The following is a 114,403-nucleotide window of genomic DNA, read 5'->3' as shown; positions in this document are numbered from 1 at the left end:
ATCAAAATTGTCGAAAGCCAGCGTACCGGAAACGAATGGGGGCGCACCCCGCTTCGTCCAGCCGGCGGATGCAACGCCAGTCGCCTGATAGTTCGGCAACTGCAGCCTGAGATCCGAAAGGGTAAATTTCAAACCCTCCGAGGCCAAAGACGCCTTGAGATCGACAACCTTCAGCTTGTCGAGAACCGGATAGTTGAGCCCCACCCACTTCGCGGCAGCACCGACATCGGCGGCGGACGCATCGAGGGCCCCTGCGATGAAACTTCGTTCGCCGACATTCGCCGTGCCGGAAAAATTGGCAGTCAGATCGTCGGAGATCAGATTAAAGGACACACCAGAATTGTCGCCCGACATGAGTTTCTCGGGCTCGGCCAGCGAACCCGACAGGGTCAGCGACCGATCGGCCGCCTCGGCGCTGAGATCGAATGAAAGCGATCGTGAAAGCGTGGAGAATTCCAGCGCGCCCGCAACTTCCTGGAATTTCGCCTCGATTCCATCCTGCTGGCGGAACTGGAATGTTCCATCCACCAGCTTGATGCGGCCGAGATGCAAGTCATAAAGCGTCGAGCGTCCATTGGCTTTAGCGGGTATCGCCGATTGCCAGGGGAAGGTGCCTTCCGGGCTGCGCACGACCCGAAGAACGGGGCGTGCCAGCGTGACCGAGCTGAATTGCGGACTGCCTGTGAGCGCGGAAACCACATCAAATCGCCCCGAAATCGCCTCCGCCTGAAAGATGGTTTCGGCACTCGATGCGGCCTGCCGGACAATTTGGACATTCTCGAGCGTGATCACGGGAGACGGCCAGAAGGACACCGAGGTCTTGCCATTGACGAGGAACTCCAGGCCTGTCTGGCGCAGCACTGCCTCGTGAATCTGCTCGCGTACCATGCCGGCCGAAACGAAAAGAGACCCAAGCAGCCGCTGTCCGCCCGCAAAGACGACAATGACGATGGCCGCCAGCACCGCGATCCTCCATGTCAGGACGGCGCGCAGAGTGGACCGGACGTGCTGCAGGCGTTCAAGGGACGGTGTGGGCATACTCGGCTACTCGTTTCGTCCGCGACGTATGCGGGCGAATGCGCAGAAGGGGATAAACCCTCGGGCGTCGGAATGCAAATCGGCGCGCACGGACCTGTCGAAGTCCCCTTTATTTCCGCAATGCAACATGGTTTAAAATCGCCGCTGTTATTTGGAGGAAAGAAATGGTGACCGTACATCCGCTCTGGCAACCGTCTGCCACTGAAGTCGAAGCGAGCCCGATGACGGCTTTCATGCGCTTCTGCGAGACCCGCGCGGGTGCGCCCTTTGCGGACTATGACGGTTTTCACCAGTGGTCGATTACCGAGCGCGGCCCCTTCTGGAATGCTGTTTGGGACTATTGTGGGATCGCGGGCGAGAAGGGTGAGACTGCGCTTGTCGACAACGGCCATATGCTGGAGGCCCGCTTCTTCCCCGAAGCGAAGCTGAATTTTGCCGAAAACCTGCTGAAGGAAAAGGGTGACGGCGACGCTCTCGTCTTCCGCGGCGAGGACAAGGTGTCCTATCGCTGGACCTGGGACGAGCTGCACCAAACCGTCTCCCGTCTGCAACAGGCGATCAGCGCCATGGGCATCGGCGCGGGCGACCGCGTGGCCGCCATGATGCCGAACATGCCGGAAACCTATGCGCTGATGCTGGCCGTGACGTCGCTGGGCGCCATCTGGTCGTCCTGCTCGCCGGATTTCGGCGAACAGGGTGTGCTCGACCGCTTCGGCCAGATCGAACCGAAGCTCTTCATTGCCTGCGACGCCTACTGGTATGCCGGCAAGAAGCAGGACGTGGCCGAGAAGGTTCGCACGGTTTCCGCCAAGCTGAACGTTCCAGTTCTCGTCGTGCACTACGCAGGCGATGCCGATGCTCTTGCCGGCTCGCTATCCGATGGCCGGACTTTTGCACAGTTCATCGAACCCTATTCCGCAAAGCCGGTCGAATTCACGCGGATGCCGTTTTCGCATCCCGTCTATATTCTCTTTTCATCCGGCACGACGGGCGTTCCGAAATGTATCGTCCACTCGGCAGGCGGCACGCTGATCCAGCATCTGAAGGAACATGCTTTCCATTGCGGTCTGAAGAAGGGCGACAAGCTCTTTTATTTCACCACCTGCGGCTGGATGATGTGGAACTGGCTCGCTTCCGGGCTCGCCATCGGCGCGACGCTCTGCCTGTTCGACGGCTCGCCCTTCCATCCGGACGGCAATGCGCTCTTCGATTTTGCGCAGGACGAAAAGTTCGCGGTCTTCGGCACCTCGGCGAAATATATCGACGCCGTGCGCAAGGGCGGCTTCGTGCCGAAGAACACGCATGACCTCTCGAGCCTTCGCCTGCTCACCTCGACCGGCTCGCCGCTGTCGCCGGAAGGCTTCGACTTTGTCTACCAAGGGATCAAGCCGGACGTGCATCTGGCCTCCATCTCCGGCGGCACGGATATCGTTTCCTGCTTCGTGCTCGGCAATCCGGTGAAGGCCGTCTGGGAAGGCGAGATCCAGGGACCGGGTCTCGGCATGGCGGTTGACGTGTGGAACGACGAAGGTCAACCGGTGAAGGGCGAGAAGGGCGAACTGGTCTGCGCAAAAGCCTTCCCCTGCATGCCCGTCATGTTCTGGAATGACGAGGGCGGCGCGAAATACAAGGCCGCCTATTTCGAGCGGTTCGACAATATCTGGTGCCATGGCGACTTTGCCGAATGGACTGTGCATGGCGGCCTCGTCATCCATGGCCGCTCGGATGCGACGCTCAATCCGGGCGGGGTTCGCATCGGCACGGCGGAAATCTACAATCAGGTCGAGCAGCTTCCCGAAGTCATCGAGGCGATCTGCATCGGGCAGGACTGGGACGATGACGTCCGCGTCGTGCTCTTCGTCCGCACGGCAGAAGGCGTCGCCTTCGACGACGACCTGATCAAGAAGATCAAGACCAAGATCCGCACCGGCGCCTCACCCCGCCATGTCCCGGCCAAGGTCATCCAGGTTGCCGACATTCCGCGTACCAAGTCCGGCAAGATCGTTGAACTGGCCGTTCGAGAGGTTGTGCATGGACGCCCTGTCAAGAACAAGGAAGCACTGGCCAACCCGGAGGCGCTGGAGCTCTTTGCCGGGCTGGCTGAGCTGAAGAGCTGACCGGGGGGATTACCGCCCCTTCTCCAGCAGTCGCGATACCACGATCACCGGCACCAAGCCTGCAAGGATGATGATCACCGACGGGACGGACGCGGCGGCGACCTGCGAGCGGGAGGCATCCTCATAGACCAGCGTCGCCAGCGTGTTGAAATTGAAGGGGCGCAGCAGGATTGTCGCCGAGAGTTCCTTCGATGTCTCGATGAAGACGAGGAGCGCGGCAGTCAGTGTCGCCGGGCGCATCATCGGCATCAGCACTTCGCGCAATGCACCGCCCCGCGTGCGCCCAAGCGTGCGGGCGGCCCAGTCGAGATTGGGGGATAGCTTGTCGAAGCCGGCGGCGACATTACCCTCCGCCATCGTCAGGAAGCGCACCGCGCTGGCATAGACGATGGCAAAGCCGGTGCCGGAGAGAAGCAAGCCGGCAGAGACGCCGAAGAACGATTTCGTCAGCGTCGAAAGCGCATTGTCGAAGGCGGCAAGCGGGATCAGGACGCCTATCGCCAGAACGGTGCCCGGCACGCCATAGCCGAACGAGGCCAGGCGATTGGCCGCGCGCACCGCCCGCGTCCCGCCGTGGCGGATCGAATAGGCGAGCACGAAGCCGGCGGCAGTCGCGGCCAAAGCGGCACCGGCGGACACGATCACCGTATGCCCCAGCGCAGACAGAAGCTCCGGAGAGGCGAAGACTTCGAGGCGCTTGATCGCGTAGCCACCCATGACCCAGGCCGGGACGAAGAAGCCGACAAGCGGCGGCGCCGCGCAGAGGAGGACAGCAAGGGGGCGCATCGGGCCATTCAGCCGAATGCGGTTGACATTTTGCGCAGACGCCGGCTTGGCGCCCGCAAAGCGCTGACGGCCGCGCGCGTGACGCTCTATGAAGGCGAGCAGAATGACGATGGCCAGCATGACCAGCGCGATCTGGGCAGCGCCGGCGAGATCGTTGCGGTTCAGCCAGGTCTCATAGATCGAAAAGGTCAGCGTCTTGACACCGAGATATTCGACCGCCCCGATATCGTTCAGCGTTTCCATGATGACCAGCGTCAGTCCGACGACGATGGCGGGGCGGGCCATGGGGAGCTGCACGCGGAAGAAAGTGCGGACAGGCCCTGCCCCCAGAGTGCGCGCCACTTCCGCGGCATTGCGGCCCTGCATCAGGAACATGGTCCGCGCCGTCAGGAAGATATAGGGATAGAGCACCGAGCCGAGCACGAAGGCCGCGCCGGTGGTCGTGCGGATATCCGGCGACCAGTAGTCGCGGGCGGAGCGCAGGCCGGTGAGTGCGCGGATCGCAGACTGCAGCGGGCCGCTATAATCGAAGAACTCGCCGAAGGCATAGGCCGAGAGATAGGCGGGCATGGCAAGCGGCAGGACGAGCGCGACGGTGAGTGTCCGCCTCAACGGGAATTCGCAGGTGGATGTCAGCCAGGCGGTCGCTACCCCCGTGATCAACGTGCAGGCGCAGACCTCGATCAATAGTGCGAGAGTGGTCGCGGCGGAGCGCGGGATGACATTCGCAATCAGATGCGGCCAGGCGGCGAAACTGCCAGACAGGGCAATCCAGATGATCGCAATGATCGGAAGCAGGGCGGCAAGGGCGACCAGAATGGCGGCGGCACGCAGCAAGCGACCCTCGCCTGCCTTTGCTACATGCGCACCAACTGCCGTTCCGAGGTTGATCCCTGGCTGCATCTCGCCTTCCCTATCGTCGGCCTTCGATACCCACGGGTGGTGCCGGATGCAAGACTTGAGAGAAGCAGACAGGTTTTCGCTGGCCGTTTTCCGCAGGCAGGCCAGCCAGACGCGCCTCGTCCGGTCCGCTCAGTTCGCCAGCACGCGCTGCGACGGGAAGGCGATCTCCACCAGCGTTCCCTCGTTCGGCGTCGAACTGACGGAGAAGGTGGCGCGGTTGGCTTCCGTCATCGCCTTGGTGAGCGGCAGGCCAAGGCCGGTGCCCTCGCCGCGCTGGCGGGCTGCTCCCGATGGCGCCTGCTTGAAGGGCTTCATCGCCTGTTCGAGTTCCTCGCGCGTCATGCCGATGCCGGTGTCACGGATGCGCAGCATGACGCAGCCATTCGGTTCGTAAGAGGTCGAAACCACGATCTGGCCGCCAGACGGCGTGAACTTGATGGCATTTGCGATGATGTTGATCAGGATCTGCTTGACCGAGCGGGTATCGGCCACGACATCCGGCACGCGCTCCGAAAGTGCCGTGCGGACAATGACGCGCTGGGTGTTGGCCTGCGGCTGCAAAAGCGAGATCGCCTCCATCACCGTCGCATTGAGGCGCACGGCGGTGAAATCGAGATCCATTTCGCCGGCCTCGATCTTGGAAATGTCGAGCAGGTCGTTGACGATATCGAGCACATGCCGGCCGGAGCGGCTGATGTCGTTGGCATATTCGATGTAGCGCTGATTGCCGATCGGGCCGAAGCGCTCGTTCGACATCATTTCGGAAAAGCCGATGATGGCATTGAGCGGCGTTCGGATTTCGTGGCTCACCTTGGCGAGGAAATCGCTCTTGTGGGCATTGGCCGTTTCGGCGGCGCGCTTGGCGTTTTTCAGCTCGTCCTCTGTGCGCTTCCACTGCGTGATGTCGCGGATGACGGCGCAATAGCTGGCGGATGACGAAAGCCGGCCGAGCGTCATGAAGAGCGGCAGGCGGCCACCGGAGGCTTCACGGCCGATGACTTCGCGGCCATCGTTGAGCACGCTCGCGACGCCGTGGCCGGCAAGGCCGGCGAGATAGTCGGCCACGGCGCGCTGACTTTCATGCGCGAAAAGCATCGCAAAGGGTTTGCCGCGCACTTCAGCCTCATCATAGTTGAAGAGGGCGGAGGCAGAGCGATTCATGGAGCGGATTTCGCCCTCGCCCGAAATCACGACAACGCCATCGGTCGCGGTTTCGAGAATGGAGCGCAGCTCGCCCACTTCGGCGCGCAGGCTTGCGACTTCCGCTGCGCCCGCCGTGGCGACGTCGGCAAGCGGTTCGACCACCGGCACAACGGGTTCCTCAACCTTCACCGAGCTCGATACGGAGGGCATGGGATTGAGAGCCAAGAGGAGCGCCGCACGGCCCTCCCAGCGCACGGATTGCAGTTTCGCGGTCACCGGCACCCTGCTGCCGTCGGCCTGCACCAGGATCATGCCTGGGCCGTCCGGGTTCATGGAATCGTCGCGCTCCAGCAGACCATCAATGCCGCCGCGCGCTTCAAGGCCGCGTAGCGTCCGGTCGCCCGTCAGGCGGAAGAACTCCGGGTTGGCGTAGATCAGGCGGTCAGCCACATGCACGAGCAATGCCATGGGCAATTGCTGCGCAACCAGCGTTGTCAGCCCATCGCCCTGGGATTTGAACGCCTTGATCGATGCCAGATCATCCTTCAGGGCTTCCGCAGCCTGTTCTTCACTGTTCCGGACCAGCCGCAGAAGCGGCGGATTATCGCTGGCGAGCAAAGAGGGGCGCGTCTGAGGCTTTTCCGGCGAGGATTTTTCGGCCCGGGGTTTCGGTGCTGCCGGCTCTGCGGCTTTCTCGCCGGTTGCGTCGTCGACCCGGCCGCCGAGCTTGCGGGCAATCTCCCGAAAGGCAGCCTGTTCGTCGGAGGACAGGGTTTCGGGCAGCGCGGTTGAGCGGCGCTCCTCAAAGCGGATCACCTTGTCCGAATAGCGCCGCGACAGCGTCTCGACAAACTTCAAGGCCGGCGGCTCTTCGCGCGGCTCCGGCGGCGGGACATCCGTGGGTTCGTCCGCGGGAGATAGTTCCGATGCCGTGTCCTCGGGATTCAGGAGGTTCAGGCCGGTTTCATCGGGATCGTCGATGGCCTCGGCGACACGAACGATGCCGAAACCGCGAAAACCCTCGAACTGGTGATCGCGGGAATAGGTCGGAAGTGCTGCGAGATCGACCGGCACTTTCAGCGCTGCCCCCTCCACCGGCCAATAGACCGTTCGGCCGGACCAGGTGTTGCGCTTCGAAAGCAGGGCGGCGATGCGCCCGTCCGGGTCAAGCCGGAAACGGCGGGCGACGTCGTCAAACGATTTGCCCGCAATGTCCGCAGCCAGCGGACCGACCGCGCCTGCGAGCTCCGGCGAAATATCATGCAGAATGCCAGCCGCGTCGATGCGCCATATGAACCGGGCCGGACGGTTTTCGCGGCTGAATCCGAAGCCGGCAGGCTGCGTCTCTGCCGAGGTCTCGGTCGCAGGGGAGAGATCGGCGGGCGTGGACGGCGCGGACGACGGCACGGGATCAACTGCCGGCTCGGCTGCCGGCGGCGCTGCTTCGGCAATCTGCTCGCCGATCACGAAAAGCAGGTTCAGCGCGGGATGGGCAGACAATTGGGCAATGGCGGCCGGGTAGACAGCGTCTCCGATATGGATCGGGCGCTTCAGGACGTGACCGGGATTGCCCCGGACACCCTCCTGCAGCATGGAAATGACATGAAGCGGCAGCGCGAGTTCGCCGAAACCCGGCGTCGAAGACAGAACTTCACCGCTCTCGCCGATCACGGCGACATGGGTATCGGGATCGTCGAAGCCTTCGATCAGCCGGCGCGCGACATCGCGAGCCGCATTGGAGCGCACACCGACAGGTGCGCCGAAGAGAACCGCAATTTCGTTGCCGACCGCGATCTTCTCGACGCTCGCCTCCACCGTGATGCGCTCGAAGCCGGAGGCAACGCGCATGAGAAAGCTGCGCGGGCCGAAGGGTGCGCCGAGCTGGCCAGCGGTAGTCGTCATCTGCCTATAGGCGAGATCGCGAATATCCGGACCCTGATCGATGAAATCGTAAATCGAAGCATTGCCGAACATCCGTGCGCCGGCTCCATTGGCCCAAAGCACGCCTGACAGGTCTTCGCTGAACACAACAAGAGCCTCTCCGCGCGCAAAGCGTTCGCGAACCTTTTCGTGAACTGCGATGTCGATAAATGGATACTGGCTCATGGGTACTCACACTTTACGAACCCGGCGGACCCCCGTCGCCAAGTATTAACAGATTATTAATAACCCCGCATCCGGGCGGGGTCCACAAAAACAGCCAGGCACTCCAAGGCTATCACGCAGCAGGGTTAATTTGTGTGCGCCGCACAATCATGTTGCAATGCACAATAAACGGTGCTATATAGTCGTTCATCAACAAAGCTGGCGCCTCAAGAGAGGGCCACACACCCAAGGAGCGCATATCATGGCTACCCCGAAACTCGACGACGTTTTCTCGTTCTCCGCCTTCGACCCGTCCAAGTTTTCCGACTCTTTCCGCGAGCTTGCTGAAAAGAGCGTTAACCAGTCCAAGGATGCTTTCGCCAAGGTGAAGGAAGCGTCCGAAGATGCGACAAAGACCATCGAAGCCACGCTTGAAAAGGCACAGGCCGGCACGGTCGAACTCGGCCTCAAGGCTATCGACGCCGTTCGCAGCAATGCCGAAAGCACCTTCTCCCACATGGAAGCTCTCCTCGGCGTGAAGTCGGTTTCCGAGCTGTTCGAACTGCAGTCCGCATTCGCCCGCAAGCAGGCTGAAGCCGCTGTCGAGCAGATCAAGTCGATGCAGGAAACCTCGCGCAAGGTCGCTGAAGACGTTTCCAAGCCTTCGAAGGATGCCGCCCAGAAGGTCGCTTCGATCTTCAAGGCTGCCTGATTTTACAGGGCTTTTTGATGATGAGGCCGGGTTCGCCCGGCCTTTTTTATGTTTTTCGTACGGATTGTGCTTGAAAAAAAATCTCGACGCCCGTATGTGAGCGTCACACGCCTTTAAAGACGTGCCTCAAGCGGTTGTAGCTCAGTTGGTTAGAGCGCAGGATTGTGGCTCCTGAGGTCGGAGGTTCGAGACCCCCCAACCGTACCACTTCTCTTCTTTTCGAGATTTCCAGAACTTAGAGGAAAATCGCGTGGTCCGCCTCGACGATTTCCCGGAGGAAGCTGACGACGGTCCGTACGCGGGCGAGTTCGCGGGCGCTTTCGTGGATGATGGTCCAATAGGTCCGGCGTAGTCCGGTCTCCGGCAGGATGCGGACAAGGCTTTCGTCGTTGCGCGCAATATAATCATGCAGAATGCCGATGCCCGCGCCCGAACGCACGGCTTCAGTCTGCCCGATCGCCGAGGAGATCTCGAAGGCGGTGTCGACGCCCTTGAAGACCTCGTGCGCGAAATTCAGCGAGGGCGTGAAGAGCAGGTCTTCCACATAGCCGATCAGCCGGTGCGACTTCAGCTGCTCGATGTCGGCTGGTGTTCCGTTGGCCGCGAGATAGGCGCGTGAGGCATAGATGCCCAGCGTATAATCGGTGAGTTTGGACGACACCAGCCGGCCTTCGACCGGCCGCTCGATGGTAATGGCGACGTCCGCCTCGCGCTGCGACAGCGAAAACGCGCGCGGGACCGGCACAAGCTGGATTTTCAGCGCCGGATGGCGTGCGATGAGCGCGCCCAGGCGCGGGGCGAGGAAAGACACGCCGAAGCCGTCGGGCGCACCGATGCGCACTGTGCCGGCAAGTGCGGCATCGACATTGCCGACATTGGCCTGGGCGGCCAGCATTTCGGTTTCCATCCGTTCGGCCGCGTGCAGAAAGATTTCGCCTTCCGGCGTCAGTTCGCAACCATTGGTGCGGCGCACCAGAAGACGGGTCTGCAAGGCCTCTTCCAGCGCACTGACGCGGCGGCCGACGGTCGCGTGGTTGACGCCGAGCGTGCGGGCGGCGGACAAGATCTGCCCTGCCCGTGCCACGGCCAGAAATATGCGGACATCGTCCCAGTTCATCAAAATGCTACTCTCACCACCGAATCCGGCCTGTTCTCATGAACTTATCGTGGCCGAGCGCGCTGGTTTAGTCAAAGCGTGCTATTGCACCCGTGCCACAACGCTTTTGTTATGCGGCTTGGCCCCGCTTTGCACAGGCGGGCCGATTGCAATAGGCCGGGCCAACTGCTACGTTTGGTTAATTACATAGGTGCGCGTAGATGTATGCGGCGTGTGGGCGGGCTTGCAGCCTCCATTTCGCAGACGGGGAAGTCTTATGCGCGACGCTTTGGCAGAACCGTCGGCGGCGGCCGGTGAACGAGGACATGGCGACCTGGCAGGCGGGGCGCGCAGCAGACCAGGAACCGCGACGGTTGGACCGTCAGGATTTGGGGCATTCATGATTTCCAATTTTTCACTTCTCAGAAAGCGAAAAGGCAGCGGCGGCGAGTCCGGAGATCGTGATATGCCTGAACCCATGCAGAGCGATGTGCCCATGATTCGCGAACAGACCGAAAAACCCGAGCGCTCCGAGCCCGTGGATACCGTGGAAGCCGTACGTGCCCTTGGCACCTATCACGAGGGCCTGCGAAACCGCAGCGAAACGGCGCTGAATTCGCTGAAGTCGCTGCGCAGCGCGGCTGAAGAGATGGAAGGCCTGTTCACCGAGTTCGGCGAAATTGCCCGCCAGCTGCACCTGAACAAGCGCGAGCTCTCGGAGATCAAGACGGCCTATGGCGCATCGCGCAAGCTGAACGAGGAGCTGCGCGCCAAGCTCTCATCCTCGCAGGCCTCGCTTCTTCGCCTGCAGAGCCAGCTTGACGAAATTTCTTCCGAGCGCGACCTGCTGCTGCGCATGCGCAACGAGCTTTCGGACGCCCACAAGTCCGACCAGATTGCGCTGCGTGAGGCCGATGCCCGCGCCAAGGTTCTCGACAACGAGATGAGCGCGATGCGTTCGACGATCGAGAACCTGACGGAAAAGGCCGATCATCTCTCAGTCATCGTCGGCGAGAACGAAAAGCAGCTGCATGAACTGCGTGAAGAACGCAAGCTTCTGCAATCGAGCGTCGATTTCGAAGTCGCCGAGCGCATCCGTTTTTCCAAGCTGCATGACGAAGTCGTCACCAGCATGCAGTCGCAGCGCCGCGCGCTGGGCTCGGCCACGGACGAGCTGGACAAGGCACGCGACCGCGTGATGAAGCTGGAAGCTCGTCAGTCGGAACTTCTCGGCGAGCGCGAGGAGCTGCAGGCAAGCTTGCAGACGGCCGAAACGCTGCGCGAGACCGACGCCAAGAATTACGAAATCCGCCTGGAAGCCCTGACCTCACGCGCACGTCTGGCCGAGCATCTGCTCGAAAAGGCCCGCGACGAGCAGCGTTCGAACTTCCGCGACCAGACGGCGCAGGCCGAGACGCAGCGCCACATGCGCCGCCTCGAATCCGAGGTGGAAGCCCTCAAGCAGGAGCTTCAGGACACGGCACGCCGCAACAAGGAACTGGAAAAGTCGGAAACGCAGCTTCAGGCCCGCGTCGAAGAACTCAGCATCCAGCTTCGCGGCCATGTCCGTTCTTCGGAACAGTCGTCCGAAAAGATCCGCATGCAGCAGGAAGTCATCGAGGCGCTGCACAAGCGTCACGCCGAATATCTGCAGCAGGTCGAGGAGCAGGGACGCAAGCTCAACGAACAGCTGGAAAACGAACGCGCCGACCGCACCTATCTCGAAGGCGCGCTCAACTCCGCCCGCCGCGAGCGCAACTTCCTGCAGAGCCAGCTCATCAAGATCAAGGGCAAGCCGGAAGAACAGCCTGCCGGTCTCACGCTCGACTTCGAGCCGGATGCGCAGGAAAGCGAGTTCAACGAAGACGGCTCGCCGCGCAGCAGCGCCACCGTCGAGGAGCTTCGTCCGCGCAACCGCCCGCGTCCGGTCGATACGCCCCGCGACGGCGAATAAGCGCTGGCCGCTTCTGATCGCTGAATGAAATCATGCCCCGGAGCCCAGCTTCGGGGCATTTTCGTTTGCATTCCCCGTTGTGCAAATTTGCACATCGGATGCGGAAACCATGCCGTTGCTATCGACAAAATCCAGTGTCACTATGCGCCAAATTTCACAGATCGTTTCCGTTGGAAACGCTGTAGATTTCTGTTTAACGCAATTCCGGACGCGAAACCGGTTTCCGCTTTCGCTGGAATTGCCCTGAAGGAGGAACACATGAAGGAAATCGGTCATTACATCGACGGCAAGCATGTTGCCGGCAAGAGCGGTCGCTTTGCAGACGTCTTCAATCCGGCCACCGGCGAAGTGCAGGCCCGCGTCGCGCTCGCAACCGAGGCCGAGCTTGCCGCCGCCGTTGCCAGCGCCAAGGCTGCACAGCCGGGTTGGGCAGCAACGAACCCGCAGCGCCGCGCCCGCGTCTTCATGAAGTTCGTCGACCTCCTCAATCAGAACATGAACGAGATTGCCGAAATGCTGTCGCGCGAGCATGGCAAGACGATCGAGGACGCCAAGGGCGACGTCATTCGCGGTCTGGAAGTCTGCGAATTCGTCATCGGCATTCCGCATCTGCAGAAGGGTGAGTTCACCGAGGGTGCCGGCCCCGGCATCGACATGTATTCCATGCGCCAGCCGGTCGGCATCGGTGCTGGCATCACGCCGTTCAACTTCCCCGCCATGATCCCGATGTGGATGTTTGCCCCGGCAATCGCCACCGGCAACGCCTTCATCCTGAAGCCTTCCGAGCGCGATCCGTCCGTGCCGCTGCGTCTCGCCGAACTGATGATCGAAGCCGGTCTTCCGGCAGGCGTTCTCAACGTCGTCAATGGCGACAAGGCCGCCGTCGATGCGATCCTGACGAACCCCGAAATCAGCGCCGTGACCTTCGTCGGCTCCACGCCAATCGCGCGCTATGTCTATGGCACTGCCGCCATGAACGGCAAGCGTGCGCAGTGCTTCGGCGGTGCGAAGAACCACATGATCATCATGCCGGACGCCGACATGGACCAGGCCGTCAACGCCCTGATGGGTGCGGGCTACGGTTCGGCCGGCGAGCGCTGCATGGCGATCTCGGTGGCCGTTCCGGTCGGCGAAGAGACCGCCAACCGTCTCATCGAAAAGCTGATCCCGAAGGTGGAATCGCTGCGCATCGGCCCCTACACCGATGACAAGGCCGACATGGGCCCGGTCGTCACCAAGGAAGCCCAGGCCAAGATCAAGGGCCTGATCTCGCGCGGCGTCGAGGAAGGCGCCAAGCTCGTCGTCGATGGCCGCGACTTCAACCTGCAGGGCTACGAAAACGGCTTCTTCGTCGGCGGCACGCTGTTCGACAACGTCACGCCGGACATGGATATCTACAAGACCGAAATCTTCGGGCCGGTTCTGTCGGTCGTTCGCGCCAAGAACTATGAAGACGCGCTCGCCCTGCCGATGAAGCATGAGTATGGCAACGGCACCGCGATCTTCACCCGCGACGGCGATGCCGCCCGCGACTTCGCCTCGCGCATCAATATCGGCATGGTCGGCATCAACGTGCCGGTTCCGGTTCCGCTCGCCTACCACTCCTTCGGCGGCTGGAAGGCCTCTTCCTTCGGCGACCTGAACCAGCACGGCCCGGACTCGATCAAGTTCTGGACCCGCACCAAGACGATCACGTCGCGCTGGCCGTCGGGCATCAAGGATGGCGCGGAATTCTCGATGCCGACGATGAAGTAAGCATTCCTGCTGCAATCTTCGATTTGCAGGAAGTGCGTTTTCTGTATAGTGGGCGGGTCCTCACGGGCCCGCCTTTTTTGCGTCTTTACAAGATGTTGAAGGCCGCGCGGGAGCGATCGGAGAGCAGGCCACGCTGGGGAGCGGACATTGGTGGATACGAGTGCACAGGGCGCGGGCGGGTTTGTTCGCGCCGAGTTTCGCGGGACGGCCAGCGAATATTTCGGCATCTGGATGGTCAATATTCTTCTGACCATCGTGACCATCGGCGTCTACTCCGCCTGGGCCAAGGTGCGGCGCAACCGATATTTCTACGGCAACACGTTCGTGGCCGGGCAGTCGTTCGACTACCATGCCAAGGGCAAGCAGATCTTCATCGGGCGGCTCATCGTGTTCGGAGGGCTGATTGCGATCAACATCGTGACCGGCATCGTGCCGATCCTGGGGCTTGTAAGCCCCATCGTCTTCCTGGTTGCGCTGCCGTGGCTGATGGCGCGGGGCCTGCGTTTCTCGGCGCGGGTGACGAGCTACCGCAACGTCCGCTTCAACTTCACCGGAACCGCCTGGGGCGCCTTCAAGGCCGTCGTGCTGGGCGGGGCGGTCGCGACCCTGTCTCTCGGCATTCTCGCGCCGCTGGCCAGCCGCTGGTTCTATCGCTACCTGTTCAATAACCTTCGCTATGGCGATCGCAGTTTCTCAACCGACCCCCGGGTCGGCAAGATCTATGGCGCTGCCCTTCCCGCCATCATCCTCTTTGTTGTTGGCATCGTCATTTCCCTCGCCATCGCCGTCCTGATCTTTTTTGCCGCCAACAAGCTGCCTGCGGACGGATCGGCCGACAAGGCGCTCCAAAACGCGTTTGTCGCTGGCCTCTTCGGCATGATTGTCCCGCTCATCATCATCTATTTCCTCTGTGCGATCCTTTATCGGGCCGGTGTGCGGAATGTCGTGATGAATGCTTCGGTGCTGGATGAACGCCATCGACTGTTCAGCGACCTGCCGCGCTTCGGCTATCTCTTCGTTGTCCTGAGCAACCTCTTTCTCATTTTTCTCACGATGGGCCTGATGCGGCCCTGGGCGGCCATTCGAGAACGCCGTTATATTGTTGAGCATAGCGGCATCACTTTCGATGGCGATCTCGGAACCGTGCTCGACTCCATGGAGGCGGCGGGTGTGGCCGCCACGGCGGAATATCTCGATCTAGAGGGCTTCGATTTTGGCTTCTGACGCGCGCGCATCTTCCCCTGAGCGGATCGCCGAGGGCGTCTGGCATCCGCCGCGATCCAGCGAGGCGATCAAGGCGGAGATCTGGGTTCAGGGCGACTCGGTCATCGTTCGCCGTACTGGGGCGGGAGCTGGCGAAGCCGCGCTCGCGCTGGGCTTCCTGTCGACGATCGAGGTGTCTTCCCGCGTCGGCAACGTGCCGCGCCGCATCGCATTCAGCAACGGGTCGCTCTTCGAAACGCCTGATAACGCAGGCATCGACCTGTTGCTGCAGAAGCGTGGTTCTAACCAGGCTGGCTTATTTGTTCATGGACTCGAGCGGTTCCACCCGCGGCTGATCGTTTTTGTGGTCGCGGTCTTCCTTCTGGCCACGGCGATCTATCGATTTGCCCTGCCCGCGCTGGTTGAGGTTGCGGTGCTGGTCACTCCGGACGTCGTGCCGCAGGCGATGTCAGTCGGAACGCTGAAGTCACTGGATGCAACCGTGCTGAAGCCGAGCCAGTTGCCGGAGGCCAAACGACGGGCCATCGAGGCGGGATTCTCCGAACTGGCAAGGCGGGCGGACCGGGGAACGGGCGGCTACTCGCTCAACTTCCGTGAAGGCGGCGCCATTGGGCCCAATGCCTTCGCGCTCCCCTCCGGCACGATCATCCTCACCGACGAACTGGTCGATGTCGCGGGCGACGATACGGACATGGTGCTCGCCGTGCTGGCCCATGAAATCGGCCATGTCGACAAGAAGCATTCGCTGCGCCAGATCTACCGCGCTGCAGGGACTGCGGGCCTGATCATGCTGATTGCCGGTGACGTCGGCAGCGCCGCGCAGGATGTGCTGACCAACGGAGCGGCCCTCCTTTCGCTCTCCTATTCGCGGGAGGCAGAGAGCGAGGCGGACCATTATTCCGTTTTCCTGATGACGAAGTCCGGCCGCGATCCGCTGGCGCTCGCCCGCTTCTTCACCGCATTGCAGGAAAAGCTGAATGTCGGACCGGAAGAAACCAGCATGTTCGACACGCATCCCGGCATGCCGGATCGTCAGAAGATGATCGAACAATGGGCTCGCGAGGCCAAAGAGGCAAAGGCCGAAACGAAATAGGGCCGGAGGCTGGCGCCCCGGCCCCGAGATCTCGAAAAAGTATCCGCGAGCTTACTTCGCCGGGCCATCGTTCAGGCCGACCTTGTCGACCAGTTCGGAGGCCTGCTTGCGGTACTTGGCAACGTCGGTCAGTGGAAGCTTGTCCGGGTGGATTTCGCCGAAGGACTTCACGACGGCAGACGGCTCGGCACCAGGGAGAACCGGATATTCAAAGACCTGCTCGGCATAGATCTGCTGGGCCTCCTTGGAAGACAGGAATTCCATCAGCTTGACAGCGTTGTCCTTGTCGGGCGCATATTTCGCGAGCGCCATGCCGGACACGTTCACATGCGTGCCGCGATCCTTGGCATTCGGGAAGAGGACCTTGATGGCGCCGGCCCATTCCTTCTGCTCCGGCTCCTTCGTGTCGGTCAGCATCAGGCCGACATAATAGGTGTTGCCGAGCGCCAGATCGCATTCCCCGGCCCAGATGGCCTTTGCCTGGCTGCGGTCGTTGCCGTCCGGCTTGCGGACGAGATTGTTTTTGAGGCCCGTAAGCCACTTTTCGGTCGCTTCCGCGCCGTTATGGGCGATCATCGAGGCGATCAGGCCGATATTGTAGGAATGCTGGCCGTCGCGCATGCAGATCTTGCCCTTCCACTTGGGATCGGCAAGCTCTTCATAGGTGATCTCGTTCTGGGCAACGCGCTCCTTGGAGGCATAGACGACGCGACCGCGCGTGGTGAGGCCGAACCATTCACCGTCTGCGTCCCGGACGTTCGCCGGGATGTTGCCTTCGATCTTCGCATCCTTCAAAGGCTGAACGACGCCGCCTTCCTTGGCTTCGGTCAGGCGGGCGATATCCACCGTCATGATCACGTCGGCGGGTGAGTTCTCGCCCTCGGCCTTGATCCGCTCGACCAGACCCTTGTCGAGGAAGAGAACGTTGGTCTTGATGCCGGTTTCCTTGGTGAAGGCATCGAGAACCGGCTTGATCAGATCCGGCTGGCGATAGGAATAGATGTTGACCTCGCCATCGGCGAATGCAGGGAAAGCCGTTCCGGCAAGCAGGGCTGCGGCAAGGACGGAGTTCTTAGCAACGTTCGACAATGATACCTCCAGTATCTATCTTGACAATTTCGGTCATCTTTTAGGTTGACGCACTTGCCGCGTCAACACGAATAAACAAATATGAGTGGGCCGTTCATATTTTGGAATTGTTCCAAACTGCAAACGGGTCTATAAGAACGCCATCGAACGATTGAGGTTCTCGAATGCGGCTGACGAAGCAGACCAACTATGCAGTGCGGATGCTGATGTACTGCGCGGCGAATGCGAACAATCTCAGCCGAATTCCCGAGATCGCCAAAGCCTATGGCGTGTCCGAACTGTTTCTGTTCAAGATTCTGCAGCCTTTGCACAAGGCGGGCATCGTTGAAACGGTGCGCGGACGCAACGGCGGCATCCGGCTGGGTCGCCCGGCCGACAAGATCACTCTCTTCGATGTCGTAAGAGTGACCGAGGATAATTTCTCGATGGCGGAATGCTTCGATTCCGACGTGACGGAATGCCCGCTCGTCGACAGCTGCGGCCTGAACTCTGCACTGCGCAAAGCCTTGAACGCGTTCTTCGATGTATTGTCGCAATACTCGATCCATGACCTTGTCGTGGCACGTCCGCAGATCAATTTCCTGCTCGGGCTTGAGGAAATGCCGGCGAAAGCAACCGCTTCCGCCTGAATTTCTTCAAACGACTGTCGTCGTTGAGTCGCACGCGCACTTCAGAAAAATCAATAGTTGGAATCGCCGATTGCAATGGCGCGAATTTCAGGTTGAGTGCGAGTTGGAGCATTCGGCCCAAACGTCGAATTCCGGGAGGTCTGGCGGGACATTTAAAAAGCCCGGGAGATAGAGTTTTCGCAGGCGGTTGTCAGACGGTTTTGCCGTAACTGCAAACATTCATTTGGTTCAAGGACGGGCTTTTGTCGCTGCAATTGAAAAATCAATGTCCCGGCAATTATCAGAATGAGCTTGCCAAGGCCGTCAACCGCGTCGACTTCTTCCGTATCTTCCACTCGATGGCTCTGCGTGCAGGATTTGAGCACTTCTGCCTGATGCGGCTTTTTGCCGACGTTCCCTCGCCGACGCTATCGACGCAACTCGAACTGCACGATCTGCCAGCGGGGCTGGCCGAGGCCTATGATGCACGCTTTGCATTTTCCGACTCCGGGCTTTTCAAGATGCTGCAGGAGACGACGCTTCCGACCTATTGGATCGATGCAGACGGAAGCCAGGATGAATTGATGCGCCAGCTCGGATTCGAGCTGGCATTGTGTGTTCCTGTTCAGGGATTGAACGGCAGCCGCCATGCGATCATCTTTCTCGGCGACCGCGACGTTCCGACCATGGAATTGCTGCACGCGGTCTATTACGACGCGGCCTATGCGTTCGACTTCTATTTCCGTGAAATCCTTGCGAACAAGAAGGGCATGGGGCTGACACCGCGCGAACTGGAAATCCTGAAATGGATCTCCCATGGCAAGACGGCGGGCGAGATTGCCCTGATCGTGTCGGTTTCGGAGCATACGGTGAATTCCCATACCGCGACGATCCTCAAGAAACTCGATGTGGTGAATCGTACGCAAATGGTGGCCAAGGCAATTCGGGAGCAGATTATTCCCTGATCCCCAGAACGCCCTTGGCGGATTCAGCCTTTGGCAATGTGTTTGGTTTTTGAATTTGGCTTGGCTTGGCGCTGCTATCTGTGCAACACCAAGGCCGAAAAGTTGGTTGCCCGAAAGGGCGAAATGGAGTGGCGAAGTTAATGGCGACTGTCGTCAATATTATGCTGATCGATGACGACCCGGCGGAAGAGCTGATCTTTCGCGCGCAGATGAAGAAGGTCGTCAATTACGATATCAACATGCTGTACGCGGCAAGCATCGACGATGCTGTCGCGATGTTCGGCAAGGGCGCCAGCGTCGATATTGTGCTTCTGGACAACCGTCTTGGACCTGGCGAGGATTTCCGCGAAAGCGCTCCGCGGCTCCGACAGAGCGGCTACATTGGCCCGATCGGTGTCATTTCGTCTTCACTCACCGACCCCTACTTCCAGTCCTTTGCCGAATACGGTGCAGATTTCCGCATCGACAAGGCGGAATTCGACCCGACGGCCATCGGCTTCCTGATCCAGGAATACGCTGCCCGGTAGGTCATCAAGCTATGGGATTGCAATCGGCGGCCATCCGCCGACGATCCGGCCTTGGGAAAAAAGCTGTATCTCCCCGAACTGAGAGAGAACCGCTTCGCTTTGCGTGGGGCGGAAGAAGACGAGATCGTCATCGCGCAGTTCGCAGGTGTTGGGAAGAGACATGAACTGCTGGTTCGATGAGTGCCCCCACAGCTTGCTCTCCCGCATACCCGGCGGATAGATCGGCCTTGCCATCCAGTGACCCCCATAGAGAAAACAGCCTCTGGCCCTGAACAGGCCGAGCGCCCGGAAGGCCGATGTCATCCAGGCAGGGCCCGGCAGCATGGCATCGACAACCTTGAGAGCCGGCGTGGCGATGAAGATGGCCGGTTGGAGGCTGGCGAGCGTGCCGGTGTCGAAATCCGTGGGCTTGACGACGGCGGAGCCTACGGACAGTTCGGTCGCAGCACCCGGATCGGCATAGGTGAGGACCGTCTTGCTTCCGCCGCTGTTGATGATCTTGCGGCAATCGGGCGGCAGCGCCTCGGCAAAGGCTGCCAGCCTGGCCCTGACGGCCTTCGCCTCCCCCTCCGCCCCGCCGGCGAAACCCGGAATGGCTGGGATATGCGCCTCATAGCCCATGATGCCCTCAAGCGTGAGCATGCCGGAGCCAAGTGCCGCTGCCGTTGCCTCCAAAACAAGGGACGGCGTCTCGACCCCGCCACGATGCATGCCGACATCGACCTCCAGGGCAATACGAAGCCGAATTCCCCTGCTCTTTGCTAGGGCCGCCAGTTGCTCGACCCTCGCAGCGCCATCGGCCAGAAGCACCGTGCGCGCGGCAAAGTCGGCGATTGCTTCCGGTCGCATGCCGGAGAAAAGCGCCTCAAGCGCGGCCGTCGGCATCGGCTTCCCGAAAAGAATATCCACGTCCGGGAAAGCCTTCAGCACGGCGCAGGCGACCATGACGTCGAAACTCATGATGCGGCGCGTGCCCAGCCGTTCCATCACATGGGCAAGAAGCGGTATCGAAGGCAGCGACTTGTCGACGACACGCAAAGCCACGCCCGGCGCGACGCCGGCGCGAATGATTTCAAGGTTCCCATCCAGCCTGTCCAGATCGAGCACCAGTGTCGGGCGATGTCGCCCGGCAAGCTGGAGCGCGTCTGCAAGCCTCTGGAAATAGACAGTGTCGCCCATCATCACACGTCCAATATCCTGGCGAGATAGGGGGAGATGAAGCGACCGTCGGGATCGATCTCGCGGCGCAACTCCATCGCATCCTTGAAGCGGGGATAGAGCGCGGCGAAGTCGCGGGCTGTCAGACTGTGCATCTTTCCCCAATGCGGACGACCGTCATATTTGCGGAAGATGGGCTCAACGGCGTTGAAGAAGGCCGTGGGGTCTTCCGCGGCATCGTGATGGACGGCAATCGAACAGGTTGCACGCTTGTAGAACGGGCTGAGCCACGTCTCGTCCGCCATGACGGAGCGGACTTCGAGCGGGAAATAGACCTCCGGGAAGTCGCGCTCCATCATGCTCAGGATTTCCCGCAGAGCCTTCGCGCCGACCTCGAAGGGCAGATGGTATTCCATCTCGTTGAAGCGAGTCCGCCTCTCGCTGACATAGGCGCCGAACCAGACATCGACGAAATCCTCCGGCTTGATTTTGGCAAGCGCCGAACCGATGAGCTTGCGGCGGAGCCACGGCAGCCGTTTCAGTGTGGTGCGCAGCATTTTCAGGGTCTTCAACCCATCCTCATCCTGTTCGGGTGGATGCGCACTGACAGGAGCTTCGGTCATGTCGTAGCTCAGGTGAAGCGCATGGCTGGAGAACGGGATGACAAAGAATTCGGCCGAACGATGCGAGCGCATCAGGCTATCGAAGTTTTCGAGCATGTCCGCAACGGCGAGCGCGTGGCGGCGGCGGCGCAGGCGATAGGACGGCATGTTCTGAAAGGTCACCTCGGTCAATGCGCCGAAAGCACCGAGATTGACGCCCACCGCCTGGATCATCTCCGGCTGCGCATCCGCGCTGAACTCGCGGATTTCGCCGCGCCCGTCCACCAGACGAACCGTAAGAAGCTGCGTGTGATAGGCGCCGAGACCGAGACCGGAGCCATGGGTTGCCGTTCCGAGCGCGCCGCCGACCGTCTGACGGTCTATGTCGCCCATATTGGGAAGGCCCTGACCTACGGCATGCAGCAGTTGCGTCAGCTGCCCCAATGGTGTGCCCGCCCCAATCGTCGCAGTCATGCGCTCCGTGTCGTGTGCGCGAAGGCCGGAAAAGCCGCCAAGATCGACGATCGTGCCCTCGCTGGCCACGAGCGGGGTAAAGGAATGTCCAGAACCAATCATGCGGATAGGCCGGTCGCCCCCACGGATCACGTCACCCAATTCCCCCTCATCGGCAGGGCGAGCGATCTGGCGGGGATTGGCGCGGACATTGCCGGCCCAGTTTGACCATGTGGTTGCCGTAGCGCGCGTCATTTTACGACCTTCCGATATTCCGTTTCAATGGCCTCGTCGCCGCATCAATGCGTTCAGGAAAATGAAAATGACGGAGGCGGCGGCACTGGCGGCGCCGAAATAGGCAACACCCGCCGACGAGCCAGCGTCGATGAAGGCAGATGCGCCCGCTGGACCTAACGCGGCTCCAAAAAGCTGTGCTGCGGGAACGAGGAGCGCCGCGCCGCGTGAGGCATCCGCATCGACGGCCAGGCGTATCTGGAATGGAACGACGAAGAGCCAGATGAAGCCGATGCCCATAGCCAGAGCCCAGAAGACGAGCGCGGGCGGATGAAGCGAGATCGCCAGAGAGATGGCAAGCGCCAGAAGACCGGCCACACCCAGAACGGGGCGAAACGGCAGGCGGGCCTCGACGGCGGTCGAAATTGCCGCACCCAGAATCTGCGCCACAAGGCTGACGGACACCATTAGCCCGATGACCTCGGCGGCAATACCTGCGTCGCCGCCGAGCGGTTCCAGAAAGGCCCAAAGCGAGCCGAGGAACATGTAGAAGGCGAAGATTGCAAACAGGGCCGTCAGGGCGGCGGGACGCCAAAGTCCCGATCCGGCGGGGTCGGAGGGTTTTGGAAGCGAGCCGTAGCCTGCCGGCAACAGCACTACACCAACAAGGCTGGCCGCAGAGACAAGCGCCAGCACCTCGAACCCGCCAGCCGCACCCCAGCGCGGAACGATCCAGAGCGCCAGAAGGACGGCAATGCCCGCCTGCGCCAGGGTTTGCAGCGAGACGAAATAGCCCCCGATGCGTCCCGGATGGCGCGAACGCGCGATGAGTTCAACCGCGAAGGCCACGAGCCCGCCTTCGGCAAGGCCCGCAAGCCCGCGTGTCACGACGACAGTCGTCGGACCGTCGGTCGCTGCGGTCGCATGGTTGAAGACGACCGATAGGATAAGAAAGATCGCAGCCTTGAGGCGGACGGCACCGCTGCCGAGCAGGAAGGCGGAGAGAACCGAGCCGATGCCGATCGCCAGGATTTCGACCGTAGCTGCCAGCGCAAGCTGGTCGAAATTGACCCGCCCGCTGGTAAGCAACGCACCGAGGAGAATGGGCTGCAGACCGAGAACCAGCAGCCCGACCGAACCGACCCACAAGGCGGCGAAGACATTGGTCCGCGACGGATTGCCGACGAGCCACTCAGTGTTCATTCCGCTCTCTCCCATCGGGTACTGAAACTGGCTTTTCAAAAACTGATAGACTATCAGCTTTTGAAAGATGATATTGTGAAACGACATTTGTCAATCGGGATCGGCCTTTGAAACAGCCTGGTGGAACATTGCGGCGGCAGCCGCGACAGGATCGCAGCCGGGAGCGCGTGGACCTCATTCTTTCGACCGCGCAGACATTGATCGGCGAAAAGGGTCTGGCAGCACTGGCGATGATTGATATCGCGACCGCTAGCGGCATGCCGTTGGCCAGCGTCTATCATTACTTTCCCAACCGAACGGCGGTGATGGCCGAACTCTACCGGCGCTTCTCCAGTACGTTCATGGACCGCATCAAGGACGTTCTGGGCACGATCGAGACCGCACGCGACATTCTGCAGGCGACCGACGCGATCATCGACGGCTATTTCGACATGCTCAAGGATGAGCCCGCCCTGCAGGATCTGCTCAACGCCGTTCAGGCGGACAAGGAAATGCTCGATCTCGACATCGCACAAACGCGGCTGCAGGCGATCGCCTTCTCCGCCGAAACACAACATCTGATTGCGGAGCTTCACCGCGAAAACTATGCCCGCTCCGTCTATCTGTTGTTCCAGCTTGCGGGGGGAGCCCTGCGTCTGGCGCTATATCAGGGGGGAGAAGAGGGCGAGCGCATCGCAGGCGACTTCAAGCGCCTCGTTCGCGGGCAACTTGCAGAGTTTGACCTGCGGTAAGAGATTGAACTTGACTGTCGTCACGACCGGCGGGACCTTGCAACGAAGAGATTCGCGAATCCTCTTTCAAGGCGCGCGGCCTTAATCGTACAAATGAGCCTACCGACATGAGCCTCGAGCCAAACGACGAACGCATCGACGCAGAGTTGAATCGCGCGATCAACCGGACGGATTTTTTCCGGGTCTTCCGGATGCTCGCCGATCGCTACGGCTTTCTATCCTTTGCCGTTTTCGAGCTGACTGGCGTCAAGGTCGAGCCGCGTCTGGATCGTATCTGCCTCCTGGCAGACCTTCCGCGCGGACGCGGCAGCCTTGCGAATGTCTCTGCGGAGGCAAGTCAGGCGCTTCTGGGACAGCTGGCGAGCCTGCGCAGGCCGGCGATTGCGGCTCAGCCCCCCACGGCGCTCGTGCCCTTCATGACGTGCCGACGCGCCATCCTCATTCCCATGACCGCCTATACCGGCGAACGCCTCGTGCTGGTGCTGGCCGACGAGGCCGAATCGCGTCCCGAGGCCGAGATCGCCGGCGCGGTCTTCGACTTCCTGCAGGCATTGCAAAAACTGGCTGTTGCCGAGGGACTCGACGCCGATACGCCACGGTTCCGCAGGCGCGAGATCGAGGTGGTCGAGTGGACGGCGGAAGGCAAGACATCGGCCGAGATAGCCATCATTCTTGGTCTTTCCGAATATACCGTGAATGAATATATTGGCTCGGCGATGCGAAAACTTGATGCGCTGAACCGGATTCATCTCGTGACGAAAGCAATCAGGGTCGGGATCATAAGCTAAATGGGAGACGGCGTGGAGGGACAGCAGAAAGCCATTGATGTACTTCTGATCGATGACGACCCGACAGAATATGAGATCATCCAGTACAAGCTGAAGAAGGTGGAGAGCCACGACGTCGCCGTCGATTTCGTCTCGACGCTGGATGCGGGGCTGGAGAAGCTTGCCGAGCGCAGCTACGACATCGTTCTGATCGACAACCTGCTCCCGCCCCACAGCGATTTCCGCCAGACTGTCCCCTTGATCCGCAAGGCCCGCTATATCGGCCCCATTGGCATTATCTCCAGCGACATATCCGGAAACTATTTCCAGTCCTTCGGCGAGTTCGGGGCGGATTTCCGCATGTCGAAGCAGGAAGTGGACGCCCGCAGCCTGCGCTACATCTTCAACGAATTCACGCGCGACAATTCACTGCCCTTCGACGAAGAGACCTGAGAAGGCGTTCAGGGGCGACGGATTATACCTGCACGCCAAGCTCGCCTGCCGGGCCCGGCGCCAGCAAGGGTCTCACCAGCGGATTGGGGAAGCGGCGCTTCACGGTTACGGCGTAAAACGACTCCATCATCCCCGGCAGCGCGTCGAACTCAACCAGCGCGCCCGCGTCAAGCTCCCCCTTGACGACAATCGGCGGCAACACCGCAAGGCCTGCTCCCTCGCGCGCGAGAAGGCGCATCATGGCCATGTCATCCACTTCTGCTGCGATCTGCGGCGAGATGCCGAGCCGCGCTACGAGCGCCTCGAATTGCAAACGCACGCCGCTTTCCAGCGTCGGCAGAATGACCGGATGGGCACTGAGCAGGTTAGTAAGCCCGCTTCCCGCCGCTCCGTAGGACGGCTTGCCGACCAGACTGACCCGCTGCTGATAGACATGCTGGGCGATGAAGGGCGTCAGCGCATCGGCCGTCGGCGCCTGATTGAGAAGAACGATGTCGAGGTTCAGCGCTTCGAGCGCGCCGAGCAATTCGCTGGTACTGCCGGAACGCAGGATCAGGTCGACATCCGGTCGCCCGAGAATGGGGCGCAGGAACTCGATCTGGAAATTGCGTGAGAGGGTCGCAAGCGCTCCGATGCGGATCGCCCTGCGCGTCCTGCCGGTTTCCTTCAGCGTTTCCAGCAATTCCTCGCCGGTGGAGAAGATCGTGTCGGCATGGTCGAGCGCGATGCGTCCGGCCTCGGTCAGATGGAGCTGCCGGCCGCGCCGCTCGAAGAGCGTGTGGCCGAGGCGTTCTTCCAACTGTTTGATCTGGATCGAAAGGGCCGATTGCGACAGATTCAGCCGCTCGGCCGCGCGCGTGAGATTGCCGTCATGCGCAACAGCGCGGAAGTAGCGGAGATGGTGATAGTTCAGATCTGACATCATTCTATTTTATAGAACGAAATTCGATAAACAATGAATTTTTTATGGGATCGCGGGACTGGTAACACATCCGTCAGAACGCCTCTGCTTCCAAAGCCTGGCCCAGATCGGAGAAGACCCGTGATCCATGCCCTGCCGCTTCTCGCACCGCTCCTTCTTGCCGGTGCTTCAGCCTTCGCCTTTCTTGCCCCGGCCTTCAGGCCACGTCTTGCCGTCCGGGTTGCCGAGATTTCGGCGCTCGGATCCATTCTTGTCGTCATCCTGTGCGGTGTTCTGCTCGCCATGGAAGGTCCCGGTACAAGCCCGGCGCTGGGCTACGGTCTCTTTACTTTCGCGTCCCGGCTCGACCTTGTCAGCCTGATCATGCTGCTGCTGGTTTCCTTCATCGGCTGGGTTGTCCTGCGTTATGCCGGAACCTTTCTGGACGGGGAGGCGCGTCAGGGACCGTTTACCGGCTGGATGGCTGCGACGCTCGCGGCGGTGCTGTTACTGGTACAATCCGGAACGCTGCTGCAGCTGTTTGTCTCCTGGGTTTCCGTCAGCCTGCTGCTGCATCAGCTTCTCCTCTTTTATCCGGACCGCATCGCGGCGCGGCGCGCGGCGCACAAGAAGTTGATTGTCTCCCGCACGGGCGACGTGGCGCTGGCCGGCGCGTTCATCCTTCTCGGCATTGGCTACGGAACCGGCGACATCGCCTCGATCCTGACCGCCGCCCGCGAGGGTCAGGCCGGATCGCTCACGGTTGCTGCGGCGGCCCTGCTTTCGGTGGCCGCACTCCTGAAGTCTGTCCAATTTCCGGCCCATGGATGGCTCGCCGAAGTGATGGAAACGCCCACACCCGTCTCGGCGCTGCTGCATGCGGGCGTGGTCAATGCAGGCGGCTTCCTGCTTATCCGCTTTGCGGACCTGATGCTGCATGCGCCGATCGTTCTGGCGGTTTTGGTCATGGTTGGCGGCTTCACGGCAATATTCGGCAGCGTCGTCATGCTGACGCAGCCGGCGGTGAAGACCTCGCTGGCCTGGTCGACGGTCGCGCAGATGGGCTTCATGATCCTGCAATGCGGGCTCGCCCTCTTCCCCGTCGCGCTCCTGCACATTGTCGCCCATTCGCTCTACAAGGCGCATTCCTTTCTGTCATCGGGTTCGGCTGTCGAGACTGTGGCCTCGATCCGCCGGCCCGGTCCTGTGGCGATACCCGATGCCAAAGCGGTCGGGCGCGCCTTCCTGATGGCGCTTGCGATCTACGCTGCCATCGGCTTGCTGTTCGGCTTCGCCGACAAGCCGCCGCAGGCGCTGGCGCTGGGTGCGATGCTGATCTTCGGCGTTGCCTATCTGATCGCGCAGGGGCTCGCAGACACAGCCCCGCGCGCGCTGACCTGGCGCACATCGCTCACCTCCATAACGGCCGCCACCGCCTATTTCACATTGCAGCGCATTGCCGACACGATGATGTACGGCACTCTGCCCGCGACGCCGCAGCCCGGACCGCTCGAATGGTCGCTGATGCTGCTGGCGGTCGTCACCTTCGGTCTGGTGGCCGTCGCGCAGTCACTTTTCCCACTCTGGGCCTACCACCCGTCCGCTGCCGGGCTTCGAGTCCATCTGGCCAACGGCCTCTATGCCAATGCTCTCTTCGACCGTCTTCTCGGCGGCTGGTCCCTTCCGCGCTCCGCAATGGCCACCTCTGCCTCGTCCAAGGATTGAAACGATGACCGATATGCACACTGTAGACACCTTGCATGGCGAAGCTCTGGCGCGGGCTGCCGATCGGGCGGTGCGGGCCATTCCACCGTCCTGGCCGCTGACGGCAACCGTTGCGGTCAATCCGTTCCTCGGCCACGCCACGGAGACCCGCGACGAGACGGCAACCCTGCTCACCCGGATTGCCGGCGTCCGCCTTGCCCTGCCTCGCAAGCATTACGCGGATCAGATCGCGGCCGGCGAGATCGCCGACGAGGATCTGCTGGCGGCCCTGCAGTCCCATGCGAACGCGGCCGGCCTCGATCTGGCGACGCTGAAGGCCGCCGCAACCGCCGAGCCTGCGCCGGTGTCTCCCCTGCCGACGATCGACGAACTTGCCGCCGGCGCCTCGGGCAGAGACTGGCCAGCGCTCGTTTCCGAACGGATCGGCACCTTTGCCGCCGGCTTTTTCGACGAGGGGCAGGCACTCTGGGCTGCCTCGCGACGCAATGGCCTCTATGCCGCCTGGCGCGCCTTTGCCATGCATGACCTGACGCCGGAAATTCTCGGCCTCAAGGGCTTCGGCCTGCATGTCTCAGACACGCCCGAAACGGCGTCGGCTGCCATAGAGCGTGCCGCCGTATCGCTTGGGCTTGGCGCAAACCCCGGTACCTATTTTCACCAGCTTCTGCTCGGCTTGGGCGGCTGGGCACAGTTTGCCCGCCATATCCAGTTCAAGGCCGAGATCGAGGGCCGGACCGATACGACCGCGCTCGAACTGCTGGCCATCCGGCTGGTCTTCGAAGAGGCTCTCTACAGACGCCACAGGACGGCAATCGAAACCGAATGGCAGGTCATTCGGCGCGCTCACTGCGAGCCGCTCACAATCAGCGGCGATATCCTCATCGACGGCCTGCTTCTGCGCGCGGCCGAACACGCGGCGCAGCGGAAGCTGGCTGCAACGCTGTCCGCCCCGTCGAGCGCGAAGGTGACCGATCTGCGGCCCTTGCTGCAGGCGGCCTTCTGCATCGACGTGCGTTCGGAGGTCTTCCGGCGTGCGCTTGAAAGCACCGATGCGGGTATCCGCACGCTCGGCTTTGCGGGGTTCTTCGGGCTTGGCACGAGCCACCGGAGCTTTGCCTCGGATGTCCCGGAACACCGGCTCCCGGTTCTCCTGAAGCCCTCCGTCTTCACCTGCAGCGCAGTGGATCATGACGCGGAAGCCGACCAGCAGGCCCGTTTCAGCGCCCGCGCTGCGCGCGCCTGGGGGCGGTTCAAGCTCGCCGCCGTTTCCTCCTTTGCCTTCGTCGAAGCGATGGGCCCGGTCTATGCCGGCAAGCTGGTGCGCGATGCCCTCGGATTCGGCAAGGGCAAGGCTCCGGACGCCGCCAAGCCGCGCCTCGACGAAAGCCTCGATCTTGAGACACGGGCCGGGATGGCAGAAGCGGTCCTCAAGGCCATGTCGCTCACCGAGGGCTTCGGCCGCTTCGTGCTGATTTGCGGTCACGGCGCGAATGTCGTCAACAATCCCTATGCCAGCGCGCTGCATTGCGGCGCCTGCGGCGGCTATGCCGGCGACGTCAACGCGCGTCTGCTAGCCGGCCTGCTCAACGATCCCGCCGTCCGCACGCGGCTTGCCGAGAAGGCGATCCGTATTCCTGCGGATACGGTCTTTCTCGCAGGACTGCATGACACCACGAAAGACACGGTGACACTCTTCGCCAACGATCTGGAACAGGATATCGTCGCCGAAGACCTCAACCGCATCCGAAAGTGGCTCGCCCAAGCCGGTCAGCTGGCTCGCGCCGAGCGCGTGCTGCGTTTACCGGGCGCGACGCCGGAGAATGTGCGGTCGCGCAGCCGCGACTGGTCGGAGGTGCGCCCGGAACTCGGTCTTGCCGGCTGCCGGGCCTTCATCGCAGCACCCCGCGCCCGCACTTCGGGCCGCTCGCTCGAGGGTCAGGTCTTCCTGCACGATTACGTCTGGCGCAGGGATGAGAACTTCAAGGTTCTGGAGCTCATCCTGACGGCCCCGGTGGTGGTCGCGAGCTGGATCAGCCTGCAATATTTCGGGTCCTGCGTGGCCCCCTCGCTCTACGGCGCCGGAAACAAGCTGCTCCACAATGTCGTCGGCGGTATCGGCGTCGTGGAGGGAAATGGCGGCAACCTGCGTGCGGGCCTGCCCTGGCAATCGGTGCATGACGGTTCCGGCTTCGTGCATGAACCACTGCGGCTAACGGTGGCCATCGAGGCGCCGAAGGAGGCCATCACCGACATTTTGCGGCGGCATCCGCAGGTGCGCGCCCTCTTCGACAGCGGCTGGCTGCACCTCTTCGCGCTGAATGAGCAAGGCCGGATGGCCTGGCGGTACGATGGCGATCTCACCTGGTCTTCAGCCGAAGACTTGCCGCCATTGCAGACGGCGCTCTGACAGAGCCGGGAAACCATGCCGACAGGCGGCGCAAGAACGCGCCGCCTTTCCCGACGCCCGAGGCAGGATATCAGGCAGCCATGGCGCGGCAGCTTTCGGCGCATTGCCGGCAGGCTTCCACACAGGTGTCCATTTCGCCGATCCGCTCGCAATCATCAGCACATTGCGTACGGATTATTGCGCATTCGCGGCGGGTTTGCAGGTGGTGCCCGGTGCCGGTCAGCCTGAAATGCGCGGAGGTGCGGCACATCTCGGCGCACGCCATCATCAGCCGAAACTGCTTCGGCTCAGTGTGTCCGCCGCCAGCGCGACTTTATGCCGAACGATATTCCCTGACGCTTATTCTCCGTTGCAAAAGAAGACACTGCGCGCGGCAGCAGTGTCCGAACTGAAATAAATATCCCTTTGTTACACGCCAGCTTGAATTCAAGGAAACCTGTCAGAAATATTTGTCTCTTCTCCTGAGCCCTGCCTTCCCTTTTGGCGAGGAAGCTCATAGGAGAAGGCGGTTTCATTGCATATCGTATCCGTCATATTTGGACTGATTGTATTGCATCCTGGGGTTGGACATGGTCCAGAATATTGATTTCGAACCATCAAATCGTTTTCTTCACGATTACGTTGCCGAACAGTTTGCCGCTCCCGAGGGGCTCGCCGGACAGCTCATGGCAACGGCCATGCGCATCATCAACTGGCTACCCTATCGGGCGGCCTTTCGGCGGCTTTCCGTGGGCGCTGACGATGATGTGCTGGAAGTGGGGTTTGGGCCGGGTTCCGGATTGCGAAAACTGACAAGGCTCGCTTGCCGCGGCACCGTTTTCGGCATCGATCGCTCGAAAACCATGGTCTCTATTGCAGCGGCTCGAAACGAGGCGAGCATCACCGCAAGGACCTTGAAGATTGCCGAAGGCTCCTTTGAAGCCCTCCCAATGCCCGATTGTTCCGTCGACACGATCCTCGCCGTCAACATTCTCTATTTCGTAGATCCGCTGGAAAAGGCGCTTGCCGAAGCTTATCGCGTGCTGAAACCGGGGGGCCGGTTCGTGGCTTATGCCACCAATCACAGCCACATGGGGTGGCTGCAGTTCAACGGGTCAGTGACCAGGAACATCTTCACCAACCAAAGCCTGAGAGACGTGCTGACGTCGAGTGATTTCGGCGCCCTGCCGGTGGCCATCCACTCCGTCTGGCTACCCTTCGGATTTCGCGGGATCGTTGCCGTAGCGACCAGGGCCGAGTGACGCGCAGAGGTTCTCCGCCCCAGCAAATGTCGACGGGACGGGAACTCTTTGAGAGAGAAGGCAAGGGCAAACACGACGCCGACGCCGCCATGCCCTTGCCGGGAAATCAGCCGCCGACTGCGTCGCTGACGCATTTCTTCGTGTAGGCCGTCTTTGCAGCGCCGGCCAGCGCCTTGCCGTTCTTGTCCTTGGCCGACAAGTCGCAGGAGGCCGTCGCATCATTCGTGCACTTCTTCATAAACGACGTCAGCGCGGCGCCCGCCAGAGGCTTGCCGTTCTTGTCGACGGCCTTGGACTTGCAGGTGTCGGCGGCGTGCGCGGAGGCAGCTGCCAGGACCAGGAAAGTGGTGATCAGGATTTTCTTCATGAGGGTTCCTTCGATCGGATGGCCAATGGGTTTTGTCCGGAATGGCTATCCGGAGATAGCCGGTGTTGGAGTGCAGCCCCGCGAATCGTTTGGAGACCGTTGAACCGCGACGACAACTTTACTTGCCTCAACAGAGCTTATGAAGGTGGATTCCGCAGGAAGGCCGGGACAGGTCAACAAAAAGGCGATGGCCCGGTTTTGCCAAGCAGGCTCAAGCTGTTCTCGTCCACGTCAGGGTCTCAAGATCGAGCTCAAAGACGTTGCGGTTGTCGACAAAATCCAGTTTTCCATTGTCCCAGACGGCACATCTTCCATCTGAAATTCGGATTTTTGTCCGACCGTCAAACCGGGCGGCGTGACCATGTATCCAGCCCGGCATATCCCCTTTGGTTTCGACCGGCTCGATTTTGAACGAAGCGATGCTCAGGCGATAGACAGGCGTAAATCCCGGCTTGCGGTCCGGCACGTAACCAAGGTTTCCAATGATAAGGATGAAATCGCCAACACGCGTCGCGGAATGGAAATCCGTTGGCGGAAAGACGTCGGCCGGATAGGCGTAGATCTCGCATCGACCCTGGCCGTCATGCACGATCACATCGTTATAGATGCAGAAATTCGGGTCGTAGTAATCCTCGTGTTCACCTGCAATTTCGACGAAGCGGCCATCCGGGAGCCGGTTGATCGACTTTCCAAATCGCCGATAGCACCAGATCGGGTATCCCAGATCAAAATTCATCTCGGTCTTTGGCTTCACACGCGGATCATTCCATTGAGTTTTGGCTTTTTCCGCAGGCGTTGATGCCTTGCTCTTGCGCAGCGCTCTGGCCTCCGCCGAATATTTCATCTCGGCCAGTGATGCCGATCCGCCGCATCGAACCATAGCGGTCCAGAAGGGGTTGTGGACACGTTCGGGATTGAAGCGACCGAAGGCCCTGGATCGATATTTCCGATAATCCTCCATCGAACACTCCGGCGGTTCATCGACTTTGTAACCGAGCAGCGTTGCAAGCTGCTCCGGGTCGAGGCAGTTCGGATTCACACCGGCATCGAGCAGGATTTCAATCACCTGCCGATCATTCGCGCCCTGAATGGGCGTCGTGCCGGAATGCCGCGACCTTCCGATATCAACGCCGAAATCGATCAGTTTTCTCAAACACCGGACTGCACCCAATTCCGCAGCGTCGAAAACAACCGTTTCTCCCAAGGCGTTTTCCTGCTCCGGGTCGAACCCTTGTTCCAGCAGCCATTCAAGCATGGAAACATCGTCCTGCTCGATCGCATATCCCAAAGGCGTCCTGCCGCAGTCGCCGAGGGCCAGAATATCTGCGCCTGCATCAATCAGGAGCTTTGTCTTCGCAATTTCGCCGACCTGAATGGAAAACAGGAATGCAGTACGCTCTTGGCCATCAACGGCCTCAATGTCACTCTTGCCCGTCAAAGCCTCTTCAAGATCGTCCAGAGATCCAAAAGCGACTGCCAGGAAAATGTCGGTCCAGCCAAACTTCTCCGGATCGCCGCCGGCCGAGAGCAAGCGTTGAAGGACCGCAAATCGATCGGTTTCAGGCGTGATATCTTCGATCTTGCGCCTGTCTGCATCGGCCAGCTTCTCCGGGTCTACCTGACATCTCAACGCAGCAACAATGACCTCAAAGTCTGGCAGGCCAGGGCCAACAACTTGCGAGAAATCGGACTCCATTGACAGCCTTTACAATCTGAGACGCGCCGGGCGCCGCACGCGTGCCATTTGCACTCATGGGGCGGCGACCGAAAATACACAACTGTCTTCAGGCGGGCAATTTTGCTCGCATTGCCCCCGACCATCGACCGTCACTTTTCGATTGGATTGGATACGAAAGACTGTCTTGCATCAACCGCGGCGACTTGAACACGGCCCATGCGCCGCTCTCAGGAGATTGCGTCTACGCGGGCAGAGAAGGCAAATTATTCAGTAATTTAAGGCGAATGGCTGGGGAACCTGGATTCGAACCAAGATTAACGGAGTCAGAGTCCGTCGTTCTACCGTTGAACTATTCCCCAACAGCCTTGCGGCGGTCACGCCGTCTTTCGACCGCGTCGGTGAGGCGGCTTATAACCAAAAGATTGGCCGGTGCAAATACCCGATGTGAATTTTTTTTGTCGTGGTGGCTTTGCTTGGCTCGGCGTGAAAAACGGTTGGCGAAAGGTGCCGCCGCTGTTACAATTGCGCCAACGAAACTTGAACAAGCCTGCAGCAACTCCAAAAGAGATTTTTGCGCGGCGACATGGATATTGAACGTGGAAGACCCTTCGAACGGCTCTAAGCCGTCATTCGATGGGGCGTTCGACCGTACTGGCAGCTCGGGAAAGCCAAATTCCCGTCGCGGAAAACGCAGGCGTAGCGGCAAGAGCCGCGCAGCGTCCGCGCCTCCGGCAAAAGGCCAGCCGCTGGTGAAAACCGGCGACGCCGAACGTCCTGACACCCTTTCTGCGCCTGACAACAGGTCCGGCAGCGATGCGTCGCGCAAGCGTAAGCGCCGCCGCAAGAAAGGTGGCCAGCTGCGTCAGGCGCAATCACAGCAGCAGACGGCACAGGCTCAGCCGCAGGAAGCCCGAAGCCCCGGTTCCCGGAAGAAGCATCAGCGCAACCGCCGTTCCCTGCAAGGCCGTCCGCTTACGGCGCCGTCTGATCGCGCGGCCCCGGCGGTTGCAAGGCCACAGCCGACAAGCGACGCTCGTCAGCAGCCGCAGGCGGAGCGTGCCCTTGCGCCCCCGCCCCCCAGTGATCTTTATGCGGCGCTCGATCTCGGCACCAACAATTGCCGACTGCTGATCGCGCAGCCCACGCGGCCCGGCCAGTTCCGCGTGGTGGACGCCTTTTCGCGGATCGTCAGGCTGGGCGAAGGCCTGGGCTCCAGCGGCCGTCTCTCGGATGACGCCATGGACCGGGCCATCGAAGCCTTAAGAATTTGCGCCTCGAAGCTTTCGACCCGAAACATCCGCAGACATCGGCTGATTGCGACGGAAGCCTGCCGCGCCGCTGAAAACGGCGAAGAGTTTCTTGCGCGCGTGACGGCCGAAACGGGCCTGGAACTGGAAATCATCAATCGCGAGACCGAAGCGCGCCTTGCCGTATCGGGCTGCTCGTCTCTGGTCGGGCGCGAAACGCGCTCGGTCGTGCTGTTCGACATCGGCGGCGGCTCGTCGGAAATTGCCGTGATCAAGACGGGAGAGAACCGTTCCGCGCGGCTTGCCAATCACATCACGCACTGGACATCGCTACCTGTCGGCGTCGTCACACTTTCCGAACGCCATGGCGGGCGGGACGTGACGCCTACCGTCTTCGACGCGATGGTGCAGGAAGTCGAAGGCATGCTGGCGCAGTTCGAGAGCCCCGATGTCAGCGAGTTGGCCGATGATCCCGATTCCGGTTTCCACCTGATCGGCACGTCGGGCACGGTGACGACGCTGGCCGGCGTGCATCTTGGGCTCTCCAAATATGACCGCCGCAAGGTGGATGGCGTCTGGCTTTCGGATACGGAAGTCAATGCGATGCAGGCGAAGCTTCTGTCCTGGGATTTTGCCGGCCGAGCTGCCAATCCCTGCATCGGCCCGGATCGCGCCGATCTGGTGCTGGCGGGCTGCGCCATTCTGGAGGCCATCCGTCGCCGGTGGCCCTCGCCCCGCATGCGGGTGGCCGATCGGGGCCTGCGCGAAGGACTTCTCACGGACATGATGGCCGATGACGGCGCGTGGCGGCGGCAGCGCCATCGCAGCAACGCAGGCTGGCGCGGACGGCCCGGAGACAAGACATGACGAAACCGCCATCGACGCCGAACCGCACCGGGCGAAAGATCGGCCAGAAGGTGAAGAAGGGGAAGCTGAAGGCTTCTTCCCGCCGCTGGCTGGAGCGCCATATCAACGACCCTTATGTCCAGCGGGCAAAGCTCGAGGGCTATCGCGCACGCGCGGCCTTCAAGCTGCTCGAGATTGATGACAAGCATCAGATCCTCAAGGGCGCCAGGCGCATCATCGACCTGGGCTCGGCACCGGGCAGCTGGTCGCAGATCGCCGCCAAGGTGACGAATTCGACCGATAGCGACATTCGCGTCGCGGCCATCGACTTTCTGGAGATGGATGCGCTGCCGGGCGTGCATTTCCTGCAGATGGACTTTCTGCAGGACGAGGCCCCTCGCCTGCTGATGGAAGCACTCGGCGGCGCGCCGGATCTCGTTATGTCCGACATGGCCGCGCCGACGACGGGCCACAAGCGCACCGACCACCTGCGCACCATGCAGCTTTGCGAGGTTGCCGCGCATTTCGCCATCGAGGTGCTCGCCGAAGGCGGGCATTTCCTCGCCAAGACCTTCCAGGGCGGTACGGAAAACGAGCTGTTGACGCTTCTGAAGCAGAATTTCCGTCAGGTCGTCCATGTGAAGCCCGGTGCATCGCGCGCCGAGTCGGTCGAGATGTTCCTGCTCGCCAAGGGCTTCAAAGGACGTGTACGGGAAGAGGCAGAGGCGGAAGGCTGAAATTCCTATCTGAGGTTCCGTCGCGTTCTACGGAAGTTGATAACGAACACTTAGCACCTGCAGTGCAAACTATGAGTGCAAGCGCAAATTGATCGTGTTTCCCGCCCTATGGGACTTCCATGCAGAACAATGTTAAATTCGGCCGCCGCGGCGCTCCAAAGCGGGCGCCTGAACCAGCCCACGCTCCGCCTCCGAAAGCGGATTCAAAAACAGATGTTGACCTGAAAAGCTTGTACGCAAATTTTCAGGCCGATGTTGCGAGAGAGAATGCGCAAGCCCAAGGCGACGGCGGATCCTTGCTACGGACCGAGAAAACACCAGGCGGTAAACTGGGAAAAGCATTTCATGATTGGACCATGAGAAGCAAAACCAATATGGCAATTGGCTTGACGCTGGTGTTCTCACTGACGTCGTTTCCATTCCTGTTACAATTTTACTTCTACAATAAACATAAGGCTCTATACATTATATGCAGGCGATGCTCTTTTTTCACCACGGAGCATCTTATATACTATGATAAAAGCCCAACTTATTTCAAATTTCTTCTCATCGTCTACGTCTCAGTTGGGGTATCTCTTCACGCCTATCTGATTTTCATCTTGCTGTATCGGGCAGCGCGAAACAGAAGTTCGTGACTTTAACGTTCCGGAGCTGCCCTCAGCATCAAGGATTGAGCGAGACCCGACAAACATATCCCTCACCCCGCCTGATACGCCCTGTGCCCCGACACGTCCGCGCCGGCATCGCGCGGCAGGGGCACGATGAAGAACAGCGAGGCTGCCGAGAGCAGTGCCGTTACGCCAAAGGCCAGGTGGAAGGAGAAGAGCGAGAGCGTCTGCCCGCTCCACCATCCGCCCGTTTCGAGAATGAGGCCGGCGACAGCGACACCGAGAGCGGTGGCGATCTGCTGAAAGACGGAGCTGATCGAGGTTGCCTGGCTGGCATCGCTTTCGGCGATCGAAGTAAAGTTCAGGCTGTTCGACGACGTGAACAGGAACGACCGCGTGAAGCCTGCCAGATAAAGCGAACCGATGATCAGCCAGATCGGCGTGTCCGGCGTGAAGAAGACGGCGATGCCGATCATCGCAGCGCCACCGGCGGCGGCCATGACCATGGTGTCGCGGAAGCCATAAGCTGCCAGCGCGCGGGTGGCGAGGAACTTCGTCGACATCGCGCCAAAGGCACCGGCAAAGGTGATGAGGCCCGAATGGAAAGGGTTCAACCCGAAACCCATCTGCAGCATCAGCGGCATCAGGAACGGCTGGGCGCCATTGGCGACGCGGAAGATCGTTCCGCCAATAATCGAGAGGCGGAAGACGGGATCGCGGAAGAGCTTCAACGTGAGGATCGGGTTCGGGACGCGCCGGGCGTGGCGGATGTAGAGCACGAGCGTCACGACGCCGAGCACCGTTGCCGCAACGCCAACGACGGGTGGTAGCGCCGGCAGGCTGATGACCGAGAGGCCGAACACGATGCCGGCGGCGGCAATGCCGCTGAGGAAAAAGCCCGGCCAGTCAAGCTTCGGCGTTTCGCGCGGCGGCACTTCGGGCAGGTAGATCGATGAGAGCCAGATGCCCAGAAGACCGATCGGCACGTTGATCAGGAAGATCCAGTGCCAGGTGAAATAGGTAGTGATGAAACCGCCGAGCGGCGGGCCGGCCATGGGGCCAATGAGACCCGGAATGGTCAGCCAGGTCATCGCGGAGACGAATTCGCTCTTCGGCACGGCGCGCACCAGCACGAGGCGGCCAACCGGCGTCATCATCGATCCGCCGATGCCCTGCAGGAAGCGGGCAATGACGAATTCCGGCAGGCTGGAGGACATGGAGCAGGCAACCGAGCCAAGTACGAACACGAGCAGCGCGATGCGGAATATGTTCTTCGCACCGAACTTGTCGGCCATCCAGCCGCTGATCGGGATGAAGACGCCGAGCGCCACGAGATAGGAGGTGAGCGCCAGCTTCAGCGTGATCGGGCTCACCCCGATGTCGCCGGCAATCGCGGGGAGCGACGTGGCGATGACCGTCGAATCCATCATTTCCATGAAGAAAGCGAAGGCGAGGATGATGGGGACGATGCGGGGCATGGCGAACCTGAGAACGAATACAGGCGGATGGATGCCGCCTGTCCTGTTATTGTAAGGAATACATACTTTCCATAATCCCGGTGCTTGAGATTGGATAGTGAATTCTTGGCAATGTTTCAGAGCATTGCGAGATCACATTCCGGCAGGAACTCGGAGGCCAGCCGGTCGCGATAGGCAGCAAGATTCGGTTCGGCAAGGATAGCGTTGCGGATGGGGCCGGGAAAGGCCCGCGCTGTCGCAGCGATGGCGAAGGCCAGCACCGTTGCGTCGGAGCCGCTCGGCCGATCGCCCAGAAGGTAAGGCTTGTCGCCGAGAAGAGAGGCTATCGCGCGGGTGTTTTCGGCGCAAAGCATATCATTTTCCGCGCTGCTCATTCTTGCAGTGCCTTGGCCCTTCAGGGAGTTCAGCACGCTGCGGCGGACGAGTGGGGCAATCAGGAGGCGAAGCGGCGCCGGCATTGCGCCGAATGCAGCCTCGCGCATCACCGGCCAGCCGTCGGGACGGATCCAACGACGTTCGACGGCGAAGAAGTAGCTCGATTCTTCCAGCGTGCGCTCGGCGAGCAGACCCGTCATCAGGGTTGGCTCGTCATATCCACCGGAGAAATCCGCGCCATAGGTCTCCGCGAGATAGCGTTTAATGAAGCGCGAATCGGAGACGATACGACCGTTGTCGTCGATATACGGCAGCTTGCCGCGCGGGGCGTTGCGGGCACCGGCAATTCCATTGATCTTTTCGAAGGGGATGCCCGACATGCGCAACAGGATCATGACCTTCATGACAAAAGGGCTCAGGTCCGGCTGTCCCACACCCGGTCCGAAACCATAAAGTTTGATCATGCTCGCTTATCCCGCCTTTGCCTCTGGCTTTATCCAAACGGCTAAGAGCGGGAATGTCCATATCTTCGCACGGCGCATCAAACGCAAAGGCCGGAATTTTTCAATTCCGGCCTTTGTTGAAATCGAAAGACAGAAAACTACGCTGCCATGTCGGCGGAAACCTGACGCAGGACAGCGGAAAGACGCGAGAGAATTTCATCACCCTCGACGGAAATGCCAGCTTCGGCGAAGTCTCGGTTCAGGCGCTCGATGGCGCCACCGCGCTTGATGATGTCTTCAGTCACCAGCTCGTCGGCATAGGCGTTCGGATCGACATGGCCGAGTTTTTCGGCGGCCCAGAGCGCCAGTTGCATCTTGCTCTGCGTATCGACACGAAACTGGAATTCACGTTCGCGTGCATACGAGAGTTCAGAAGCCTCAGCCCGCATCTTCAGAGCATTCATGTTCACATCCCCTAGAGTGATCAAATAATCCGATGGCATCGCTGCCATGAGGGGAGTTTGCACAGGTCCGGTTGCGACTTTCTGAGACTTATGCATGGCATTTTACCTATACTGTCGATTTCGCGACAAAGCTGTGCAACTTTTGGAATTGAACAACCTGAAAGCCGCAACTCGCGACACGAGAGTACGGAAAATGGGACATCTGGCTGTGGATAGCGTTTTGCTATTCCCTTCCGGTCATGATCATGTTACCAGCCCTCGCCAACTTCCAGAAGAAATGGAAACCCAGCGGAGCCGCTCCCAAGCTGCCGCTGCTTTCGCATTTCGGCAATTCGAAAGGAATTTGGCAGATGGCGCGCATAATCGAATCCGCTACCGGGCATGAGGCCCTCACCTTCGACGACGTTCTTTTGCAGCCCGGTCACTCCGAGATCATGCCGGGGCAGACGAATATCGCGACGCGGATCGCCTCCGATATCGAATTGAACCTGCCGATCCTGTCCTCCGCCATGGATACCGTCACGGAATCGCGCCTTGCCATTGCCATGGCGCAGGCCGGCGGCCTCGGCGTGATCCATCGCAACCTTTCGCCGGCCGCGCAGGCCGAAGAGGTTCGACAGGTGAAGAAGTTCGAAAGCGGCATGGTCGTCAACCCGGTGACGATCGGCCCGATGGCGAAGCTTGCCGAAGCGCTGGCGCTGATGAAGGCGCATGGCATTTCCGGAATTCCGGTCGTGGAAAACGGCGGCAATGGCGTTGCCGGCAAGCTGGTCGGCATCCTGACCAACCGCGACGTGCGTTTCGCCACCAATCCCGAACAGCCGATCCACGAGCTGATGACCAAGGAAAAGCTCATCACGGTGACGGAAAGCGTCGAGCAGCAGGAAGCCAAGCGCCTGCTCCACAGCCACCGCATCGAGAAGCTGCTGGTCGTTGACAATGACGGCCGCTGCGTCGGTCTCATCACGGTGAAGGATATAGAGAAGTCGCAGCTGAACCCCAACGCGACCAAGGATCCGCAGGGCCGCCTTCGCGCTGCCGCTGCCATCTCGGTCGGCGACGATGCGCGCGAGCGGACCGAGCGTCTGCTGGATGCCGGCGTTGACGTCATCGTCATCGACACCGCGCATGGCCATTCGCAGAAGGTTCTGGATGCTGTCGGTATCGTGAAGAAGATGACCAATTCGGTTCGCATTATCGCCGGTAACGTCGCAACCGCAGGCGGCACGCGCGCGCTGATCGATGCGGGCGCCGACGCCGTAAAAGTCGGCATCGGTCCGGGCTCGATCTGCACGACGCGCATCGTCGCAGGAGTGGGCGTTCCGCAGCTCGCCGCGATCATGGCCGCGGTCGAGGAAGCCAACAAGTCGAATGTTCCGGTGATCGCCGATGGCGGCATCAAGTTCTCGGGCGATCTCGCCAAGGCCATCGCGTCTGGCGCATCGGCCTGCATGATCGGCTCGCTGCTTGCCGGCACGGACGAAAGCCCCGGCGAGGTCTATCTCTACCAGGGCCGCTCCTTCAAGGCCTATCGCGGCATGGGCTCCGTGGGCGCCATGGCGCGCGGCTCGGCAGACCGCTACTTCCAGGCGGAAGTGCGCGACACGCTAAAGCTGGTTCCGGAAGGTATTGAAGGCCAGGTTCCCTATAAGGGGCCTGTTTCGGGCGTGCTACATCAGCTCGCCGGCGGTCTTCGTGCTGCCATGGGCTATGTCGGCGGCGTCGATCTGCCCGATTTCCAGAAGAAGGCGACCTTCGTTCGTATTTCTGGCGCAGGTCTCCGTGAGAGCCATGCGCATGACGTGACGATCACCCGCGAGAGCCCGAACTATCCGGGTGGCATGTGAGCTTCCGGCTCGGCGACAGCGTGAAAAAGGACCCGTGGCTGTGGCTCACGGGTCTGGCTTCGGCGGGCCTGCTTTTGTTGATGAACTTGCGTGACGCGGCCCTGTTCGCGTCGCTGACCCATGGTCGAACCATTCCGGATTCCGACTTCTCCTCGACCCGTGAAAGTCTGCTGGCGCTTAAGGATTATCTCGGTACGCAGCCGGAGGCGGCCGACGTGTTGCGCGCCATGCACATGCAGGCGGACCTGGTCCTGCCGGCAACGCTCACGATCTTCCTCTTCCTGCTCCTGCGCCGGCTTGCGCCCGGCGTCGTGATCTATGGCCGGCCGGCTGAAAATCTTCTACCGCTCCTGCTGATCTTTCCGATCCTTTATGGTTTCGCCGATTATTCGGAAAACGTCGTTAGCCTGCTCCTCTTTCCGCCAGCGGCGCCACAACCGGCCACTGCGGCGTTTCTGGCGGATGCGCTTTCATGGGCTACACGCCTGAAATTCCTCGCCGCGACGATCGCAGGTGTCTTTGTTGCCCGGCTGGTGATCGCCCGGATATCGCCCTGAACGGCCAAATATTTTCGAAATTTCTCAAAATAAACTTCGGTGCGATAACAACCGCTTAAAGGCGAAAATCTGGGCGCTGTCGCGAATAAATGGCATCACCCATTGTAAAATTTCAAATAAAGCATACATTCGAGACATCGAAAGTTGCTAGTGACGTCGTTAAGAGCTTTGCTCCCGTCGAATTTCCTCTCAAATCATCGATCCAATCCTGCGAGGTTTCGCGGGAACAACAACGATTGCTATGAAAGGAAATCGTTATGAACACTGGTACCGTAAAGTGGTTTAACTCCACCAAGGGCTTCGGCTTCATTCAGCCTGATAACGGCTCGACGGACGTTTTCGTCCACATCTCGGCTGTTGAGCGCGCTGGCATGCGTTCGCTCACCGACGGCCAGAAGATCAGCTACGACATCGTGCAGGACCGCAAGTCCGGCAAGAATTCGGCTGACAATCTTCGCGCAGCGTAATTCGTCATTCGCTGAGGCTGACCACGGATGTACTGGCAGCATCGCTGAGTGACTGTGAGAGGTCGGGTTCACGCCCGGCCTTTTGTTTTTCTGGAGATTTCCATGTCGGAAGTTCGCTATGCCCCGGACGACATGGTCGTCCTCCACGCCCGCACGTTTCAGGGCGTTTCGCAGCAGCTCACGGTTCGCATCGTCAACTGCCAGCCAGTCTCGACAAGCGGGGCAGTTCGATATCGCGTCCGCATTCCGGGCGAAAACTTTGACCGGACGGTCGGTCGTGACGACATCGACGCGCTTGCCTCGCCCGGCAGCGGCGTTCAAGCGCCGGAGCAGATTTCGCGCGCGAAGCCCGGTTCCAGCTGGATCAACACGGCGGCCATACGGACCCGCAAGTAACAACAACCACAGGCAGGAGACGTTTTGCAAGTTATCGTCAGAGACAACAATGTCGACCAGGCGCTTCGCGTTCTGAAAAAGAAAATGCAGCGCGAAGGTGTATTCCGCGAGATGCGGGCCCGCAGCTCCTATGAAAAGCCTTCGGAACGTCGCGTGCGCGAACAGGCCGAGGCGGTGCGCCGGCACAGAAAACTCCAGAAGAAGCAGATGCAGCGCGAAGGGCTCCTGCCCATGCCCAAAAAGGCCGTGCGCCCGCGCTGAACCACGAACCACCACGGAGGACACCATGAACGCTACGAAAGACCAGTTTTTCAAGCCCGGCAAGATGTCGGCTCAGGACAAGGCATCCGCCATCGACCATATGGCGCGCCAGATCATTGCAAAGGAAGCCGCCCAGCGTGAGGTGAAGACCGAGCGCCTGCGCAAGCTGCGCGAGGCGCAGCAAGCACTGGCACCGGCCGAGCCAGCTCCGCGCGGCAAGGCAAAACGCGGCTGATCTTCTCAGACCGGCCGCGCCCGTAGTTTATCCTTGGGCGAACGCCGCCTGCTCGTCACGCTGGCGCTGCACTTCGCGGCGCTTCGTGATGATCGACGCCGTGATGACGCCTATTGTGACAATCGTCACCAGAATGGTCGAAACCGCGTTGATTTCCGGCGTGACGCCAAGACGCACCTGACTGTAGATTTTCATCGGCAGCGTCGTGGCACCCGGACCAGAGGCGAAGCTCGATATCACGAGATCGTCGAGCGACAGCGTGAAGGCCAGCATCCAGCCAGAAACGACAGCCGGCGCGATGACCGGCAGCGTTACCTGCAGGAAGGTACGCGCAGGCGTCGCGCCGAGATCCATCGCCGCCTCCTCGATCGACCGATCAAAGCTCAACAGCCTCGACTGCACGACGACTGCGACATAGCACATGGAGAATGTGATATGCGCGAGGATGACCGTGACGATGCCGCGATCCAGATTGACCGCCACGAAAAAGAGCAGCAGCGACAGGCCAGTGATGACATCCGGCATGACGAGCGGCGCGAAGATCATGCCGGAAAAGAGAAACCGGCCGCGAAACTTCGTGTACCGCGTCAGCGCAAGAGCCGCCAACGTCCCGAGCACGGTGGCGATCGTCGCTGAGGTGAAGGCGACGCGCGCCGTCACCCACGCTGCATCCTTCAGCGCCTGATTTTCCAGGAGCGATGCATACCATTTCGTCGAGAAGCCGCCCCAGACTGTGACGAGCTTCGATTCGTTGAATGAGTAGACGATCAGCAGCAGGATCGGCAGATAGAGAAAGCCGAAGCCGAGCGTGATCGAGAACTTGTTGAAAGAGGTCCAGCGGTTCATCGTCATTCTCCCTGTGCTTTGGCCTGGGCGTTCTGGAAGAGGGCAATCGGGATCACCAGCACCAGAAGCAGGACGATAGCGACGGCGGACGAGACCGGCCAGTCGCGGTTGGAGAAGAATTCGGCCCAGAGCGTCTTGCCGATCATCAGCGTTTCCGAGCCGCCCAAGAGATCGGGGATGACGAATTCGCCTGTTGCCGGGATGAAGACGAGCAGGAAGCCTGCGATGACGCCGGGCAGCGAGAGCGGGAACGTCACCTTCCAGAAGGCCTGGAAGCGGGTGCACCCGAGATCTTCAGCCGCCTCGATCAGGGTGCCGTCCAGCTTTTCAAGCGCCGAATAGAGCGGCAGGACCATGAAGGGCAGATAGGAATAGACGATGCCGATATAGACCGCGACATTGGTGTTCAGGATGATCAGTGGCTCGTGAATGAGCCCCAGATAGAGCAGGATCTGGTTGAGGAAGCCTTCGGGCTTCAGGATCGCGATCCAGGCATAGACGCGGATCAGGAAGCTCGTCCAGAACGGCAGGATGACCAGCATCAGGAGCGTCGGCCGGATCGTGCGCGGCGCCTGCGCCATGGCATAGGCAATCGGATAGCCGACGAGCAGCGTCAGAAGCGTCGAGAAGAATGCGATGGTGACGCTGGAGATATAGGCCTTCAGGTAGAGCGAATCCTGCGTCAGATAGAGAAAGTTATCGAAGGAAAGCTGGTTCAGAAAATCCTTCAACCCCTCCCAGCCCGCCGCAATGTCGAAAACCGGCGTGTAGGGCGGCATGGCAATCGCGGTCTGCGACAGCGAAATGCGGAAGACGATGAAGAACGGGACGAGGAAGAAGATCAGCAGCCATCCGAACGGAACGGCGATGACCAGACGGTTGAAGATGCCGTTGACGAGCCTGACCATGATCTCAATCCTTCAAGAGCACGCCGGCATCGCCGTCGAAGGAAATCCACACATCCTCGTCGTAACCCAGCGGGTTTTCGACCGAGCGCTGCGCATTGAGCATTGAGGCTTTGACCGTCTGGCCGTTCTTCAGCTTGACGATATAGACCGTCATGTCGCCGAGATAGGCGATGTCCCACATCTCACCCTTGGCGGAGTTGACCCCGGCGTTCATGGGCGCTTCGCGCGAGACGCGGATCTTTTCCGGCCTGATGGCAAAGCCGCGCGACGCACCGCGCACATCGGACGTTCCGATGGGCGTGCGAATGGTGAAGCCTTCCGTGACAGCGATGTCAAGGGTTCCGCCGTCCGCGGGGCTGGCGAGACCATCGAAAATGTTCACGTCGCCGATGAAGTCTGCGACGAAGCGCGAGTTGGGAGCCTCGTAGATTTCGGCAGGCGTTGCCACCTGACTGACCTTTCCGGCAGCCATGACGGCAATCCGGTCCGCCATGGTCATGGCTTCTTCCTGGTCATGGGTGACGACGACAAAGGTCAGACCCAGATCCTGCTGCAGGTCCATGAGTTCGAACTGGGTTTCCTCGCGCAGCTTCTTGTCGAGCGCGCCGAGCGGTTCGTCGAGCAGCAGAACCTTCGGCCGCTTGGCAATCGAGCGAGCAAGCGCCACGCGCTGGCGCTGGCCACCGGAGAGCTGGTGCGGCTTGCGGGCGGCGAATTTCTCCAGCTTGACGAGCTTCAGCATCTGCGCGACGCGCTCGGCGATCTCGTTTTTCGGCAGACCGTCCTGCTTGAGGCCGAAGGCGATGTTCTTCTCGACCGTCATATGCGGGAAGAGCGCATAGGACTGGAACATCATGTTGACAGGCCGGCGATAGGGCGGCGTGCCGGCCATGTTGACGCCATCGAGGATGATTTCGCCCGAGGTTGGCTGTTCGAAGCCCGCAAGCATGCGCAGCAGCGTCGATTTTCCGCAGCCGGAAGCGCCCAGCAAGGCGAAGAACTCGCGGTGATAGATGTCGAGCGAAAGATCGTCGACGGCAACGAAGGTTCCGAATTTCTTCGTCACATTGCGAAACGAAATATACGGCTTGGCGCTCGGATCCGTCCACGGCGCGAAGGATCTGCGGATGCTGCCCAAAGATTTCATGATGTTCCCCGGATTATGGATTTTCAAAGGGTTCTTGCGACCGGACCTGTCCCCTCTCCCCGTGGAAAGACCCGGCAATCATCAAGGAAAAGGCCCGAGCAAGCCCGGGCCTTTTGATCTTGCTTACTGACCGGTGACGACTTTCGTCCAGAGCCGGGTCTCGACGCGCTGCGTCTTCGGATCGAGCGGCGTCACGATGAAGAGTTTCTTCATCAGAGCTTCGTCCGGGTAGATATCCTTGTCTTCCAGGATCGACTTGTCGACGAACTGCTGCGAGGCCTTGTTGCCGTTCGCATAAAAAACGAAGTTCGATGCCTTGGCGATGACTTCCGGCTTCATCATGTAGTTGAGGAAGGCGTAGGCCGCGTCCTTGTGCGGCGCATCCGCCGGCACCGCCATCATGTCGAACCACATCTGCGCGCCCTGCTTGGGGATCGAGTAGCCGATATGAACGCCGTTCTTTGCCGCTTCGGCGCGGCTGGCTGCCTGGAGCATATCGCCGGAATAACCGAAGGCGATGCAAATATCGCCATTGGCAAGACCGTTGATATATTCAGAGGAGTGGAACTTGCGGATATTCGGGCGGGCAGCTTCGAGCAGCGCTGCCGCCTTTTCCAGATCCTTCTGATCATGGCTGTCGGGCTTGAGGCCGAGATAGTTGAGAGCCGCCGGCAGCACGTCCTGCGGCGAATCCAGCACGTTGATGCCGCAATCCTTGAACTTGGCAGCCACCTTCGGATCGAAGATCGCTTCAAGGCCCGGCTTGTCCTCGGAACCGAGGATGGCCTTCACCTTGTCCTTGTTGTAGCCGATACCGTTCGTGCCCCACATGTAATCGATGGCATACTGGTTGCCGGGGTCATATTTGGCGACGCGCTCGTTTATCATGTCCCACATGTTGGCGATGTTGGGCAGCTTCGACTTGTCGAGCTTGAGAAACACGCCGGCCTGAATCTGCCGGGCGAGGAAGTTGGCGGTGGGCACCACGACATCGTAGCCGGTGCCCCCGGCGAGCAGCTTGGTTTCGAGCAGTTCGTTCGTGTCGAACGTGTCGTAGACAACCTTGATGCCGGTTTCCTTGGTGAAATCTTCCAGGATCGTCGGATCGATATAGTCCGACCAATTGTAGATGTTGACGACCTTGTCTTCGGCCAGAGCCCCGGTTGCAAGCGCCGTCGTCATGGCCGCTGCAAGCGCAATATGTTTCAATACGGATTTCATCCTGTTCTCCTCTGGAGTTGAACCTTTAGTGCCTGCCGGAGGGTCGGGCGGGCTAAACGGCCTTGTTTTCTTTGGAGACTAGAAATGTTTTATGCAGGCGACAAGAGGCTTTCTGCCTTCGGCGCAAAAATTTGATCAAACGCAGCGCATACTATTGGAAATCGAAAATGCTGAGGCCCGTCACCATCTCGTCCAGCCCTAGCGGACGCGTCACGGGCGGCTCGGCGCGGGCGAGACAGCCCTGGCGCTCGCATGTCCTGCAGGCCGGGCCGATCGCCACCGGACCGCCGGGCATATTGGCAACGGCCTGGCCATAGACGATTTCATCGCGGAAGGAGATATCGCAGCCTAGCAGAAGTGCAGTGCGGCGGACGCGTTCCGAGAAGGCGCCCTGCGGCCCCTCGAGCGTGCGCGAAATGACGACGAATTCCGCGCCGTCGGGCATTTCCACCGCGTCGACGAGGATTTGCGCCGGCTGGGCGAAGGCGGAGTGGATGTTGAGCTTGGGACAACGGCCGCCGAAACGGACCTGCGGGAAGCCTTGGGCGCCTGCACGACGGAAGCGGTTTCCGGCATTGTCGATTTCCAGCATGAAGAAGGGCACAGCTGCCGCACCCGGCTTCTGCAGCATAGTCAACCGGTTTGCCGCCATTTCATAGGAGACACCGAAGCGGGAGCGCAGAACATCGACATCGTAGCGCGCCCGCTGGGCGGCGGCATGGAATGCGCCATAGGGCATGAGCAGCGCATGCGCGGCATAGCGCGCCAGCTCGAAACGGCCGATGCGGCGCGCTTCATGGGAGGAGAGACCCAGCGTGTCGAGTTCGGCGAGCAAATCGTCCTTGAGTGCGATCTGCGCCACTTCCATCGCCACTTCGCGCAGCTGATCGAAGGGCGAGAGGCGCTCCGAGAGGAAGAGACGCATGGAGTGCCGGTCATAGCGCCGGCGCAGGCCGGGCATGGTATGGACTGGTAGCGTGCGCACGACGATGCCGTGACTGTTCTTCAGCCAGGTCCGCAATGCGCCGCCGATATCGTCGGCGGGCTTGATCGCCTCGTGGAAGCGTTCGGCGGCCTCGTCCAGCCGGGCGAAATAGTTGGGGCGGCGCTCGAAAAGCTCGCGCACTTCATCAGCCGGCAGGCGCGCAGCAGACAGGGCCGTCTCATGGCCCTCGCGGGCGAGAAGCTCGGCGAGATCGGTGAGCCGCGCCGCCTGTTCGCGATAGGCGCGGTAAAGCTTGTTCACGGCAGCCGTCGCATTGGGCGCGGCCTCGGCCATCTCGACCAGCTCCTGATCGCCCGGCAATTCGCCGGCCAGAAGTGGGTCGGTGAAGATTTCGCGCAGCTGGCTGACGCTGCCCGCCGCCTCGCCCTGCAACTCATCGAGATCGACCTTGTAGACCGATGACAGTTTCAGGAGCAGCTGGACAGTCAGCGGACGCTGGTTGCGCTCGATGAGGTTCAGATAGGACGGCGAGATTTCCAGCGCCTCGGCCATGGCCGTCTGCGTCAGCGTAAGCGCATTGCGAATGCGGCGCACACGGGGGCCCGCAAAGATCTTGTGTTCGGCCATTTCGCCCTCCCCCTGTGACTGATTTTACAAAACTTGCCGATGTTTTTACAAAGGATAAAATTTACAATCTTTACAAATTTACAGCACCTCCTTGTCAAAGACAAGACATCGTAACCTCTTTATCCATCCGTTTTCGCTCATTTTTCTGGATGTTTTTGCGCTGCGGTGTAAAAACAGTCACATCAGATTTCGGCAAGCGAGCAACCCAAGACGAGCGAGCCGAGTGGTTAGTCAAAGAACGGAGACACGTTATGACCGATTTTTACAATCTTGTTCCCTCGGCGCCGCAGGGCCGCTTCGACAATATCGAACGTCCTTACACCGCCGAAGACGTCAAGCGCCTGCGCGGCTCCGTTCAGATCAAGCAGACGCTGGCTGAAATGGGCGCGAACCGCCTCTGGAAGCTGCTGCATGAAGAAAGCTACATCAACGCACTCGGCGCGCTCTCGGGCAACCAGGCCATGCAGATGGTTCGCGCTGGCCTGAAGGCGATCTACCTCTCTGGCTGGCAGGTTGCTGCCGACGCCAACACGGCTTCCGCCATGTATCCGGACCAGTCGCTCTATCCGGCAAACGCCGCGCCGGAACTGGCCAAGCGCATCAACCGCACGCTGCAGCGCGCCGACCAGATCGAAACCTCCGAAGGCAAGGGCCTTTCGGTCGACACCTGGTTCGCCCCGATCGTTGCCGATGCTGAAGCCGGCTTCGGCGGCCCGCTCAACGCCTTCGAAATCATGAAGGCTTTCATTGAAGCAGGCGCTGCCGGCGTTCACTTCGAAGACCAGCTCGCTTCGGAAAAGAAGTGCGGCCATCTCGGCGGCAAGGTTCTGATCCCGACAGCTGCTCATATCCGCAACCTGAATGCGGCCCGTCTTGCAGCCGACGTCATGGGTGTTCCGACCCTCATCGTTGCCCGCACGGATGCTGAAGCTGCAAAGCTCCTGACCTCCGACATCGACGAGCGCGACCGTCCGTTTGTTGACTACGATGCAGGCCGCACGGCGGAAGGCTTCTACCAGGTCAAGAACGGCATCGAGCCCTGCATCGCCCGTGCGATCGCTTATGCGCCGAACTGCGACCTGATCTGGATGGAAACCGGCAAGCCGGATCTGGAACAGGCCCGCAAGTTTGCCGAAGCCGTGCACAAGGCGCACCCGGGCAAAATGCTCGCCTACAATTGCTCGCCGTCGTTCAACTGGAAGAAGAACCTCGACGATGCAACGATTGCGAAGTTCCAGAAGGAACTCGGCGCGATGGGCTACAAGTTCCAGTTCATCACGCTCGCCGGCTTCCATCAGCTGAACTTCGGCATGTACGAGCTGGCCCGTGGCTACAAGGACCGCCAGATGGCTGCCTATTCGGAGCTGCAGGAAGCGGAATTCGCGGCAGAAGCCAACGGCTACACCGCGACCAAGCACCAGCGCGAAGTCGGCACCGGCTACTTCGACGCCGTCTCGATCGCCATCACGGGCGGCAAGTCCTCGACGACCGCCATGAAGGAATCGACAGAGACCGAGCAGTTCCGCCCGGCCGCCGAGTAAAATCCCAAACAACCACCCTCCCCTTCACCGGGGAGGGCCACGACCCCGACAATCGATTTCACAAACCCCTGCATAAAAGAGGAGAAATGCCATGAATGCCCCAGCTACCCGCGTCAAGGAACGTGCGGAAGAACAGTCTTCGGCCATGTCTGCCGACCAGCAGGCCATGATCCGGATGGTCGCCAACGACCTGCACCGCCTGAACCAGTCCGTCATGAAAGCCGTCGATGCCGGCGTTTCGGTCGAACTCGTCCGGTCCGCCCGCCACCACGGCGGCGAAGGAAACTGGGGCGATCTCCTCATTCCGGTCATCGTGACTCAGGGCCGATAAAGGCCAACACAGCCATGACCTCCCGACGCCCGGAAGCTCTCTGCTTCCGGGCATTCGCATTTGAGACAACCGGAAGAGACACAACCATCCCCATACCCGCTTGACTATTGTCAGCCCGTCGTGGTGATCTGATACGGGGACATCAAGCGCCTGGAGGGGCAATCATGAAAAACAAGCTTCTTGCGGAAGCATTCGGTACGTTCTGGCTCGTGTTCGGGGGATGCGGCAGCGCGGTTCTCGCGGCGGGCTTCCCACAACTCGGCATCGGCTTTCTCGGCGTTTCGCTCGCCTTCGGCCTGACAGTGCTGACCATGGCCTATACGGTCGGTGGCATCTCCGGCGGGCATTTCAACCCGGCGGTTTCGGTGGGCCTGACGGTGGCGGGACGGCTGCCGGTTTCCGATCTCATTCCGTACATCATTGCGCAGGTCGTCGGCGCGATCATCGCGGCGGCCGCGCTCTATGTCGTGGCAACCGGCAAGGCGGGCGCTGAGATCGGCGGCTTTGCGGCCAACGGTTATGGCGAGCATTCGCCGGGCGGCTACTCAATGCTGGCGGGGCTGGTGATCGAGGTCATCCTGACGGCCTTCTTCCTGATCATCATTCTGGGCGCAACGCATGGTCGCGCGCCGGCGGGTTTTGCGCCGATCGCCATTGGCCTCGCGCTGACGCTCATTCACCTGATCTCCATTCCGGTGACCAATACCTCGGTCAACCCGGCCCGCTCCACAAGCCAGGCCCTCTTTGCCGGTGGCTGGGCGATCGGTCAGCTCTGGCTGTTCTGGGTGGCGCCGATCGTCGGTGCCGTCATCGGTGCGCTGATCTGGAAGGTGATGGGCGAGAAGGACTAAGTCGGTAGGCACACTGGCGGGGGCGATAGTCCCCGCCATCAAGGCGCAACCTCATGCCGCGCGGTTGGCCGCGAATGATTGTGGCTCACTCCCGAGACTGAACCGGCCGACGAGCTTCATCAACTCGTCCGCTTCCATGGCCAGTTGGCGCGACATGGCCGTGGTTTCCTCGACCATGGCAGCATTCGCCTGGGTCATCTGGTCCATGCGGTTGACGGTCGAGTTCACTTCGCTCAGCGCCGAGGACTGGTCCTGCGCCGCCGTCGCAATCATGTTCATGTGCGCGGAGATGTCGGAAATTTGGCGGCTGATGTCATTCAGGACGCCGCCGGTCTTCTGGACATGGCCGACGCCCGAGGAAACCTCGCGCGAGGCCGTTTCGATCAGCCCCTTGATTTCCTTGGCGGCCCCGGCTGAGCGCTGGGCGAGTTCGCGGACTTCCATGGCAACAACGGCAAAGCCCTTGCCCGCTTCGCCCGCGCGTGCGGCCTCGATCCCGGCATTCAGCGCGAGAAGATTGGTCTGGAAGGCGATCTCATCGATGACATCGATGATCTGCTCGATCTGTTTAGAGGCGCCTTCGATCCGGGACATGGCCGAAACGGCATCGTTGACGACGACCACCGAGGCATCGGCATTGCTGCGGGCGCTGAGCACGATAGTATTCGCCTCGCGGGCTCGATCGGCGGAATTGCGCACTGTCGCGGTAATCTCCTCGACGGCGGCGGCGGTTTCCTCCAGCGAGGCGGCTTGCGCTTCGGTGCGGCGGGAGAGATCACCCGCGGCACCCTGCATGGCGGAGCCGTTGGCCTGAATGGTCAGCGCATTGTCCTGGATCTGCGAAAGCGTGTCGCGCAGCGTCATGAGCGATGCATTGAAATCGGCACGCAGGCGGTCGAGCGAGCCGGAGAACGGCGTGTCGATGGCCAGCGTCAGATCGCCATGGGCGAGACGGTCGAGGCCAGCGGCCAGTGCGTTGACGGCGAAGCTGATCTGCTCTTCGCTGATCCGCTTTTCCTCGTCATTGCGGGCGCGTTCGGCGTCTATTGCCGCGCGTGCCTCGGCACTTTCATTTTCCATGCGCACCTTGGCAAGCGCGTTTTCCTTGAAGACGCCGAGCGCACGGGCCATGTCGCCAATTTCATCGACGCGGGCATCACCCTGAATGGCCGTTTCCAGCCTGCCCTCTGCAAGCCGGCGCATCGCATTGGTGATCTGACCGATCGGCTTCTTGAAGGTCATGACGAGACCGATGCCTGCAACGATCGCAATCAGGATGCCGGCCAGCGTTGCGGAGACGGAAAGCGTATTGGCATGTTCGCGCTCGTCGCTGGCAGAATTCTTCTGGGTTTCTGCAAAGGCCGTGAGGTAACCCCAGATGACGTCGACCTGTCTCGTCGCCGAGGCGTAAACCCACTTGCGCTTGACATCGAGGTCCACGAGAGCCGCGCTATCGGCCTCCATCTGCTTGAGCGCCGGGGGTAGAGAGCCCATCAGGTTGGCGTAAAATTTCTCCGCCTTCGCGGAGCCTTGCAGTGCCTCCAGGTCCTTGCGGACGATCTGGAATTCCTGCACGAGGCGGTCGCGGTTCTCCTTTGTCGGGGTTGCCACGAAGCGGGCGAATTCAATCTGAATGGCATACATCGAGCCGGACAGGCGGTGCGAATCCTGCAGCATCGCCGCGGTACGCACTTTCTCGCCCTCAAGACCCGAAAGACCGCGGATGGCCTTGATCGTGCTGTCGGTATTGAACCCGTCCAGGGTGCTAGCGACCGCGCCGATGCGCGTCATCGCCTGTCCGATTTTCGGAAGCGTCGCATCATCGATCGCACCCGCACCCAGCGTGTTGTTCAGGTCATCGACGGCAGCCTTCAGTTCCGCGGCAACCGACTTCTTATCCTGCGGTAAGGCGGTGCCGAGCTTGCGAACCTGCTTGTTCAGATCATTGAGCTGGCCGGAAACGAAGGCGATCTTCGCGTCAGCCCCGCCGGCTTTTTCGTAACCGGTCACAAGGCTGTTGAGCGCGTGCATGATATCGAGAACACGGCCGGATTCGTAGAGCACCGACTTGGCTCCACCTTCCTGCTGCTGGATGCTGCGCTCGGAGTTTGCACCTGCGTCTGCGAGCAAGACCTGGGCGCCAATGACACCCTTCAGCCTGTCGTCGAGCGATTGCCGGAGCACGACATCCTGCTGACGCAGGTCCCAGAGATTGGCCACCTCCTTCTCGACGCTCGTGGTAACGTTGATCGCGTTGGTGAGGTCGGATACGCCATCGGCTTCGGGGTCGAGACCGGAGAGTGTCTGCTGCAGGACCTCTTTCTGATCCGTGAGCCGGGTGGTCACGTCCTTGTGGCTTGCCTCGGTCGACTCGCCGAGAAAGCGCGTCATGGCGGCTGACACGTCGCGGAAGCCGCTGAGCGAGGTCATCACGCTGTTGGAAATCAGGAGCCGTCCCTGAAGCAGTTCGACGGCATAAAGGCCGACAATACCGACTGCGGAAATGCTGATCACGAAGGGGAAGATGAAGACCAGAACCTTGGTCTGAATCCGGAAACGCGAGAGAATACTGTCAAAGCTCATTGTCCACCTCCGGAGCGGAGGCGCATTCTTGGTAAGTTCTCCGCTACTCACCGAAAGCTAATGCAGATCGCCTAATAAACTTCTAATAGACGTTAAACCGCTTAAGAACCTGACGATTATCAAGCGCAATCAGGCGCGCAAGGCGTCAAAAGCGCTCGATTGGGCTGACCCGATCAGATGGCGAGCAAAACGACCGTGATCGCCACGAGGGTAAGGGCGGAAGCGACAGTGATCTTCCAGATGCGCTGGATTTCCTGTTCGCGATTGAACGCTTGTACCTTGGCGACAGCCTTTGCTTTCCGAGCAGCCATATCGTTTTCCCCTTCCGGGATCCCGGCCCAATGCGTACAATCGCGTTGGGACGACCCCTTAAACGAAGCATCGTCCTGCAGTGTTAAGAAGGCGTTACTTGGCCCTAGCAGTCAAGGGAAAATAGGCCCTTGGTTTCGCCAATCTTAACGATTTTGCGACAACGCCGCAGAAATCACACGGCGCCGCCGGCGGCGTGGCCGGACGCCCAGGCCCATTGAAAATTATAGCCGCCAAGCCAGCCGGTCACATCGACGCATTCGCCGATGAAATAGAGGCCCTGCGCGGGCTTCGCCTCCATCGTTTTCGAATCGAGATCGCGGGTATCGATGCCACCCAGCGTGACTTCGGCTGTCCGGTAACCTTCGGTTCCGGCGGGTTTGATCGTCCAGTCGGAGACAGCGTCAGCCACGCGCGTCAGCACCTTGTCGGAGAGGTCGGCAAGATGACCGGGCGCGCCATGCTTGTCGGCGATGTATTTCGCAAGCCGGGCCGGGAGAATGGCCGCCAGCGCCGTGGACAAAGACTGGCGTCCGTTTGCGCTCTTCGCCGCCTTCAGTGCACCGAGCACATCGACATCAGGCTCCATGCGGATGCGGATGGCGTCGCCTTCGCGCCAGACCGCGGAAATCTGCAGGATGGCGGGACCGGACAAGCCGCGATGGGTGAAGAGCATAGCCTCGCGAAACATCGTCTTGCCGCAGCGAACTTCGACTTCGCAGGAAAGGCCCGCGAGTTCCGACAGCTCCGACAGCAATCCGGGTTCGAGGGTGAAGGGAACCAGCGCGGGCCGCGTTTCTGTGAGGCGCAGGCCGAAATTTTCGGCAATCCTGTAGGCAAGGCCCGTCGCGCCCATTTTCGGGATCGACTTGCCGCCGGTGGCGATCACCAGTGCAGGCGCTTCCAAGACACCTTCCGACGTCGCAACGCGATAGCGCTCACCTGCCTTTTCAACCCCGGCAATCTCGACGCCCGTCTGAAGCGTCACGCCAGCCGCAGCCATTTCCCCCAACAGCATCGCAACGATTTCCTTCGCCGATCCGTCGCAAAACAGTTGCCCCAGCGTCTTTTCATGCCACGCGATGCCGTGCGCCTCCACAAGCTTCAGGAAGTCGTGCGGGGTGTAGCGGGCGAGCGCGGATTTGCAGAAATGCGGATTGGACGAATAGTAGTTCTTCGGCCCGGCATCGAGATTGGTGAAATTGCAGCGGCCTCCGCCGGAAATGCGGATTTTCTCGCCGGGGGCTTTCGCGTGGTCAAGAACGGTCACGCGACGCCCGCGTTTGCCGGCGGCGATTGCCGCCATCATTCCGGCGGCGCCTGCACCAATTACGATGACATCGGAAACTTTGATCAAACTTCTTCTGCCCCCTCGCCAAACGTCCCGGAGTGTTTAATATGCGGGTATTGCAAAATCAAACCGGTGTAAAATGGCCGAAAAGAAGAAGTCCGCTCGCGCAACCTCCTCCAACGTGTCCTCGCAGTCTATCAAGGCTGCCATCGAGTCGCCCCGCGGGGTGAAGTCCTGGGCAGAAGCCGCCGCATGGCTGAGGGCTCGCGGCATCGAAGACGTGGAATGCATCACGCCTGACCTCGCCGGCGTGCCGCGCGGTAAGATGATGCCGACGTCAAAGTTCACCTCCAACACGTCGCTCGCCCTGCCGTCTGCGCTTTACCGCCACACGATCTCGGGCGAATATCCGGACGAGACGGAAAACTTCCGCTACGATTCACGCGACAGCGACATCAAACTAGTGCCCGATCTCTCCACGCTCACCGTGGTTCCGTGGGAGACCGACCCGACCGCGCAGGTGATCTGCGATATCGCGGGCTCGACCGGCGACAAGATCACCTACACGCCGCGCAACCTCCTGAAGCATATTGTCGAGCTTTATGCCGTGCAGGGCTGGAGGCCGGTCGTTGCGCCGGAAATCGAGTTCTATCTCGTCGCCAAGAACGATGACCCGGACTATCCGCTGCATCCACCGTCGGGCCGTTCCGGCCGCTCCATCGTCGGCGGGCAGGCCTATTCGATCGCGGGCGTCAACGAGTTCGACGAACTGGTGGATGATATCTACCACTACTCGGAAAAGCAGGGCCTCGAGATCGACACGCTGATCCATGAAGAGGGTCCGGCGCAGCTCGAAATCAACCTGCGCCATGGCGATCCGGTGGAACTTGCCGACCAGGTCTTCCTGTTCAAGCGCACGATCCGCGAAGCCGCGCTGAACCACGGGATCTATGCCACCTTCATGGCCAAGCCGATGCAGGGCCAGGCGGGGTCGGCGATGCATATCCACCAGTCGGTGGTGGACCTGAAGACGGGCAAGAACATCTTCTCCAAACCCGATGGTGAGCCGTCTGATGCCTTCTTCCACTTCATCGGGGGCATGCAGCGCTACATTCCGCGCGCCATGGCGATGATGGCGCCTTATGTGAACTCCTATCGGCGCCTGACGCCCGACATGGCGGCACCGCTCAACACCGCCTGGGGCTACGACAACCGCACCACGGCCTTCCGCGTGCCGGTTTCGGATGCGGCGGCACGGCGCGTCGAAAACCGGCTTCCGGGCTCGGATGCCAACCCCTATCTGGCGCTCGCGGCATCGCTCGCCTGCGGCTATCTCGGCATCATGCAAAAGCTGAACCCGACCGAGCCGACGGCCGAAACGGCCAACGAAGGCGCCATCGAACTGCCGCGCGGCCTGCTCGAGGCCGTGTCGCTGCTCGAAAGCGAACCGTCGCTGCACGATGTATTCACCTCCGAATTCATTCACATCTTCGCAGGTGTGAAGCGCGGCGAGTTCGAGACCTTCATGCAGGTGATCAGCCCGTGGGAACGCGAATTCCTGCTGCTGAACGTCTGACCACGCACCGAAAACGCAGCGATCTCCAGCATTTTCCGGCCGTCCTCGACGGCCGGCCTGGCTCGATTTGGCGGTTTCCTTCGACCCTGCGAGGGGCTAATGTCCCTGCGCACTGCGCATTTTTTCGCGTTGCACACTAGCGCAATTAAATCGATTAGATTATATGTGCCCCGATCCATTCTCCCAAGGACAAAGCTTCATGAGCAGCCAGATCATTCCCGTTGAGCCGTTCGATTACGTCGTCTTCGGCGGCACCGGCGACCTTGCAGAGCGCAAGCTTCTTCCCGCCCTTTACCACCGGCAGATGGCCGGCCAGTTTTCCGAGCCGACCCGTATCATCGGCGCGTCGCGTGCGGAGATGACGCATGACGAATATCGGAAGTTTGCCACCGACGCCCTGAAAGAGCATCTGAAGGCAGACGAGTTGGACAAGGCGGAGCTTGAGAAGTTCTGCGCCCGCCTTTTCTACGTTTCGGTCGATGCCAAGGCCGACAAGGGCTGGGACAAGCTGAAGCAGCTTCTGGATGAGGCCAAGGAGCGCGTGCGCGCCTTCTATCTCGCCGTCGGCCCCGCCCTCTTCGGCGACTTCTCGGAAAAGATCCGCGATCACAAGCTGATCACCAAGCAGACGCGCATTGTCGTCGAAAAGCCGATCGGCCGCGACCTCGACTCGGCATTGCAGCTCAATGACACGATCGGCAAGGTGTTCAAGGAAGAACAGATTTTCCGCATCGACCATTATCTCGGCAAGGAAACGGTGCAGAACCTCATGGCGCTGCGCTTTGCCAACGCGCTCTATGAGCCGCTGTGGAATGCCGAGCATATCGACCACGTACAGATCACGGTTGCCGAATCTGTCGGCCTTGAAAGCCGCGCGGGCTATTACGACAAGGCCGGCGCGCTGCGCGACATGGTGCAGAACCACATCCTGCAGCTTCTCTGCCTTGTCGCCATGGAACCACCGTCGTCCATGGACCCGGAAGCGGTGCGCGACGAGAAGCTGAAGGTTCTGCGCTCACTGAAACCGATCACCGCCGCCAATGTCGAAAAGACGACTGTGCGCGGACAGTACAAGGCCGGCGCATCTTCGAATGGCCCCGTGAAGGGCTATCTCGAAGAGCTGGAAGGCGGCGTGTCCGATACGGAAACCTTCGTGGCGCTGAAGGCCGAAATCGGCAGCTGGCGCTGGGCCGGTGTGCCCTTCTATCTGCGCACGGGCAAGCGTCTCGTCACGCGCATGTCGGAAATCGTCATCACCTTCAAGCCGGTTCCGCATTCGATCTTCGATGAGGCGGCAGGCCGCATCACCGCCAACCAGCTCGTCATTCGCCTGCAGCCGGACGAGGGCGTGAAGCAGTGGCTGATGATCAAGGATCCCGGTCCGGGCGGCATGCGCCTGCGTCACGTTCCGCTCGACATGACCTTCGCGCAGGCCTTCGAGGTGCGCAATCCGGATGCCTATGAGCGTCTTCTGCTCGACGTCATCCGCAACAACCAGACGCTCTTCATGCGCCGCGACGAAGTCGAGGCGGCGTGGCGCTGGGTCGATCCGATCCTCAAGGCCTGGGACGAGACCGGGCAGAAGTGCCAGAGCTACACGGCCGGCACCTGGGGTCCGAGCCAGGCGATTGCGCTGATCGAGCGCGACGGCCGCACCTGGCACGAAGGGGAGTAAGCCATGGCGTTCAGCCGCAAGGATTTCGAAAACGGCGCGGCTCTGGCGGAGGGGCTGGCGGCGCGCGTCGCGACCGCCCTCTCCGATGCCATCGCGGCGCGCGGATCGGCAAGCATTGCCGTATCCGGCGGCTCGACGCCCAAGGCTTTCTTCAAGGTTCTCTCGGGCAAGGACATTGCCTGGGACAAAGTCACGATCACGCTGGTCGATGAGCGTTTCGTGCCTGCGGACAATGCGCGCTCCAATCACAAGCTGGCGAACGAGTTCCTGCTGATCGGCAAGACGGCAGCGGCGACATTCGTGCCGCTCTATCATGCAGCCGACACGGCTGAGGCTGCTGCCGAGATCGCGACGCGCGAGACGGCTGGTTTCTCCAATCCGTTCGATGTGGCGATCCTCGGCATGGGAAATGACGGTCACACCGCCTCGTTCTTCCCCGGCGGCAATCATCTTGTCGAAGCACTGGATGCCAGCCGTCCGCGCGGCATTCTGACCATGGAAGCAGACGGCGCGGGTGAGCCGCGGCTTACCTTCTCCTTTTCCGCGCTTCAGGATGCCCGGCTTCTGGCGCTGCATATCGAAGGTGCCGAGAAAGCTTCCGTTCTGGAAAAGGCATTGGGCGGAACGGACGAGGCGGAGATGCCGATCCGCGCCGTGCTGAACCGGGCAATGTCCCCGGTCGAGATTTACTGGGCACCCTGACCTCCCAAAGGCAGTGCCTATCAACCCATAGAGACGAAAGGCAGGAAGCCCATGTCTGCGAACAGCAAGATTTCCGCCATCACGCAACGCATCGTCGAGCGCTCGAAGCCGACGCGCGGGCTCTATCTGGAGCGCATTTCGGCCGCCGCGCAAAAGGGCGTGCATCGCTCGGTGCTGGGCTGCGCCAATCTCGCCCACGGCTTTGCCGTCTGTTCCCCCTCGGACAAGGCCGCGCTTGCCGGCGATGTCGTTGGCAATCTCGGTATCATCACCGCCTATAACGACATGCTCTCGGCGCACCAGCCATTCGAGAGCTATCCGGCGCTGATCCGCGACGCGGCTCGCGAGGCGGGCGGTGTGGCGCAGGTGGCGGGCGGTGTTCCGGCGATGTGCGATGGCGTGACGCAAGGCCAACCCGGCATGGAGCTTTCGCTCTTCTCGCGCGACCTGATCGCGATGGCCGCCGGCATCGGTCTCTCGCACAACATGTTCGATGCGGTCGTCTATCTTGGCGTCTGCGACAAGATCGTGCCCGGTCTTGCCATGGCGGCCCTCACCTTCGGCCACCTGCCCGCGATCTTCGTTCCGGCCGGGCCGATGACGTCGGGGCTGCCGAATGACGAGAAGTCGCGCGTCCGCCAGCTTTATGCGGAAGGCAAGGTCGGCCGCGAGGAACTGCTGGAAGCGGAATCCAAGTCGTATCATGGTCCGGGAACCTGCACCTTCTACGGTACGGCCAATTCCAACCAGATGCTGATGGAGATCATGGGCTTCCATATGCCCGGCGCCTCCTTCATCAACCCCGGCACGCCGCTGCGCGATGCGCTGACCAAGGAAGCCGCCAAGCGGGCGCTGGCGATCACCGCACAGGGCAACGAATTCACGCCTGCCGGTGAGATGATCGACGAGCGCTCCATCGTCAACGGCGTGGTCGGCCTGCACGCGACCGGCGGCTCGACCAACCACACGCTGCACCTTCTGGCGATTGCCAAGGCGGCCGGCATCCAGCTGACCTGGGAAGACATTTCGGACCTTTCCGATGTCGTGCCGCTGCTCGCCCGCGTCTATCCGAACGGGCTTGCCGATGTGAACCATTTCCATGCTGCCGGTGGCATGGGCTTCCTGATCAAGGAACTGCTGAAAGACGGCATGCTGCATGACGACGTGCGCACCGTCTTCGGCCACGGACTGGAAGCCTACACAATCGATCCGCGCCTTGGCGAGGACGGCACCGTCGTGCGCGACAAGGCACCCGAAGTCAGCCACGACCCGAAAGTGCTGACCACGATCGACAAGCCGTTCCAGGCGAATGGCGGGCTGAAGATGCTGACAGGCAATCTCGGCAAGGCCGTGATCAAGATCTCCGCTGTGAAGCCGGAGCGCCATGTCATCGAAGCGCCTGCGATCGTCTTCAACGATCAGGCCGAACTGCAGCAGGCGTTCAAGGACGGCAAGCTGGAACGCGATTTCATCGCCGTCGTCCGCTTCCAGGGCCCGAAGGCCAACGGCATGCCGGAGCTGCACAAGCTGACGCCGCCGCTCGGCGTGCTGCAGGATCGCGGCTTCAAGGTGGCGCTCGTCACCGACGGCCGCATGTCGGGCGCATCCGGCAAGGTGCCGGCAGCGATCCACATGACGCCGGAAGCTGTCAATGGCGGCGCCATCGCCAAGGTCCGCGACGGCGACATGATCCGACTGGATGCCGTTAACGGCACGGTCGAGGTTCTGGTCGATGATGCGGAATTCAATGCCCGCCCGGTGGCGACTGCCGATCTGTCGGCCAACGAATACGGCATGGGCCGCGAGCTCTTCGCGCCCTTCCGGGCGATGGTCGGTGCGGCCGATCAGGGTGCCAGCGTCGTCTTCAACTGAGCTTTGTCAATCGGGGCAGCTTCTGCCGCCCCGGTCATCTTCCCGCGTCACATTCATGTAGCATGGCATTGTTAGGCAAAGGGCATCCCGCCTCTTGCTCTGACGCAATTCTCACTGAAAAGTGGTTCACGCTTTTTCGGAAATTGCTCTAAAAGGAATTGCCAATCATGTTGCTGAAACGTCGTGTTGTCCTGGGAATGATTTCATCCACTGCCCTTCTCCCGTTTGTCAGTCTGCCGGTTGCGGCAGCCGAGCAAGGCGTCGACTTTATCATCCTGTCGGACCTCCATTCGGCCTATGAGCGCATGGCGCAGCTGCTGCTCGCCATCCAGTCGCGTGTTTCTTCCGCCAAGCGTCCCCAGGTCATCCTGTTCAACGGCGACCTCTTCGAAAGCGGCAATGTTGTCGCCACCCGCTCGGCCGGCGAGGCCGACTGGGCCTTCCTCGGCGCGCTTGCCAAGCTCGCGCCGACGATTTTCAACATTGGCAACCATGAGTCCGACCTGGATAATGACCTCGCGCATTTCATCGAGCGCGCCAAGGGTTTGGGCGTGACGGTCCTCAGCAACATCGTCGACAAGCGCACCGGCAAGCCTTACACCGACGCTGCGGCGACGCTGAAGGCCGGTGAGACCACGCTGAATATCGCAGCGCTCGGCGTCAACGCGCTCGGCACCTATCCGAAGCCGACGCGCGAGCTGATCGTGGTTCCCGAGCCGGTCGAATATGCAAAGGCCAATCTGCCTTCCCTGCTCAAGAAGGACGGCATCAATATCGTGATGAGCCATGCCGGGGTCGTGCCGGACCGTGACATCCTGCCGATGCTGCCGGATGGCACGCTGATGATCGGCGGTCACGACCACCTGACGCTGATTCATGAAGCCGGCAAGACGCGCTATGTCCACACCGGCTCCTGGGGGGCGCTGCTGACCATCGCCGCCGTCGCTACATCCGGCGAAGCGGCGAAGATCGAGCAGGTCTCGATCGACCGTGAGAGCCCTGCGACCGAAGACCTGAAGGCTGTCATCGCCAAGGTTCTGGCCGCCAATCTGAAGGAAGAAGACAAGGCTGTCGTTGCCAAGACCGCGAAGGCTGAAACGCTGGGCGAAACCGCTCGCTTCACGGCCTCGGCCATCGCCGCGAAGGTGGGTGCGGATATCGGCTTCATCGGCCACACATCCTTCGGCACCGGCCTGCCGAAAGGTGACGTCACACGCTTCGACTACAATGCCGCCGTGCGTTTTGAAGGCAAGATCATGAAGGCGGAAGTGGATGCGGCAACGCTCGCCGAAATCCTCAAGCGCTGCAACCAGGATGGCGATGTGCCGCTCGCCTCCCGCACCGGCGACTTCCTCTATGCCGTTCCGGCTGTCGCCGGCGACAAGAAGACTTACACGATCGCCTGCAATGACTGGTCGGCGATCAACCGCAAGGCCTATTTCGGCCGCGAGGACCTCGCCTTCACCGAAGTGCCGGACCTGAAGCTCAAGACACTGGTCGTCGAAGCGCTTGGCAAGGCATGAGGCCGTCTTGATGGGCATCCGCGCGGCTACCGAGGCTGATATCCCCGCCATCATGGACATCGAGCGCACGCCCGGTTTCGAACAGTTCTTCGGCTGGTTTTCGGAAGATGAGCATATCGCTCATCTCTCCGATCCCGATTGCCGGGTGCTGGTTCTGGAGGAGAACGGCGCGGTTCAAGGCTTTGCCTTCTTGCGCGGCTTCGCCGAAGGGGAAGGCAGCATCCGCCTGAACCGGCTCGCCGTGCGTGCGCCCGGACACGGAACCGGACAAAAGCTTCTCGATCACGCGAAGGCAATCGCCTTTGAGGAGCCCTCCACGCATCGTTTCTGGCTGCGCGTGGCGGAGGCAAACCGGCGCGCGCGTCATGTCTATGAGCGCAATGGCTTCGTGCTGGAGACGTTGCTGCCCAAGGGGGGTGTTTCTGCGGCGGGCGAGAGTGTCGATATTGCGCGCTACGGTCTTTTGAGGGAAGACTGGCAATTCGAATTTGCCTGAGACCGCCAAATGTTCGTTCGCCCAGCCACAGAAGCCGACCTTGCCGCCATCATGGATATAGAGCGGACGCCCGGCTTTGACGCCTATGTGGGCCGGTCAGAACGGGCACAGCATGAGGCGCTGATGGCGGCGGCGGACTGTCGCTATGTCATGCTTGAGGGTGAGAGGGGGCCGGTGGGCTTTGCGATTCTGCAGGGGATTGGCTCTGCAAACCACGTTGTCTACCTGAAGCGCATCGCCATTCGTTCGCCGGGTAAGGGATTGGGAAAGAGGTTCCTCTCCGAATTGATCCGGCTGTCATTCAAAGAGTATGGCGCGGAGAAGTTCTGGCTGGATGCCTTTGAGACGAATGCGCGGGCGCGGCATGTCTATGCAGCCTGCGGCCTTCAGCATGACGGTGTGCTGAGGGAGCATTATCCGCTGGCGGATGGCAGCCGAGCGAACCTGGTCATCATGTCGATCCTGAAGCGGGAGTGGTTGGACGCTGAGGCGCGGCGGCAGTCTCTGTTGATAGCAGAGGCTGATGCACGGGACCCCTCACTTGGCGCATTGATGGACGCTGCTTGGGCCGATGTGAACGACGATCCCAACAGGTAAAGGCGACGCCTTCCTCTCGGCGCCCCCTCTGGCTTGTTGTCCCGAGGATCTGACTATATCACCGCCGATACGTCTTCCCGTCCCCATCAAACAGGTGCAGCTTCGAGCCTTCCGCCGCGAGCCTCACCTTCTGGCCCTTCCGGATGTCAACGATACCCGGCAGCTTGGCGATCAGCGGTTCGTCGTCGGTCAGGTCTTGGAGATAGAGGAGCGTGACTTCGCCGAGCGCCTCGACGATATCGACCGTTCCTTCGAAGAGATAGTCGTCGCCGGTGGTGAGCGTCAGGTCTTCCGGGCGGACGCCGAAGCTGGCGGCTTTGCCCTTTTCGCCTGATGCCGTTGCGATCGGCACGGAAACAGAACCGCCGCCGGAGAGCGACACGCGGGTGACATCGCCCGTCTCGTCAATCTTCACCGGCACGATATTCATGGCCGGCGAGCCGATAAACTGGGCGACAAAGAGATTGGCGGGGCGCTCGTAGAGTTCCAGCGGCGGGCCGACCTGTTCGATATGGCCGGCGGAGAGGACCACGATGCGGTCGGCGAGCGTCATGGCCTCGACCTGGTCGTGGGTGACATAGATCATCGTCGTGTCGGCCATCTGCTCGTTGAGCTTGGCGATCTCGATGCGGGTGGCGACGCGCAGTGCCGCATCGAGGTTCGACAGCGGCTCGTCGAAGAGGAAGACCTTCGGGTTGCGGCAGATGGCGCGGCCGATGGCGACGCGCTGGCGCTGGCCTCCTGAGAGGGCTTTCGGCAGGCGCTCCAGATAGGGGCCAAGCTGGAGGATATCGGCGGCGGCGCGGACGCGGCGGTCGATCTCTTCCTTGCTTTCCTTGGCGATCCGCATGCCGAAGGCCATGTTGTCATAGACCGTCATATGCGGATAAAGCGCGTAGGACTGGAAGACCATGGCGATGCCGCGGCGCGCCGGCGGCACTTCGTTGACACGCTGACCGTCGATGATCATCTCGCCGCCGGTGATTTCCTCGAGACCGGCGATCATGCGCAGCAAGGTCGATTTTCCGCAGCCCGAGGGGCCGACGAAGACGACGAACTCGCCCTGCTTGATCTCCAGATCGACGCCCTTGATGACGTCGATTGCACCGTAGGACTTGCGGATGTCCTTCAGAACCACACCTGCCATGCCCTGTCCTCCCTCTTATCTATTGAATGCGGGCGAAGAATGCGCCCCAGGCCGGAAGCACGATCTGCGCGTCCGTCAGATTGGCCTCGAAGCCGTGTCCCGTCAGCGTCTCCAGCAGACCGGCGGGCTTTGCCACCGTTTCCGGGCCGGACGACATGTTGAAGTAGCAAACGATGGTTTCATTGCCGAGCTTGCGCTCGAAGCCGAGAACCGGGCCGTCTTCCTGCGTGAAGACGATCTCGCCCTTGGCAAAGGCCGGATGCTGCTTGCGGAAGGCCAGGAAGCGGCCATATTGCGACATCACCGATGCCTCGTCGGCAGCTTCCGCAGCAACGGAGAGCGGCAGGTGTTCCGGCGGAACCGGCAGCCAAGGCTTGGCAGTCGAGAAGCCGCCGAAGTTCGAGCCGTCCCAGACCATGGGCGTGCGGCAACCGTCGCGGCCCTTGAATTCCGGCCAGAACTGGATGCCGTAAGGGTCCTGCAGGTCTTCGAACTGGAGGTCGGCTTCCGGCAGGGCAAGCTCTTCGCCCTGATAGATGCAGGCCGAGCCGCGCAGCGTCAGGAGCAGCGCATTCAGCATCTTTGCGTAAGCCTGCTTGTCGGAAATACCCTCGCCCCAGCGGGTGACGTGGCGCACCACGTCGTGGTTGGAGAAGGCCCAGCAGGCCCAGCCTTCGGGTGCGGCGACTTCAAAGGCGCGCTGCACCTCTGCAACGAATTTCGGGCTCAGCTTTTCCGGCGCCAGGAATTCAAAGGCGTAGCACATCTGCATCTTGTCGCCGCCGGACGTGTATTCGCCGGCAATCTCGAGACCGCGCTGGCTGTCGCCGACTTCGCCGACGGCGGCGATGTCCTGATATTCGTTCATGACGGCGCGGAGGCGCTTCAGGAATTCCAGGTTCTCCGGACGGTTCTTGTCGTAGAGATGCTCCTGGTGGTTATAGGGGTTCACGGCAGGCGCCGTGTTGGCGTTGCGGCGCTCGGGCGGCAGGCCCGGATTGCTGCGCAATTCCTTGTCGTGGAAATAGAAATTGATCGTGTCGAGGCGGAAGCCGTCGACGCCGCGTTCCAGCCAGAAGCGGGCAACGTCGAGCAGAGCGTTCTGGACATCCGGATTGTGGAAGTTCAGGTCCGGCTGCGAAGTCAGGAAGTTGTGCAGATAGTACTGGCAGCGGCCCGGATCCCAGGCCCAGGCGGAACCGCCGAAGATGGAGAGCCAGTTGTTGGGCGGCGTGCCGTCGTCCTTGGGATCGACCCAGACATACCAGTCGGCCTTCTCGTTGTCCTTGCTCGCCGAGCTTTCGATGAACCAGGGGTGCTGGTCGGAGGTATGCGAGATGACGAGGTCGATCATGACGCGCAGCTTGAGGCGATGCGCTTCGGCGATCATTGCATCGAAATCGGCAATCGTGCCGAAGATAGGGTCGATGTCGATATAGTTCGACACGTCGTAGCCGAAATCCTTCATCGGCGACTTGAAGAAGGGCGAGATCCAGATCGCGTCCGCGCCAAGCTCGGCAATATGCGACAGGCGGCCGGTGATGCCCTTCAGGTCGCCCACGCCGTCGCCGTTGCTATCCTGATAGGAGCGCGGGTAGATCTGGTAGATCACTGCGCCGCGCCACCAGTCTGCGTCGGGAACGAGATTGCCTCTGAGTGTCTGGTTCATGAAGTCCATTCCAATTTCAATAGTTTGGCCGTCTCAACCGCCCTTGACGGAGCCGGCGAGCAGGCCGCGAACGAGATAGCGTTGCAGCGAGAAGAAGACGAGGAGCGGCACGAGGATCGACACGAAGGCCGAGGCCGAGAGGATTTCCCAATTGCCGCCGCGCGAGCCGAGCAGCGCATTGAGCGCCCCTGTCAGCACCAGCTTGTCCTTGTCGGTGCCGAGGAACACCATGGCGACCAGAAGGTCGTTCCACACCCAGAGGAACTGGAAGATGGCAAAGGAGGCGAGCGCCGGGAAGGAGAGCGGCAGGACGATCTTTGTGAAGATCTCGAAATCGCCCGCGCCATCGACACGCGCGCTTTCGATGATCTCCTTCGGCAGACCAACGATGTAGTTGCGCAGCAGGTAGATGGCGAGCGGCAGGCCGAAGGCGGTGTGCGCAAGCCAGATGCCGGCATAGGTCTTGGACGGGACGCCGAGGAAGGTGCCGACATCGTTGTATAGGCGCAGCAGCGGGATCAGCGACATCTGCAGCGGCACGACGATGAGGCCCACAACAGCGGCGAGCAGCAGCGTGCGGCCCTTGAAGCTCATCCAGGAGAGCGCATAGGCAGCGAAGGCGGCGACCAGGATCGGAATGACCGTTGCGGGGATCGCCACCGTCAGCGAGTTGACGAAGGACTGGCCGATGCCCTCGCCCGTCAGCACGTTCTGATAGTTCGTCATGGTGAAGACAGGCGGTGTCGCGACAGCCAAATAAACGCGTCGGCCGGTATTATCCTCGGTGAAAGGCGCGGTGCTTGTGTAGCGATAGGTGCCGTCCGAGTTAATTGCCAGTTTGATGCCGTCGCCGAGATCGGCCTCTGTGCCGGCCTTGTAGGCACGCGGCGCAACAGCCTTGGTGCCGAAGGCGTTGACGGCGCCGCCTCTGCCCTCCAGCACATTGCCGGAAATGACGTAGAGCGGGCCTTCCTGCTTCATCTTGTCGAGGCCGGCCAGGCGGCCGGGTTCGTTGCGCTCGGAGGAGGAGAAAGCCGTCCACCATCCGGAGACGGTCAGCTGGTCCTTGTCGCGGAAAGACGACACGAAGATGCCGAGCGTTGGCATAACCCAGAGCGCCACAACGACGAGAACTGTGAGGTTGATGATCAGGCGGGGAAGGCCGATGCGGGCGAGACGGTTGCCGATGCTCATCTTAGCGCCCCTTCATTTCTTCGTTGGCACGACGTATGTTCCAGATCATGATCGGCGTCACCGCCAGCATGAGGACCACGGCAATCGCCGCACTGCGACCGCTGTCGCCGCCGCCCTGGAACATCCAGCCGAACATGAGGTTGGCGAGTACTTCCGAATTCCACTGACCGTTGGTCATGGTGAGAACAATATCGAAGACCTTCAGCACGAGAATGGTGATGGTCGTCCAGACGGTGGCGATCGTACCCCAGATTTGCGGGACCATGATCTTCCAGAAGATCTGCCAGCCGCTGGCGCCATCGATCACGGCGGCCTCGATCGTCTCTTCCGGAATGCCGCGGAGCGCTGCGGAGAGGATGACCATGGCAAAGCCGGTCTGGATCCAGATGAGGATGACCATCAGGAAGAAGTTGTTCCAGAAGGGAATGGCGAGCCAAACCTCCGGCTTGCCGCCGAGATATTGCACTATGGCATTGAGTATGCCGATCTGAATCTGCCCGTCACCGCGATAGTCGTAGATGAACTTCCAGATAACCGATGCGCCGACGAAGGAGATCGCCATCGGCATGAAGACGAGACTTTTCGCAACATTGCCCCAGGCAAGCCGATCCGTCATGACGGCGATGATCAGGCCGAAGAAAGTGCATGCGGCGGGCACGACGGCGAGCCACAGGATGTTGTTGAAGATCGACTGGCGGAAGCCGGCATCGTTGACGGCCCAGAGATAGTTGGAAAAGCCGACAAAGTCCTGCGCGTCGCGGCCGTAGAAGGACAGGATCAGTGTGGCGATCACAGGATAGACGAGATAGATCGTGAGCAGGAGAACCGCAGGGCCGAGAAAGAGCCAAGGGCGGATCATAGCCCTCGTGCGCAGATTGCGCGAGGCCTTTGCGACATCGCCCGTGTCGGGCAGCGCCAGATCAAGAATGCGGTTAGTCAAGTAAAAGTAGGCTGCGGCAGCAAAGACGCCCACCACCATGACCATCAGAGCCGACACGATTTGCGACAGCATTCTCCCCTCCCCTTTTCGTCAGGATCGTTCAGCAGCATCTCCAAAGGCGGCACGACCGACCGATCTTGTTTTTTCTTATTCGATGGCCGTCGCAAGCCTGCGTGAACCGCGCGGCATTTTTGTCATGTCCTGAAAAGTGTTCCCCCTTGCGCGGCCAGATATGCGTCAAGCCACCCAAAAGTTCCGCCATGCAGGAAGAAGGCGCCGGCAAGAGTTCCGGCGCCCTCGCAAGCGTCCTTACTTCAGGCCGTCCCAGGCCTTCTGGATCTGGTCGGCGACCTGTGCAGAGGACTTGCCACTGACATAGTCGACCATGCCCGTCCAGAACGCGCCGGCGCCGATCTTGCCCGGCATCAGATCCGAACCGTCGAAGCGGAAGGTCGTGGCGGTCGTCAAAAGTTCGCCTTCCTTGCGCATCGTGTCGTTGGCATAGGTCGCCGTGTTCACGGCCTTGTAAGGCGTCAGGAAGCTCGACTGCGCCATCCAGACTTCATGCGCAATCGGCGTCTGGAGGAAGGCGATGAAGGCGCGAGCGGCCTTGCTGTCCTTTGCGATCGTGACCAGCGTCCCGGCGCCTTCGACGGGCTTGCCGAGTTCCGGATGCGAGGCATAAGGCGGGAAGTAGAAGAAGTCCGCATCCTTGCCGAGCTTCGTGCCATCCGGGAAGAAGGACGGGATGAAGGACGCCTGGCGGTGCATGTAGCACTTCGGCGGGACGCCGAAGAGACCCTTCGGGCTGTCGCGGAAGTCGGTCGAGGCAACAGCCTTGGCGCCTCCGTCAACGAACTTGTCGTTCTTCGCGAACCAGCCAAATTCATCGATCGCCTTTTCAACGATCGGGTCGTTGAACTTCAGTTCGTTCGTCGTCCACTTGTCATAGTTTTCCGGCGTCGTCGTGCGCAGCATCAGGTCTTCTACCCAGTCGGTTGCCGGCCAGCCGGTCGCACCGCCAGAACCCAGACCGATGCACCACGGCGTGCCGCCATCCTTGACGATCTTCTCGGTCAGGGCTTTCAGATCTTCCATGGTCGCCGGGATCTTGTAGCCAGCTTCCTTGAAGTTTTCCGGCGAGTACCAGACGAGCGACTTCACGTCTGCCTTGTAGGGGAATGCGAAGAAGGCCTTCTTCCCATCCTTGCCCTTGTAGGTGCCGAGGTCGACCCAGGACTGGCCAGCGCCGTAGTTGTCCTTGATCCACTTGGACATGTCGTCGCCAAGCGGCGTCAGGAAACCCTTCGAGGCGAGGTCTGCGAGCAGGCCCGGCTGCGGCAGGATCGCAATATTCGGCGGGGAGCCGGCCTGCGTGTCGATGACGATCTGCTGTTCGTAGTTTTCAGAGGAAGAATACTTGACCGTCACACCGGTCGCTTCGGAGAAGTAGTTGAGAACGGTAGTGACCAGCTTCTCGTCTTCGCCACGCCAGGGGCCGAAAATGGTGAGCGTTTCGCCCTTCAGGTCGCCGTGTGCCTTCTTGTAGGCGTCGTAGCTGGCCCAGTTGAACTTGGAATCTTCGCCCGGCTTGAACTTCAAGTCCGCAGCCAGCGCGGAGCCGCCGGCAAGCGCAGCAACAGCCACACCCAAAAGCAACAATTTCTTCATCTGATTTGCCTCCCTAGCAATCGGCCTCACGGCCTTAAAAATCGTCCGAATGAAAGCACTTTCCCAAAGCGCTTTGAGTGCCATTCATCCCACCATTCTCCTCCCGGAGTCAAGTGGGTTGATACAACTTTGGCTCGACTTGTCCGTCTGCTGCGGCGCAATAGGCGCCTAATGCACTGCAATACATGGTTTTCATGTTTGATAAGGCGTCGATATCGGGTTAGATTACCACGCGCTTCAAGATGACGCACGAAGAATTATCCAAAGCGCTTTGAGGATCAGGAGGGGATATTCGGTGAATCTCAAACAGCTTTCGGACCGGCTGGGGCTTTCGCAAACGACGGTCAGTCGTGCGCTAAACGGCTACCCGGAAGTCAGCGAGGCCACACGCGAACGCGTCCTGAAAGCGGCGCAGCAGACAGGATACAAGCCGAACAAAGCGGCGCAACGGCTGGCGACCGGCAAGGCCAAGTCGATCGGGCTCGTCATGCAGAGCGCGCCGGAAATCGGCGGCGATCCGCATTTTAGCGAGTTCCTGAGTGGTCTGGCCGAAGAGGCCGTGAAGCACGACTTTCATTTCGTCATGGCTCCAGCGTCCCCGGACGACGAGCTCAATGCCATCAAGCGCCTGATTGCCAGCGGCTATGTGGATGCAATCTTCCTGGCGCATGTTGTCGATCCCGACCCGCGCGTGGCACTTCTGCGGTCCTCCTCGATCCCCTATCTGCTGCATGGCCGGATCATGGGTGATACGCATGACTATCCCTATCTCGACGTCGACAATGAAGGCGCTTTCTACACGGCTGCGAAGCTTTTACTGCAATTCGGTCACAAGCGCTTCGCGCTCCTCAACGGCATGGAGCGGTTCACCTTTGCGATGCGGCGCAAGATCGGGCTGGAGAAAGCCCTTGGCGAAGCTGGCCTCACCTTATCCCCCGACCTCGTCCATCACAGCGTCATGGGCGATCAGGCCGGTTTTCGGGCGATGGAACGCTTCCTTGCCCGCCCGGAAAGACCCACCGCCGTGCTATGCGCCAGTACGGCGCTCGCGCTGGGTGCCGTGCGCGCCATCAACAAGGCGGGGCTGAAGCTTGGAACGGATATTTCGCTGATTGCGCATGACGACGTCCTGACGACGCTTCGACCCGAGAATTTCAGCGTGCCTCTCACGACCACACGCTCGTCGCTGAAGGCTGCGGGCGCAAGGATCGGCCAGCGTCTTATCGCAGGGCTTGATGGCACAGGCGACATGCCGGAGCAGGAATTATGGGAGGCTGAACTGATCGTGCGCGCCTCCACGGGCCCCGCCCCGATGTAAGACCAAGGACCATTGGCGTGAGCCTGGCGAGAACGAAAAAGGCCGCTCCCGGCGGCCTTCACGAAAATTCAGATTGGAGGCGGATGTGCCTTCGAAGTCTCAACGTCCGAAGGAATTGACCCGACGGCGGCGGCGCAGCTGCTCGGCCGTGATCCAGCGGACCTGATCGCGCAGCGACTGCATATCGGTCAGAACGTCTTCAAGTGCATCTTCCGAGGGCTGTTCGATGGCGTGGCGAGCGTCCTGACGGAGTTCTGCCATCCGCACCACGATCTCGCGAGCGGGCTTGAGCTCCACCTGTCCGGGCTCGTCGTTCGAGCCTTCCGGCATGCTGTTCTGCCTGCCGGTTTCGGGCCACATGCGTTCCAGCATATCGATCTGTTCCAGAATGCCGCGCGGTACCACTGCAGCCGGCTTTGCCGGCGCGGCGACCTTCACGTTCCCCTTGCGCAATTCGCGTGCAACGCCAAGAGCGATCACCGAGCTAGCCAGAAGCAGCGAGAGAATGACAATCTCGATCTGATAGAGCAAAACGGAGGCCGCTGGAATGACGCGCGATTTGGCGACCAGCATGAAGCGGGTCGGCGCGGCTGTGGCGCCTTCAGTCAGGGCTTGCGTGGCGGAAAGGCTGGTAAGCCCACGGGCAAGGTGGTTGGCAATGAGCGCATCGAAAGCCGGCGCTCCAGAGGCGACATTGATGTCGACAACGGTAGCGCGCTCTGAAGGCCCAATGGAAATCGCGGACGCCAGAAACTGCTCTGCCTTCTGCTCCCCGAACAATCCGCTTTCGGCGAGGTTGAGGTCTGCGCTCGCCTTGAGCAGGGCAGCGGGCGCCAGGATCATGCGGCGCATCTGCGCGATCGCGTCTGGGGCGGATACCACGTTGGAACCGTTACCTGCCGAAACGGCGACAACCTGCGCCGGCGCAACTCTCGCCGGGTTTTGCCAGGCGATCAGTGAAGCCGCGGAAATACCCAAGAGGACACAGAGGCCTGCGGCAGCCCAACGACCCCGCTTGAGGTTGCGGCAGGCGGACAATGCACCGTCGATTCCAAATTGCCGAACTGAAATGCTCGCGAACATGCATTTGCCTCTTGCATAGAACAACATGGTTAATGTTGTTAAACAAACAAGGGTAACAAATGGTTAACGGCAGTTGGGCGAGCGGCTCCCAGCAACCTGAATTGACGAATGGCAGGTCTGAACCCGCCATTTCACGCGATATCAGACGACCAGATTTTCCCCGTGCGCATACGGCTTCCCCAGCACTCGAACCACGAAAGCCTGTCGCAGCGATCGAGCAATGAAGAGCGGATTGCCGATGATGTAGCGTCGCCACATCCGCTTCGGCTCGATCAGGAGGCGGAACAACCACTCAAGCCGCATGCGACGCAGGAAGTGTGGTGCACGCGGAACGGCATTGGCTACAAAGTCAAACAGGGCACCGACGCACAGGACCAGCCGCGCATGATGGGGGCGGACATAGGTGTCGACCCACTTTTCCTGCTTGGGACTGCCGAGGCCCACCATGAGGACGTCGAGCTTGAGGGCATCCATACGCTCCGCCACGTTGACGGAGTCCGTTTCTTCGAAATAGCCGTCGGAGACGACAATGAATTCGTGCCAGGGCGCATGGCGCTTGAAGTTGGCCGCAGCCTTCGCGGCGACCTCCGGCAGGCCGCCGATGAGGCCGATGCGCTTCGGACGGTCCATGTAGGTCAGGAGAGCAGGCACGAAGTCGGTACCGTTGAGATTGGCAGGGAACTTGTCGCCATAGACGAAGGTGGATGCGATATCGACACCGATCCCGTCGGGCAAGATCATCTGGCGGGTGAGAATGTCGCGATACTCTGCGTCCGCATACATGATGTTCGCATTATTGGCATTGAGGAAGGAAATGATGGTCTGGCCGAGCGGAAGCGAAGCCATCTGATTGGCGAAAGCGAGCGCATCGCCATAGCCGAAGCAGGAGACATCAAGTCCGAGAATGGCGCGGCGGCTGACGGCGGCTGACTTAATGTGAGAAATGTGGTTCACGCGCGTACCTCCCGGGCTTCGGGGCGACCGACCCGAGGCAGGAAACTGCCGGAACTCATAACGGACACATCAAACATCGGTATTCGCCTCAAACCACATCTTGCGGTGAAGCGAAGCTAGGATGAATCCTCTAAAGGCGTTGCTAACGGGTCGCGTCGAATGCGTCGCTTTCCCTTCATCTTTCATTAGGAAAGAGGGGGCGAATGGGCCGCTCGGGGGCTGAAACCAGGGAATTATATGTTAAAATTCAAAGACTTGGTCTGATTAAGAATTTATTAGCCAGTTCAACAGTTCTTTGGCTCGTTACCAAATCGTTAATGGCCTTCGGCGGCAGGTTTCTCGGCCGCTGTCCCATCCTTGGGCGCTTCGCCTTTCACGATGGATTCACCGCTCTGGATGGTCCCCTTCTTTTGCGCCATGCTGGCGCGAAGGTCTTCCTTCGACAGATAGTCGATCTGTTCGATGAGGACGTCGAACACCACTTCCTGGCCAAGGCGCTTATTGACCGCCTCCTTGATCATCGCGCGAAAGGCCGCGACGTCGAAGCTGTTCCGGTGTCCCAGATCGATCATCTTGTCGCCGACAAGCGACGTGTAGAGCTCGTCCGTAATCATCACCTCGAGCGGAACGTGGACGCCCGCAACCTTCACCTTGTCAACCACATAGGACAGTCGCGTGAGGAAATAGCCCTTGACGGCCCCGTCCTCGATGACGGGAAGACTGGTCAGTTCGCCCCGCACCGTCTCCTCGGCCGCCTTGCGTGCCGCGGCCGCCTCATCGACCTTCGGAGCCAATGCCGTCTGCACGGAAAAATAGGTTGCGATCAGTGCGACGATCGCAACCCATACCCCGGAGATGACGAGCTTGAGCATGGCCGGTCTCAGAACTCGCTATATTGGAAATGTTCCTGCTGATAGGTGCCATCCGTCTCGGCGTCGCGCGCGGCGCCTTTGAGGATTTCGGCAACGGCGCGAACGGCTTCCATATGTGCCTGCACCTTGCGGGCATTGGCATTAAGCTTGGCTTTCAGGACCCGCATCTGCGTCGCGAAGGACGGGGGCACGAGTTCGGGCTTCGTATCGCGAAACAGCATGGTCAGTTCGTAGAGGCAGCGGCTCTTCTGCGCATTCGAAGCCTTGATGTCGAACTGGGGATCGGCGCCGAGCCGGTCGTTCTCGTTATCGATGATCAATTCGAGCCGCCCGAGCACATTGGTGATGCGGGTATCAGCCGGCGTTGCTTCCAACATATTCATCTCTGTCAGCCCTTCGTCTTGGCGTCAGTACCCGGCAACAGGTCGGCGAGTCCGACGCGCTGCTGCTGGGCAGCGATGGTTGAAGCGATATTGTTGATACGGCCGCTTTCCTCAGCGTGGTCCTTCGGTTTCAGGCCTTCGTCATAGATGCCGCCTCGCATCATGTGGTCGGCGATCCCGATACCGCCACGCTTGGCGATCGAATTGGCGATCTGCTCGGCCGACATGCTCTTCCAGATATCGCCGGCCATACCCTTGCCGTAGACGTCTTCGCTGTCGTTGGGCATCATGTATTTAAGGAAGTTCTGCAGCACCATGGCTTCGAACTTGCGGTAGGTCTCCGGCGTCTGGGCATCACCCGATACCGTCTTTGTGTCGAGCGTGTGCGGCGCGTTCGTGCGGTCGAGACGCATGCCGAGGGTTTTGTCGAGACTTGCGACATCGGTCGCGAAACCCTGATCCTGGCGCGTCAGCCGGGCGGCGGCGAGCGTTGCCGTCTGCGTCCGCAGCTTCTCTTGCGCCTCTTGCACGCGTGTCGGGTCGGCCGCATTGACCACGTCCATCACGATATCGCTGGGGGGAGAAATTGCCATCGCTTGCCTCGCATTCATTTCGAAGCCGGCGCATCTCGCAGGCCGGCGCAAAATAATCTTGCGAGCGTATTATTCCCCGCCAAGCTTGCTGGAGGCTGGCGCGGGCATGGAAAGCCGCATCTCGATCAGGTCGATGACGGCATCATCCTCCCGCTCGCGGTCTTCCGCCGAGCGGGCGTCCTTCCAGTTTTCCTCCAGCCGGTCGCCCTTGGCCTTTTCCTTGAGGATCTGCTTTTCCTGGGTGTCCTGCAGGTCATCGAGACGCTGGTCCTCGCCGGAAAGCCGGCCGTACTGGGCGGCATATTGCGACTTCATCCCGGCATGAATGGGATTGAAGGAGCCGATGGCGTCAATGGCCTCGTCCATGCGCTCCGAGAGTTCCTGACGACGCTGCGTGGTCTCGGCAAGCTCGATCTCCGCCATGCGCTCCATATGGCGCTGGACTGCGACGAGGCGCTTCAGTTTGGCCGCCCTGCCCTTGTCTACCATGGATGCTCACACGCTGGAAAAGAGGGGAACGAAGGCGTCGGCAAAGAGCCGAACCAGGGAGGCGATGCCGAAATAGAGCAGGATCAGGCCCCCGAAGACGATGAAGGGCTGAGAGACGAAATAGACCGGCATTTGCGGCGCCAGCTTGTTGATGAAACCCACCGTCACGTTGAAGAGAAGACCATAAAGCACGAAGGGGCTGGCAAGCCGCAGCATGACCATGAAGGTGGAGCTCAGCGTGTTTGTCAGTGTCACCAGCGCCTTTCGGCTCTCGAAGGCGCCGCCGATGGGAAGTGTCTTGTAGGAGTCGGAAAGCGCGTGAATGATGACATGATGAAAATCCATCATGAACAGCAGCAGCAGCCCCGCAAAGCTGATCATGATGGTGATTTCGTTCTCGGTTCCGTCTTCCAGGATATCGTTGGCCGGAGGAGCGTTGAAGCCGACCATCATCGTCATCACGGTGCCGGTGAACTGCAGCCCCAGGACGAAGAAACGCGCGACCATGCCAATGACGACGCCGATCATGCCTTCGATGAAGACAATCCCGACATAAGTCGTCTCCGGTTTGCGTGCGACCGCATAGACGGTGTCCCAGAGAAGCGGCGTGAGCGCCATGGAAACGCCGAGCGCCACGAAGAGCCGGAGCTGCGCCGGCACGCGGGCGCTCGAAAAGCCCGGCAGGACGAGAAAACAGCCGCCGACCCGACAGAAGACCGCAAAGAGTGCAAGCACCGTTCCTTGCGGATCGTTGATCATGAGATCGAGCCCAGGATCTTGATTTCGATACCCTTGGCCAATTCCACATGGGACAGGACGGGAAGCGTCGCAAACAGCCGTTCGACGATCATGCGGACATAGGAGCGCGTTTCCGGCGAGGTGACGAGAACGAAGGGCATGCCGCGGTCGAGATATTCGCGCACGACCTGCGACGTCTGTTCGGAGAACTCCTCAAGCTGGCGCGGATCGATATCGAATTCGACCACTTCGCCCTTCGGGTCGCGCTTGAGCGCCTGATGGAACACGAGGTCCCACTTGTTGCCGAGACGGAGCACGCGCAGCACACCGTTGTCGGCGAGATCGCCACAGAGCTGCTGGGCCATGCGGACGCGCACATGCTCGACGATCTGTTCGGTCTTGCGCACATGCGGCGCAAGCTCCGCTACCGCTTCGAGGATGAGATGCAGGTTGCGGATCGAGACGCGCTCGGCCAGCAGAAGCTTCAGCACGGCCTGGAGGCCGGAATAGGACATATGCGAGGTGCAGATTTCGTCCGCCAGCTTCTTGTATTCCGGGTCGAGCCGGTCGATCAGGATCTTCACGTCCTTGTAGGAGAGAAGCTGCGGCAGGTTGTTGCGGATCACTTCGCTCAAGTGGGTCAGCACGACCGAAACGTTGTCGATCGGATGGAAGCCTTCGCGCTTCAGCTCTTCCATGAAGGTCTCGAGGATCGACACCGCCGGCATGCCGAAGGCCGGTTCGCGAACCTCGTCGCCGGGGATGGACGGCTTGCGTCCGCCGCCGGTGATGACGAGCACTTCACCAACGCGCAGCTGGTTGGAGGCGACTGTCGTTCCGTGAATGCGGATCTGATAGCTCTTGTCCGGAATGGCGATATCGTCGCTAACCTTGATTTCCGGAACGACGAAACCGTATTGGCTCGCAAATTTCTTACGCATCTTGCCGACGCGGAAGGCCAGTTCCTGATGCGCCCCAAGAAGGCGCGTCGAAATCTGCTTGCCGAGGAGAAGTTCGATTTCGGCCGTCTTGAGAACGTTCTTGACCGAGTCGCTTTCGTTTTCCTTGACCTGGCGGGCCTTCTTTTCTTCCGCCTCGCGTCGGGCCATGTTCTCGGCTTCGATCTGGCGCGGGATGAACCAGCTGCCGAAGGCCATGACGCCGGAAAGCACGGCGAAGGGCACAAACGGCAGACCCGGCATCACGGCCAAGAGCGCCATGAGGCCCGCCGCGACGGAAAGAGCGCGCGGATAGCCGCTCAACTGGCTGATGACAGCCTTGTCGGTGGAACCGAGATTGCCGCCGCGCGTGACGAGCATACCGGCGGCGAGCGATACGATCAGCGCAGGGATCTGCGAGACGAGACCGTCACCGACCGACAGCTTGACATAAACGTCGGCGGCCTGGCCGAGCTGCATACCGTGACGGAAATAACCGATGATAATGCCGCCGAAGACATTGATCGCCGTGATCAGCAAGCCGGCAACCGCGTCGCCGCGGACGAATTTCGATGCACCGTCCATCGCGCCGAAGAAGGAGCTTTCCTGCTCCAGTTCACGGCGGCGGTTCTGCGCTTCCTTCTCATCGATAATGCCGGCTGCGAGGTCGGCGTCGATCGACATCTGCTTGCCGGGGATGGCATCGAGGGTGAAGCGCGCGCCAACTTCAGCGATACGTGTCGCGCCCTTGGTGATAACGATGAAATTGATGACGATGAGGATCAGGAAGACGATGACGCCGATGACGAAATCGCCAGACATGACGATCTGCGCGAAACCGGCAATCACCCCGCCCGCTGCGTGTTCCCCCTCGTTGCCATGCGAAAGGATGACACGGGTCGTCGCGATGTTGAGCGACAGGCGCGTCATCGTGGCAATCAGCAGGATGGTCGGGAAGGATGAGAACTCGAGTGGCTTCTGAATCCACAGCGAGACCATCAGGATGAGGACCGACAATGCCATCGAGAAGGCAAGACCGATGTCGATCATGAATGCCGGGATCGGCAGGAACAGGATCGACAGCATCGCGATGATACCGACGGCGAAGCCGACATCGCTTAAATTTGGTCCCGCTTTAGGCGAGGGAACGGATGTCGTAACTGCCATGCTTCGTCCGTCTCATCATGAGATAAAAGTCGCGCTCGCGCGCGTCATGACGTCAGAGATAGGCAATGAAGCTTGCGCGAGGGGTGCAGGAGGCACTGGCCAGGTCAGAAACCTGACTGGATGCGCGAGAAGATCATGTTGGTGAAGATCGAGATCTGCGCGCCGATGAAGGGGGCCGACAGGGCGACGGTCGCCATGACAGCGAGGATCTTGGGCACGAAGGTCAGGGTCATTTCCTGGACCTGGGTCAGGGCCTGGATGAGCGCAATGACCACGCCGACGACCATGGCCGCGCCCACGGCCGGGCCTGCCGAGATGATGACGGTCCAGATGGCGGCCTGGACAATGTCCAGTGCGTCGGCTTCATTCATTTCAGGCTCAATTGCTCGTGCTTGTGGTCGTCGCGGCGGCGATGGTCACGCCAGGGCCGATCGTCATCTTCGATCCGGAGTCCAGCGTAGCGATCAGCGTGACTGCGCTGGTCGAGCTGTCAGTTGCCACATTGATGCTCTTTACGGTCCCCGTGTTTCCATCGGAATCCGTCACCGTCTTGCCAATCAGGTTGCCCGCCTGACCGATCATGCTCTGCGAAATCAGGGTCGACAGATTGGTGTTCATCTTCACCTGCTGTTCGACCTGCGAGAACGAGGCGAGCTGTGACATCTGCTGCGTCGTGTCCATGGGGCTGGTCGGGTCCTGGTTCTGCAGCTCGGCCATGAACAGCTTGAGGAAGCTGTTATAGTTGAGGCTTGCAGCCGAGGCTGCAGAAGCGCCTTGTGTGCCTGCGGCCTGAGTGCCCGTTGCTGCCTGCTGTGCTGCTGTTACCGCGCTGACCATGGAGCTATCTCCTTCCGGATCTGTTCAACCGCCGCCGGGGTCATCTCCTCGTCGTTGAGGATCTTTTCCTCGATCGGATAAAGACCGCGAATGGCCTTCAGGGCGTCGAAGGCGCGACCCGTCGAGACCATCCCGTCGATGCGTTTGAGTTCCGCCAGAACCTCATCGTTGCTGAAACAGGTCAGCAGCATGGAGATCGACTTGCGGAACATCGCCATCGACTGCTGCGCCCCTTCCGGGTTGATCAGCATCATCTGTGCGATGAAGTAGAGCTGCTTGAGGGGTGTGTTCGCCTGTTCGGGCTGAAGAACGTGGTTTTCCAGCAGGAATGTGACGTCGTTCAGGAATTCGAGTGCGACCTTGCGATCGACGCGCAGCACTGCGCCATTGATGAAGATCCTTTCGCCGGATTTCAGCGATATTCGCAATGTGCTTTTCATTTCAGTCCATCCCTGATGATGGTTGTAATTTCGACGATGCCCTGGAAGTTGTCGGATTCGCGTTTGCGGATCTTTTCAGTCTCGTTGAGAATCCAGATGGCGATCGAGATGAGATTGGCTTTCAGTTCCGGTTCGAGCTGGTTGTCCGGTAGGCATAGATCCTCCGTGAACCTTACCCAGAGCATGCGTGTGTAATAAATCGCTTCGACGGCCTCGTTGGAATTGCGCCCGCGCGCGGCTGCCGCGCTCATAAGCTCGATCGAACGGTCGAGCACCTGGCGTTCACGTTCCTTGGCGTCAGCGACGCCGTCTTCCATGACCTCTGCGTAAGAAAACTGGTACATTTACATATCCTTCGTCACGAGAGGTAGTTCGCGAGACTGAGCTTCTGAAGACGCGACGTCAGCTGGTAGGAAGCCTCCATCTGCGACAGAAGATTGTTGACCTTGGTGCTGGCCTCGTAAGCATCCACCTCGTTCAAATTGTTGAAGGCGGTCTCGACGATACTCACCTGGGCGGTAATCGTGTCATTGGCCGTCTTGACGCGCGATTCCGAAAGGCCGAGCGCCGAGCGCTGGCCGTCTACGCCGGCGACGGCCTCGCCCATATAGCTGATGGTTGTCTTGCTGACATATTGGCGGACATCCGGATTGATGTCCGTGCCGAGCAGTTCGATCCCCATCACCGACGCCAGGGCAAACTTGCGGAAACCGTCATTGTTGGCATTGGTCGAGCTCTGTACTGTCTCGGCGGTATTGACGCGCGAGGTCATGTTCGTATCGGACGCCGACGACCAGTCGGTTTTCCAGCGGTCGGCCGGATTTCCGGCGGTGTACATCGGCGTCAGGGTGTTTTCGACGAAGTCCTGCATCTGCGCCGCCGTGAAATTCGACATTGAGCCGATGCCATTGGCGGTCATATAGTTCGTCAAGGCCGTGTTGAACGTCGCCTTCGCCGCGGCGTTGGTGTCATAAGACTTGAGAGGCTGGTTGGCCGTATCGATGCCGGCAAACAGGAATTCGCCGTTCGCAGAGGTGTTGCCGGACGAAATAAAGGCATCAAGCTGGCTTTGCAGCGACTGCGTCGTGGTGTTGAGCAGCGTCTTGTCTTCCGAGCCGGAAAGGGCGATCAAGGAATTCAGCGACGTCTGGATATCGGACGACATGTTGCTCAGCGAGGATTGCGATGCCGACAGACGCTGAGTGACGATCGAATTGGAATCGACAATCGAGTTGAGCCGGGCCTTCTCGGTCGTGAGGTTGACGCTTCGACCGCTTTGATACCCGAGCGCGACACCCTGATCGGCGAAGGTTCCGGTGGAAACTTCCGTCTGTGCCTTCAGCAACTGCGCCTGTGATGCGCTCACCGTCTGGCGCATCGTGTTCTGCATTGCGAGGTTGGAAGTGAAGGAAATCCGCATCAGCCGTTACCTCACCGCCGCCATGAGGGACTGAAGCATGTCGTTGACCGTGGAAACGATCTTCGTCGATGCCTTGTAGGACTGCTCGAGATCGAGAAGCTTCGAGAGTTCTTCGTCGAGACTGACGCCCGTGACACTCAGAAGCGCCTGCGATGCCGTGGAGGCTGCGGCTTTCTTGGTGTCCTTCGAATCCGACGCCTGGCTGCGATATTCCTCCAGCCAGCCAACCGATGAACTCGCATAGTCGGTGATGCTCAGGCTTGTGTTGAGATCGGTCGTCCCGTCGAAGGGGATCTTGGCCGTCAGCCCGGTGACATAGGTTTGCAGGAGCGTGGAATAGCCCGCAGCACCTGTCGTGTTCGAGACATAGCTTGCGCCGTTGATCCCGCCATCACGCAGGAGTGCCGCATTGCCGCCCTGCGAAACATCGACTGCCGCGTTGACGGCGATCGACGACGAGATGCCCGGCAGGACCGTTCCGGATGCCGGCACCGATCCACCCGCCCAGGTGAACAGGCCGGGCAGGTTCGGAAGGCCGGCGCCCGTCTGATCCTTTTCGGCAAACTGGGTGACGAGGCCGCGGCCGATTTCATCGAGCTGGGCCTGAAATTTCGGTGCGATCGTATCGCGGATCTGCAGGCTCGCCTGCAGGCTACCCATGGCGGAGGTGTTACCGCCCGTGCCCGGCTTCAGCGGAACACCGTCGATATACACGGCATTGCCGCTCGTCGTTGCATCGAAACCCGGCTGTGAGGCAAAGAGAATATCGCGCGGCTTGACCTCGAACAGCGTCGTGCCGTCCGAGGTGTAGATTGCCATGTCCTTGTTGTCGCGCATGACCGTCTGCACGCCGACGATCTGAGAGATCTTGCCCAGGATCTGATCGCGCTTGTCGAGTTCATCGTTGACATCGCGATTGGAAGCCGTGCCGGTCTTGACCGCATCATTGGCAACCTGGAACTGATTCAGCAGCTCGCGCAGCGACGAAACCTTCTGCGATATGTCCTCGTCCGCTTCACGCCGCAGGGTCTGGACGGCCGCCGATGCCTGGCTCAGCGAATTGGCGACGTCCTTTGCATCGGACACCACGGACTGCGCGAGCGTCGTGTTGCCTGGCGACGCGGCAAAGGACTGAAGGCTGCTCTCGAGTTTGGAAATGAAGGTCGAGGGCGCAGTGGCGTATCCATTGCCACCCATCGCGGCCTGCAACTGGTCGAGGCCGTTCGAAAGGACATCCTGTGCACTCAGCTGCGACGTTGCCGTCAGATTATGACGCTGCAACAGCGCGTCTTCCGAGCGCGCCGTCGGATTGAGCTTCGCCCCGTTGATCGAGGTGGTCAGCGTCGAGTCACGGCGCGAGTAATCCGCATTGCCGGAATTCGAGATGTTCTTCGACACGACCGCCATCTGGGAGGAGGTGTTGGAGAAAATGCTCGATGCCGTGTTAAGTGCGGATGACAGCCCCATGATCTGCTACGTCAGCCCCCTTTACCGCTTGAGGTTCACGAGGACGTCCATCAGGTCGGATGCCGTCTGGAATGCCTTCGAGTTCGCCGTGTAGCTGCGCTGCGACTCGATCATGTCGGTCAGCTGGGTGGCTACGTCGACGTTGGACTGTTCGAGCTGGTTGGCGTTGATCGTACCGAAGTTGCTGTCACCGCCGAAACCGACGACCACGGTGCCCGCCGCATCGCTGAGCGAGAAGGCGTTGCCGGAAACCGGCGTCAGATTGTCCGGGCTCTGCACCTTGGCCAGCACGATCTGATAGAGATCCTTCGTCGTGCCGTTGGCGTAAACTGCGGAAATCTTGCCGGTCTGACCGATCGAAACCGAAGAGATCGTGCTTGGCGCGTTACCGTCGACCTTGGCGCTCGAAACGCCAAACTTGTAGGCGAACTGCGTCGTCGTCGAAAGATCGAGCGTCACCGTCTGGCCACCGGGGATCGGAAGACTGATCTGCTTGTCGGAGGACGGATCGAGCTTGCCGGTGGTGGGATCGAAGACAAGATTGACGGCCGACGTTTCCATAGGCGGGGAGGAATAGGGGAATGAACCGGAACCCGCATTGGCGTCGGCATGATTGAACGCGGTCACCTGCCATGTGTTCGGGTTGTTGGCCGTCTTGGTGTAATAGAGATCGAGCTGAACCGCATTGCCGAGGCTGTCATAGGTCACGACCGACGTCGAGTTGGTGTATTTCACGTCGTTGACGGTCGAGGCCGGGTTCGAGCCGATGTCGCGCGGAGTCACAGGTGTTGTGATGGCAGTGGCGCGCGAATCCAGGTTGGCGTTCACGATGCCGCTTGTCGAGGCCGTCGCCTGCAGTCCGCTCTGCGTTGCCTTGACCGGCACAAGACCCGAAAAGCCGTTGACGATGGCAGCCGAACCGTCCGTCGAGGAATAGCCCATCAACCTAAAGCCGGACGAGTTGACCAGCTCGCCGGAGGAATCGACCTTGAACGAACCATCGCGTGTCAGGAAAACGCTGCCGCCGCTATCCTTGACGACGAAAAAGCCGCTGCCCTTGATCGCAAGGTCGGTTGCAGACGTCGTCGATGTCAGCGCGCCCTGTTCGGAAATCGCGTATTCGGTGATCGCGTTGACCGAACCGGAGGCATAGTTGCCGCCGGTCGAGGACAAGACGAGGTCGGAAAAGGAGACCGAGGATCCCTTGTAGCCCGTCGTGGACGAATTTGCGATGTTGTCAGAGATGGAAGACAGGCGACTTGCCTGCGCGTTCATACCAGACGTGCTGGTTCGCATCATTCCTTGAAGGCTCATATCGGATCCTCGTTTCCGTAGTCATTACAGAGTAGGAGGCGGGCCTTGCGTGAAACTGAGTGGTCGCCCTCAACATCAGGCGAACTATGGCCACTTGGCTTCATGCCGGCCAGCTTTCCAGGGGGTGTTTAGCTCCAGTCGATGCAGTAGCCGAGGAAACGCTTGGAATCGATCGGGTCAAAGCCCAGCTTCTTGCGCAGCTTCTTGCGCAGCTTGCTGATATGGCTTTCGACCACGTTCTCTTCGACGTCCTCGTCAAAGATGCCGTAGATTGCGCTGAAAATCTGGGTCTTGGACACGCGCCGGCCGCGGTTGGCGACCAAGTATTCCAGGATACGACGCTCGCGCCGCGGCAACGGGAAGACTTCGCCTGAGATTTCCGGGTCGCGACCGTCCGAGAAAACCCGGATCGCGCCGATATCGGTGTAATTCGAAATCGCCTTCAGCCGACGGCGAATGGCCGCCGCACGGGCCAGAATTTCGCGCGGATGAACCGGCTTGCGTACCACATCGTCGACGCCGCAGTCGAAGAAGGCAAGCGTGGTTTCGAGCGACGGCGAATCGCTGACTGCGATCACCGGTGCCGTGGACCGATCACGGATTGCGCGCGGCAACGAAAGTGCCTGCGATCCCTGACCAATCAGAAAGGCTTCGACCGCGTCGATATCGGTGTCTGCCGCCGTGTTGACCCACTCGCCAAATTCGCTGGGGTCAAAGCCCGTGGAGGGCACGCCCTCCCGGCCAAATAGTGAAGTATATCCGTCTTTTACGAGCTCGCGCTCATCAACCACGACGATCATTCGTCCGCCTCCGAATCAGTCTGGTGCCTCGATGCGTCATGGATACGAATCGGGGGAATCACGAACAACTGGATGAACTCAACTACGCAAATTTACAGTTGATTAAGTTCTGAGTGGCGATTTGCACTATATGTAGTATGCCGCACTCATTCATGCCGCTATCATCGCTTGGAAAAGTTAATGCATGGTTAACGCGGCGCATTAAGGTTAATGAGAGTTCATATTCTTGCCGCAAATGCGGAGTCCGACCGATTTCCGGCTGTCACTAAATTTTTAGTTGTATCCAACACAAAATTGCGAGGCATTTTTAGTCCATTGTCCGTAGCCGCTGGCGACGAGATTTGCGATCACCCGGCACACATATTGCTTCTGCGCGGGGTCGTTATTGGGACCAGCATGATAGCGCGCGACCGCCATGGTCCAGGTTTCGTGGCGGGCATGAAGCTCGGCCAGGAACTTCGCTGCATACTCGACATTGCGGGCCGGCTCCAGCATTTGCCCCGGAGAGGCGAAGGCTTCGCCGTGAAAATGGTGGTTGATCTGCATGCAACCGAGGTCGATCAGAACGGCGCCCTTGAGACGGGCCTGCTGGAAGATGGCAAGTGCATCATCGGGGCTGTTTGCGAAAACGGCCTTCCCTTCGATGTTCAGGGCCCAGGGCTGCAGAGAACCTTTCTTGCCCGTTTCGGCGAGACCGACGGAATAGAGTATCCCCTCCGGGACACCATATTTGGCAGCGGCCCTATGGATCTCCTGCTCGCAAAGTCCCGCCTGGTTCGGCTGCGCGGCGCTGGCCTCAGAGATAGACCTGACCGGCCCTGGCAGTGTTGTCGGAAGCAGGAGCGAGAGGATCGCCAGCCACGCTCTTGTCATCGCCCTGCCAATTTGCATTGAAGCCATTGTCCTGCTGCCTGCGATTGTTGTCCTGTTCCCTGCCCTGCTGCGCGAACTGGCCGGCGGAACTGCCGTCCTGCATCTGACCGCCCGCCTGCTGGCCAGTTGATGTCTGGGCAACCGCTTTGTCCGTCGTGGGTGCCGGCGCAAGCTGGACGCTCACCTGGTCCACGGAGAAACCCTGCGATTTCAGCGACTGGATAAGACCTTCCTTGTCCTGACTGAGCTGCTTGAATGCTTCGCCGGATTCCACCTGGAGGTGAACCGTCAGCTGATCGCCATGCAGGCGCAGCGTGGCGGTCACATTGCCGATGGATTCCGGCGTCATCTGGATCTTCAGCGTATTGACCGGGGTCGCGGTGCGAGGCTCGGACACCGCATTCGCGGCGGACGAGGCTGCCTTCATGGTTGCAGCCCAGTCTTTGTCACCCGTGACGCCAGAGAGGACGGCCTGGGTATTGGGCGACATTGCTTCTCCACTGCCGACGAAGCGTCGGGCATCCAGCACGGTCAAGCTCTCCGGCTTGACGGCCTCGCCAACGTCGGAACTCTTGGTCGCATCATCTGTCGCGGCGTTGGCCGTGGCTTGCGCCCCTGTAGCAGCGATGGTCTTCGCGGTCAGATCTTCCGATTTGGGCTTGCCTTGTTCGTGCTGGTCCTTGGCTTGACCACCAGCGGCGTGAACGGCAAGTGCGGCGGCGGCAAGCGCATTCGACGGGGCGGGTGCCTGACCCGTGGCGTCTGCCTTGGTGTCGGCGTCAGCTTCGGCCTTGTCCTTCGCCGGCTCATCCTTCTTGCCGGTGTCTTCCGGCTGCAGCTTCTTGTCCTGCGTCTTCAACGCGGCTTCCGCACCCAGGAGCTTGAGGGCGAGCGCTGCCGCGTCGGTCTCCGGAGCAGCGGCTGTGGCGGGCGCTTCCTTCTGCGCAGGAGCCTCTTTGGCAGCGGCCTTGTCGAGCAACTTCTCGATATCGTCGGCGACCTTGGTCTTACCATCCGATGTCTCAGGCGCGTCGTTCGACTTGAGTGCAACAGATAGATCGTCGTCCTTCGGCGTCTGCTTGGCCTTCACCTCGGCAGTGAGCGCCAGAAGAGCGGTGGCCGTCGTCACCGGCTTTTTATCACCCGGCACGATTTCCTTTTCGGCCTTTACATCGGCTTTCGGCTTCTGAGCGTCGTCGCTCTTGGGCTGCTGAGCAGTATTGGCAGCATCACGCGGATCGGCCGGATCCTTGTCGGACTGGTTCGTGTTTGCTGCCTTGTTGTACACGTCGCCAAAGGTCGGGCTCCCGGATGTATCGGAAGGGCCGCGGGGCGTTGAAGCGGGTTGCGGGCTCGGACGCGGAGGGGCCGGCGCCACATATTGGTCGATCGCGTTCACTTGTCACCCTTTTTCATCAGCTCGTCTATGGCCTTCAGCTGCGCCTGGCTATCCGTCAGGAACGTATCGATGCCATCCTTGGCATCGGAGGCTTCCTGCGCTTTTGCCTCGCCCGGCTTGGCTGAGGCGGGCTTGGCTGCGGTCTGCTTCTCCGGCGGCGGCGGCGCTGCCGCAGGCTTTGCCCCCGCGGGCGAGCCGGCAGGCGGCTTGACCTCTTTCGGCGGCGGCGCTTCGCTGCCCTTTGCATGTTCCGGCTTTGCCGCAGTTTCTTTCTCGGGCTCCGGTTTAACCGAAGGCGCTTGTGTCAGGCTTTCCAGCGACGCGGGCCTTTCAACTTCCGAGAGGATGAAAGCACCCGCATCGCGCAGCCGACGTTCGTCCGGCCCCAATAACTCATCCGGGATCTTGGCGAATGCGCTCTTCACCTCCGCGATATCCGCCGTCGGAACGCTGGAGAGATTGAGATAGAGCTGCGCAAGCTTTGCCGGGTTGTCGTCGTTTCCGTTGGACAGGGCGAGCGCATTGGCAGCTGCCCAATGCGCAAAATCAAACCGGCCCGTCACCGCGGCCTTGCGGGCAATCCGCAGATAGATTTCCTGCTGACGGGGTCCATCGAGCCAGACCAGGGTTTGCGCGATGCGATCGTTGCCGATCTTGTCGTAATGCGCATCAATCAGGGTAACGACCTGCTCGGCCACCTGCGCGGCATAAGGCGAGTTGGGAAAACGCGAGAGGTAAAGCCGTGCAAGGCGGATCGAGCTTTCAATGTTGTTCTGCTTCACTGTGATGATGAGGGAGCGGCGCAACGCCGCCTCCTCGACAATGGAGCCGGGAAGTGCGAGGCGCGCCCAATCGAAATATTTCAGCGCGACGTCCGGCTTCTTCTGCATCACCACATTGGCGGCAACGAGCGCCAGATAGGGGCCAATCGCCGTGTTCTTGTATTCCGGAACGATCTCATCCAGCGTCTTGTTGGCCGAACCGCCTTTGCCGCCGAGATACATGAGAAGCGCATTGGTCAGCCGCGTATCGAAGTTGCCGCGCGCATCATGCGATATCAGCGTGTCGAGCGTTGCCGGGTTGCCGCCCGACATGGCGTAAATCATCGCCGCATCGACATTGCGCAGGTCATTGAACTCATCGGGTCCTGCCGTGCGCAGACGGCGGTCGATCATGCCGATCAGAAAGCGCTGCATGTCGGCGGCCTTGATGTCGCCGGCAACGATCTTGTCCTGAACGTCTTCCAGCGAGCGGACCAGCTTGTAGATCGGAAGCGCCGGATCGATATCTTCCTGCTTCGCGTCCTCGGCGCGGGCGGAAAGCCCGATGCCAAGTGCCAGACATGCGGCCGCGATGGTCAGGAAGCGGGCCACGTCAACCTCCGGTTACGGTCTTGCCCTCGAGCAGAATCTCGATGCGCCGGTTCGCAGGGCTGTAGGGGTCGTTCGGAACTTTCAGGAACCGATCGGCATAGCCGGTCACCTGGTTGACACGCTTCTCGTCGAGCCCGCCGCTGACGAGCATATAGTAGGCGCTGCGGGCGCGATTGAGAGACAGGCCCCAGTTGTCGCCGGTGCCACCCTTGTAGGGACGACCGTCGGTATGGCCGCGGATGACGATGCTGCCCTTGCCCCTCGCCAGCACCTTGCCGATGTCCTGCATGGCGAGCACCAGTTCGCGGCTCGGCACCGCCGAACCAACGTCGAACATTGGCGTGCTCACCTGATCGCTGACCGATATCAGCAGCCCGCCTTCGGAAGGCTCAACCCGGATTGCGTCCGCAAGCTTGCCTACCGACGGCGGTAGCGTGTTCATGATCTGCTTCTTCAGCTCGCTGGCGGCCTTGGAAGCTGCCTGCGCCTCTGCCTTGTCCATCTGGCTCTGGGCGGAGGCCATTTCCGAGGATTTTTCAGCCTTGTCCTGCTGTTCGCCAGCCTTCGGCTTTGCCTGCGCCGTCTGACCGCCCTGTTCGGTCGCGCTCTTGTCGGCAGCTGCGCCGCCCTTGCCCTTCTCTGCGGACTGCTGGTCGCCCGGAATGCCGCCCTTGCCTTTGTCCTTGCTATCGGCCTCACCGGGGATGCCGCCCTTGCCGATCTCGTTGCCCTTGTCCTGAGCAGCAACTGCCGCTGCGGCCTGATCCTTGCCGGCCTCGCCTGAGTCCTTGCCCTTGCCCATCTTGGGGTTCACCTGAACCTGCTTGGTCCAGAAATCCGGATCGAACGGATCCTTGTAGGCGTCACCGCCATCCGCGCCGGTTGCCGGACCTGCGGCAGAGGCGCCGCCCTCGCCTTTCACGCTGACATTGGCCTGCTGCCCGACCTCGAGAACAATTTCGGAGAGCACGGCATAGGGGTTTTCGAAGTAGTCCGCTTCGGAATAAGTGACCTTTTCGCCCGCTGTGGAACTCTTTTCCTTGCCGCTGGCCGCTGCGTCGCCCTGCGACTTTTCTTCGCCGTCGACCTTGGATTTTTCCTGGGTCGCCTCGCCCTGAGCCTGCTTGCCGGGCTTGGTGATCCCTTTGTCGGCCGGGCTTGAGTCGGTCAGCTTGATTGGATTGAAATAGCTGGCCACGGCCGCCTTCGTCGCGTCATTGGCGGCGTTGACCAGCCACATGACGAGGAAGAAGGCCATCATGGCGGTCATGAAGTCGGCGTAGGCGATCTTCCAGGCACCACCGTGGTGGCCGTGATCGCCATGGCCGTGGCGCTTGATGATGATGATCTCGTTCTTGCCGTGGTGGTGGCTTTCGTTCTCGCTCATTTCAAAAGCTCTTCAACGCTTTCGCGCCATGCGGACAGGCGCGTCATGAGAACGGTGTCGTCATGCTCGACGACAAGATCGGGACCCGGCGCTTCGATGTGCTTGAAGTCGAGGTCGAGGCCGACCAGCCGTTCGCGCAGTTTCTCAGCGAGTGAACCCGGTCCCTTCAGCACCAGTTCGATACCTCCCTCGCCGGCGAAGACGGTGCGAACTGTCTGGGAAAGGCTTTCGACCGCCCGCTCGGTGATCGCAGCATCGAGGATCGGCCGCAACGTGTTCATCACATGGGTGGCAAGCAGCTCCTGGACATCGGCGGCAATTCGCGGGAGAGCGTCCGCCAGCTGTTCGGCCATCTTCTGCTCGAAGGCGGCAGATATCTCGGCTTCTGCCTGAGCGTGCGAGGCGATGAGGGCTTCGATCTGCTGCTGATGGGCCAGTCCCATCTCCGCCTGCATCTCGGCGCGACCCTCTTCGTGCGCTTCGCGCCGCAGGGCTTCGATATCAATCTGCGGTTCCGGCGCGAAGTCGAAAGCGATTTCACTTTCGGACGGCAGTTCGAAAACCTCTGGCGCGGTGGGCGGTGGGGCGCTGAAATCCTTGAGATATCTGGCGAGGCCTGCACTCATCGTTCCGCTACTTCCCTGAAAACAAGACAACCGGTCGCACTGAGGCACGGCACCGCCGGCGCGCGCGACGTGGCTTGGCCGCGATCACAGTCGTCAGAGTTTTAGGAGATCAATCTTGTGCGAAGATGAAGATGTTGGGCCGCGTCAGGGCAATGAACGCGGCCCAACCTTCTACCATATGCCGATGACCGGCGGCACGGCAGAATTTCCAGCAATGTTTCAAAAGGGGCTTTCTGCCCGACAGGCCGAAAATCCTTTTCGGCCTACGATGTCGACGCATCAGTTGCCCGAGCCGGTCGCTAAAGGCCGGCGTCAGCGCTCTTACTTGAAGAGCGAAAGGATATTCTGCGAGTTCGTGTTCGCAATCGACAGAGACTGGATACCCAGCTGCTGCTGCGTCTGCAGCGCCTTCAGCTTGGTCGACTCCTGGTTCATGTCGGCGTCAACCAGACGGCCGACGCCCTTGTCGATCACGTTCATGAGGTCAGACACGAAACTGTTCTGCATGTCGATGCGCTTGTTGATCGCGCCGAGATCGGAGGCAACCTTGGTCAGCCCCGTCAGCATCAGATCCACTGCGGAGATCATGCCATCGATGTTCTGTGAAGGCGTGCCCGTGGTCAGCTTGACTTCGCTGCCCGAGGCAGACGTCGTCGACTTCGCATTGATGAGGAAGTAGGTCGCCGTGGTTGTACCCGAGGTGCCGGCCACCGGCTGCGTTACGGTCACGTCCTTTGTCAGCGCACCGAGGTTTGCATCGTTGGTGTCGATGAGGATGGATTCGCTGGCATTGAATGTCAGTGTCGTCACTGCGACCGAGCCGTTGGTGGAACGGTTGAACGAGGCAACCATTTCCTTCGTGCCAGCCGGCGTCGTTGACGAATTGAACAGCCAGTTTTCACCAGAGAACGAAGCCGACTGCGAAATGGAGCTCAGCTGCGATTTCAGTTCGGCGAGTTCGGAATTGATCTTGGTCTTGTCTACGCCCGGTTCGCGTGCGGCCACCAGCTTGGCCTTGATTTCCTCGATCACCGAGATCGAAGAGTCCAGCGCGGTATAGGCCGTGTCGGTCTTCGCGGCGCCGAGGCCGAGAGCGTCGCTGACGGTCGAGAGCGCCTTGTTGTCCGACCGCATGGTCGTCGCGATCGACCAGTATGCAGCGTTGTCGGATGCAGTCTGAACGCGATAGCCGGAGGAAATCTTGTTCTGCGTCGTCTCCAGATTACCGTCGATCGTGCGCAAGGTCTGGAGTGCCGCCATGGCGGCAGCATTGGTCATAATGCTTGTCATCGGTCATTGCCCCAAAATGAAGTCGAGGGACATTCCGGAGTTACGAGTACCGGCAACACGGAAATAGCATCATGCTCTGGCCCAATTTTGCCCTGGGGCCTGTCCGCGTTCTTAACGAAGCTTTAATCCCGTTAAGGTTAACAAATATTTAACGCGGTTAGCAAGTTGTTAATTTGACTGAAGAATGAATTACCGGACGGAGTGTGTGTCAACTATTTATTAATTATTTCAAATACTTAGATATGTTCTGCCAAATGAGCGAAAAGCCGCACCACACAAGGTGGTACGGCTTCTCCATGACCCTCTGGACCAAAGCGACCGTCTGTCTGCCCGCTCTGGGGGGACAGTGATTCGCGTCAGTTTATCTGAAGAGCGACATGATGTTCTGACCGGCCGAGTTGGCGATCGACAGCGACTGGATGCCCAGCTGCTGCTGCGTCTGCAGCGCCTTCAGCTTGGTCGATTCCTGGTTCATGTCTGCATCGACCAGTCGGCCAACGCCCTTGCCGATCACGTCCTGCAGGTCGGCGACGAACGAGTTCTGCAGCTGGATGCGGGTCGAGGTGGCACCGAGTGTGGATGCGACCGAAGTAATGTTCGTCAGCATCTTATCGACTGCCGAGATCATGCCTTCAATGTTCTGGTCGCTCGTGCCGGTCGTCAACTTGACTTCCGTACCGGATGCAGATGTCGTAGACTTCGCATCAATGAGGAAGTAAGTTGCCGTCGTCGTGCCGGTCGAGTTGGCGATCGGCTGGTTGACGGTGATGTCCTTCGTCAGCTGGCCTTGTGCTGCCGTCCCGGTATCAACGAGGATCGAATTGGCAGAGTTGAACTTCAGCGTGTTGACCGAAACGTTGCCCGTGGTATCGCGGGTAAACGAACCGACCATTTCCTTCGTGCCGGCGGTGCCGGTCGTATTGTAAAGCCAGTTCTCACCGGAGAACGACGCAGACTTGGAGATGGAGGTCAGCTGCGACTTCAGTTCGGTGATTTCGGAGTTGATCTTGGTCTTGTCGACACCCGGTTCGCGGGCTGCAACGAGTTTGGCCTTGATCTCATCGATAACCGAGATGGACGAGGTCAGGCCGGTATAGGCCGTGTCGGTCTTCGCAGCGGCCAAACCCAGCGCGTCACCGACGGTAGAAAGAGCCTTGTTGTCCGAACGCATGGTCGTAGCGATCGACCAATATGCGGCGTTGTCGGAGGCGGTATTCACGCGGAAGCCCGACGAGATCGCGTTCTGCGTTTGGGACATGTTCATGTCAATGGTGCGCAACGTCTGCAAAGCAGCCATTGCGGAAGTGTTCGTCATAATGCTGGTCATGTTTACTGCCCCTGTGTTTGACAGACTAGAATTTAAGGGGGGTCATGCCGGATTCATTTACGGCAACGTCGCTGCAGCATCATGCTCGATAACCAACTGTTAAGGTTAACGCGTCGTTTCAATGTGCTCAGGAAACACCAACATCGTTAATGAAGGCTAAATGGGAATATTTTGCGCACCTAGTAAATCTAACCATTTACATTTAGCTGTTCAGACAAAAAAGGGCCGCCCGGCGGGCGACCCTTGGTGTTTTTTTGCCTGTTCGAGGGCGTATTCGCCCTCGCCTATCCTGCCGCTTAGCGGAAGAGGGACAGGACGCTCTGGCTGTCGGAATTGGCGATCGAGAGCGACTGGATGCCAAGCTGCTGCTGCGTCTGCAGCGCCTTCAGCTTAGTCGATTCCTGGTTCATGTCGGCATCGACGAGACGACCGACACCCTTGCCGATCACGTCCTGGAGATCGGCCACGAAGTTGTTCTGCAACTGGATGCGGCTGGACGTCGCACCCAGCGTCGAGGCAACCGACGTCATGCTGGAAAGCATGCTGTCGACGGCGGAGATCATGCCTTCGATGTTCTGGTCGTTGGTGCCGGTTGTCAGCTTGATTTCGGTGCCGCTGGCAGAGGTCGTCGACTTGGCGTCGATGAGGAAGTAGGTTGCCGTCGTCGTGCCGGTCGAGTTGGCAATCGGCTGATTGTTGACCGTGATCGCCTTTGTCAGCTGGCCCTGGGCTGCCGAGTTGGTATCGATGAGAACCGATTTGGAGGCATCGAACTTGAGCGTGTTGATCGCGACATTGCCGGTGGTGTCGCGGGTGAACGAGCCGACCATTTCCTTGGTGCCGGCGGTGCCGGTCGTATTGTAAAGCCAATTCTCACCGGAGAACGAAGCAGACTTCGAAATCGAGCTAAGCTGCGACTTCAGTTCGGTGATTTCCGAATTGACCTTTGTCTTGTCGACACCCGGTTCGCGGGCAGCAACGAGCTTGGACTTGATTTCGTCCACAACGGAGATGGAGGCGTTGAGGCCCGTATAGGCCGTGTCGGTCTTGGCAGCGGCAAGGCCAAGTGCGTCGCCGACCGTCGAAAGTGCCTTGTTGTCGGAACGCATGGTGGTTGCGATCGACCAGTAGGCGGCATTGTCGGAGGCTTTGGAAACGCGCAGGCCGGAGGAGATCGCGCTCTGCGTGTCGTCCATCTGCGAGGAAATGCCACGAAGAGTCTGGAGCGCAGACATGGCTGCGCCGTTCGTCATAATGCTGGTCATGGGTTGTCCCTGAAACACAATACTCAAGAGGGACATGCCGGCGCGAACCGGCGGCTGCGGGGAAAGCATCATGCGACCGTGGTTAACGGCCCCGCTGAACCGAATAATCAAACATCAAGCTTAACATATGTTGAAAGACGTTCAGCAGAATTGATGATACCTCAAATGCAAAAGCCGCGCCCGGAGGCGCGGCTCTCGTTTCAACCGGGAACGGTTTAGCCGATGGATCAGCGGAAGAGCGACAGGACGCTCTGGCTGTCCGAGTTGGCGATCGACAGGGCCTGGATGCCAAGCTGCTGCTGCGTCTGCAGCGCCTTCAGCTTGGTCGATTCCTGGTTCATGTCGGCATCGACGAGGCGGCCGACGCCCTTGGAGATCACGTCCTGCAGATTGTTGACGAAGTCGTTCTGCATCGAGATGCGGCTGTTGACGGCACCGAGCTTCGAAGCCGAGTCGGTGAGGTTCGTCAGCATCGAGTCGACGGCAGAGATCATGCCTTCGATATTCTGGTCGTTGGTGCCGGTCGTCAGCTTGATTTCAGTGCCGCTGGCGGACGTGGTCGACTTGGCGTCGATGAGGAAGTAGGTCGCCGTCGTCGTGCCGGTCGAGTTGGCAATCGGCTGGTTGTTGACCGTGATAGCCTTCGTCAGCTGACCGCCGCTGGCAGCGTTGGTGTCGATCAGCACCGAGTTGCCTGCGTTGAACTTGAGTGTATTGATCGAGACGTTGCCCGAAGTATCACGGGTGAAGGAACCGACCATTTCCTTTGTGCCGGCGGTGCCGCTGGTGTTGTAGAGCCAGTTTTCACCCGAGAACGAAGCAGACTTCGAGATGGAGGTCAGCTGCGACTTCAGTTCGGTGATTTCCGAATTGATCTTGGTCTTGTCGACACCCGGTTCGCGGGCGGCAACAAGCTTGGACTTGATCTGGTCGACGACCGAGATCGAAGCGTTGAGACCGGTGTAAGCCGTATCGGTCTTTGCAGCAGCAAGACCGAGAGCGTCGCCAACGGTGGAGAGAGCCTTGTTGTCCGAACGCATCGTGGTCGCAATCGACCAGTAAGCGGCGTTGTCGGAGGCCTTGGACACGCGAAGACCGGAGGAGATCGCGCTCTGTGTGTCGTCCATCTGCGAGGAGATGCCGCGCAGCGTCTGCAGGGCAGACATAGCTGCGCCGTTCGTCATAATGCTAGTCATTGGGATTGTCCCTTTACGCAAAACAAAAACAGGGACATACCGGGTCTAAACTTGGTACCGGCGACGACGGAGAGGCATCATGCCGCCCGTGGATTTATTCCCCCTCCAGGCCCGTCATACAGGCAGGACTATGGCGCCCCAAATATTACCGAAAACCTAATTTCGGGGTTTGGCGGCCGGTGGCACCGAATCATATGAAATAGAGTCTTAACATCCGTCAGTCGGCCGAAGGTATGTCTCACAAAGACGCTCAATTGCTCCGTGAAGGGACAAGAGAGCCTGGAACATTTCCTCATTTCATCGAAACGCGGAAATGTTCTATCTCTTTGTTTTAAGCAATTCCGGACGGAAAACCGGTTGCCACTTTCCCGGAGTTGCTAGAGAAACGATCGCGTCAGGCTGCCGACCAGCAGATTCCAGCCATCGATCAGCACGAAGAACAGGATCTTGAACGGCAACGAAATTGAGGTTGGCGGCAGCATCATCATGCCCATGGCCATCGTAATGGTCGCGACGATGAGGTCGATGACGAGGAAGGGAAGCACGATCAGGAAGCCGATTTCGAAACCGCGGCGGATCTCCGAAATCATGAAGGCCGGCACGATGACACGCAGATCGACCTTGCCGTCGGTCTCCGTCGTTTGCCCCTTCTCGCGCGCGATATCGACGAACAGCTTCAGATCCTTGTCACGCGTATTGGCCATCATGAAGTCGCGGAAGGGGCCGTAGATCTTCGGCAGAGCCTCCGTTTCGTTGATCTTGCTGTCCAGCATGGGTTTGATCCCCTCCTGCCAGGACTTATCGAAGACCGGCGTCATGACGTAGAAGGTCATGAACAGTGCGAGGCTCGTCAGGATCATGTTGGACGGCGTTGTCGCCAGGCCCATGCCCGATCTCAGGATGGAGAAGGCGATCACGAAGCGGGGAAAGCTCGTGACCATGATGAGAATGCCCGGCGCGATGGAAAGGACCGTCAGCAGCCCCAGCGTCCGGATGATCCAGGACGCCACCGAGCCGCTGACCGGGGCCTGTGTCAGGAAATCGGGAAGCTGCTGCGCAAAGCTGCCGGCGGGGAGAAGGACGATGAGCGTCGTGAAGAAGAGAAGCTTTTTCATTGCACCACAAACGTCCTGAACATCACGTCCTTCACACGGCCCTCGGTTCTCAGCGCCGCGCGCTCCTTGATATCCTGCCGCAGGTATTCAAACCCGCGAGCGCTCTGGATCTGCTGCAGTGAGACGGTGCGGATATAGGCCATGATGTCCTGGTGCACTTCCTCGGCCGTTTTCTCGTCTGGCTTGTCGCCAAACAGCAGGGCGACCTCCAGCCGAACCCAGCTCTGCGACGGATAGGCCAGATTGCTGGTGATCGGCTCAAGCGCGACGACGTTATTCTCGGCATTGGCGAGTTTGGGGACCCCGCCGCCCTCTTCCTTCTTGCCGCCCTTTTTTTCGCCGCCCGCCTCTGCGGCGGCGATCTCCGCCTGTTCGGCGGCTTTCTTGGCGATCTCGTCCTTCTTTTCCTGGGTAATGAACTTGTCGGAGATGCTCTTGCCCAGGAACCAGCCGCCGCCGCCGGCAATCAACGACAGGACGAGGACGATAACGATGGTGACCACGAGGCCACCACCCTTCTTCTTTCCGCCTTCCTCGCCTTCGCCTTCCGGCGGTGCTTCCGGTTCTGCCATTGTCCTGGTGTCCTCGCTTCAGCCGTCAGAAGGGCGAGAAGAGATCGACTGCCTGCTGACCCCATGGCGGCTGCTGGACTTCCGTCAGGCGTCCACGGCCACCGTAGGAGATGCGGGCCTCGGCGATGCGTTCATACGAGATCTGGTTGTCGGAATTGACGTCCTGCGGACGAACGATACCGCCCACATTCAGGATTCGCAGTTCCTGGTTGACGCGTACTTCCTGCGAACCCGAAATGACAAGATTGCCGTTTTCGAGAATGCCGGTCACGACTGCCGCGACCATCAGCGTGAGCTTTTCGGCGCGCTTGGTCGAGCCCGAGCCGGTCGACGAGGTATCGGAAGCGCCGTTGATGTCGGCGGACAGCGACGGAGAGACCATGGCACTCTTGGCATTCAGCCCGAACTTCATGTCCTCGGAATTCTGGCGGCTTCGCTTCGTGTCGTTGTTGAACGAAGCGTTGTCGTTGATCTGGATCTTGACGGTCATGATGTCGCCGACCTTCAAGGCGCGGGAGTCCTTGAACAGCGCCGCCTGATTGTCGTTCCAGAGCGAATAGCCGGATGCGACCTGCTGCGGACGCTTCGGATAAAGCGCCATTTCCTGCGTCTGGCCATAACGCAGGCCGCTGCCGATCGGACTCATGGCCGGCGCGCGGCCGATTTCGTTCACGGCCTGACTTCCGCATCCGGCCAAAGGCATCAGAAGAGCAAAAATGAGTGGGAGTTTCTTCATGATTAACCTTTTTTGGCCGGAGCAGCTGCAGCGCTGGAAATCAGCCCCGTCAGTTTTGCTGCCTTGGCAGGGTCCATTTCACTCAAGATCAACCCGGACTGACGCGGGGTGAGCTTCATCAGGATGGCGGCCGCGACATACACGTCCACTTCCGCCAGTCGCGGAGCCGCAGCGTCCGGCTTCATATTCTTGTAGATGTCGACAAGATCCTGGCGCGCCATGTCGATGAAATCGTTGCGCTTCTTCAGCCAGTCCTGATATTCGTTGCGGCGCTCCTCAAGCGCCTGAATGCGGACATCAACATCGGCCTTGAGCTTTTCGAGGTCCTGCTTCTGCATCAGGTAGCGCCGGTCGCGCGCCGGATCGACGACGTTCGAGCAATATTGCTGGATTTCGTCGATACTCGCATTGGCGGGCGGCGCAGAGGGCGTATCATTGGCCATGGCCGAAACCGTCCCCAGCAGACAGACCGATGCGGCCAGTCGCCAAGCGGTTCTCGCCACCTTTGTACCGAGCGCGGCCATCACTGCACCACCAGTTCGGCATTCAATGCGCCTGCGGACTTGATGCCCTGCAGGATGGCAATGACGCCATCGGGCTTCACGCCAATGCTGTTGAGACCGGTCACCAGGCTCTTCAGATCGGGACCGTTGAGGATAGCCACGGTGCCACTGTCGGCCGTCGCCTTGATGTCCGTCTGCGGCTGGACCGCCGTCACGCCCTGACTGAAGGGGCTGGGTTGCGAAATCTGCGGCGTTTCGGTGACCTGCACGGTCAGCGTCCCGTAGCTGACCGCCACCTTGGAAACCTTCACGTCGGCGCCGATGACGATCGTGCCCGTCCGTTCGTTGACCACCACCTTGGCCGGCGTGTCGGTCTCGACGGCGAGATTTTCGATATCGGCCATGAGGCGCGCGAGGTCCGCCTGTTTGGGCTTGGCCACTGCGACTTCCTGCGAATCCGTGGCCTCGGCGATCGGTGCGCCGTAGCGGGCCCTGGCCCAGGCGTTAATGGCATCCGAAATTCCGACAGCCGTCGTGAAGTCGGGGTTTCGCAGCTGAAGTACGAGATTGACCCCGTCCTTGAAGCGGGACGGCAGAGGGCGCTCGATGATCGCGCCGCCGGGGATGCGGCCGGAGGTCGGCACGCCCTGGGTCACGGACGCGGCTGCGCCGTCGGCCGAGAAACCGGAAACGATAACGGAGCCTTGCGCCACCGCGTAGATCTGGCCATCGGCGCCGGTCAGCGATGTCATGACCAGCGTGCCGCCGCGCAGGTTCGTGGCATCACCCATGGACGAGACGGTGATATCGATGCGGCTGCCGGGGCTGGCAAAGGGCGGAAGCGTGGCGGTCACCATGACGGCGGCAACGTTCTTCGTCCGGCTCTGGCCGCCTTGCGTCGAAATGCCGAGGTTTTGCAGCATGGCGCGCATGGACTGCTCGGTGAACGGTGCGGACCGCAGGCTGTCGCCGGTGCCCTGCAGGCCGACGACGAGGCCATAGCCGATCAGCTGGTTGTCACGGCCGGCCTGCAGCGACGCGATATCCTTGATTCGGGATGTTGCAAAAGCAGACTGACCGTCTGCCATGATGAAGCAGACGGCGAACAGGAAAGCAGCGATTTGGCGCAGGCATTTCATTTTGCTACCACCTGGACAATGCCCGGACTGAGGATCGTCCCGCTGACCGTCAAACCGGAATCGGCATTGCGGACACGAATGAGTTCCCCGACGCTGCCGTCCTGAAGCGGCATGCCGAGCGCCGTGATCTGCAGGGAGCCGTTGCTGTAGAGCAGCCGGACCTGCTGACCGTGGGTCACGGCAAAGGGTTCGCGCAGGGAGGCCTTGCTGATGGCACGGTCGGGGATGAGGGTCGCCTTGGTGATCATGCCTTCGACCTGCGAGAAGTCGGTAGCGAAATCGCCTGCAAAATCCGGGTTGGTGACCTCGACGCGGCGAAGCTGTCCAGACTGGATCACCTGACCGGGATAGATGACCGCTGTCGGAACCATGGCATAACGCCTGCCCTCTTCGCCGGGCCCAGCAATGGCGGCAAAGGCCGACAGAAGCGTGACCGCCCAGGCGGCAATGAGTGTCTTCATGACATTGCGTTTTTGCAGTCGGCGCATCATGCCCAACCTCCAGAATTTTACCTCAGATTCTTCGAGACCACGGAAGCCATGTCGTCGGCGGCCTGAATGACCTTGGAATTCATTTCGTAAGCACGCTGGGCCGAGATCAGGTCCGTGATTTCCTTCACCGGATCCACATTCGAGGCTTCCAGATAGTTCTGCTGCAGCTTGCCGAAGCCCGGATCGTTCGGCACACCGACCGTCGGATCGCCGGAGGCGGCCGTCTGGCGGAACAGGTTGTCGCCCATCGCGTCCAGACCGGCATCGTTGATGAAAGTTGCAATCGTGATCTGGCCGAGCTGGGTCGCGTTGGTGTCGTTGCCAACCATCGCGAAGACCTGCCCGGTGTTGTTGATCGTAATGTTCTTCGCGTCGATCGGAACGGTGATGTTCGGGATGACCTGCGCACCAGACAGCGTCACGAGCTGGCCTTGCGCATTCACGTTGAAGGCACCGTCGCGGGTATAGACCGTGCTGCCATCGGCAGCCTGAACCTGGAACCAGCCCTTGCCAACGATTGCCACGTCGAACGGGTTGCTGGTCGAGGTGAGCTGGCCCTGTTCATGCAGATTGCGCACGGCTGCCGTCTTGACGCCGAGACCGATATTGACGCCTTCCGGCACGATCGAGCCGTTGGCGGCGTTGGAAATGCCGGCCTGACGCTCCGTCTGGTAGAGAAGGTCGGTGAACTCGGCGCGAGCGCGCTTGAAGCCCGTCGTATTGATGTTGGCGATGTTGTTCGAAATGACTTCGAGATTGGTCTGCTGGGCATTCATGCCGGTTGCAGCTATGGATAGAGCTCTCATCGGCGGTCCTCAGATTGGCATTTTCGTGATGTCGAGATAGGCGGAGACGACCTTGTCGCGGATGGCGATGGCCGTCTGGAGCGAGCGATCGGCGTTCATGACCGCATCGACCACTTCGCGGGTCGATGCCTTGCCCTCGACACCCTTGTAGGACATCGTTTCGGCATTCTTCAGCTCGCCGAACATGTCGGTCGCGGCATTCTTCAACACATCGACGAAGCTTGGGCCCGCGGCCTTGGCAGCATCCTCGGCCGTCGTCGCTGCCTTGCTGGCGACGCTCGACAGGTTCTGCACCAGCGAGGACAGGGAGATGGGGTCTATCATGACGAGCTCCTCAAGAGGTCGATGGTCGAGCTGATCATGTCACGCGCCTGCTTGATCGCCTGGAGATTGGCCTCATAGCTGCGGTTTGCCTCGCGCATGTCCGCCATTTCGATCAGCGGATTGACGTTCGGCATCTTGACATAGCCGTCCTTGTTGGCCGCCGGATTGCCGGGGTCGAATTCGAGATTGAAGGCGCTGGTATCGTCGAAGACCTTCTGGATCTTGACTTCCGCTATGCCGGTTGCGCGGTCCACATGCGCGGCAAAGCTCACCATCTTGCGGCGATAGGGTTCAGAGCCGGGCGTCTCGCCCGTCGAACGGACATTGGCCAGGTTTTCCGATACGATGCGCAGGCGCGTCGATTGCGCATCCATGCCGGACGCGGAAATCTTCAGACTTGCGGAAAGCGGATCGACAATCATCCCGGCTATCTCCTGACGACCATCAGCATCATCTTGTTCAGCGACTTCACCAGACCCGCGTTCAGCTCGTAATCCTGACGCGCTTCGCTCGCCTTGATCATTTCCTGCGCGAGGCCGACATTATTGCCCGAGGCGCTGACCTTGCCGGACTTGTCTTCCACCTGGCGGATGCTCATCGTCTGCTGGCTTGCGTCGGCGAAGTGCATCGGATTGGTCGAGGCAAGGTTGACGCCATCGCTGCGCGAGGTCGCGGCATCGAGAAATTCAGTAAAGGGGACGAGATCCTTGGCCTTGTAGCCGGGGGTGTCGGCGTTGGCGACGTTCGTGGAAATCACGCTCTGGCGGACAGACAGCCACTGCGCCTGCTGCGAGGCGAGTTGAAAAAACTGTATAGGCTGCATCGCCCGCTCCGTACTTTCCAGCTGATCATAGCTATGAGACAGAACGTAAGGGGTTAAACTTGCGTGGGACTTGCACCCGCCCGGCATCAGGCGGGCAGTGTCAATTCACCCGGAGCGTGGTTCCGTTCGAGGTCGTCAGAACCCATTGCCCGCCCTGCTGCTCGATCGAGACAAGCTTGCTGTTGTCGGGCAGAATCTCGCCTACACCCACCATGTAGATACCGCGGCCATCCTCCACGAGCGCGCGACCGCCTGCGACGTGCAGGAGACGGAATGTGCCGGCAGCGCCGGGCATCGGCTGATCGAGCCCGCCTGCATCGCCCCTCGACTTTTTCCGGTCCGCGTCGTCGCCTGGAACCGTGGCCGTGGTGATGTCATCAAGCCCCGGTGGAACCTGCATGGCAAGACCCGGCGGCCGCTGGTTGATGTTGATGCTGGCCGACGGCGAAACGGAAAAGACAGGTTTTGGCGCGAAGACGGGAAGATCTCGCCGCATGTTCTGGACCATCTGTCCGTATTTGGGCGCGAACTGTTCGTAGTTGAAGAAAACGTACCAGGGGAAGAATGCGGCAAACACCGCCAGCGCTACGCCGGTTGCGGAAAGCGCCATGTCCACGCGGTCCATGGCGTCGCTGGATCGCGGCGGCTCCTTTTGCATTCTGATCGGTTCCCCATCCTCGATCATCTTGTCAGTTCCTTCGAATGTTGGCCGGCTGTGCCTGCGGCATGGAAGCGTTTCGCAATGCCGCAGCCAGATCGGCAAAGGCGTCCGGCGACGGCGGATCGCCCGGTGACTGCTTCAGCATCTCGTAGATGGTCGGGACCTGTCTGACCGCCATGTCCACTTCCGGATCGGATCCGGGGCGATAGCCCCCGATAAGGCGCAGGTCGCTCGTTTCCTCGTATTTGTGGATCAGCGATTTCAACCGCGAGACCAGCTTTTCCTCGTCCGGCGTCCAGGCCTTCCGGGCCAGTCGCGAGATCGAGGCCAATGGATTGATTGGCGGATAACGCCCCTCCTCCGCAAGCGACCGCTCCATGACAATATGGCCGTCGAGGATACCGCGCGTGGAGTCTGCGATCGGGTCATTGTGATTGTCGCCATCGACAAGGATGGAAATGATCGCGGTGATCGTACCCTTGCCCTCTTCACCCGGTCCGGCGCGTTCGAGAAGGCGCGGGAGTTCGGTGAACACGGAGGCCGGATAGCCGCGCGCCACTGGCGGTTCACCGGAGGCGACCGCCACTTCGCGGATGGCATGAGCAAAACGGGTCACGCTGTCGACGATAAGCAGGACGTTATCGCCGTCATCACGGAACTGTTCGGCGATGGTGACGGCCGACAGCGGCGCCATCTTGCGCAACATCGGGCTTTCGTCGCTGGTCGCGACGATGGCCACGGACTTGCGCAGGTTGTCGCCCAGCGTATCCTCGATGAATTCGCGCACTTCGCGGCCACGTTCACCGACCAGCGCGATGACCACGCGGTCGAAGGAATCGGCGCGGGCCAGCATGGACAGAAGCGTCGACTTGCCGACGCCGGAACCAGCGAAGATGCCGAGACGCTGTCCGAGGCAGAGCGGCGAGAAGATGTCGATGGCTTTCACGCCGGTCTTGAAGCCGCGCTCCACCCGCGAGCGCAGCATGGAAGGCGGCGCATTGGCCGAAATCGGGCGCCGCACCGGGCCCTGCACCATCGGTCCCAGGCCGTCGATCGGATCGCCCAGCGCGTTGATCGTCCGTCCGCACCAGCTCGAATCGGGCGCGAGACGGAAAGCGCCCTTGCGCAGCACGACATCGCCGATGCCGATCGGCTCGCCCGGTTCGATCGGGCAGACGAAGACGGCATCCGGTTCGACACGGACGACTTCGCCGAGATGGACACCCGTCGCCGTCGTGTGACCGACGAAATCGCCGAGCCTGACATGCCTGGAAAGACCGGTGACGGTGTAGTGGCCGGCGGCAATCGTCTTGACCCGCCCGCCGGGCGCGGAAAGCTGTTCGGCCGGTGCGTACTGAGCCGTGACACGCGAGAGCGCTTCGAGCCTTGACGCAGCGCTACGGTCGCGAGCACTTTCCATCATGCTGCGGCGCTCCCAAGGAGCGGCTCGGCTCGCGAAATCGGCGTCAACAGGCGATCAGGGAAGGCTGCCCTCAAGATCATGACTTCGACCCGAGGCTCTTGATGGCTTCTTCAAGCGAGGTTTCGTTCTTCTGCATCGAGGCGGAAATATCGTCGAAATTGCGCTGGACCATGATCAGACGCGTCATTTCCTGCACCGGATTGGCGTTGGACTCTTCAACGAAACCCTGCACCACGCCAGCATCGATGCGGTCGACGACGGCCTGCGAGCCTGCAGCGGGAATGAAGGCCGAACCGCCGACACGCTGGTAGCCGTTGTTCATGTTGGCCTCGAACAGACCCAGCACGGCCGCACGCTGTCCGTCCACCTGGAGGGAGCCGTCGTTCCCGAGATCCACCTTGGCGCCGCGCGTGGCGATCTGGATCGGCGATCCGCCGGCATCGAGAACGGGATAACCCTGAACCGTCACCAGGCCGCCGCTGGGCGTCAGCGAGAAGCGACCGTCGCGGGTGAGCGCCGGGCCGGAGGGCGTTTGCACCTGAAAGTAGGCATTGCCGCGAATGGCGAAGTCGAACGAGTTGCCCGTCGGGGTCAGTGCCCCGTTCTTCTCCGACAGGAACTCCTTGCCGGGATCGACATAGTGCACTTCGGTTCCGCCACTCTTCTGCAGGACGTCCTGAAACTTGATCTCGGTTGCACGGAAGCCAACCGTATTCAGGTTTGCCACGTTGTCTGCGAGGGTCGACAGACGCTGCTCGAGCGCGACCTGCGAAGACAGTGACACGTATATGCCGGTTTCCATGAAGGTTCCAAAATGCGGGAGGAGTGGAATTTGCGGCCAATGTGCGGTGCTCGCCTTGCGCGAGGCTTTATCCGGCCTGTCGCATATTCGTCACGGTTCAAGACGGGGATCAATAAGCTGCGGGATGGTCATCTCTGCCAGCCTCACGCAAGGGAAAATTCATACCAGAGTGTTCGTATGTCGTTTTCGACGGGAGTATTCTGGCATGAACATGATCATCGGTCTGGTCGTGACCTTCGGCTGCGTGTTTGGCGGCTACATGGCGGCGGGCGGGCATTTCGGCGTTCTTGTACAGCCGTACGAACTCCTCGAAATCATCGGGGCTGCCGTCGGCGGCTTCATTATCGCCAACCCGATGAAGGTCATCAAGGACACCGGGAAAGCGCTGGGCGAAGCGCTCGGCAACAAGGTTCCACACGAACGTCACTATCTCGACATGCTGGGCGTGCTCTACGCGCTGATGCGCGACCTGCGCACCAAGTCGCGCAACGAGATCGAAGCGCATATCGACAATCCGGAAGAATCCTCGATCTTCCAGGCGGCTCCGACGGTTCTGGCGAACCACGAACTCACCGCCTTCATCTGCGATTATGTCCGCCTCATCATCATCGGCAATGCACGAAGCCACGAAATCGAAGCGCTGATGGACGAGGAAATCAACACGATCGAGCACGACAAGCTGAAGCCGCACAATGCGTTGAACGGCATGGGCGACGCCATGCCCGCCATCGGTATCGTCGCGGCCGTTCTCGGCATCATTCACACCATGGGCGCGATCAGCGAGCCGCCGGAAGTGCTCGGCGAACTCATCGCCGCCGCTCTCGTCGGTACATTCGCCGGTATCTTGATCTCCTATTGTATTCTCCAGCCGATCTCGGCCTCGGTGAAGGTGGTGCGCGAAAAGCAGAACCGCCTCTATGTCATCGTCAAGCAGACGCTGCTGGCTTACATGAACGGCTCGGTTCCGCAGGTTGCCCTCGAATATGGCCGCAAGACGATCTCGGCGAAGGAACGTCCGTCCATCGACGCGGTCGAGCAGGAAATGATGAACCCGGGCGGCGGCGGTGACGCGAAGGCGGCATAATGTCTGAGGCTGCGGAAAACATATCCACTTCAGAGGACGCTTCCCCCGAAGCATCGGCGGCGTTCGACCCGACGTTGCTCGCCCGGATGACGGGCGAACTCGGCGATGCACCGAGCCTTGAGCGGATATGCTCCGAACTCACCGCAGCCTATATCGAATATCTTCCCGATATCTTCCACAGCGAAACCGGCTTCAAGATCGAGTTGCGGTTTGCCTCCATGAAGACGGGCCTGAAGGAAGAATTGCTGGCGACGCTCGGCGAAACGACGGCTCTTTGCGACGCCTCGCTCCGCGGCTGGTGCCCGGAATTTACCATGGGCTGCGGCGGCGCCTTTGTGATGACGCTGGTGGAAGCCATGCTCGGTGCACCGCCGGAAATGATCGAACCGCCAACGGAACGGGTTCTCTCCAAGATCGAACTCGACCTGACCGAGATGATCTTCTCGAAGGTCGCCAATGTGCTACGCACGTCCGTGGCGACCGGCGGCAATTTCGAGCCGGTTCTCGCCAATCCCTACAATGCCGGTGACCGTCCGAAACCACCGGAAGGGTATCGCGATCCCAATGCCGCGCTGATCAGTTTCATTGTCACCTTCGGCAAGACGGAATCGATGATCCATATCGCTGTACCGCAGCGGAACCTTCTGAAAACGAAGGTGACGACGGCGAAGTCTGCGGCGGCTGGGCGCACCAAGAAGGAATGGACCGAGCAGATCAAGGAACAGGTGCAGCGCTCGCAGGTCTCTGTGGAAGCGCGGATCAATCTGCAGACCCAGACACTCGGCATCATCAGCAAGCTTCAGGTCGGCGACGTCATCCCGTTCGAAGACCTGGGCGACGTCAAGGTGCAGGTGAATGCAAACGGCAAGGAACTCTATTTCGGAGAGTTTGGCCGCAGCGGCACCAGGTATACGGTGCGCGTGACGGATACCTATTCGACCGAAAGCGACCTTCTGGAACATCTGATCGGCTGATCTTCGGCGACGGCCGTCACGCACGGCCACCAAGCGATTTTCCGCACCGAGTCGCGCGCGCCACACCTGCGATAAATTCCCTCAAACGATCTGTTCCAGACCCGCGAAGCAATCGTTTTTAAAGAAGAATCAGCTAAGAATTCTTCATAGTCGCGTCGACATGAGGGCGGGCGCGAAATCTTTGACATGTAAGCGCTTGGCGGTGGCACTCTGGTCACGCCTGGCGCAAGTTTGAACTGGAATAACTCGGGCATGGCAAAACAGACGACGAAAACCGGAGAAGCGCCCGTCGAGGATGATATCCTCGCGAATTTCTCGTCTGATGCTCCCGACCTCGACGCCGGTCTTGACGATCAGATCGACAGTCTCCGTGGCGTGCTGAAAAGTGACGCGGAAGGCGGACTGCCGGATCTCGGCGATGGCGGCGGTTTCGATTTCGACGCCTCTGGCGGCGGCGGCATGGGCGATGCCGACATATCGCAGTTCGGCGGTGGTTTCGGCGGCGGCATGGATGCCGGCTTCGGCGGCGGATCGTCCGCAATGAGCCACACGGTCGGCAGCGCCCTGCACGCCAATCTCGATCTCATCATGGACATTCCGATCGATGTGCAGATCGTGCTGGGTAACAGCCACATGCATGTCGCGACGCTGATGAACCTGACCGAGGGCGCAACCATTGCTCTCGACCGCAAGATCGGGGACCCCGTGGAAGTCGTCGTCAACGGCCGCCAGATCGGCCGCGGCGAAATCACGGTTCTCGATGAAGACAATACCCGCTTCGGCATTCGAATGATCGAAGTCAAAGCGATCAAACGATAGAATACAGGTACCGGAAAGCCATGATGGATTTCGAGGAATTCGAGGAGCAGGCCTCTTACAAGCCGTTGACGCCGCCAGAGAAGGCTGCGGCAGTCCTCCTGTCCATGGGCAAGGGCGTTGCCAGCAAACTTCTGAAATTCTTCACCCAGCATGAGCTTCAGGTGATCATACGCTCCGCGCAGAACCTGCGCTCGATACCCCCGCACGAGCTGATCGAACTCACCAACGAATTCGAAGACCTCTTCACCGAGGGCGCCGGCCTGATGGACAATGCCAAGGCGATGGAGAGCATTCTCGAAGAAGGCCTGACGCCGGATGAGGTCGACAATCTTCTCGGTCGCCGTGCCACGTTCCAGGGCCTTGAAGCAACCTCTATCTGGGAACAACTCGGTGAGGCCGATCCGCTTTTCGTCGCGAACTTCCTGGAAAAGGAACATGCGCAGACGGCCGCCTATATTCTCTCTATGGTTCCTTCGAGCTTCGGCGCCAAGGTGCTGATGGAACTGAGCGAAGAACGCCGCGCCGATGTTATCAACCGCACGGTCAATCTCAAGCAGGTCAGCCCGAAGGCAGCGGAGATCATCGAAAACCGCGTCGTCGAACTGATGCGCGCCATGGACGCGGAGAAGAACGCGACCGGCACGGTCAAGGTCGCCGAACTGATGAACGAGCTGGAGAAGGAACAGGTCGAACAGCTGCTCGGCGCGCTGGAATCGCTCAGCAAGGAAGCCGCCGAAAAGGTTCGTCCACGCATCTTCCTCTTCGAAGACCTGCTCACCATGCCGCAGCGCAGCCGCGTCACGCTCTTCAACGACATTTCCGCCGACGTCATCACCATGGCGCTGCGGGGCTCGCCGATGGATATCCGCGAGGCTGTCCTCTCGGCTATCGGCGCGCGCCAGCGCCGCATGATCGAATCCGATCTCGGCTCCGGCACCACGGGCATCAATCCGCGCGACATCGCGGTTGCCCGACGCTCGATCGCGCAGGAAGCCATTCGCCTTGCGAACAACAACCAGATAGAATTGAAGGAAAAGGGCGAGTCGTCGGCAGCAGCCTGACGCGCCTTTCCTGTCAACGTCGCCATGGGCCGCGCATGACGCGCTCTGGCTATTGCGCATGTCGTCGTCGCAAGACCTTCATAGGCTTACTCGACATGCTTGAGGGCTGATCCATGGCTGATGATGACGACAAGGACAGCAAAACAGAAGACCCGACAGAGAAGCGAAAACAGGACGCGCTGGAAGAGGGAAATGTCCCATTTTCGCGAGAGATGACGGCGCTTGCCTCCACAGTCGCCATCTATGTCTTCGTGGTCTTCTTCGTCGCCGACGGTTCGCTCAATGTCGCGGGCAGCCTGAAGGACATTTTCGAGCAGGCCGACCAGTGGCGGTTTGAATCCAGACCCGACGTGATCTCGCTGTTTTACAGGCTGGCCTGGAATGCGGGTGCCGTAGTCGTTCCGGCCCTTGTGCTGATCATGGGCTTCGGCGTGGCGTCCTCGGTCCTTCAGAACATGCCGAGCCCTGTGCTCGAGCGCATCGCGCCGAAATTCTCCCGGATATCCATCACCGCCGGCATCGGGCGCATGTTCAGCCTGCAGACGCTGGTGGAATTCGGCAAGTCGCTGATCAAGGTGATTGCGGTTTCGATTGTCGTCATTTTTGCGCTGAAGGATGAGTTCTTCGGCTCCCTGTCGCTGATGTTTTCCGATCCGTCCGTTCTCTTCACGCGGATGATGGCCGACATGCGGACCATTCTCATCGTCATCCTGTTCGCGACCGTCATCGTTGGCCTGGGCGACTTTTTCTGGACCCGCAAGACCTGGTTCGACAATCTGAAGATGACGAAGCAGGAGGTGAAGGAAGAGTTCAAGCAGGCGCAGGGCGACCCGGTAATGAAGGCCAAGCAGCGCTCCTTTGCCCGTACCCTGCTTCGCCGCCGCATGATGGCGAATGTGCCGCGGGCCACGCTGGTCGTCGCCAATCCGACCCATTACGCGGTGGCGCTGCGCTATGTGCGCGAAGAAAACGAGGCGCCGATCGTTGTCGCCAAGGGGCAGGACCTGATCGCGCTGCGCATCCGCGAAATGGCGGAGCAAAACAACATTCCGGTTTTTGAAGATCCGCCTCTGGCGCGCTCAATGTTTGCGCAAGTCTCGGTGGATAGTGTCATTCCACCGGTGTTTTACAAGGCAGTGGCCGAACTCATTCACCGCGTCTACTCGAAGCAGAACAAGTCCAGACAAAACAAGCGTGGCTAATGAGAAAGAACCCCTTTTCTGAACAGCGCGAGCAAATTCTGGCCGAGGCAATCCGCCCGGTAGCCTCGGAACTGCGCCTGGTGGATGCAGCAGATCTGATTTCGTTGCTGAAATTCGAGCATTACGGCAGCCTTGCCGATCTCGTCTCATCGGCGGCCGAGCTCTATTTCCACCCCGGAACCGTCGCGCTTGGTGTCGGCGGAAATTACCGCCTGGAATGGGACAGCGAGCCGGAAGTCGAACTCGATCTCGAGATCAAGCCGCAAGGCGTCACCATCTATGCGAAGCTGGCGCTCAGCAAGAACCACGCCGGGGTCGAAATCAGCCATATCGACTTCAAGAATCCGGCGCCCAACCCGGAAGACAACACCCTTTTCCTGCGGAAAGCTCTGGCGAATTCGCGCTACTATACGGGCCAGCGCGCCGCCATGGCCGGGTGAAAAACAAAATCTCGAAACGTCAGTTGATATAGCCGAGCCGGATCGCCTTCGCGATGGCCTGAATACGGTTGACCGAATCGAGCTTGGTTGTCGCCGTGCCGAGATAGGCGTTCACCGTGTGGACCGAAAGCCCGAGCTTTTCGGCGATTTCCTCGCTTGTGTGACCGTCTCCGGCCATCTGCAGACAGGAAATTTCCCGCTCTGACAGCATCTCGGCCGGTTGGCCCCGGCGTTCTTCATATTGCAGCTGCCGCGCCAGTGCCCCCGTGACCTGCATGTGGGTCTCCAGGATCGACTCGCTCGTCAGGTCGAGATAGGTCGAAGTGAAGACGGCGATCCCGTTGCCGGATGCGCCTAAACGGACCGGAAACGCAATGCCGGCAAAGGGCAATGTACGACCGCGCAAGCGGGTGACGAACGTATCGAAATCAACGGTTTCGCAAGTCGAGCTCTCGTCCCGGCCGTTCCACAGCAGCGGCAGGATGGAAACTTCGAGATGCTCGACCATGGCGTCACCATAAAGTTCTAGCACCGCCTGGGCCCCGTTTGCGCCGGTGGGATAATTGTCCGCCAGCAGCTTGATGGATCGCTTTGAGGAGATCCCCGAGCCGGAAACCCGGAAAACCGCGAAATTGCGTGCATTCAATTGCCGCTGCAGGGCCACCATCTGCTGAATCAGGTCGGCGCCCTTGCGGCTGCGAAGCTTCTGTGCGCCCAACGTGTCCGGATCGAACCGTTCATGAAGCTGCTGCATCGGGTGTCCTCGGTTGGTCCAGCGGGAGTGTGCGCCTCAAGGCGGCCCTACACAAGGTTGTTCCGAACTGCATAGGCTATTGCCTCGGACCGGTTCTTGGTGGCTGTCTTGCGCATGACGCTCGTGATGTAATTGTTGATCGTGTTTTTCGAAATGCCGAGGATCATGGCGATCTCGTCGCTCGTCTTGCCCTCGGCGATCCAGTAAATGCATTCCAGCTCGCGTTCCGTCAGGTCCATGTCACGGTCCATCTGAACCTTGCGCGCCGTTCGCATGCTCAAGATATAGCCAGCCAGCAGCCCCGCTTCCATCACCCGCTGGCTGGAATGGGCCGTATTGTCCGGCATCAGGAACAGCAAGATATAGCGCGAGCGACCAGCATTAAAGAGCAGCGAACAATATTGGCGGCTGACGCCTTCCGGCAGAACCGCATCATTGGGAAAGAAGGCGAAAGCCGGTTGAAGCGAAGCAAGGCACTTTTCGAACTCGTTGGAGCGGTGGTAGCTCGCATGCAACTCTTCGTCGATCTGGCGCACCAGGTCGAAAGGCCAGTTGGATGTCAGAACGTTGTCCAGACGCTGATCACTGACCATGTCGTAGCGGGCAACCAGATAGGCGTAAGCGCCACAATAATCAGTCAGGAGACCGAAGGGCGTCGAGAGCCTTGCATCATCCGTGGCCCGGGCAAGCCGCGTCACAAGGAATTCCCGGCTCATCATGCGCCGGGCTCCTTCTGATCGATCAGCCGACTGACCGACAGGAGTGACATCCCTGTAACTCATTACATCCCCAGTGCCCAGAAGAGGCAGCGTATCCAGAAAGCCGGGCACACCCTTGTAACCCGGTCATCTCGAATCAACCGAGTGTATCGTCAGCGCCCGCGGCGTGACACACCGAAATTCTACGGTACGGGAACTTTCACCAGTAAGTTGGCTGTCAGGCTGCGGAAAGCCCACGCGTGTCGCAAAAAGGAAACAGGGCGCTCATGCCGCCCTGTCCACTGCCCACTTCCTGAGAATCTTGGCCGCGCGCTCTTCGCTGATCTCGACCATGCGGGCGAGACGCCGTTCCGGCCCTTCCTTGACGCGGCGGTTGAAGCCGCCCTCGGGGTCGTCGCCCGCGGTGAGGAGATCCTCCGTGCTGTCGAAGCCGAAGTCGGAGCCGAAGCCCTCCATGAGCGTGGCGCCGGGACCATCGACACCAGACGGTGCGAAATCCGGCAGTTCAAGACCAAGCGAATCCGTCTGGCCTTCGATGACCCCGCCCGGTGCCCCGGCAGCGCCCGCGACGACGAGCCCGGTACCCATGGACTTGGCCAGCGGGCGGAAGCCGAGCCAGACAATCAGGAAGGCGACGATAATGAAGGCAAGCGAGTTGATGATGCCGGCAAGGTTGCGCGTCAGGATTTCCATGATGCCGGGGCCAGAGGCGGCCGCGTCGGCGATCAGCTGGTTCTCGAGGAAGTCCATGACCGTGACGTTGATTTCGTCGCCCCGCTTGGGATCGATGCCGGCAGCAGCGGTGACAACCTTCTGCATCTCGGCCACATAGGCGTCGATCTTGGCCTGATCGACTGGCTCTCCGACGAGCTTGGCGACGCGGGCCTTGTTGACGACCACGGCAACGGACAGCTTGTCGACGGAGTAGCTGTTGCGAACGGTTGCGACCGTCTTGCTGTTGATCTCGTAGTTGGTCGTCTCTTCCTTCTTTTCCTGCTCGTCATTCTGCGAAGGACCGCCCTTGTTGGCGCCTGCGGCCGTGCCTTGCGGGATGTTCTGCTGAACCGTCGTCGCGTTGTTGCTTTCGGTCTGCTGGGACTTCTGGCTGTCCTTAGTTGTGCGAACGGAACGCTCGACCTTGGAGTCCGGGTCGAAGGTGGTTTCCTGGGTCTGCTGGGCGTCGGTGTTGAGCTTCGCCACCACGCTGGCGCGGAAGTTGTCGATGCCGAGGAAGGGCGAGAGCGCCTTGTCGATATTGGTTTCGATCTGCGACTGGACCTGGAGTTCGGTGTTGAGCGACCGGTTGGCGGCAGTGTTCGAATAGTCATCGCCGGAGGCAAGCAGCTGGCCGGTGGAATCGAGGATTGTCACGTCGTCGGGGCTCAGACCCGGAACGGAGGAGGCCACGAGATGGCGGATCGACTGGGCAGCCTTGCGGCCCGCCTGCGCGCCAGCGCGAACCATGACAGAGGCCGTCGGCTTTTGCGTTGCCTCGCGGAACGAGCCCTGATCGGCGAGAACAATATGGACGCGGGCGGCGGAAATGCCCTGGATCTGCTGGATCGTGCGGGCGATTTCGCCTTCGAGCGCGCGAACCTTGGTGATCTGCTGCATGAAGGAGGTGAGGCCCAGCGAGCCGACCTTGTCGAAGAGTTCGTAGCCTGCATTGGCACTGTTGGGCAAACCCTGCTCAGCCAGCAGCAGACGAGCCTGCGCGGTCTGTCCGACCTTGACCTTGATGCTCGTGCCGTCCGTTCCCTGTTCGAA

110 protein-coding genes, 2 tRNA genes and 1 pseudogene (2 of these 113 only partly in view) are annotated in these 114,403 nt (G+C 60.4%); 42 read left to right on the top strand and 71 right to left on the bottom strand.

Translation table 11 applies throughout. The features are described from left to right. Positions 1-1,038, bottom strand: the 5' portion of a protein-coding gene (locus ABID16_RS11665; protein ID WP_354556492.1) for an AsmA family protein. Its footprint begins 798 nt before the window's first position; 1,038 of the gene's 1,836 nt are visible here — the first part of the coding sequence; its start codon is at positions 1,036-1,038; its stop codon lies off the left edge, out of view. 164 nt (positions 1,039-1,202) lie between these two features. Between ABID16_RS11665 and ABID16_RS11660 the strand changes: the two genes are divergently transcribed. Continuing rightward, positions 1,203-3,155, top strand: coding sequence for an acetoacetate--CoA ligase (locus ABID16_RS11660; RefSeq protein WP_354556491.1), 1,953 nt, complete (start codon positions 1,203-1,205; stop codon positions 3,153-3,155). Positions 3,156-3,164: 9 nt separating this feature from the next. On the opposite strand, the gene ABID16_RS11655 is transcribed toward ABID16_RS11660, so the two are convergent. Beyond that, positions 3,165-4,844 carry an ABC transporter permease gene (locus tag ABID16_RS11655; RefSeq protein WP_354556490.1) on the bottom strand — a complete coding sequence of 560 codons (1,680 nt, stop codon included), beginning with the start codon at positions 4,842-4,844 and terminating at the stop codon, positions 3,165-3,167. Positions 4,845-4,973: 129 nt separating this feature from the next. Next, positions 4,974-8,093, bottom strand: a complete 3,120-nt coding sequence (locus ABID16_RS11650; RefSeq protein WP_354556489.1) for an ATP-binding protein — start codon at positions 8,091-8,093, stop codon at positions 4,974-4,976. A gap of 241 nt (positions 8,094-8,334) precedes the next feature. Here ABID16_RS11650 and ABID16_RS11645 point away from each other — a divergent pair, with 241 nt between their 5' ends. Together ABID16_RS11645 and ABID16_RS11640 are read left to right on the top strand one after the other, a co-directional pair. Beyond that, entirely contained in the window at positions 8,335-8,784 is a 450-nt protein-coding gene (locus ABID16_RS11645; protein ID WP_354556488.1) for a phasin, read from the top strand. A 130-nt stretch (positions 8,785-8,914) separates the two neighbouring features. After that, positions 8,915-8,991 (top strand) — tRNA-His (locus ABID16_RS11640). A 28-nt stretch (positions 8,992-9,019) separates the two neighbouring features. Here ABID16_RS11640 and ABID16_RS11635 read toward each other — a convergent pair. Continuing rightward, positions 9,020-9,901: a LysR family transcriptional regulator gene (locus tag ABID16_RS11635; RefSeq protein ID WP_354556487.1), complete on the bottom strand. Its 882-nt coding sequence runs from the start codon at positions 9,899-9,901 to the stop codon at positions 9,020-9,022. A gap of 445 nt (positions 9,902-10,346) precedes the next feature. On the opposite strand from ABID16_RS11635, the gene ABID16_RS11630 reads away from it, so the two are divergent. The 4 genes from ABID16_RS11630 (at position 10,347) to ABID16_RS11615 (ending at position 15,906) form a co-directional block, all read left to right on the top strand. After that, positions 10,347-11,834 carry a hypothetical protein gene (locus ABID16_RS11630; protein WP_354556486.1) on the top strand — a complete coding sequence of 496 codons (1,488 nt, stop codon included), beginning with the start codon at positions 10,347-10,349 and terminating at the stop codon, positions 11,832-11,834. 258 nt (positions 11,835-12,092) lie between these two features. Next, on the top strand, positions 12,093-13,589 hold the full coding sequence (locus tag ABID16_RS11625) for a CoA-acylating methylmalonate-semialdehyde dehydrogenase (protein WP_354556485.1): 1,497 nt from the start codon (positions 12,093-12,095) through the stop codon (positions 13,587-13,589). A gap of 150 nt (positions 13,590-13,739) precedes the next feature. Next, complete coding sequence (locus ABID16_RS11620) at positions 13,740-14,813, top strand: YjgN family protein (RefSeq protein ID WP_354556484.1); 1,074 nt, start codon at positions 13,740-13,742, stop codon at positions 14,811-14,813. After that, positions 14,803-15,906 carry a M48 family metallopeptidase gene (locus ABID16_RS11615; protein WP_354556483.1) on the top strand — a complete coding sequence of 368 codons (1,104 nt, stop codon included), beginning with the start codon at positions 14,803-14,805 and terminating at the stop codon, positions 15,904-15,906. The genes ABID16_RS11620 and ABID16_RS11615 overlap by 11 nt, the downstream gene beginning before the upstream one ends. Before the next feature lie 51 nt (positions 15,907-15,957). On the opposite strand, the gene ABID16_RS11610 is transcribed toward ABID16_RS11615, so the two are convergent. After that, on the bottom strand, positions 15,958-16,995 hold the full coding sequence (locus ABID16_RS11610) for a Fe(3+) ABC transporter substrate-binding protein (RefSeq protein ID WP_435532406.1): 1,038 nt from the start codon (positions 16,993-16,995) through the stop codon (positions 15,958-15,960). Positions 16,996-17,159: 164 nt separating this feature from the next. Between ABID16_RS11610 and rirA the strand changes: the two genes are divergently transcribed. The 3 genes from rirA (at position 17,160) to ABID16_RS11595 (ending at position 19,095) form a co-directional block, all read left to right on the top strand. Continuing rightward, positions 17,160-17,624: an iron-responsive transcriptional regulator RirA gene (rirA, locus tag ABID16_RS11605; RefSeq protein WP_354556482.1), complete on the top strand. Its 465-nt coding sequence runs from the start codon at positions 17,160-17,162 to the stop codon at positions 17,622-17,624. 242 nt (positions 17,625-17,866) lie between these two features. Continuing rightward, positions 17,867-18,568: a LuxR C-terminal-related transcriptional regulator gene (locus ABID16_RS11600; protein ID WP_354556481.1), complete on the top strand. Its 702-nt coding sequence runs from the start codon at positions 17,867-17,869 to the stop codon at positions 18,566-18,568. Between the two features lie 140 nt (positions 18,569-18,708). Then, positions 18,709-19,095, top strand: a complete 387-nt coding sequence (locus ABID16_RS11595) for a response regulator (protein ID WP_354556480.1) — start codon at positions 18,709-18,711, stop codon at positions 19,093-19,095. 9 nt (positions 19,096-19,104) lie between these two features. Here ABID16_RS11595 and ABID16_RS11590 read toward each other — a convergent pair whose 3' ends face one another. Genes ABID16_RS11590 through ABID16_RS11580 form a run of 3 tightly spaced genes read right to left on the bottom strand, consistent with a single transcriptional unit; the run spans position 19,105 to position 22,745 of the window. After that, on the bottom strand, positions 19,105-20,277 hold the full coding sequence (locus ABID16_RS11590; RefSeq protein WP_354556479.1) for an alanine racemase: 1,173 nt from the start codon (positions 20,275-20,277) through the stop codon (positions 19,105-19,107). Further along, complete coding sequence (locus ABID16_RS11585; protein ID WP_354556478.1) at positions 20,277-21,563, bottom strand: D-arabinono-1,4-lactone oxidase; 1,287 nt, start codon at positions 21,561-21,563, stop codon at positions 20,277-20,279. The genes ABID16_RS11590 and ABID16_RS11585 overlap by 1 nt, the downstream gene beginning before the upstream one ends. A 24-nt stretch (positions 21,564-21,587) precedes the next feature. After that, positions 21,588-22,745, bottom strand: coding sequence for an MFS transporter (locus tag ABID16_RS11580; protein WP_354556477.1), 1,158 nt, complete (start codon positions 22,743-22,745; stop codon positions 21,588-21,590). A gap of 167 nt (positions 22,746-22,912) precedes the next feature. Between ABID16_RS11580 and ABID16_RS11575 the strand changes: the two genes are divergently transcribed. From ABID16_RS11575 to ABID16_RS11565, 3 genes are all read left to right on the top strand, one after another. Then, a complete protein-coding gene (locus ABID16_RS11575; protein WP_354556476.1) occupies positions 22,913-23,476 on the top strand; it encodes a TetR family transcriptional regulator in 564 nt (187 codons plus the stop codon). Positions 23,477-23,583: 107 nt separating this feature from the next. After that, a complete protein-coding gene (locus ABID16_RS11570; RefSeq protein WP_354556475.1) occupies positions 23,584-24,264 on the top strand; it encodes a helix-turn-helix transcriptional regulator in 681 nt (226 codons plus the stop codon). A 12-nt stretch (positions 24,265-24,276) separates the two neighbouring features. Then, positions 24,277-24,696 (top strand): response regulator, encoded by a 420-nt coding sequence (locus tag ABID16_RS11565; RefSeq protein WP_354556474.1) that lies wholly within the window; start codon positions 24,277-24,279, stop codon positions 24,694-24,696. Positions 24,697-24,718: 22 nt separating this feature from the next. Here the strand turns inward: ABID16_RS11565 and ABID16_RS11560 are convergent, their stop codons facing one another. Then, positions 24,719-25,618: a LysR family transcriptional regulator gene (locus ABID16_RS11560; RefSeq protein WP_354556530.1), complete on the bottom strand. Its 900-nt coding sequence runs from the start codon at positions 25,616-25,618 to the stop codon at positions 24,719-24,721. Between the two features lie 120 nt (positions 25,619-25,738). Here ABID16_RS11560 and ABID16_RS11555 point away from each other — a divergent pair, with 120 nt between their 5' ends. Together ABID16_RS11555 and ABID16_RS11550 are read left to right on the top strand one after the other, a co-directional pair. Beyond that, positions 25,739-27,322, top strand: a complete 1,584-nt coding sequence (locus ABID16_RS11555; protein WP_354556473.1) for a proton-conducting transporter transmembrane domain-containing protein — start codon at positions 25,739-25,741, stop codon at positions 27,320-27,322. A 4-nt stretch (positions 27,323-27,326) separates the two neighbouring features. After that, the gene (locus ABID16_RS11550) at positions 27,327-29,729 is read left to right on the top strand and encodes a YbcC family protein (RefSeq protein WP_354556472.1); all 2,403 of its coding nucleotides are present in this window, start codon (positions 27,327-27,329) and stop codon (positions 29,727-29,729) included. 70 nt (positions 29,730-29,799) lie between these two features. Here ABID16_RS11550 and ABID16_RS11545 read toward each other — a convergent pair. Beyond that, a pseudogene (locus ABID16_RS11545) lies at positions 29,800-30,036 on the bottom strand (four-helix bundle copper-binding protein); the annotation flags it as partial. A gap of 262 nt (positions 30,037-30,298) precedes the next feature. On the opposite strand from ABID16_RS11545, the gene ABID16_RS11540 reads away from it, so the two are divergent. Next, the gene (locus tag ABID16_RS11540) at positions 30,299-30,970 is read left to right on the top strand and encodes a class I SAM-dependent methyltransferase (RefSeq protein ID WP_354556471.1); all 672 of its coding nucleotides are present in this window, start codon (positions 30,299-30,301) and stop codon (positions 30,968-30,970) included. A 106-nt stretch (positions 30,971-31,076) separates the two neighbouring features. On the opposite strand, the gene ABID16_RS11535 is transcribed toward ABID16_RS11540, so the two are convergent. The 4 genes from ABID16_RS11535 to ABID16_RS11520 form a co-directional block, all read right to left on the bottom strand. After that, positions 31,077-31,337 (bottom strand): hypothetical protein, encoded by a 261-nt coding sequence (locus ABID16_RS11535; protein ID WP_354556470.1) that lies wholly within the window; start codon positions 31,335-31,337, stop codon positions 31,077-31,079. Positions 31,338-31,548: 211 nt separating this feature from the next. Next, the gene (locus ABID16_RS11530; RefSeq protein ID WP_354556469.1) at positions 31,549-33,033 is read right to left on the bottom strand and encodes an ankyrin repeat domain-containing protein; all 1,485 of its coding nucleotides are present in this window, start codon (positions 33,031-33,033) and stop codon (positions 31,549-31,551) included. Positions 33,034-33,300: 267 nt separating this feature from the next. After that, positions 33,301-33,374: transfer RNA gene (locus tag ABID16_RS11525), tRNA-Gln, on the bottom strand. Then, on the bottom strand, positions 33,365-33,721 hold the full coding sequence (locus ABID16_RS11520; protein ID WP_354556532.1) for a hypothetical protein: 357 nt from the start codon (positions 33,719-33,721) through the stop codon (positions 33,365-33,367). The genes ABID16_RS11525 and ABID16_RS11520 overlap by 10 nt, the downstream gene beginning before the upstream one ends. On the opposite strand from ABID16_RS11520, the gene ABID16_RS11515 reads away from it, so the two are divergent. The 3 genes from ABID16_RS11515 to ABID16_RS11505 all read left to right on the top strand — a co-directional run bounded on the left by ABID16_RS11515 (position 33,612) and on the right by ABID16_RS11505 (position 36,480). After that, positions 33,612-35,129, top strand: a complete 1,518-nt coding sequence (locus ABID16_RS11515; protein WP_354556468.1) for a Ppx/GppA phosphatase family protein — start codon at positions 33,612-33,614, stop codon at positions 35,127-35,129. The genes ABID16_RS11520 and ABID16_RS11515 overlap by 110 nt on opposite strands. Next, a complete protein-coding gene (locus tag ABID16_RS11510; protein WP_354556467.1) occupies positions 35,126-35,845 on the top strand; it encodes an RlmE family RNA methyltransferase in 720 nt (239 codons plus the stop codon). The genes ABID16_RS11515 and ABID16_RS11510 overlap by 4 nt, the downstream gene beginning before the upstream one ends. A gap of 119 nt (positions 35,846-35,964) precedes the next feature. Then, entirely contained in the window at positions 35,965-36,480 is a 516-nt protein-coding gene (locus ABID16_RS11505; protein ID WP_354556466.1) for a hypothetical protein, read from the top strand. A gap of 62 nt (positions 36,481-36,542) precedes the next feature. On the opposite strand, the gene ABID16_RS11500 is transcribed toward ABID16_RS11505, so the two are convergent. From ABID16_RS11500 to ABID16_RS11490, 3 genes are all read right to left on the bottom strand, one after another. After that, positions 36,543-37,931, bottom strand: coding sequence for an MFS transporter (locus tag ABID16_RS11500; RefSeq protein ID WP_354556465.1), 1,389 nt, complete (start codon positions 37,929-37,931; stop codon positions 36,543-36,545). A gap of 116 nt (positions 37,932-38,047) precedes the next feature. After that, positions 38,048-38,770: a glutathione S-transferase C-terminal domain-containing protein gene (locus ABID16_RS11495; RefSeq protein ID WP_354556464.1), complete on the bottom strand. Its 723-nt coding sequence runs from the start codon at positions 38,768-38,770 to the stop codon at positions 38,048-38,050. A 137-nt stretch (positions 38,771-38,907) separates the two neighbouring features. After that, positions 38,908-39,213, bottom strand: a complete 306-nt coding sequence (locus ABID16_RS11490; RefSeq protein ID WP_354556463.1) for an ATPase inhibitor subunit zeta — start codon at positions 39,211-39,213, stop codon at positions 38,908-38,910. 350 nt (positions 39,214-39,563) lie between these two features. On the opposite strand from ABID16_RS11490, the gene guaB reads away from it, so the two are divergent. From guaB to ABID16_RS11460, 6 genes are all read left to right on the top strand, one after another. Then, a complete protein-coding gene (gene guaB, locus ABID16_RS11485; RefSeq protein ID WP_354556462.1) occupies positions 39,564-41,060 on the top strand; it encodes an IMP dehydrogenase in 1,497 nt (498 codons plus the stop codon). Further along, positions 41,057-41,617: a hypothetical protein gene (locus tag ABID16_RS11480; protein WP_354556461.1), complete on the top strand. Its 561-nt coding sequence runs from the start codon at positions 41,057-41,059 to the stop codon at positions 41,615-41,617. Before guaB ends, ABID16_RS11480 begins: the two co-directional genes overlap by 4 nt. A 257-nt stretch (positions 41,618-41,874) precedes the next feature. Continuing rightward, the gene (locus ABID16_RS11475) at positions 41,875-42,084 is read left to right on the top strand and encodes a cold-shock protein (RefSeq protein WP_354556460.1); all 210 of its coding nucleotides are present in this window, start codon (positions 41,875-41,877) and stop codon (positions 42,082-42,084) included. A 102-nt stretch (positions 42,085-42,186) separates the two neighbouring features. Continuing rightward, positions 42,187-42,480, top strand: coding sequence for a cold-shock protein (locus ABID16_RS11470; RefSeq protein WP_354556459.1), 294 nt, complete (start codon positions 42,187-42,189; stop codon positions 42,478-42,480). A gap of 24 nt (positions 42,481-42,504) precedes the next feature. Continuing rightward, a complete protein-coding gene (gene rpsU / locus ABID16_RS11465; RefSeq protein ID WP_354556458.1) occupies positions 42,505-42,741 on the top strand; it encodes a 30S ribosomal protein S21 in 237 nt (78 codons plus the stop codon). 25 nt (positions 42,742-42,766) lie between these two features. Next, positions 42,767-42,976, top strand: coding sequence for a hypothetical protein (locus tag ABID16_RS11460; protein WP_354556457.1), 210 nt, complete (start codon positions 42,767-42,769; stop codon positions 42,974-42,976). A gap of 27 nt (positions 42,977-43,003) precedes the next feature. Here the strand turns inward: ABID16_RS11460 and ABID16_RS11455 are convergent, their stop codons facing one another. From ABID16_RS11455 to ABID16_RS11435, 5 genes are all read right to left on the bottom strand, one after another. Continuing rightward, positions 43,004-43,822 carry an ABC transporter permease gene (locus tag ABID16_RS11455; protein ID WP_354556456.1) on the bottom strand — a complete coding sequence of 273 codons (819 nt, stop codon included), beginning with the start codon at positions 43,820-43,822 and terminating at the stop codon, positions 43,004-43,006. Between the two features lie 2 nt (positions 43,823-43,824). Then, the gene (locus ABID16_RS11450; RefSeq protein ID WP_354556455.1) at positions 43,825-44,730 is read right to left on the bottom strand and encodes an ABC transporter permease subunit; all 906 of its coding nucleotides are present in this window, start codon (positions 44,728-44,730) and stop codon (positions 43,825-43,827) included. A 4-nt stretch (positions 44,731-44,734) separates the two neighbouring features. Continuing rightward, positions 44,735-45,877 carry an ABC transporter ATP-binding protein gene (locus ABID16_RS11445; RefSeq protein WP_354556454.1) on the bottom strand — a complete coding sequence of 381 codons (1,143 nt, stop codon included), beginning with the start codon at positions 45,875-45,877 and terminating at the stop codon, positions 44,735-44,737. Positions 45,878-46,000: 123 nt separating this feature from the next. Beyond that, the gene (locus tag ABID16_RS11440; protein WP_354556453.1) at positions 46,001-47,098 is read right to left on the bottom strand and encodes a polyamine ABC transporter substrate-binding protein; all 1,098 of its coding nucleotides are present in this window, start codon (positions 47,096-47,098) and stop codon (positions 46,001-46,003) included. Between the two features lie 151 nt (positions 47,099-47,249). Further along, positions 47,250-48,671: a helix-turn-helix domain-containing protein gene (locus ABID16_RS11435; protein WP_354556452.1), complete on the bottom strand. Its 1,422-nt coding sequence runs from the start codon at positions 48,669-48,671 to the stop codon at positions 47,250-47,252. A 251-nt stretch (positions 48,672-48,922) separates the two neighbouring features. Here ABID16_RS11435 and aceA point away from each other — a divergent pair, with 251 nt between their 5' ends. The 3 genes from aceA (at position 48,923) to aqpZ (ending at position 51,394) form a co-directional block, all read left to right on the top strand. Next, positions 48,923-50,212 carry an isocitrate lyase gene (gene aceA, locus ABID16_RS11430; protein ID WP_354556451.1) on the top strand — a complete coding sequence of 430 codons (1,290 nt, stop codon included), beginning with the start codon at positions 48,923-48,925 and terminating at the stop codon, positions 50,210-50,212. Between the two features lie 91 nt (positions 50,213-50,303). Next, positions 50,304-50,543: an SMc00767 family acetate metabolism repressor gene (locus ABID16_RS11425; RefSeq protein WP_354556450.1), complete on the top strand. Its 240-nt coding sequence runs from the start codon at positions 50,304-50,306 to the stop codon at positions 50,541-50,543. A 164-nt stretch (positions 50,544-50,707) separates the two neighbouring features. Then, positions 50,708-51,394, top strand: a complete 687-nt coding sequence (aqpZ, locus tag ABID16_RS11420) for an aquaporin Z (RefSeq protein ID WP_354556449.1) — start codon at positions 50,708-50,710, stop codon at positions 51,392-51,394. Between the two features lie 51 nt (positions 51,395-51,445). Here aqpZ and ABID16_RS11415 read toward each other — a convergent pair whose 3' ends face one another. The 3 genes from ABID16_RS11415 to ABID16_RS11405 form a co-directional block, all read right to left on the bottom strand. Beyond that, positions 51,446-53,977: a methyl-accepting chemotaxis protein gene (locus tag ABID16_RS11415; RefSeq protein ID WP_354556448.1), complete on the bottom strand. Its 2,532-nt coding sequence runs from the start codon at positions 53,975-53,977 to the stop codon at positions 51,446-51,448. Between the two features lie 173 nt (positions 53,978-54,150). After that, positions 54,151-54,288, bottom strand: coding sequence for a hypothetical protein (locus tag ABID16_RS11410; RefSeq protein WP_354556447.1), 138 nt, complete (start codon positions 54,286-54,288; stop codon positions 54,151-54,153). A 173-nt stretch (positions 54,289-54,461) separates the two neighbouring features. Next, the gene (locus ABID16_RS11405; RefSeq protein ID WP_354556446.1) at positions 54,462-55,643 is read right to left on the bottom strand and encodes a BaiN/RdsA family NAD(P)/FAD-dependent oxidoreductase; all 1,182 of its coding nucleotides are present in this window, start codon (positions 55,641-55,643) and stop codon (positions 54,462-54,464) included. Between the two features lie 73 nt (positions 55,644-55,716). Here ABID16_RS11405 and ABID16_RS11400 point away from each other — a divergent pair, with 73 nt between their 5' ends. The 7 genes from ABID16_RS11400 to ABID16_RS11370 all read left to right on the top strand — a co-directional run bounded on the left by ABID16_RS11400 (position 55,717) and on the right by ABID16_RS11370 (position 64,018). Further along, positions 55,717-57,153: a glutamine synthetase family protein gene (locus ABID16_RS11400; protein WP_354556445.1), complete on the top strand. Its 1,437-nt coding sequence runs from the start codon at positions 55,717-55,719 to the stop codon at positions 57,151-57,153. A gap of 199 nt (positions 57,154-57,352) precedes the next feature. Beyond that, on the top strand, positions 57,353-58,828 hold the full coding sequence (zwf, locus tag ABID16_RS11395; RefSeq protein WP_354556444.1) for a glucose-6-phosphate dehydrogenase: 1,476 nt from the start codon (positions 57,353-57,355) through the stop codon (positions 58,826-58,828). Positions 58,829-58,831: 3 nt separating this feature from the next. Then, positions 58,832-59,530 (top strand): 6-phosphogluconolactonase, encoded by a 699-nt coding sequence (gene pgl / locus ABID16_RS11390; RefSeq protein ID WP_354556443.1) that lies wholly within the window; start codon positions 58,832-58,834, stop codon positions 59,528-59,530. Positions 59,531-59,581: 51 nt separating this feature from the next. Beyond that, a complete protein-coding gene (edd, locus tag ABID16_RS11385; protein ID WP_354556442.1) occupies positions 59,582-61,402 on the top strand; it encodes a phosphogluconate dehydratase in 1,821 nt (606 codons plus the stop codon). 167 nt (positions 61,403-61,569) lie between these two features. Next, positions 61,570-62,925, top strand: a complete 1,356-nt coding sequence (locus ABID16_RS11380; protein WP_354556441.1) for a metallophosphoesterase — start codon at positions 61,570-61,572, stop codon at positions 62,923-62,925. Between the two features lie 10 nt (positions 62,926-62,935). Continuing rightward, complete coding sequence (locus ABID16_RS11375) at positions 62,936-63,421, top strand: GNAT family N-acetyltransferase (RefSeq protein WP_354556529.1); 486 nt, start codon at positions 62,936-62,938, stop codon at positions 63,419-63,421. Positions 63,422-63,430: 9 nt separating this feature from the next. Next, positions 63,431-64,018: a GNAT family N-acetyltransferase gene (locus ABID16_RS11370; RefSeq protein WP_354556440.1), complete on the top strand. Its 588-nt coding sequence runs from the start codon at positions 63,431-63,433 to the stop codon at positions 64,016-64,018. A 58-nt stretch (positions 64,019-64,076) separates the two neighbouring features. Here the strand turns inward: ABID16_RS11370 and ABID16_RS11365 are convergent, their stop codons facing one another. From ABID16_RS11365 to ABID16_RS11345, 5 genes are all read right to left on the bottom strand, one after another. Then, a complete protein-coding gene (locus tag ABID16_RS11365) occupies positions 64,077-65,165 on the bottom strand; it encodes an ABC transporter ATP-binding protein (protein ID WP_354556439.1) in 1,089 nt (362 codons plus the stop codon). A gap of 19 nt (positions 65,166-65,184) precedes the next feature. Further along, positions 65,185-66,834, bottom strand: a complete 1,650-nt coding sequence (gene bglA, locus ABID16_RS11360; RefSeq protein ID WP_354556438.1) for a beta-galactosidase BglA — start codon at positions 66,832-66,834, stop codon at positions 65,185-65,187. 33 nt (positions 66,835-66,867) lie between these two features. Next, complete coding sequence (locus ABID16_RS11355; protein WP_354556437.1) at positions 66,868-68,028, bottom strand: carbohydrate ABC transporter permease; 1,161 nt, start codon at positions 68,026-68,028, stop codon at positions 66,868-66,870. Between the two features lies 1 nt (position 68,029). Next, positions 68,030-69,040: a carbohydrate ABC transporter permease gene (locus tag ABID16_RS11350; protein ID WP_354556436.1), complete on the bottom strand. Its 1,011-nt coding sequence runs from the start codon at positions 69,038-69,040 to the stop codon at positions 68,030-68,032. A gap of 237 nt (positions 69,041-69,277) precedes the next feature. Beyond that, the gene (locus tag ABID16_RS11345; protein ID WP_354556435.1) at positions 69,278-70,639 is read right to left on the bottom strand and encodes an ABC transporter substrate-binding protein; all 1,362 of its coding nucleotides are present in this window, start codon (positions 70,637-70,639) and stop codon (positions 69,278-69,280) included. A 295-nt stretch (positions 70,640-70,934) separates the two neighbouring features. On the opposite strand from ABID16_RS11345, the gene ABID16_RS11340 reads away from it, so the two are divergent. Continuing rightward, on the top strand, positions 70,935-71,957 hold the full coding sequence (locus tag ABID16_RS11340) for a LacI family DNA-binding transcriptional regulator (protein ID WP_435532405.1): 1,023 nt from the start codon (positions 70,935-70,937) through the stop codon (positions 71,955-71,957). A 99-nt stretch (positions 71,958-72,056) separates the two neighbouring features. On the opposite strand, the gene ABID16_RS11335 is transcribed toward ABID16_RS11340, so the two are convergent. The 38 genes from ABID16_RS11335 to flgF all read right to left on the bottom strand — a co-directional run bounded on the left by ABID16_RS11335 (position 72,057) and on the right by flgF (position 105,583). Next, positions 72,057-73,040 (bottom strand): hypothetical protein, encoded by a 984-nt coding sequence (locus ABID16_RS11335; RefSeq protein WP_354556434.1) that lies wholly within the window; start codon positions 73,038-73,040, stop codon positions 72,057-72,059. A gap of 141 nt (positions 73,041-73,181) precedes the next feature. Next, complete coding sequence (locus tag ABID16_RS11330) at positions 73,182-73,994, bottom strand: WecB/TagA/CpsF family glycosyltransferase (protein WP_354556433.1); 813 nt, start codon at positions 73,992-73,994, stop codon at positions 73,182-73,184. A 314-nt stretch (positions 73,995-74,308) separates the two neighbouring features. After that, on the bottom strand, positions 74,309-74,866 hold the full coding sequence (locus ABID16_RS11325; protein WP_354556432.1) for a hypothetical protein: 558 nt from the start codon (positions 74,864-74,866) through the stop codon (positions 74,309-74,311). 8 nt (positions 74,867-74,874) lie between these two features. Next, positions 74,875-75,240 (bottom strand): hypothetical protein, encoded by a 366-nt coding sequence (locus ABID16_RS11320; RefSeq protein WP_354556527.1) that lies wholly within the window; start codon positions 75,238-75,240, stop codon positions 74,875-74,877. A gap of 14 nt (positions 75,241-75,254) precedes the next feature. Continuing rightward, positions 75,255-75,842, bottom strand: a complete 588-nt coding sequence (locus tag ABID16_RS11315) for a rod-binding protein (protein WP_354556431.1) — start codon at positions 75,840-75,842, stop codon at positions 75,255-75,257. A 69-nt stretch (positions 75,843-75,911) separates the two neighbouring features. Further along, a complete protein-coding gene (locus ABID16_RS11310) occupies positions 75,912-76,331 on the bottom strand; it encodes a hypothetical protein (protein WP_354556430.1) in 420 nt (139 codons plus the stop codon). Between the two features lie 6 nt (positions 76,332-76,337). Next, positions 76,338-77,090 carry a flagellar biosynthetic protein FliR gene (fliR, locus tag ABID16_RS11305; protein WP_354556429.1) on the bottom strand — a complete coding sequence of 251 codons (753 nt, stop codon included), beginning with the start codon at positions 77,088-77,090 and terminating at the stop codon, positions 76,338-76,340. Further along, a complete protein-coding gene (flhA, locus tag ABID16_RS11300; protein ID WP_354556428.1) occupies positions 77,087-79,174 on the bottom strand; it encodes a flagellar biosynthesis protein FlhA in 2,088 nt (695 codons plus the stop codon). The genes fliR and flhA overlap by 4 nt, the downstream gene beginning before the upstream one ends. 104 nt (positions 79,175-79,278) lie before the next feature. Next, the gene (gene fliQ, locus ABID16_RS11295) at positions 79,279-79,545 is read right to left on the bottom strand and encodes a flagellar biosynthesis protein FliQ (protein ID WP_354556427.1); all 267 of its coding nucleotides are present in this window, start codon (positions 79,543-79,545) and stop codon (positions 79,279-79,281) included. Positions 79,546-79,552: 7 nt separating this feature from the next. Continuing rightward, complete coding sequence (flgD, locus tag ABID16_RS11290; protein ID WP_354556426.1) at positions 79,553-80,011, bottom strand: flagellar hook assembly protein FlgD; 459 nt, start codon at positions 80,009-80,011, stop codon at positions 79,553-79,555. Beyond that, positions 79,996-80,451, bottom strand: coding sequence for a flagellar biosynthesis repressor FlbT (flbT, locus tag ABID16_RS11285; RefSeq protein WP_354556425.1), 456 nt, complete (start codon positions 80,449-80,451; stop codon positions 79,996-79,998). The genes flgD and flbT overlap by 16 nt, the downstream gene beginning before the upstream one ends. Next, positions 80,448-80,795: a flagellar biosynthesis regulator FlaF gene (gene flaF / locus ABID16_RS11280; RefSeq protein ID WP_354556424.1), complete on the bottom strand. Its 348-nt coding sequence runs from the start codon at positions 80,793-80,795 to the stop codon at positions 80,448-80,450. The genes flbT and flaF overlap by 4 nt, the downstream gene beginning before the upstream one ends. A 14-nt stretch (positions 80,796-80,809) precedes the next feature. After that, a complete protein-coding gene (locus ABID16_RS11275; protein WP_354556423.1) occupies positions 80,810-81,871 on the bottom strand; it encodes a flagellar hook-associated family protein in 1,062 nt (353 codons plus the stop codon). 6 nt (positions 81,872-81,877) lie between these two features. After that, positions 81,878-83,338, bottom strand: coding sequence for a flagellar hook-associated protein FlgK (flgK, locus tag ABID16_RS11270; protein ID WP_354556422.1), 1,461 nt, complete (start codon positions 83,336-83,338; stop codon positions 81,878-81,880). A 21-nt stretch (positions 83,339-83,359) separates the two neighbouring features. Then, on the bottom strand, positions 83,360-84,652 hold the full coding sequence (locus tag ABID16_RS11265; protein WP_354556421.1) for a flagellar hook protein FlgE: 1,293 nt from the start codon (positions 84,650-84,652) through the stop codon (positions 83,360-83,362). Between the two features lie 128 nt (positions 84,653-84,780). Next, positions 84,781-85,452 carry a transcriptional activator Rem gene (rem, locus tag ABID16_RS11260; RefSeq protein ID WP_354556420.1) on the bottom strand — a complete coding sequence of 224 codons (672 nt, stop codon included), beginning with the start codon at positions 85,450-85,452 and terminating at the stop codon, positions 84,781-84,783. 273 nt (positions 85,453-85,725) lie between these two features. Then, positions 85,726-86,325 carry a transglycosylase SLT domain-containing protein gene (locus ABID16_RS11255; protein ID WP_354556419.1) on the bottom strand — a complete coding sequence of 200 codons (600 nt, stop codon included), beginning with the start codon at positions 86,323-86,325 and terminating at the stop codon, positions 85,726-85,728. Next, positions 86,249-87,724, bottom strand: coding sequence for a flagellar hook-length control protein FliK (gene fliK, locus ABID16_RS11250; RefSeq protein WP_354556418.1), 1,476 nt, complete (start codon positions 87,722-87,724; stop codon positions 86,249-86,251). The genes ABID16_RS11255 and fliK overlap by 77 nt, the downstream gene beginning before the upstream one ends. After that, the gene (locus ABID16_RS11245) at positions 87,721-89,097 is read right to left on the bottom strand and encodes a MotC family chemotaxis protein (RefSeq protein ID WP_354556417.1); all 1,377 of its coding nucleotides are present in this window, start codon (positions 89,095-89,097) and stop codon (positions 87,721-87,723) included. Before ABID16_RS11245 ends, fliK begins: the two co-directional genes overlap by 4 nt. Before the next feature lies 1 nt (position 89,098). Continuing rightward, on the bottom strand, positions 89,099-90,484 hold the full coding sequence (locus ABID16_RS11240) for a MotB family protein (RefSeq protein ID WP_354556416.1): 1,386 nt from the start codon (positions 90,482-90,484) through the stop codon (positions 89,099-89,101). Further along, positions 90,481-91,110 (bottom strand): FliH/SctL family protein, encoded by a 630-nt coding sequence (locus ABID16_RS11235; protein WP_354556415.1) that lies wholly within the window; start codon positions 91,108-91,110, stop codon positions 90,481-90,483. The genes ABID16_RS11240 and ABID16_RS11235 overlap by 4 nt, the downstream gene beginning before the upstream one ends. A gap of 321 nt (positions 91,111-91,431) precedes the next feature. Further along, positions 91,432-92,400 carry a flagellin N-terminal helical domain-containing protein gene (locus tag ABID16_RS11230; RefSeq protein WP_354556414.1) on the bottom strand — a complete coding sequence of 323 codons (969 nt, stop codon included), beginning with the start codon at positions 92,398-92,400 and terminating at the stop codon, positions 91,432-91,434. A 361-nt stretch (positions 92,401-92,761) separates the two neighbouring features. Continuing rightward, entirely contained in the window at positions 92,762-93,727 is a 966-nt protein-coding gene (locus ABID16_RS11225; RefSeq protein ID WP_354556413.1) for a flagellin N-terminal helical domain-containing protein, read from the bottom strand. Between the two features lie 296 nt (positions 93,728-94,023). Next, positions 94,024-94,992, bottom strand: coding sequence for a flagellin N-terminal helical domain-containing protein (locus tag ABID16_RS11220; protein ID WP_354556412.1), 969 nt, complete (start codon positions 94,990-94,992; stop codon positions 94,024-94,026). Between the two features lie 227 nt (positions 94,993-95,219). After that, positions 95,220-96,188: a flagellin N-terminal helical domain-containing protein gene (locus tag ABID16_RS11215; protein WP_354556411.1), complete on the bottom strand. Its 969-nt coding sequence runs from the start codon at positions 96,186-96,188 to the stop codon at positions 95,220-95,222. 377 nt (positions 96,189-96,565) lie between these two features. Beyond that, the gene (fliP, locus tag ABID16_RS11210) at positions 96,566-97,303 is read right to left on the bottom strand and encodes a flagellar type III secretion system pore protein FliP (RefSeq protein ID WP_354556410.1); all 738 of its coding nucleotides are present in this window, start codon (positions 97,301-97,303) and stop codon (positions 96,566-96,568) included. Beyond that, positions 97,300-97,875, bottom strand: a complete 576-nt coding sequence (locus tag ABID16_RS11205) for a flagellar basal body-associated FliL family protein (protein ID WP_354556409.1) — start codon at positions 97,873-97,875, stop codon at positions 97,300-97,302. The genes fliP and ABID16_RS11205 overlap by 4 nt, the downstream gene beginning before the upstream one ends. A 25-nt stretch (positions 97,876-97,900) precedes the next feature. Beyond that, positions 97,901-98,611 carry a flagellar basal body L-ring protein FlgH gene (flgH, locus tag ABID16_RS11200; protein ID WP_354556408.1) on the bottom strand — a complete coding sequence of 237 codons (711 nt, stop codon included), beginning with the start codon at positions 98,609-98,611 and terminating at the stop codon, positions 97,901-97,903. Positions 98,612-98,613: 2 nt separating this feature from the next. After that, entirely contained in the window at positions 98,614-99,135 is a 522-nt protein-coding gene (locus ABID16_RS11195) for a MotE family protein (RefSeq protein WP_354556407.1), read from the bottom strand. Then, complete coding sequence (locus tag ABID16_RS11190; protein ID WP_435532412.1) at positions 99,135-100,202, bottom strand: flagellar basal body P-ring protein FlgI; 1,068 nt, start codon at positions 100,200-100,202, stop codon at positions 99,135-99,137. Before ABID16_RS11190 ends, ABID16_RS11195 begins: the two co-directional genes overlap by 1 nt. 47 nt (positions 100,203-100,249) lie before the next feature. Beyond that, entirely contained in the window at positions 100,250-100,744 is a 495-nt protein-coding gene (flgA, locus tag ABID16_RS11185; protein WP_354556406.1) for a flagellar basal body P-ring formation chaperone FlgA, read from the bottom strand. Between the two features lie 17 nt (positions 100,745-100,761). Then, positions 100,762-101,550 (bottom strand): flagellar basal-body rod protein FlgG, encoded by a 789-nt coding sequence (flgG, locus tag ABID16_RS11180; protein ID WP_354556405.1) that lies wholly within the window; start codon positions 101,548-101,550, stop codon positions 100,762-100,764. A gap of 9 nt (positions 101,551-101,559) precedes the next feature. Beyond that, complete coding sequence (fliE, locus tag ABID16_RS11175) at positions 101,560-101,874, bottom strand: flagellar hook-basal body complex protein FliE (protein ID WP_354556404.1); 315 nt, start codon at positions 101,872-101,874, stop codon at positions 101,560-101,562. Further along, positions 101,871-102,296, bottom strand: a complete 426-nt coding sequence (gene flgC / locus ABID16_RS11170) for a flagellar basal body rod protein FlgC (protein ID WP_354556403.1) — start codon at positions 102,294-102,296, stop codon at positions 101,871-101,873. Before flgC ends, fliE begins: the two co-directional genes overlap by 4 nt. Positions 102,297-102,301: 5 nt before the next feature. Next, positions 102,302-102,697: a flagellar basal body rod protein FlgB gene (gene flgB / locus ABID16_RS11165; protein ID WP_354556402.1), complete on the bottom strand. Its 396-nt coding sequence runs from the start codon at positions 102,695-102,697 to the stop codon at positions 102,302-102,304. A 100-nt stretch (positions 102,698-102,797) separates the two neighbouring features. Then, a complete protein-coding gene (locus ABID16_RS11160; protein WP_354556401.1) occupies positions 102,798-103,355 on the bottom strand; it encodes a hypothetical protein in 558 nt (185 codons plus the stop codon). Between the two features lie 31 nt (positions 103,356-103,386). After that, positions 103,387-104,781 carry a flagellar protein export ATPase FliI gene (gene fliI / locus ABID16_RS11155; RefSeq protein ID WP_354556400.1) on the bottom strand — a complete coding sequence of 465 codons (1,395 nt, stop codon included), beginning with the start codon at positions 104,779-104,781 and terminating at the stop codon, positions 103,387-103,389. Between the two features lie 76 nt (positions 104,782-104,857). Continuing rightward, positions 104,858-105,583: a flagellar basal-body rod protein FlgF gene (flgF, locus tag ABID16_RS11150; RefSeq protein ID WP_354556399.1), complete on the bottom strand. Its 726-nt coding sequence runs from the start codon at positions 105,581-105,583 to the stop codon at positions 104,858-104,860. 205 nt (positions 105,584-105,788) lie between these two features. Here flgF and motA point away from each other — a divergent pair, with 205 nt between their 5' ends. From motA to ABID16_RS11120, 6 genes are all read left to right on the top strand, one after another. Next, positions 105,789-106,667 (top strand): flagellar motor stator protein MotA, encoded by an 879-nt coding sequence (gene motA, locus ABID16_RS11145; protein ID WP_354556398.1) that lies wholly within the window; start codon positions 105,789-105,791, stop codon positions 106,665-106,667. Then, positions 106,667-107,641, top strand: coding sequence for a FliM/FliN family flagellar motor switch protein (locus ABID16_RS11140; RefSeq protein WP_354556397.1), 975 nt, complete (start codon positions 106,667-106,669; stop codon positions 107,639-107,641). Before motA ends, ABID16_RS11140 begins: the two co-directional genes overlap by 1 nt. 252 nt (positions 107,642-107,893) lie before the next feature. Then, the gene (gene fliN / locus ABID16_RS11135; protein ID WP_354556396.1) at positions 107,894-108,460 is read left to right on the top strand and encodes a flagellar motor switch protein FliN; all 567 of its coding nucleotides are present in this window, start codon (positions 107,894-107,896) and stop codon (positions 108,458-108,460) included. A gap of 20 nt (positions 108,461-108,480) precedes the next feature. Beyond that, a complete protein-coding gene (locus tag ABID16_RS11130) occupies positions 108,481-109,521 on the top strand; it encodes a flagellar motor switch protein FliG (RefSeq protein ID WP_354556395.1) in 1,041 nt (346 codons plus the stop codon). Positions 109,522-109,634: 113 nt separating this feature from the next. Further along, the gene (gene flhB, locus ABID16_RS11125) at positions 109,635-110,723 is read left to right on the top strand and encodes a flagellar biosynthesis protein FlhB (RefSeq protein ID WP_354556394.1); all 1,089 of its coding nucleotides are present in this window, start codon (positions 109,635-109,637) and stop codon (positions 110,721-110,723) included. Then, positions 110,723-111,163 carry a BspJ family T4SS effector nucleomodulin gene (locus tag ABID16_RS11120; protein ID WP_354556393.1) on the top strand — a complete coding sequence of 147 codons (441 nt, stop codon included), beginning with the start codon at positions 110,723-110,725 and terminating at the stop codon, positions 111,161-111,163. Before flhB ends, ABID16_RS11120 begins: the two co-directional genes overlap by 1 nt. A gap of 19 nt (positions 111,164-111,182) precedes the next feature. Here ABID16_RS11120 and visR read toward each other — a convergent pair whose 3' ends face one another. From visR to fliF, 3 genes are all read right to left on the bottom strand, one after another. Then, complete coding sequence (visR, locus tag ABID16_RS11115) at positions 111,183-111,917, bottom strand: transcriptional regulator VisR (protein ID WP_354556392.1); 735 nt, start codon at positions 111,915-111,917, stop codon at positions 111,183-111,185. Between the two features lie 47 nt (positions 111,918-111,964). Further along, entirely contained in the window at positions 111,965-112,699 is a 735-nt protein-coding gene (visN, locus tag ABID16_RS11110; RefSeq protein WP_435532404.1) for a transcriptional regulator VisN, read from the bottom strand. Positions 112,700-112,900: 201 nt separating this feature from the next. Further along, positions 112,901-114,403, bottom strand: the 3' portion of a protein-coding gene (gene fliF / locus ABID16_RS11105; RefSeq protein WP_354556390.1) for a flagellar basal-body MS-ring/collar protein FliF. It continues 219 nt past the right edge of the window; only the last 1,503 of its 1,722 coding nucleotides appear in the window; its start codon lies beyond the right edge, outside the window — the gene reads right to left on this strand; its stop codon occupies positions 112,901-112,903.

The organism is Limnomicrobium aquaticum, from assembly GCF_040545545.1.
Lineage (GTDB): Bacteria > Pseudomonadota > Alphaproteobacteria > Rhizobiales > Rhizobiaceae > Ensifer_A > Ensifer_A aquaticum.
This window is presented reverse-complemented; position numbering and strand designations above follow the sequence as displayed.

Coding starts and splice junctions, on each gene's coding strand:
- ABID16_RS11315 (WP_354556431.1), bottom strand. CDS start 75,842: ATGGCAATTTCTCCCCCCAGCGATATCGTGATGGACGTGGTCAATGCG.
- ABID16_RS11345 (WP_354556435.1), bottom strand. CDS start 70,639: ATGAAGAAATTGTTGCTTTTGGGTGTGGCTGTTGCTGCGCTTGCCGGC.
- ABID16_RS11235 (WP_354556415.1), bottom strand. CDS start 91,110: ATGAGTGCAGGCCTCGCCAGATATCTCAAGGATTTCAGCGCCCCACCG.
- rem (WP_354556420.1), bottom strand. CDS start 85,452: ATGATCGTCGTGGTTGATGAGCGCGAGCTCGTAAAAGACGGATATACT.
- ABID16_RS11570 (WP_354556475.1), top strand. CDS start 23,584: ATGAGCCTCGAGCCAAACGACGAACGCATCGACGCAGAGTTGAATCGC.
- ABID16_RS11505 (WP_354556466.1), top strand. CDS start 35,965: ATGCAGAACAATGTTAAATTCGGCCGCCGCGGCGCTCCAAAGCGGGCG.
- flgG (WP_354556405.1), bottom strand. CDS start 101,550: ATGAGAGCTCTATCCATAGCTGCAACCGGCATGAATGCCCAGCAGACC.
- pgl (WP_354556443.1), top strand. CDS start 58,832: ATGGCGTTCAGCCGCAAGGATTTCGAAAACGGCGCGGCTCTGGCGGAG.
- ABID16_RS11120 (WP_354556393.1), top strand. CDS start 110,723: ATGAGAAAGAACCCCTTTTCTGAACAGCGCGAGCAAATTCTGGCCGAG.
- ABID16_RS11655 (WP_354556490.1), bottom strand. CDS start 4,844: ATGCAGCCAGGGATCAACCTCGGAACGGCAGTTGGTGCGCATGTAGCA.
- ABID16_RS11375 (WP_354556529.1), top strand. CDS start 62,936: ATGGGCATCCGCGCGGCTACCGAGGCTGATATCCCCGCCATCATGGAC.
- ABID16_RS11215 (WP_354556411.1), bottom strand. CDS start 96,188: ATGACTAGCATTATGACGAACGGCGCAGCTATGTCTGCCCTGCAGACG.
- ABID16_RS11535 (WP_354556470.1), bottom strand. CDS start 31,337: ATGAAGAAAATCCTGATCACCACTTTCCTGGTCCTGGCAGCTGCCTCC.
- ABID16_RS11455 (WP_354556456.1), bottom strand. CDS start 43,822: ATGAACCGCTGGACCTCTTTCAACAAGTTCTCGATCACGCTCGGCTTC.
- ABID16_RS11195 (WP_354556407.1), bottom strand. CDS start 99,135: ATGGCCGCGCTCGGTACAAAGGTGGCGAGAACCGCTTGGCGACTGGCC.
- flhB (WP_354556394.1), top strand. CDS start 109,635: ATGGCTGATGATGACGACAAGGACAGCAAAACAGAAGACCCGACAGAG.
- ABID16_RS11440 (WP_354556453.1), bottom strand. CDS start 47,098: ATGAAATCCGTATTGAAACATATTGCGCTTGCAGCGGCCATGACGACG.
- ABID16_RS11400 (WP_354556445.1), top strand. CDS start 55,717: ATGGCCGAAAAGAAGAAGTCCGCTCGCGCAACCTCCTCCAACGTGTCC.
- ABID16_RS11310 (WP_354556430.1), bottom strand. CDS start 76,331: ATGGTAGACAAGGGCAGGGCGGCCAAACTGAAGCGCCTCGTCGCAGTC.
- ABID16_RS11630 (WP_354556486.1), top strand. CDS start 10,347: ATGCCTGAACCCATGCAGAGCGATGTGCCCATGATTCGCGAACAGACC.
- ABID16_RS11475 (WP_354556460.1), top strand. CDS start 41,875: ATGAACACTGGTACCGTAAAGTGGTTTAACTCCACCAAGGGCTTCGGC.
- fliI (WP_354556400.1), bottom strand. CDS start 104,781: ATGATGGAAAGTGCTCGCGACCGTAGCGCTGCGTCAAGGCTCGAAGCG.
- flgC (WP_354556403.1), bottom strand. CDS start 102,296: ATGATTGTCGATCCGCTTTCCGCAAGTCTGAAGATTTCCGCGTCCGGC.
- ABID16_RS11500 (WP_354556465.1), bottom strand. CDS start 37,931: ATGCCCCGCATCGTCCCCATCATCCTCGCCTTCGCTTTCTTCATGGAA.
- flgK (WP_354556422.1), bottom strand. CDS start 83,338: ATGGGGCTGTCATCCGCACTTAACACGGCATCGAGCATTTTCTCCAAC.
- ABID16_RS11590 (WP_354556479.1), bottom strand. CDS start 20,277: ATGATGGGCGACACTGTCTATTTCCAGAGGCTTGCAGACGCGCTCCAG.
- edd (WP_354556442.1), top strand. CDS start 59,582: ATGTCTGCGAACAGCAAGATTTCCGCCATCACGCAACGCATCGTCGAG.
- ABID16_RS11425 (WP_354556450.1), top strand. CDS start 50,304: ATGAATGCCCCAGCTACCCGCGTCAAGGAACGTGCGGAAGAACAGTCT.
- ABID16_RS11510 (WP_354556467.1), top strand. CDS start 35,126: ATGACGAAACCGCCATCGACGCCGAACCGCACCGGGCGAAAGATCGGC.
- fliR (WP_354556429.1), bottom strand. CDS start 77,090: ATGATCAACGATCCGCAAGGAACGGTGCTTGCACTCTTTGCGGTCTTC.
- ABID16_RS11585 (WP_354556478.1), bottom strand. CDS start 21,563: ATGACGCGCGCTACGGCAACCACATGGTCAAACTGGGCCGGCAATGTC.
- ABID16_RS11490 (WP_354556463.1), bottom strand. CDS start 39,213: ATGAATGCTCTGAAGATGCGGGCTGAGGCTTCTGAACTCTCGTATGCA.
- ABID16_RS11355 (WP_354556437.1), bottom strand. CDS start 68,028: ATGAGCATCGGCAACCGTCTCGCCCGCATCGGCCTTCCCCGCCTGATC.
- flbT (WP_354556425.1), bottom strand. CDS start 80,451: ATGAAAAGCACATTGCGAATATCGCTGAAATCCGGCGAAAGGATCTTC.
- flgH (WP_354556408.1), bottom strand. CDS start 98,611: ATGAAGAAACTCCCACTCATTTTTGCTCTTCTGATGCCTTTGGCCGGA.
- ABID16_RS11255 (WP_354556419.1), bottom strand. CDS start 86,325: ATGACAAGAGCGTGGCTGGCGATCCTCTCGCTCCTGCTTCCGACAACA.
- ABID16_RS11265 (WP_354556421.1), bottom strand. CDS start 84,652: ATGAGCCTTCAAGGAATGATGCGAACCAGCACGTCTGGTATGAACGCG.
- aceA (WP_354556451.1), top strand. CDS start 48,923: ATGACCGATTTTTACAATCTTGTTCCCTCGGCGCCGCAGGGCCGCTTC.
- ABID16_RS11560 (WP_354556530.1), bottom strand. CDS start 25,618: ATGTCAGATCTGAACTATCACCATCTCCGCTACTTCCGCGCTGTTGCG.
- ABID16_RS11365 (WP_354556439.1), bottom strand. CDS start 65,165: ATGGCAGGTGTGGTTCTGAAGGACATCCGCAAGTCCTACGGTGCAATC.
- flgB (WP_354556402.1), bottom strand. CDS start 102,697: ATGCAGCCTATACAGTTTTTTCAACTCGCCTCGCAGCAGGCGCAGTGG.
- ABID16_RS11580 (WP_354556477.1), bottom strand. CDS start 22,745: ATGAACACTGAGTGGCTCGTCGGCAATCCGTCGCGGACCAATGTCTTC.
- ABID16_RS11495 (WP_354556464.1), bottom strand. CDS start 38,770: ATGATCAAACTTTATGGTTTCGGACCGGGTGTGGGACAGCCGGACCTG.
- ABID16_RS11470 (WP_354556459.1), top strand. CDS start 42,187: ATGTCGGAAGTTCGCTATGCCCCGGACGACATGGTCGTCCTCCACGCC.
- aqpZ (WP_354556449.1), top strand. CDS start 50,708: ATGAAAAACAAGCTTCTTGCGGAAGCATTCGGTACGTTCTGGCTCGTG.
- fliE (WP_354556404.1), bottom strand. CDS start 101,874: ATGATAGACCCCATCTCCCTGTCCTCGCTGGTGCAGAACCTGTCGAGC.
- ABID16_RS11370 (WP_354556440.1), top strand. CDS start 63,431: ATGTTCGTTCGCCCAGCCACAGAAGCCGACCTTGCCGCCATCATGGAT.
- ABID16_RS11460 (WP_354556457.1), top strand. CDS start 42,767: ATGAACGCTACGAAAGACCAGTTTTTCAAGCCCGGCAAGATGTCGGCT.
- ABID16_RS11435 (WP_354556452.1), bottom strand. CDS start 48,671: ATGGCCGAACACAAGATCTTTGCGGGCCCCCGTGTGCGCCGCATTCGC.
- fliP (WP_354556410.1), bottom strand. CDS start 97,303: ATGAAAAAGCTTCTCTTCTTCACGACGCTCATCGTCCTTCTCCCCGCC.
- ABID16_RS11335 (WP_354556434.1), bottom strand. CDS start 73,040: ATGTTCGCGAGCATTTCAGTTCGGCAATTTGGAATCGACGGTGCATTG.
- ABID16_RS11645 (WP_354556488.1), top strand. CDS start 8,335: ATGGCTACCCCGAAACTCGACGACGTTTTCTCGTTCTCCGCCTTCGAC.
- ABID16_RS11350 (WP_354556436.1), bottom strand. CDS start 69,040: ATGCTGTCGCAAATCGTGTCGGCTCTGATGGTCATGGTGGTGGGCGTC.
- fliQ (WP_354556427.1), bottom strand. CDS start 79,545: ATGAATGAAGCCGACGCACTGGACATTGTCCAGGCCGCCATCTGGACC.
- ABID16_RS11450 (WP_354556455.1), bottom strand. CDS start 44,730: ATGGTCAGGCTCGTCAACGGCATCTTCAACCGTCTGGTCATCGCCGTT.
- flgD (WP_354556426.1), bottom strand. CDS start 80,011: ATGGTCAGCGCGGTAACAGCAGCACAGCAGGCAGCAACGGGCACTCAG.
- ABID16_RS11650 (WP_354556489.1), bottom strand. CDS start 8,093: ATGAGCCAGTATCCATTTATCGACATCGCAGTTCACGAAAAGGTTCGC.
- ABID16_RS11190 (WP_435532412.1), bottom strand. CDS start 100,202: ATGGCAGACGGTCAGTCTGCTTTTGCAACATCCCGAATCAAGGATATC.
- ABID16_RS11220 (WP_354556412.1), bottom strand. CDS start 94,992: ATGACCAGCATTATGACGAACGGCGCAGCCATGTCTGCGCTCCAGACT.
- ABID16_RS11140 (WP_354556397.1), top strand. CDS start 106,667: ATGTCTGAGGCTGCGGAAAACATATCCACTTCAGAGGACGCTTCCCCC.
- ABID16_RS11230 (WP_354556414.1), bottom strand. CDS start 92,400: ATGACAAGCATTATGACCAATGCTGCCGCCATGGCGGCACTCCAGACC.
- ABID16_RS11660 (WP_354556491.1), top strand. CDS start 1,203: ATGGTGACCGTACATCCGCTCTGGCAACCGTCTGCCACTGAAGTCGAA.
- zwf (WP_354556444.1), top strand. CDS start 57,353: ATGAGCAGCCAGATCATTCCCGTTGAGCCGTTCGATTACGTCGTCTTC.
- flgF (WP_354556399.1), bottom strand. CDS start 105,583: ATGGAAACCGGCATATACGTGTCACTGTCTTCGCAGGTCGCGCTCGAG.
- flgA (WP_354556406.1), bottom strand. CDS start 100,744: ATGATGCGCCGACTGCAAAAACGCAATGTCATGAAGACACTCATTGCC.
- bglA (WP_354556438.1), bottom strand. CDS start 66,834: ATGAACCAGACACTCAGAGGCAATCTCGTTCCCGACGCAGACTGGTGG.
- ABID16_RS11550 (WP_354556472.1), top strand. CDS start 27,327: ATGACCGATATGCACACTGTAGACACCTTGCATGGCGAAGCTCTGGCG.
- flhA (WP_354556428.1), bottom strand. CDS start 79,174: ATGGCAGTTACGACATCCGTTCCCTCGCCTAAAGCGGGACCAAATTTA.
- ABID16_RS11205 (WP_354556409.1), bottom strand. CDS start 97,875: ATGGCAGAACCGGAAGCACCGCCGGAAGGCGAAGGCGAGGAAGGCGGA.
- ABID16_RS11530 (WP_354556469.1), bottom strand. CDS start 33,033: ATGGAGTCCGATTTCTCGCAAGTTGTTGGCCCTGGCCTGCCAGACTTT.
- motA (WP_354556398.1), top strand. CDS start 105,789: ATGAACATGATCATCGGTCTGGTCGTGACCTTCGGCTGCGTGTTTGGC.
- ABID16_RS11445 (WP_354556454.1), bottom strand. CDS start 45,877: ATGAAATCTTTGGGCAGCATCCGCAGATCCTTCGCGCCGTGGACGGAT.
- visN (WP_435532404.1), bottom strand. CDS start 112,699: ATGAGTTACAGGGATGTCACTCCTGTCGGTCAGTCGGCTGATCGATCA.
- ABID16_RS11275 (WP_354556423.1), bottom strand. CDS start 81,871: ATGCGGATTTCCTTCACTTCCAACCTCGCAATGCAGAACACGATGCGC.
- ABID16_RS11380 (WP_354556441.1), top strand. CDS start 61,570: ATGTTGCTGAAACGTCGTGTTGTCCTGGGAATGATTTCATCCACTGCC.
- ABID16_RS11160 (WP_354556401.1), bottom strand. CDS start 103,355: ATGCAAAAGGAGCCGCCGCGATCCAGCGACGCCATGGACCGCGTGGAC.
- ABID16_RS11415 (WP_354556448.1), bottom strand. CDS start 53,977: ATGAGCTTTGACAGTATTCTCTCGCGTTTCCGGATTCAGACCAAGGTT.
- ABID16_RS11410 (WP_354556447.1), bottom strand. CDS start 54,288: ATGGCTGCTCGGAAAGCAAAGGCTGTCGCCAAGGTACAAGCGTTCAAT.
- ABID16_RS11540 (WP_354556471.1), top strand. CDS start 30,299: ATGGTCCAGAATATTGATTTCGAACCATCAAATCGTTTTCTTCACGAT.
- flaF (WP_354556424.1), bottom strand. CDS start 80,795: ATGTACCAGTTTTCTTACGCAGAGGTCATGGAAGACGGCGTCGCTGAC.
- ABID16_RS11325 (WP_354556432.1), bottom strand. CDS start 74,866: ATGCTCAAGCTCGTCATCTCCGGGGTATGGGTTGCGATCGTCGCACTG.
- rirA (WP_354556482.1), top strand. CDS start 17,160: ATGCGGCTGACGAAGCAGACCAACTATGCAGTGCGGATGCTGATGTAC.
- ABID16_RS11225 (WP_354556413.1), bottom strand. CDS start 93,727: ATGACCAGCATTATGACGAACACTTCCGCAATGGCTGCTTTGCAGACG.
- guaB (WP_354556462.1), top strand. CDS start 39,564: ATGGCGCGCATAATCGAATCCGCTACCGGGCATGAGGCCCTCACCTTC.
- visR (WP_354556392.1), bottom strand. CDS start 111,917: ATGCAGCAGCTTCATGAACGGTTCGATCCGGACACGTTGGGCGCACAG.
- ABID16_RS11240 (WP_354556416.1), bottom strand. CDS start 90,484: ATGAGCGAGAACGAAAGCCACCACCACGGCAAGAACGAGATCATCATC.
- ABID16_RS11635 (WP_354556487.1), bottom strand. CDS start 9,901: ATGAACTGGGACGATGTCCGCATATTTCTGGCCGTGGCACGGGCAGGG.
- ABID16_RS11625 (WP_354556485.1), top strand. CDS start 12,093: ATGAAGGAAATCGGTCATTACATCGACGGCAAGCATGTTGCCGGCAAG.
- ABID16_RS11130 (WP_354556395.1), top strand. CDS start 108,481: ATGATGGATTTCGAGGAATTCGAGGAGCAGGCCTCTTACAAGCCGTTG.
- ABID16_RS11595 (WP_354556480.1), top strand. CDS start 18,709: ATGGCGACTGTCGTCAATATTATGCTGATCGATGACGACCCGGCGGAA.
- fliN (WP_354556396.1), top strand. CDS start 107,894: ATGGCAAAACAGACGACGAAAACCGGAGAAGCGCCCGTCGAGGATGAT.